Source organism: Shimia sagamensis, assembly GCF_900182745.1.
In the GTDB taxonomy this organism is placed as follows: domain Bacteria; phylum Pseudomonadota; class Alphaproteobacteria; order Rhodobacterales; family Rhodobacteraceae; genus Shimia; species Shimia sagamensis.
The window spans coordinates 745675-857460 of the sequence record NZ_FXTY01000001.1 but is presented as its reverse complement, the minus strand read 5'-3'; the positions used below and the strand labels follow the sequence as shown (position 1 = coordinate 857460).

At 56.0% G+C, this 111786-nt stretch carries 116 protein-coding genes and 2 tRNA genes (1 of these 118 only partly in view); 47 read left to right on the top strand and 71 right to left on the bottom strand.

What is annotated here, in order from left to right:
- The 4 genes from pncB to QOL67_RS04000 all read right to left on the bottom strand — a co-directional run.
- Nucleotides 1–661, bottom strand: partial view of a nicotinate phosphoribosyltransferase gene (gene pncB, locus QOL67_RS04015; RefSeq protein ID WP_283424647.1) — the 5' portion only. 632 nt of this gene lie to the left of the window's left edge; only the first 661 of its 1293 coding nucleotides appear in the window; the start codon lies at nucleotides 659–661; its stop codon lies beyond the left edge, outside the window.
- 75 nt (nucleotides 662–736) lie between these two features.
- Nucleotides 737–2980, bottom strand: a complete 2244-nt coding sequence (locus QOL67_RS04010) for a hybrid sensor histidine kinase/response regulator (protein WP_283424646.1) — start codon at nucleotides 2978–2980, stop codon at nucleotides 737–739.
- 73 nt (nucleotides 2981–3053) lie between these two features.
- Nucleotides 3054–3650: a bifunctional nicotinamidase/pyrazinamidase gene (gene pncA / locus QOL67_RS04005; protein WP_283424645.1), complete on the bottom strand. Its 597-nt coding sequence runs from the start codon at nucleotides 3648–3650 to the stop codon at nucleotides 3054–3056.
- Between the two features lie 63 nt (nucleotides 3651–3713).
- A complete protein-coding gene (locus tag QOL67_RS04000) occupies nucleotides 3714–4577 on the bottom strand; it encodes an N-formylglutamate amidohydrolase (protein ID WP_283424644.1) in 864 nt (287 codons plus the stop codon).
- Between the two features lie 150 nt (nucleotides 4578–4727).
- Here QOL67_RS04000 and QOL67_RS03995 point away from each other — a divergent pair.
- Both QOL67_RS03995 and ykgO read left to right on the top strand, forming a co-directional pair.
- A tRNA-Val gene (locus QOL67_RS03995) sits at nucleotides 4728–4802 on the top strand.
- 76 nt (nucleotides 4803–4878) lie between these two features.
- Complete coding sequence (ykgO, locus tag QOL67_RS03990; RefSeq protein ID WP_008205324.1) at nucleotides 4879–5004, top strand: type B 50S ribosomal protein L36; 126 nt, start codon at nucleotides 4879–4881, stop codon at nucleotides 5002–5004.
- Nucleotides 5005–5084: 80 nt separating this feature from the next.
- On the opposite strand, the gene QOL67_RS03985 is transcribed toward ykgO, so the two are convergent.
- The 4 genes from QOL67_RS03985 to petA form a co-directional block, all read right to left on the bottom strand.
- Nucleotides 5085–5876 (bottom strand): hypothetical protein, encoded by a 792-nt coding sequence (locus QOL67_RS03985; protein ID WP_283424643.1) that lies wholly within the window; start codon nucleotides 5874–5876, stop codon nucleotides 5085–5087.
- Nucleotides 5877–6012: 136 nt separating this feature from the next.
- Nucleotides 6013–6804 carry a cytochrome c1 gene (locus QOL67_RS03980; RefSeq protein ID WP_283424642.1) on the bottom strand — a complete coding sequence of 264 codons (792 nt, stop codon included), beginning with the start codon at nucleotides 6802–6804 and terminating at the stop codon, nucleotides 6013–6015.
- A gap of 14 nt (nucleotides 6805–6818) precedes the next feature.
- Nucleotides 6819–8132, bottom strand: a complete 1314-nt coding sequence (petB, locus tag QOL67_RS03975) for a cytochrome b (protein ID WP_283424641.1) — start codon at nucleotides 8130–8132, stop codon at nucleotides 6819–6821.
- A gap of 12 nt (nucleotides 8133–8144) precedes the next feature.
- Nucleotides 8145–8705: a ubiquinol-cytochrome c reductase iron-sulfur subunit gene (gene petA, locus QOL67_RS03970; RefSeq protein ID WP_283424640.1), complete on the bottom strand. Its 561-nt coding sequence runs from the start codon at nucleotides 8703–8705 to the stop codon at nucleotides 8145–8147.
- A 295-nt stretch (nucleotides 8706–9000) separates the two neighbouring features.
- Between petA and QOL67_RS03965 the strand changes: the two genes are divergently transcribed.
- From QOL67_RS03965 to fdhF, 4 genes are all read left to right on the top strand, one after another.
- Nucleotides 9001–9888: a LysR family transcriptional regulator gene (locus tag QOL67_RS03965; protein WP_283424639.1), complete on the top strand. Its 888-nt coding sequence runs from the start codon at nucleotides 9001–9003 to the stop codon at nucleotides 9886–9888.
- 85 nt (nucleotides 9889–9973) lie between these two features.
- A complete protein-coding gene (locus tag QOL67_RS03960) occupies nucleotides 9974–11665 on the top strand; it encodes an NAD(P)H-dependent oxidoreductase subunit E (protein ID WP_283424638.1) in 1692 nt (563 codons plus the stop codon).
- A gap of 1 nt (nucleotide 11666) precedes the next feature.
- Nucleotides 11667–12047 carry a VOC family protein gene (locus QOL67_RS03955; protein WP_283424637.1) on the top strand — a complete coding sequence of 127 codons (381 nt, stop codon included), beginning with the start codon at nucleotides 11667–11669 and terminating at the stop codon, nucleotides 12045–12047.
- A gap of 14 nt (nucleotides 12048–12061) precedes the next feature.
- On the top strand, nucleotides 12062–14845 hold the full coding sequence (gene fdhF, locus QOL67_RS03950; protein WP_283424636.1) for a formate dehydrogenase subunit alpha: 2784 nt from the start codon (nucleotides 12062–12064) through the stop codon (nucleotides 14843–14845).
- A gap of 12 nt (nucleotides 14846–14857) precedes the next feature.
- Here fdhF and QOL67_RS03945 read toward each other — a convergent pair whose 3' ends face one another.
- From QOL67_RS03945 to dapF, 6 genes are all read right to left on the bottom strand, one after another.
- On the bottom strand, nucleotides 14858–15679 hold the full coding sequence (locus QOL67_RS03945; protein ID WP_283424635.1) for a class I SAM-dependent methyltransferase: 822 nt from the start codon (nucleotides 15677–15679) through the stop codon (nucleotides 14858–14860).
- Nucleotides 15680–15803: 124 nt separating this feature from the next.
- Nucleotides 15804–16409: a glutathione S-transferase gene (locus tag QOL67_RS03940; protein ID WP_283424770.1), complete on the bottom strand. Its 606-nt coding sequence runs from the start codon at nucleotides 16407–16409 to the stop codon at nucleotides 15804–15806.
- A gap of 14 nt (nucleotides 16410–16423) precedes the next feature.
- Nucleotides 16424–17062, bottom strand: coding sequence for an FMN-binding negative transcriptional regulator (locus tag QOL67_RS03935; RefSeq protein WP_283424634.1), 639 nt, complete (start codon nucleotides 17060–17062; stop codon nucleotides 16424–16426).
- Nucleotides 17063–17106: 44 nt separating this feature from the next.
- The gene (locus QOL67_RS03930) at nucleotides 17107–17763 is read right to left on the bottom strand and encodes a glutathione S-transferase (RefSeq protein ID WP_283424633.1); all 657 of its coding nucleotides are present in this window, start codon (nucleotides 17761–17763) and stop codon (nucleotides 17107–17109) included.
- Between the two features lie 55 nt (nucleotides 17764–17818).
- Nucleotides 17819–19081 (bottom strand): tRNA (N(6)-L-threonylcarbamoyladenosine(37)-C(2))-methylthiotransferase MtaB, encoded by a 1263-nt coding sequence (mtaB, locus tag QOL67_RS03925; protein ID WP_283424632.1) that lies wholly within the window; start codon nucleotides 19079–19081, stop codon nucleotides 17819–17821.
- Nucleotides 19078–19932 carry a diaminopimelate epimerase gene (gene dapF, locus QOL67_RS03920; protein ID WP_283424631.1) on the bottom strand — a complete coding sequence of 285 codons (855 nt, stop codon included), beginning with the start codon at nucleotides 19930–19932 and terminating at the stop codon, nucleotides 19078–19080. Before dapF ends, mtaB begins: the two co-directional genes overlap by 4 nt.
- A gap of 105 nt (nucleotides 19933–20037) precedes the next feature.
- Between dapF and QOL67_RS03915 the strand changes: the two genes are divergently transcribed.
- Nucleotides 20038–20113, top strand: a tRNA-Lys gene (locus QOL67_RS03915).
- Between the two features lie 124 nt (nucleotides 20114–20237).
- Here QOL67_RS03915 and QOL67_RS03910 read toward each other — a convergent pair.
- The 5 genes from QOL67_RS03910 to fliF form a co-directional block, all read right to left on the bottom strand.
- The gene (locus QOL67_RS03910; RefSeq protein ID WP_283424630.1) at nucleotides 20238–21191 is read right to left on the bottom strand and encodes a DMT family transporter; all 954 of its coding nucleotides are present in this window, start codon (nucleotides 21189–21191) and stop codon (nucleotides 20238–20240) included.
- Between the two features lie 89 nt (nucleotides 21192–21280).
- Entirely contained in the window at nucleotides 21281–22018 is a 738-nt protein-coding gene (fliP, locus tag QOL67_RS03905) for a flagellar type III secretion system pore protein FliP (protein WP_283424629.1), read from the bottom strand.
- The gene (locus QOL67_RS03900; RefSeq protein WP_283424628.1) at nucleotides 22015–22299 is read right to left on the bottom strand and encodes a FliM/FliN family flagellar motor C-terminal domain-containing protein; all 285 of its coding nucleotides are present in this window, start codon (nucleotides 22297–22299) and stop codon (nucleotides 22015–22017) included. Before QOL67_RS03900 ends, fliP begins: the two co-directional genes overlap by 4 nt.
- On the bottom strand, nucleotides 22292–22891 hold the full coding sequence (locus tag QOL67_RS03895) for a FliH/SctL family protein (RefSeq protein WP_283424627.1): 600 nt from the start codon (nucleotides 22889–22891) through the stop codon (nucleotides 22292–22294). Before QOL67_RS03895 ends, QOL67_RS03900 begins: the two co-directional genes overlap by 8 nt.
- The gene (fliF, locus tag QOL67_RS03890) at nucleotides 22891–24537 is read right to left on the bottom strand and encodes a flagellar basal-body MS-ring/collar protein FliF (protein WP_283424626.1); all 1647 of its coding nucleotides are present in this window, start codon (nucleotides 24535–24537) and stop codon (nucleotides 22891–22893) included. Before fliF ends, QOL67_RS03895 begins: the two co-directional genes overlap by 1 nt.
- A 123-nt stretch (nucleotides 24538–24660) precedes the next feature.
- On the opposite strand from fliF, the gene QOL67_RS03885 reads away from it, so the two are divergent.
- From QOL67_RS03885 to QOL67_RS03840, 10 genes are all read left to right on the top strand, one after another.
- Nucleotides 24661–25155, top strand: coding sequence for a flagellar basal body-associated FliL family protein (locus QOL67_RS03885; protein WP_283424625.1), 495 nt, complete (start codon nucleotides 24661–24663; stop codon nucleotides 25153–25155).
- A gap of 11 nt (nucleotides 25156–25166) precedes the next feature.
- Nucleotides 25167–25799: a hypothetical protein gene (locus tag QOL67_RS22020; RefSeq protein WP_346770596.1), complete on the top strand. Its 633-nt coding sequence runs from the start codon at nucleotides 25167–25169 to the stop codon at nucleotides 25797–25799.
- Between the two features lie 14 nt (nucleotides 25800–25813).
- The gene (locus tag QOL67_RS03875) at nucleotides 25814–26485 is read left to right on the top strand and encodes a MotE family protein (RefSeq protein ID WP_283424624.1); all 672 of its coding nucleotides are present in this window, start codon (nucleotides 25814–25816) and stop codon (nucleotides 26483–26485) included.
- A gap of 59 nt (nucleotides 26486–26544) precedes the next feature.
- Nucleotides 26545–27414, top strand: coding sequence for a flagellar motor stator protein MotA (gene motA, locus QOL67_RS03870; protein WP_283424623.1), 870 nt, complete (start codon nucleotides 26545–26547; stop codon nucleotides 27412–27414).
- Nucleotides 27411–29729 (top strand): hypothetical protein, encoded by a 2319-nt coding sequence (locus QOL67_RS03865; protein WP_283424622.1) that lies wholly within the window; start codon nucleotides 27411–27413, stop codon nucleotides 29727–29729. Before motA ends, QOL67_RS03865 begins: the two co-directional genes overlap by 4 nt.
- 68 nt (nucleotides 29730–29797) lie before the next feature.
- A complete protein-coding gene (locus QOL67_RS03860; protein WP_283424621.1) occupies nucleotides 29798–30568 on the top strand; it encodes a transglycosylase SLT domain-containing protein in 771 nt (256 codons plus the stop codon).
- Between the two features lie 66 nt (nucleotides 30569–30634).
- Complete coding sequence (flhA, locus tag QOL67_RS03855) at nucleotides 30635–32668, top strand: flagellar biosynthesis protein FlhA (RefSeq protein WP_430458935.1); 2034 nt, start codon at nucleotides 30635–30637, stop codon at nucleotides 32666–32668.
- Nucleotides 32665–33441: a flagellar biosynthetic protein FliR gene (locus QOL67_RS03850; RefSeq protein WP_283424619.1), complete on the top strand. Its 777-nt coding sequence runs from the start codon at nucleotides 32665–32667 to the stop codon at nucleotides 33439–33441. Before flhA ends, QOL67_RS03850 begins: the two co-directional genes overlap by 4 nt.
- Entirely contained in the window at nucleotides 33438–34526 is a 1089-nt protein-coding gene (locus QOL67_RS03845; protein ID WP_283424618.1) for an EscU/YscU/HrcU family type III secretion system export apparatus switch protein, read from the top strand. Before QOL67_RS03850 ends, QOL67_RS03845 begins: the two co-directional genes overlap by 4 nt.
- Entirely contained in the window at nucleotides 34523–34936 is a 414-nt protein-coding gene (locus tag QOL67_RS03840; protein WP_283424617.1) for a hypothetical protein, read from the top strand. Before QOL67_RS03845 ends, QOL67_RS03840 begins: the two co-directional genes overlap by 4 nt.
- A 72-nt stretch (nucleotides 34937–35008) precedes the next feature.
- Here the strand turns inward: QOL67_RS03840 and QOL67_RS03835 are convergent, their stop codons facing one another.
- From QOL67_RS03835 to QOL67_RS03795, 9 genes are read right to left on the bottom strand one after another with little or no spacing between them, the layout of a single operon-like run.
- Nucleotides 35009–35506 carry a flagellar basal body-associated protein FliL gene (locus QOL67_RS03835; protein ID WP_283424616.1) on the bottom strand — a complete coding sequence of 166 codons (498 nt, stop codon included), beginning with the start codon at nucleotides 35504–35506 and terminating at the stop codon, nucleotides 35009–35011.
- 12 nt (nucleotides 35507–35518) lie between these two features.
- Entirely contained in the window at nucleotides 35519–36250 is a 732-nt protein-coding gene (flgH, locus tag QOL67_RS03830; RefSeq protein ID WP_430458930.1) for a flagellar basal body L-ring protein FlgH, read from the bottom strand.
- A gap of 12 nt (nucleotides 36251–36262) precedes the next feature.
- Nucleotides 36263–36682: a flagellar basal body P-ring formation chaperone FlgA gene (flgA, locus tag QOL67_RS03825; protein WP_283424615.1), complete on the bottom strand. Its 420-nt coding sequence runs from the start codon at nucleotides 36680–36682 to the stop codon at nucleotides 36263–36265.
- A gap of 1 nt (nucleotide 36683) precedes the next feature.
- Complete coding sequence (gene flgG, locus QOL67_RS03820; RefSeq protein WP_283424614.1) at nucleotides 36684–37469, bottom strand: flagellar basal-body rod protein FlgG; 786 nt, start codon at nucleotides 37467–37469, stop codon at nucleotides 36684–36686.
- Nucleotides 37470–37490: 21 nt separating this feature from the next.
- The gene (locus tag QOL67_RS03815; RefSeq protein WP_283424613.1) at nucleotides 37491–38204 is read right to left on the bottom strand and encodes a flagellar hook-basal body complex protein; all 714 of its coding nucleotides are present in this window, start codon (nucleotides 38202–38204) and stop codon (nucleotides 37491–37493) included.
- Between the two features lie 2 nt (nucleotides 38205–38206).
- On the bottom strand, nucleotides 38207–38476 hold the full coding sequence (locus tag QOL67_RS03810; protein ID WP_283424612.1) for a flagellar biosynthetic protein FliQ: 270 nt from the start codon (nucleotides 38474–38476) through the stop codon (nucleotides 38207–38209).
- A complete protein-coding gene (fliE, locus tag QOL67_RS03805) occupies nucleotides 38476–38763 on the bottom strand; it encodes a flagellar hook-basal body complex protein FliE (RefSeq protein WP_283424611.1) in 288 nt (95 codons plus the stop codon). The genes QOL67_RS03810 and fliE overlap by 1 nt, the downstream gene beginning before the upstream one ends.
- 22 nt (nucleotides 38764–38785) lie before the next feature.
- Nucleotides 38786–39172, bottom strand: coding sequence for a flagellar basal body rod protein FlgC (gene flgC, locus QOL67_RS03800; protein WP_283424610.1), 387 nt, complete (start codon nucleotides 39170–39172; stop codon nucleotides 38786–38788).
- A gap of 22 nt (nucleotides 39173–39194) precedes the next feature.
- Nucleotides 39195–39578: a FlgB family protein gene (locus QOL67_RS03795; RefSeq protein WP_283424609.1), complete on the bottom strand. Its 384-nt coding sequence runs from the start codon at nucleotides 39576–39578 to the stop codon at nucleotides 39195–39197.
- 83 nt (nucleotides 39579–39661) lie between these two features.
- On the opposite strand from QOL67_RS03795, the gene QOL67_RS03790 reads away from it, so the two are divergent.
- Nucleotides 39662–40993: a FliI/YscN family ATPase gene (locus tag QOL67_RS03790; protein ID WP_283424608.1), complete on the top strand. Its 1332-nt coding sequence runs from the start codon at nucleotides 39662–39664 to the stop codon at nucleotides 40991–40993.
- A 122-nt stretch (nucleotides 40994–41115) separates the two neighbouring features.
- Here the strand turns inward: QOL67_RS03790 and QOL67_RS03785 are convergent, their stop codons facing one another.
- The 6 genes from QOL67_RS03785 to QOL67_RS03760 all read right to left on the bottom strand — a co-directional run bounded on the left by QOL67_RS03785 (nucleotide 41116) and on the right by QOL67_RS03760 (nucleotide 44864).
- Complete coding sequence (locus QOL67_RS03785) at nucleotides 41116–41904, bottom strand: DUF1217 domain-containing protein (protein WP_283424607.1); 789 nt, start codon at nucleotides 41902–41904, stop codon at nucleotides 41116–41118.
- Entirely contained in the window at nucleotides 41901–42305 is a 405-nt protein-coding gene (gene flbT, locus QOL67_RS03780) for a flagellar biosynthesis repressor FlbT (protein WP_283424606.1), read from the bottom strand. Before flbT ends, QOL67_RS03785 begins: the two co-directional genes overlap by 4 nt.
- On the bottom strand, nucleotides 42302–42679 hold the full coding sequence (gene flaF / locus QOL67_RS03775; RefSeq protein WP_283424605.1) for a flagellar biosynthesis regulator FlaF: 378 nt from the start codon (nucleotides 42677–42679) through the stop codon (nucleotides 42302–42304). The genes flbT and flaF overlap by 4 nt, the downstream gene beginning before the upstream one ends.
- A gap of 84 nt (nucleotides 42680–42763) precedes the next feature.
- On the bottom strand, nucleotides 42764–43981 hold the full coding sequence (locus tag QOL67_RS03770; RefSeq protein WP_283424604.1) for a flagellin N-terminal helical domain-containing protein: 1218 nt from the start codon (nucleotides 43979–43981) through the stop codon (nucleotides 42764–42766).
- Between the two features lie 225 nt (nucleotides 43982–44206).
- On the bottom strand, nucleotides 44207–44578 hold the full coding sequence (locus QOL67_RS03765; protein WP_283424603.1) for a flagellar biosynthesis protein FlgN: 372 nt from the start codon (nucleotides 44576–44578) through the stop codon (nucleotides 44207–44209).
- Nucleotides 44571–44864, bottom strand: coding sequence for a rod-binding protein (locus tag QOL67_RS03760; RefSeq protein WP_283424602.1), 294 nt, complete (start codon nucleotides 44862–44864; stop codon nucleotides 44571–44573). Before QOL67_RS03760 ends, QOL67_RS03765 begins: the two co-directional genes overlap by 8 nt.
- Nucleotides 44865–44977: 113 nt before the next feature.
- Between QOL67_RS03760 and QOL67_RS03755 the strand changes: the two genes are divergently transcribed.
- The 3 genes from QOL67_RS03755 (at nucleotide 44978) to QOL67_RS03745 (ending at nucleotide 48001) form a co-directional block, all read left to right on the top strand.
- Nucleotides 44978–46360, top strand: a complete 1383-nt coding sequence (locus tag QOL67_RS03755) for a flagellar hook-length control protein FliK (RefSeq protein WP_283424601.1) — start codon at nucleotides 44978–44980, stop codon at nucleotides 46358–46360.
- Nucleotides 46361–46369: 9 nt separating this feature from the next.
- Entirely contained in the window at nucleotides 46370–47062 is a 693-nt protein-coding gene (locus QOL67_RS03750; RefSeq protein WP_283424600.1) for a flagellar hook capping FlgD N-terminal domain-containing protein, read from the top strand.
- A gap of 93 nt (nucleotides 47063–47155) precedes the next feature.
- Nucleotides 47156–48001: a phosphotransferase family protein gene (locus tag QOL67_RS03745; protein ID WP_283424599.1), complete on the top strand. Its 846-nt coding sequence runs from the start codon at nucleotides 47156–47158 to the stop codon at nucleotides 47999–48001.
- Here the strand turns inward: QOL67_RS03745 and QOL67_RS03740 are convergent.
- The 5 genes from QOL67_RS03740 to QOL67_RS03720 all read right to left on the bottom strand — a co-directional run bounded on the left by QOL67_RS03740 (nucleotide 47980) and on the right by QOL67_RS03720 (nucleotide 53290).
- Complete coding sequence (locus tag QOL67_RS03740) at nucleotides 47980–49305, bottom strand: NAD(P)/FAD-dependent oxidoreductase (RefSeq protein ID WP_283424598.1); 1326 nt, start codon at nucleotides 49303–49305, stop codon at nucleotides 47980–47982. The two genes, QOL67_RS03745 and QOL67_RS03740, sit on opposite strands and share 22 nt — an antisense overlap.
- On the bottom strand, nucleotides 49302–50120 hold the full coding sequence (locus QOL67_RS03735; RefSeq protein ID WP_283424597.1) for an ABC transporter permease: 819 nt from the start codon (nucleotides 50118–50120) through the stop codon (nucleotides 49302–49304). The genes QOL67_RS03740 and QOL67_RS03735 overlap by 4 nt, the downstream gene beginning before the upstream one ends.
- Nucleotides 50117–51004, bottom strand: coding sequence for an ABC transporter permease subunit (locus QOL67_RS03730; RefSeq protein ID WP_283424596.1), 888 nt, complete (start codon nucleotides 51002–51004; stop codon nucleotides 50117–50119). The genes QOL67_RS03735 and QOL67_RS03730 overlap by 4 nt, the downstream gene beginning before the upstream one ends.
- A 3-nt stretch (nucleotides 51005–51007) precedes the next feature.
- Nucleotides 51008–52132, bottom strand: a complete 1125-nt coding sequence (locus QOL67_RS03725) for an ABC transporter ATP-binding protein (RefSeq protein WP_283424595.1) — start codon at nucleotides 52130–52132, stop codon at nucleotides 51008–51010.
- Nucleotides 52133–52204: 72 nt separating this feature from the next.
- On the bottom strand, nucleotides 52205–53290 hold the full coding sequence (locus QOL67_RS03720; RefSeq protein ID WP_283424594.1) for a polyamine ABC transporter substrate-binding protein: 1086 nt from the start codon (nucleotides 53288–53290) through the stop codon (nucleotides 52205–52207).
- Nucleotides 53291–53437: 147 nt separating this feature from the next.
- On the opposite strand from QOL67_RS03720, the gene QOL67_RS03715 reads away from it, so the two are divergent.
- The 7 genes from QOL67_RS03715 to QOL67_RS03685 all read left to right on the top strand — a co-directional run bounded on the left by QOL67_RS03715 (nucleotide 53438) and on the right by QOL67_RS03685 (nucleotide 61502).
- The gene (locus tag QOL67_RS03715; RefSeq protein ID WP_283424593.1) at nucleotides 53438–54154 is read left to right on the top strand and encodes a GntR family transcriptional regulator; all 717 of its coding nucleotides are present in this window, start codon (nucleotides 53438–53440) and stop codon (nucleotides 54152–54154) included.
- Between the two features lie 87 nt (nucleotides 54155–54241).
- On the top strand, nucleotides 54242–55630 hold the full coding sequence (locus QOL67_RS03710; protein ID WP_283424592.1) for an aspartate aminotransferase family protein: 1389 nt from the start codon (nucleotides 54242–54244) through the stop codon (nucleotides 55628–55630).
- A gap of 309 nt (nucleotides 55631–55939) precedes the next feature.
- A complete protein-coding gene (locus tag QOL67_RS03705; RefSeq protein ID WP_283424591.1) occupies nucleotides 55940–57043 on the top strand; it encodes an ABC transporter ATP-binding protein in 1104 nt (367 codons plus the stop codon).
- Between the two features lie 80 nt (nucleotides 57044–57123).
- Nucleotides 57124–58212 (top strand): extracellular solute-binding protein, encoded by a 1089-nt coding sequence (locus QOL67_RS03700; RefSeq protein ID WP_283424590.1) that lies wholly within the window; start codon nucleotides 57124–57126, stop codon nucleotides 58210–58212.
- Between the two features lie 104 nt (nucleotides 58213–58316).
- On the top strand, nucleotides 58317–59591 hold the full coding sequence (locus QOL67_RS03695) for an ABC transporter permease (RefSeq protein WP_283424589.1): 1275 nt from the start codon (nucleotides 58317–58319) through the stop codon (nucleotides 59589–59591).
- A 5-nt stretch (nucleotides 59592–59596) separates the two neighbouring features.
- The gene (locus QOL67_RS03690; RefSeq protein ID WP_283424588.1) at nucleotides 59597–60808 is read left to right on the top strand and encodes an ABC transporter permease; all 1212 of its coding nucleotides are present in this window, start codon (nucleotides 59597–59599) and stop codon (nucleotides 60806–60808) included.
- 118 nt (nucleotides 60809–60926) lie between these two features.
- Nucleotides 60927–61502: a L,D-transpeptidase gene (locus QOL67_RS03685; protein ID WP_283424587.1), complete on the top strand. Its 576-nt coding sequence runs from the start codon at nucleotides 60927–60929 to the stop codon at nucleotides 61500–61502.
- Nucleotides 61503–61561: 59 nt separating this feature from the next.
- Here QOL67_RS03685 and QOL67_RS03680 read toward each other — a convergent pair whose 3' ends face one another.
- Entirely contained in the window at nucleotides 61562–62833 is a 1272-nt protein-coding gene (locus QOL67_RS03680) for a lytic murein transglycosylase (protein ID WP_283424586.1), read from the bottom strand.
- A 62-nt stretch (nucleotides 62834–62895) separates the two neighbouring features.
- Nucleotides 62896–63612, bottom strand: a complete 717-nt coding sequence (locus QOL67_RS03675; RefSeq protein WP_283424585.1) for a helix-turn-helix transcriptional regulator — start codon at nucleotides 63610–63612, stop codon at nucleotides 62896–62898.
- 85 nt (nucleotides 63613–63697) lie between these two features.
- On the opposite strand from QOL67_RS03675, the gene QOL67_RS03670 reads away from it, so the two are divergent.
- Complete coding sequence (locus QOL67_RS03670) at nucleotides 63698–64432, top strand: Tom37 metaxin N-terminal-like domain-containing protein (protein WP_283424584.1); 735 nt, start codon at nucleotides 63698–63700, stop codon at nucleotides 64430–64432.
- Here QOL67_RS03670 and rnr read toward each other — a convergent pair.
- From rnr to dapE, 3 genes are all read right to left on the bottom strand, one after another.
- Nucleotides 64413–66677 carry a ribonuclease R gene (gene rnr / locus QOL67_RS03665; RefSeq protein WP_283424583.1) on the bottom strand — a complete coding sequence of 755 codons (2265 nt, stop codon included), beginning with the start codon at nucleotides 66675–66677 and terminating at the stop codon, nucleotides 64413–64415. The two genes, QOL67_RS03670 and rnr, sit on opposite strands and share 20 nt — an antisense overlap.
- A gap of 125 nt (nucleotides 66678–66802) precedes the next feature.
- A complete protein-coding gene (locus QOL67_RS03660) occupies nucleotides 66803–67351 on the bottom strand; it encodes a TIGR04282 family arsenosugar biosynthesis glycosyltransferase (protein ID WP_283424768.1) in 549 nt (182 codons plus the stop codon).
- 22 nt (nucleotides 67352–67373) lie between these two features.
- Nucleotides 67374–68519: a succinyl-diaminopimelate desuccinylase gene (dapE, locus tag QOL67_RS03655; protein ID WP_283424582.1), complete on the bottom strand. Its 1146-nt coding sequence runs from the start codon at nucleotides 68517–68519 to the stop codon at nucleotides 67374–67376.
- 292 nt (nucleotides 68520–68811) lie between these two features.
- On the opposite strand from dapE, the gene QOL67_RS03650 reads away from it, so the two are divergent.
- Nucleotides 68812–70383: a Hint domain-containing protein gene (locus QOL67_RS03650; RefSeq protein WP_283424581.1), complete on the top strand. Its 1572-nt coding sequence runs from the start codon at nucleotides 68812–68814 to the stop codon at nucleotides 70381–70383.
- Between the two features lie 3 nt (nucleotides 70384–70386).
- Nucleotides 70387–71481: a Hint domain-containing protein gene (locus tag QOL67_RS03645; protein ID WP_283424580.1), complete on the top strand. Its 1095-nt coding sequence runs from the start codon at nucleotides 70387–70389 to the stop codon at nucleotides 71479–71481.
- Between the two features lie 16 nt (nucleotides 71482–71497).
- Here the strand turns inward: QOL67_RS03645 and QOL67_RS03640 are convergent, their stop codons facing one another.
- Nucleotides 71498–71866 (bottom strand): hypothetical protein, encoded by a 369-nt coding sequence (locus QOL67_RS03640; RefSeq protein WP_283424579.1) that lies wholly within the window; start codon nucleotides 71864–71866, stop codon nucleotides 71498–71500.
- A gap of 353 nt (nucleotides 71867–72219) precedes the next feature.
- Between QOL67_RS03640 and QOL67_RS03635 the strand changes: the two genes are divergently transcribed.
- Both QOL67_RS03635 and QOL67_RS03630 read left to right on the top strand, forming a co-directional pair.
- Nucleotides 72220–73800, top strand: coding sequence for a choice-of-anchor L domain-containing protein (locus QOL67_RS03635; RefSeq protein ID WP_283424578.1), 1581 nt, complete (start codon nucleotides 72220–72222; stop codon nucleotides 73798–73800).
- Between the two features lie 111 nt (nucleotides 73801–73911).
- Nucleotides 73912–74985 carry a transporter substrate-binding domain-containing protein gene (locus QOL67_RS03630; protein WP_283424577.1) on the top strand — a complete coding sequence of 358 codons (1074 nt, stop codon included), beginning with the start codon at nucleotides 73912–73914 and terminating at the stop codon, nucleotides 74983–74985.
- Between the two features lie 63 nt (nucleotides 74986–75048).
- On the opposite strand, the gene dapD is transcribed toward QOL67_RS03630, so the two are convergent.
- Together dapD and QOL67_RS03620 are read right to left on the bottom strand one after the other, a co-directional pair.
- Complete coding sequence (gene dapD, locus QOL67_RS03625; protein WP_283424576.1) at nucleotides 75049–75876, bottom strand: 2,3,4,5-tetrahydropyridine-2,6-dicarboxylate N-succinyltransferase; 828 nt, start codon at nucleotides 75874–75876, stop codon at nucleotides 75049–75051.
- A 69-nt stretch (nucleotides 75877–75945) separates the two neighbouring features.
- Entirely contained in the window at nucleotides 75946–76878 is a 933-nt protein-coding gene (locus QOL67_RS03620) for a threonine/serine dehydratase (protein WP_283424575.1), read from the bottom strand.
- Nucleotides 76879–76956: 78 nt separating this feature from the next.
- Between QOL67_RS03620 and QOL67_RS03615 the strand changes: the two genes are divergently transcribed.
- A complete protein-coding gene (locus QOL67_RS03615) occupies nucleotides 76957–77790 on the top strand; it encodes an LOG family protein (RefSeq protein ID WP_283424574.1) in 834 nt (277 codons plus the stop codon).
- 84 nt (nucleotides 77791–77874) lie between these two features.
- Here QOL67_RS03615 and QOL67_RS03610 read toward each other — a convergent pair whose 3' ends face one another.
- Together QOL67_RS03610 and QOL67_RS03605 are read right to left on the bottom strand one after the other, a co-directional pair.
- On the bottom strand, nucleotides 77875–78084 hold the full coding sequence (locus tag QOL67_RS03610; protein ID WP_283424573.1) for a hypothetical protein: 210 nt from the start codon (nucleotides 78082–78084) through the stop codon (nucleotides 77875–77877).
- 92 nt (nucleotides 78085–78176) lie between these two features.
- Nucleotides 78177–78566 (bottom strand): phage holin family protein, encoded by a 390-nt coding sequence (locus QOL67_RS03605; protein ID WP_283424572.1) that lies wholly within the window; start codon nucleotides 78564–78566, stop codon nucleotides 78177–78179.
- Between the two features lie 395 nt (nucleotides 78567–78961).
- On the opposite strand from QOL67_RS03605, the gene QOL67_RS03600 reads away from it, so the two are divergent.
- The 10 genes from QOL67_RS03600 (at nucleotide 78962) to QOL67_RS03555 (ending at nucleotide 87332) form a co-directional block, all read left to right on the top strand.
- Nucleotides 78962–79414, top strand: a complete 453-nt coding sequence (locus QOL67_RS03600) for a c-type cytochrome (protein ID WP_283424571.1) — start codon at nucleotides 78962–78964, stop codon at nucleotides 79412–79414.
- A 21-nt stretch (nucleotides 79415–79435) separates the two neighbouring features.
- A complete protein-coding gene (locus tag QOL67_RS03595) occupies nucleotides 79436–80803 on the top strand; it encodes a cbb3-type cytochrome c oxidase subunit I (protein ID WP_283424570.1) in 1368 nt (455 codons plus the stop codon).
- Between the two features lie 2 nt (nucleotides 80804–80805).
- Nucleotides 80806–81612 carry a CbbQ/NirQ/NorQ/GpvN family protein gene (locus QOL67_RS03590; RefSeq protein WP_283424569.1) on the top strand — a complete coding sequence of 269 codons (807 nt, stop codon included), beginning with the start codon at nucleotides 80806–80808 and terminating at the stop codon, nucleotides 81610–81612.
- A gap of 104 nt (nucleotides 81613–81716) precedes the next feature.
- Nucleotides 81717–83660, top strand: a complete 1944-nt coding sequence (locus tag QOL67_RS03585) for a nitric oxide reductase activation protein NorD (RefSeq protein ID WP_283424568.1) — start codon at nucleotides 81717–81719, stop codon at nucleotides 83658–83660.
- Nucleotides 83657–84193: a cytochrome c oxidase subunit 3 gene (locus QOL67_RS03580; protein ID WP_283424567.1), complete on the top strand. Its 537-nt coding sequence runs from the start codon at nucleotides 83657–83659 to the stop codon at nucleotides 84191–84193. The genes QOL67_RS03585 and QOL67_RS03580 overlap by 4 nt, the downstream gene beginning before the upstream one ends.
- On the top strand, nucleotides 84193–84453 hold the full coding sequence (locus QOL67_RS03575) for a cytochrome C oxidase subunit IV family protein (protein WP_283424566.1): 261 nt from the start codon (nucleotides 84193–84195) through the stop codon (nucleotides 84451–84453). The genes QOL67_RS03580 and QOL67_RS03575 overlap by 1 nt, the downstream gene beginning before the upstream one ends.
- Before the next feature lie 76 nt (nucleotides 84454–84529).
- Entirely contained in the window at nucleotides 84530–84733 is a 204-nt protein-coding gene (locus QOL67_RS03570; protein WP_283424565.1) for a hypothetical protein, read from the top strand.
- A gap of 5 nt (nucleotides 84734–84738) precedes the next feature.
- Nucleotides 84739–85005 carry a hypothetical protein gene (locus QOL67_RS03565; protein WP_283424564.1) on the top strand — a complete coding sequence of 89 codons (267 nt, stop codon included), beginning with the start codon at nucleotides 84739–84741 and terminating at the stop codon, nucleotides 85003–85005.
- A 578-nt stretch (nucleotides 85006–85583) separates the two neighbouring features.
- Nucleotides 85584–86807, top strand: a complete 1224-nt coding sequence (gene hemA, locus QOL67_RS03560; protein ID WP_283424563.1) for a 5-aminolevulinate synthase — start codon at nucleotides 85584–85586, stop codon at nucleotides 86805–86807.
- Nucleotides 86808–86828: 21 nt separating this feature from the next.
- Complete coding sequence (locus QOL67_RS03555) at nucleotides 86829–87332, top strand: DUF2478 domain-containing protein (protein WP_283424562.1); 504 nt, start codon at nucleotides 86829–86831, stop codon at nucleotides 87330–87332.
- Nucleotides 87333–87337: 5 nt separating this feature from the next.
- Here the strand turns inward: QOL67_RS03555 and QOL67_RS03550 are convergent, their stop codons facing one another.
- The 14 genes from QOL67_RS03550 to rlmN all read right to left on the bottom strand — a co-directional run bounded on the left by QOL67_RS03550 (nucleotide 87338) and on the right by rlmN (nucleotide 101578).
- Nucleotides 87338–88048, bottom strand: coding sequence for a CbiX/SirB N-terminal domain-containing protein (locus QOL67_RS03550; protein WP_283424561.1), 711 nt, complete (start codon nucleotides 88046–88048; stop codon nucleotides 87338–87340).
- Between the two features lie 22 nt (nucleotides 88049–88070).
- A complete protein-coding gene (locus tag QOL67_RS03545) occupies nucleotides 88071–89633 on the bottom strand; it encodes a nitrite reductase (RefSeq protein ID WP_283424560.1) in 1563 nt (520 codons plus the stop codon).
- Complete coding sequence (gene nirJ / locus QOL67_RS03540) at nucleotides 89608–90822, bottom strand: heme d1 biosynthesis radical SAM protein NirJ (protein WP_283424559.1); 1215 nt, start codon at nucleotides 90820–90822, stop codon at nucleotides 89608–89610. The genes QOL67_RS03545 and nirJ overlap by 26 nt, the downstream gene beginning before the upstream one ends.
- Nucleotides 90823–90824: 2 nt before the next feature.
- Nucleotides 90825–91313, bottom strand: coding sequence for a siroheme decarboxylase subunit beta (gene ahbB, locus QOL67_RS03535; RefSeq protein ID WP_283424558.1), 489 nt, complete (start codon nucleotides 91311–91313; stop codon nucleotides 90825–90827).
- Nucleotides 91310–91762, bottom strand: a complete 453-nt coding sequence (locus QOL67_RS03530; protein WP_283424557.1) for an Lrp/AsnC family transcriptional regulator — start codon at nucleotides 91760–91762, stop codon at nucleotides 91310–91312. Before QOL67_RS03530 ends, ahbB (QOL67_RS03535) begins: the two co-directional genes overlap by 4 nt.
- Nucleotides 91759–92757, bottom strand: coding sequence for a siroheme decarboxylase subunit beta (gene ahbB, locus QOL67_RS03525; RefSeq protein ID WP_283424556.1), 999 nt, complete (start codon nucleotides 92755–92757; stop codon nucleotides 91759–91761). The genes QOL67_RS03530 and ahbB (QOL67_RS03525) overlap by 4 nt, the downstream gene beginning before the upstream one ends.
- Before the next feature lie 3 nt (nucleotides 92758–92760).
- On the bottom strand, nucleotides 92761–93909 hold the full coding sequence (locus QOL67_RS03520; RefSeq protein WP_283424555.1) for a cytochrome D1 domain-containing protein: 1149 nt from the start codon (nucleotides 93907–93909) through the stop codon (nucleotides 92761–92763).
- Nucleotides 93906–94211, bottom strand: coding sequence for a c-type cytochrome (locus QOL67_RS03515; protein ID WP_283424554.1), 306 nt, complete (start codon nucleotides 94209–94211; stop codon nucleotides 93906–93908). The genes QOL67_RS03520 and QOL67_RS03515 overlap by 4 nt, the downstream gene beginning before the upstream one ends.
- The gene (cobA, locus tag QOL67_RS03510; RefSeq protein WP_283424553.1) at nucleotides 94204–94968 is read right to left on the bottom strand and encodes a uroporphyrinogen-III C-methyltransferase; all 765 of its coding nucleotides are present in this window, start codon (nucleotides 94966–94968) and stop codon (nucleotides 94204–94206) included. The genes QOL67_RS03515 and cobA overlap by 8 nt, the downstream gene beginning before the upstream one ends.
- 232 nt (nucleotides 94969–95200) lie before the next feature.
- On the bottom strand, nucleotides 95201–95620 hold the full coding sequence (locus tag QOL67_RS03505; protein WP_283424552.1) for a cupredoxin domain-containing protein: 420 nt from the start codon (nucleotides 95618–95620) through the stop codon (nucleotides 95201–95203).
- 59 nt (nucleotides 95621–95679) lie between these two features.
- A complete protein-coding gene (locus tag QOL67_RS03500; protein ID WP_283424551.1) occupies nucleotides 95680–97497 on the bottom strand; it encodes a NapC/NirT family cytochrome c in 1818 nt (605 codons plus the stop codon).
- A 107-nt stretch (nucleotides 97498–97604) separates the two neighbouring features.
- Nucleotides 97605–99278, bottom strand: a complete 1674-nt coding sequence (locus QOL67_RS03495; RefSeq protein WP_283424550.1) for a cytochrome D1 domain-containing protein — start codon at nucleotides 99276–99278, stop codon at nucleotides 97605–97607.
- Between the two features lie 296 nt (nucleotides 99279–99574).
- Nucleotides 99575–100273 (bottom strand): Crp/Fnr family transcriptional regulator, encoded by a 699-nt coding sequence (locus tag QOL67_RS03490; RefSeq protein ID WP_283424549.1) that lies wholly within the window; start codon nucleotides 100271–100273, stop codon nucleotides 99575–99577.
- 105 nt (nucleotides 100274–100378) lie between these two features.
- A complete protein-coding gene (gene rlmN / locus QOL67_RS03485) occupies nucleotides 100379–101578 on the bottom strand; it encodes a dual-specificity RNA methyltransferase RlmN (protein ID WP_283424548.1) in 1200 nt (399 codons plus the stop codon).
- A gap of 164 nt (nucleotides 101579–101742) precedes the next feature.
- Here rlmN and QOL67_RS03480 point away from each other — a divergent pair, with 164 nt between their 5' ends.
- The gene (locus QOL67_RS03480; RefSeq protein WP_283424547.1) at nucleotides 101743–102045 is read left to right on the top strand and encodes a hypothetical protein; all 303 of its coding nucleotides are present in this window, start codon (nucleotides 101743–101745) and stop codon (nucleotides 102043–102045) included.
- Nucleotides 102046–102049: 4 nt separating this feature from the next.
- Entirely contained in the window at nucleotides 102050–102742 is a 693-nt protein-coding gene (locus QOL67_RS03475; RefSeq protein WP_283424546.1) for a helix-turn-helix transcriptional regulator, read from the top strand.
- Here the strand turns inward: QOL67_RS03475 and QOL67_RS03470 are convergent.
- Nucleotides 102726–103352, bottom strand: a complete 627-nt coding sequence (locus QOL67_RS03470; RefSeq protein WP_283424545.1) for a Hint domain-containing protein — start codon at nucleotides 103350–103352, stop codon at nucleotides 102726–102728. The genes QOL67_RS03475 and QOL67_RS03470 overlap by 17 nt on opposite strands.
- Nucleotides 103353–103470: 118 nt before the next feature.
- The gene (locus QOL67_RS03465) at nucleotides 103471–104004 is read right to left on the bottom strand and encodes an invasion associated locus B family protein (RefSeq protein ID WP_283424544.1); all 534 of its coding nucleotides are present in this window, start codon (nucleotides 104002–104004) and stop codon (nucleotides 103471–103473) included.
- A gap of 170 nt (nucleotides 104005–104174) precedes the next feature.
- On the opposite strand from QOL67_RS03465, the gene QOL67_RS03460 reads away from it, so the two are divergent.
- Nucleotides 104175–105170, top strand: a complete 996-nt coding sequence (locus QOL67_RS03460; protein ID WP_283424543.1) for an asparaginase — start codon at nucleotides 104175–104177, stop codon at nucleotides 105168–105170.
- A gap of 23 nt (nucleotides 105171–105193) precedes the next feature.
- Here the strand turns inward: QOL67_RS03460 and QOL67_RS03455 are convergent, their stop codons facing one another.
- The 6 genes from QOL67_RS03455 to serB all read right to left on the bottom strand — a co-directional run bounded on the left by QOL67_RS03455 (nucleotide 105194) and on the right by serB (nucleotide 111564).
- Nucleotides 105194–105508 carry a YciI family protein gene (locus QOL67_RS03455; RefSeq protein ID WP_283424542.1) on the bottom strand — a complete coding sequence of 105 codons (315 nt, stop codon included), beginning with the start codon at nucleotides 105506–105508 and terminating at the stop codon, nucleotides 105194–105196.
- 205 nt (nucleotides 105509–105713) lie between these two features.
- A complete protein-coding gene (locus QOL67_RS03450) occupies nucleotides 105714–106973 on the bottom strand; it encodes a hypothetical protein (RefSeq protein ID WP_283424541.1) in 1260 nt (419 codons plus the stop codon).
- Nucleotides 106963–108318 carry a bifunctional cytidylyltransferase/SDR family oxidoreductase gene (locus QOL67_RS03445; RefSeq protein ID WP_283424540.1) on the bottom strand — a complete coding sequence of 452 codons (1356 nt, stop codon included), beginning with the start codon at nucleotides 108316–108318 and terminating at the stop codon, nucleotides 106963–106965. The genes QOL67_RS03450 and QOL67_RS03445 overlap by 11 nt, the downstream gene beginning before the upstream one ends.
- Nucleotides 108315–109607, bottom strand: coding sequence for a polysaccharide pyruvyl transferase family protein (locus tag QOL67_RS03440; RefSeq protein WP_283424539.1), 1293 nt, complete (start codon nucleotides 109605–109607; stop codon nucleotides 108315–108317). The genes QOL67_RS03445 and QOL67_RS03440 overlap by 4 nt, the downstream gene beginning before the upstream one ends.
- A 316-nt stretch (nucleotides 109608–109923) precedes the next feature.
- Nucleotides 109924–110682, bottom strand: a complete 759-nt coding sequence (locus QOL67_RS03435) for a TSUP family transporter (RefSeq protein WP_283424538.1) — start codon at nucleotides 110680–110682, stop codon at nucleotides 109924–109926.
- Between the two features lie 3 nt (nucleotides 110683–110685).
- Nucleotides 110686–111564, bottom strand: coding sequence for a phosphoserine phosphatase SerB (gene serB / locus QOL67_RS03430; RefSeq protein ID WP_283424537.1), 879 nt, complete (start codon nucleotides 111562–111564; stop codon nucleotides 110686–110688).
- Nucleotides 111565–111786 lie beyond the last annotated feature (222 nt).

Below are 111786 nucleotides of genomic sequence, written 5' to 3'. Positions count from 1 at the left end.
TGCCGACAAAGTTGTTGCCGAGCCCTTCGACCATGGCCTGCACACACCAATCTTGCCACAAGTAGGAATGACGGCGACGGGTGCCGAAATCTGCGATCCGCAAGTCCGGCAAGGTGCGCAAGTGATCAATTTTCTCCCAGAGCTTGGTCATGGCACGGGCATAAAGCACTTGCAGCTCAAACTTGCGCATGTCGTGCAACACGGCACGGCCGCGCAGCTCCATCAGCACCGCCAAAGCCGGAATCTCCCACAACATGACCTCATGCCATTTGCCTTCAAAGGTCAGCTCAAATTGGCCATCGCGCTTTTCCAGATGGTAGTCCGGCAGGCGCATGTTTTCGAACCACTCCATAAAGTCGGGACGGAACATCTGCCGTTTTCCATAGAAAGTGTTGCCGCGCAGGAATGTGCTTTCGCCACGCGATAGGGAAAGCGATTGGATGTGGTCGAGTTGTTCACGCAGTTCGCCTTCATCAATCAGCTCCGCCAAACGGATGTTGGAAGACCGGTTGATCAGGCTAAAGGTGACATGAGCATCAGGGCGATTGCGAAAAATCGACTGACACATCAGCAACTTATAGAAGTCGTTGTCGATGAGTGACCGCACAATCGGGTCAATCTTCCATTTGTGGTTCCAGACGCGGGTGGCGATATCGACCATATTTTCTGGTCCTCACAGTCTTGTTTCGCCGTTAATACCCAGAAAATCAAAGGCCTGAAAGCCCCTAAGGGTGTGTCACCCTATACGTGCGGCTGTTGTGCGACTTTCAAGCCCATGCGCAATGGCTCTCAACAACTCCGCACGCCGCACTGGCTTGGGCAGGAAACCATTCATACCAGCCTCCAAACAGGCCTGACGGTCGCTGCGGTATGCGTTGGCGGTCAAGGCAATGATATGGGGTTGGTTCGACATCTGGTGGCGAATGAAGCGGGTGGCATCAAGCCCGTCCATGACCGGCATGGACATGTCCATGAGCACGATCTCCGGCTGGTATTCCTTCACCATCTCAACCGCCTCTTTACCGTTAACGGCAGTCACCAAGGTGAGCGGCAAGTCTTTCAACAGTTTTTGAACGAGGAAACGGTTGGTGCGGTTGTCTTCCGCCAAAAGGACAGTTTTGCCATCAAACACTGTTGGGTCCGGCATAACATCTGGATCCGTCACACGTTTTGCTGGCAGATTGACTGACGGGAAGTCCACTTGGATGACAAAACACGAACCAACATTCACGGCACTTGTTGCGATAACATCGCCGCCCATCATCCGCGCCAATTGGCGGGATATGGCGAGCCCCAAACCGGTACCACCAAACCTGCGGGTGGTGGCCGCGTCGGCCTGCGCAAATTGATCAAATACATGCTCAATCCGATCGGGCGCGATGCCGATACCTGTGTCGGTCACCGAAATCTCCAGCCCATGATCCGGACCTTCCTTGACAGTGCCAACCTGTACGGTCACGTTGCCGGTTTCCGTGAACTTGATGGCATTGCCGATCACATTCACCAGGATCTGACGCAACCGCCCGTCATCCCCCCACACGGTGCGCGGAAGGTTGTCAGCAGTCTCGATGATCAGCGGAATGCCCTTCGCAGCCGCCTGAGGGCGCATCAGGTTAACCACCTCATCCAAACAAGGCTGTAACTCAAAGGCAATGGAGCTGATCTTCAAGTGCCCGTCTTGAAGTTTTGAGAAGTCGAGAATGTCATTGATGATGGTTAGAAGCGCCTCAGAAGAATGGCGAATGGTTTGAACATAAAGCGCTTCTTCTGAACTGAGTTTCGCATCACTTAACAGGTCTGACATGCCGATAATGCCGTTCATGGGGGTGCGGATTTCGTGGCTCATGGTGGCAAGGAAGGCGGTCTTGGCGCGCTCGCCCATTTCTGCGGCACGTTTGGCCTCCGCCAATTCCGCCTCGCGCTGTTTTTTGAGCGTGATGTCGCGATCAACACAGACAACCATCTCAAGGTTTCCGCGATCATCAAACACCGGGGACAGATTGGTTTCCACCCAGAAAGCGGCGCCGATTTTGGTGTAATTGACGTTTTCACCATGGGCCGCCACGCCGTCTTTGATCGCCTGTGTGAAGCGCCGCAGGGTTGCGGGATCGGACCTGAGACCATGCAGGTACTGGGTGGGGTGTTTGCCAACGACTTCAGACAGCTTGTACCCGGTTTTTCGGGTAAACGCAGGATTGACCCATAGGGTGTTGGCTTGCGCATCCAGCATCATGATGCTGTCGACGGCATTTTCGGCAATTGAGCTAAGCCTGCGGCCTTCTCTTTGACGCTCCTGTAAAGAGGCATTGGCTTTGGCCAGTTCAAGCCCCTGCTCGATTTGTCGGCGCTGTTGACGCAAATCCCGCAGGCGGCCGGTGGTGACGTAGCTGACAAATGGCAGCATCGTATAAGCCACCATCAATGTGGCGGCGACGTTGTAAAAAAACTGCTCCCGCTGGTAATGCAGAACGAAAAAATCCGCAATAAACAGCCCGACAACAGTGCTCCCATATACCAAAAGACGTGCGACCGCTGCCCGTCGGTGGAAGGGCAGCGCCATGACGGCATTGACTGCGCCCGCAGCAAGATAAGCCAAACAGAGCAACAGGGCCGCTTCGCGCGGAATGGCCAGCCAAAGGATTGCCACAAAGGCAGACAACCCAAAAGCCTGTGCAAAAGCTGTGACGGTGGTTTTGTATTGTACCTGCTTAACCGACACACCGCGTTGCAGCTGCTTTTTCACTCTTCGCAGTACATAGGTATCCAGCAGCTCACCAAACAGAGAGACACTAAGGGCCGCCAGACCTATCAGAGGCGACACGGTGAAAGCCAGGATCAGCGCACCAAACAGAGAGAGAGACTGTCGTGCAAAGAAATGGCGCAGGCGACCACGAGCATATCTAAGCAACAAACCTTCCGGTGTGTTGCGTTGATCAAAAGCCTCAAGGGCCCGGTTAAGCTCGTGAATTTCCGCAGCCATTTCCAAATCTTCACAGACAACTAATGAAGGGTAAATGACCGAAATTTGGTTAACAAACCAACAAGATCATTCCTCAAATGCGAGAAATACCTGCCTCGTCCATGGCATTTTCAGCATTCGCAAGGGAGCCATCTAGGTCAATCGCGCGGCAGAGATCTTGGCGCACACTGACTTTGAAGCCTAGCCGGGCTGCATCTAAAGCGGAAAACTGAACACAAAAGTCAGTTGCTAGTCCAACCATAGTGATCTCAGACACACCCAGAGACTTGAGATAACCGTCTAATCCTGTTGGGGTTTTGTGATCGTTCTCAAAAAACGCAGAGTAGCTATCGATCGCCGAATTGGTGCCTTTCCGGATGATCACGTTGGCGCGAGTCACATTGAGGTCGGCGTGCAGGGCCGACCCTTTGCTGCCTTGCACACAGTGGTCTGGCCACAGCACCTGAGGGCCATAAAGCATGTCGATCAGCTCATATGAAGATTTGCCGTCGTGGCTGCTGGCAAACGATGAATGGCCGTCCGGATGCCAGTCTTGGGTTAGGACTACGGTGTCAAACTCCGCCATAAGAGCGTTGATGCCGGGGACAATCTGATCACCTTCCGGCACGGCCAGGGCGCCGCCGGGACAAAAGTCGTTTTGCACATCAATCACAATTAAAGCGTTGGACATTCTGGTCTCCTGTGTTTGCGCAGAGCCTTATCAACTGCGTGGCGCGGGTCAACGTTTCTCCGCCTATTCGGCGGCCAGGCTGTTGGTCTCCGGCTGGCCCAAGCCGGCAATTTGCGCAATCACTTGCGTCAGTCGTTCGCGGAAGTTTTCAAAATCGGAATTTGGCTGAATGCTGGCCTCATCCATGTAGAGCGACCGGTCAATTTCAATCTGAACCGCGTGTTGCGCTTTAAGCGGACGACCATAATGCTGTGTCACATACGCCCCGGCAAAAGGCGTGTTGCGGGAGACAACAAAGCCCGCCTTCAAAAAGGCTGCTTCGATCTGATCAACCAGCTCCACATCCGCAGCGGCACCAAAGCGGTCACCGAGCACAACTTCGGGGCGTGGTACACCGCGACGTGTGGCGCTTTCCACGGCCTCGCGGGGCATAGAGTGGCAATCCACCAAGATGGCCTCGCCAAATTTTTCGCGGGCGGCCTCCAGCAAAGCCTGGAGTTCGGCATGGTACGGACGCCAATATGCGTCAATTCTGGCGTCGGCTTCGGCCCGGGTCATTTTTCCGTGGTAGATTGCACGTCCATTGGCAACCACGCGGGGGATCACGCCCAAACCAGAGGCCACGCGGGGGTTGTGCCCCACTTTTCGCACCCCTTGTATTAGAGCCGGGTCCAACTCCTCTGCAGCACGGTTGAGATCCAGCAGCGCACGTGGCGCCTGCGCAACCAAGAATGGCGCGCCATACTTGGGGGCATCCGCAAACAAGTGATCGACATATGCGTCTTCAGACGAGCGAATCGTATGTGCATTCAAGAGAGAGCGGCGGATAAACCATTCCGGGTAGTCACAACCGCTGTGCGGTGAGGCGAACACCACCGACGTTTGCACGGTTTCCGGCTCAAAAATGCGGTACGCGGGGGTTTCCATTGTGTCTCCTGTTCCCTCAAACTATAGCCGCAAAAATTACTACGCCAAAAGCCCTTGATCCCCTCTGCGACTCCTTTTATAGAGACCGCCACTGGCGCGGTGTTTCCGCGCCCCCTTTGTTAGGGGGTGTCGTATCTGTGTTGGCAAAGTGGGTGATTAGCTCAGCGGTAGAGCACTTCGTTGACATCGAAGGGGTCACTGGTTCGATCCCAGTATCGCCCACCATGAATTCATCATCTCTCACTCTGAGAGATTCCGTAACCTTAGGCGCATGCCGCGCCGCGAAATGAGGAGAAGACCCATGAAGGTCAAGAACTCGCTCCGGTCGCTCAAGAACCGGCACCGCGATTGCCGGATCGTGCGCCGCAAGGGCCGCGTTTACGTGATCAATAAGACCCAGCCACGCTTCAAAGCGCGTCAGGGCTAAGTCGCAAGACTTACATCACAACGAAGAAGAAGCCGCCTTTGGGCGGCTTTTTTGTATCTAACTCACCGAATGAAGTGCACTCATTTGAACGTGTAGGCGTAGGCAATAAAGGGACCGGTCGAGTAGAAGTCCGCCCCAAAGGCACCGTCCGAACGGGTGGTTTCAAAGTTGATGTCGTAGTGACGCCAGCCAAAGACCACCGATGATCGTTCATTGAATTGTTTGGAAATGGCGAGATTGGCGCTCCAAGCGAGATCATTTCCGTTAGCCCCAAACCCACTGGCGTCCACCGCGATGGCTCCTGTCCAGCTGTCAGCAATCTCCCAAGCGTAACGCGCGCCCACCACGGGCTCCCACCAGCGTTCAGTGCCGCCCACATCCACCAACCCACCGATGCCCACGACACTTTGCGTGAGGCGATTGTAGCGGGCGCCGCCTTGCACGTCGAAGGCAAAGGGGCGGCCATTACCCATCTCGCCACTCAGAGCACGGTATCCCACCAAGAGCCCCAGCCAGCTTTGTGTTGATTCTACCTCTGCGAATCGGCCTGCGCCGGGGCCGGAGGAGATCAAGGCAGATTCACTGAGGCCAATGTAATGCCCTTCTGCAATCAGACCCAATCGCCCATGCCACGCCTCAAACCGGCCGGTTGCGGTGAAGTCCAAATGCTCCAACGCATCGCGCAAATTCATGTCCAAGGCGGCAGTGTTGCCCGCCACGGTCACGTTGCCATTGGTCTTTGCTGCGGCAAACAATCCAAGCGTGGCTCGAATACGCCAGTCGTCGGACTCTGTTAGCGTAACAGGATTGGCCCAAACCGGGCTGCTGCTCACAAAAAGCAGGATCAACAATGCTGTGAAAGATCGAAACATATGAGGCCTCCGGTCCTATGAGTCCCGTCGCCTGATCCAGTTTGCGCCTGATTCTAATGATTTCCAAAGCAAAAAATGAAAACGCCCCGCCAGGGTGACCCGGCGAGGCGATGGAATTTGAAGGCTTTTCGACCTATCAGAGGTTGAGCTTTTTGCCTTTGATTGGCGCCCAGAGCTTCTTGTTGGTCAGGTAGAGCAACACACTCAGCAGCGACAGGAACAGAACGCCGATCAGGCCTGCGCGCTGGCGTGCCATCATTTTGGGCTCTGCGGTCCACATCAGGAAAGCCGCCATATCTTCTGCTTCGTGGTGCAGAGAGTTGGAGTGGCCATCAGCAAACTCCACATCCTCACCGTACAGCGGCGGCGCCATGGCGATCCAACCACCTGGGAAGGCGGTGTTCTCGTAGAATGTGGTGCCAGCTTCTTCTTTCTCTTCACCGGTGTATCCGGTCAGGAGAGAGTAGATGTACTCTGGGCCGCCCATGCCTTTGACCAGCTGATTGATGCCGGTGCCTTGCGGGCCGTGGAAGCCCGCACGCGCTTTGGCCATCAAGCTGAGGTCAGGCGCTTCTGCCAGACCGCTCTCTGGGAAATGGTCGGTTGGCGACCGTGGGCGATCATCATCCAGCTCTGGATCAAAGATGTCGAACTGAGCCGCGTAGGCGCGCACCTGATCTTCTGGCAGGTGCGGGCCACCTTCGTCCGCCAACGTGCGCAGAGGCACGTAGCGCAGACCATGACAGGCCGAACACACTTCGGTGTAGACCTGAAGGCCACGCTGAAGTTGGTTCTGGTCGAATTTGCCAAACGGACCTTCAAAGGAGAAGTTGATGTCTTCGATGTGGCCAGCGCCACCTGCAGCCATCGCACCACCTGCCGAGAAGGACAGGGCGGCCAAAGCAGCAATGCTAAGTTTCTTAAGCATAATCCTGTTTCCTCTTATTCAGCAGGTTTGCCGTAGTGGGCATTGAAATCTTCTTCGATGGTGGCCGGCGGAGTTGTCGGCTTTTCGATCACACCAAGGATCGGCAGGATCACGAAGAAGTAAGCGAACCAGTACGTCGCACCAATCAAAGAGATGGTGGAGTATGGCGGCTCGGCTGGCATTGCACCGGCCCACATCAGAACGATGAAGTCGACAACCAGAAGCGCATACCACCACTTAAACATCGGACGGAAACGACCGGAGCGCACGCGGGAGGTATCAAGCCATGGCACCAGAGCCATCGCAATGATCGCACCAAACATCGCCAGAACACCAAAGAACTTCGCATCGATGATGCCGCCGGTGATCCAGCTGGCCCCCATCACAACCCAAACGTCGGCGGTGAAGGCGCGCAGGATCGCGTAGAACGGCAGGAAGTACCATTCCGGCACGATGTGTGCAGGTGTCGAAAGCGGGTTGGCTTCCAGATAGTTGTCAGGGTGACCAAGATAGTTTGGCATAAAGCCAACAATCGCAAAGAAGATGGTCAGAACAATTGCCAGGCCAACGAGATCTTTGATCACGAAGTAAGGCCAGAATGGCAGGGTGTCTTTTTTGACTTCTTCTTTGGAACCCTTGCGCACATCAACACCGGTTGGGTTGTTGTTGCCTGTGGTGTGGAACGCCCAGATGTGAACAACCACCAGAGCGGCAATCACAAACGGCACCAGATAGTGCAGCGAGAAGAAGCGGTTCAGCGTGGCGTTGTCCACCGCTGGTCCACCCAGCAGCCAGGTCTGGATGGCTTCGCCGATGAACGGGATCGCGCCAAACAGGCCGGTGATCACGGTAGCACCCCAGAAGGACATTTGACCCCAAGGTAGAACGTAGCCCATGAAGCCTGCGGCCATCATCAGAAGATAGATGATCATGCCAACAATCCATGTGATCTCACGCGGGGCTTTGTAGGACCCGTAATAGAGGCCACGGAAGATGTGGATGTAGACAGCAAAGAAGAACAGCGAGGCGCCATTCATGTGGATGTAGCGGATCATATGACCGCCATTCACGTTGCGCATGATGTGCTCAACGGAAGCAAACGCCAGATCAACGTGCGGGGTGTAGTGCATCACCAGAACAATGCCGGTGACAATTTGCAGCACCAGGCAGAACGCCAGAACGATGCCCCAAATCCACCACCAGTTCAGGTTTTTTGGCGTTGGAATCATTAGGGTGTTGTACAGCAGACCGATAATCGGAAGGCGGCTTTCAACCCATTTTTCGCCCTTGGTTGTGGGCTCGTAGTGATCGTGTGGGATACCAGACATGCGCGCGTCTCCTTATCCGAGGACCAGTTCGCTGCCCTCAAAACGGGCAACAGGAACATGGAGGTTTTCAGGAGCCGGACCTTTGCGGATGCGGCCGGAGGTGTCGTAGTGCGAACCGTGGCATGGGCAGAACCAACCACCAAAGTCACCCGCGCCGTCGCCCAAAGGCACACAGCCGAGGTGGGTACACACGCCCATCATCACCAGCCATTCGCCGGTTTCATCCATCGCGCGGTTTTCATCCGCAGCGTCGGTGCCAGGCTTGTTGGCGTTCTGAGATTCTTGGTCGATGGACAGATCATCCATGCTCACGGCACGGGCGTCGTCGATCTCAGTTTGGGTGCGGCGGCGAATAAACACCGGCTTACCCAACCATTTTACGGTCAGCTGCGTACCGGGCTCGATGCCAGACGTATCGACGCGAATCGAGGAGAGCGCGCGCACATCGGCGGAGGGGTTCATCTGATTGACCAGCGGCCAGACGGCAGCACCAGTAGCCACGGCACCTGTGCCGGCGGTGGCGTAGTAGAGAAAGTCTCTCCGGGTGCCTTCGTGATCTTCTGCGTGGGACACGAGGTTCCTCCATTTTTCAGCCGACAAGCGGCCCATATCGGTTCGGGCCGCAGTTACCCGCAGCCTCTCTCCGCCGCTATTTAACGAAGGTGGTGCAACCCGTCCAGCGAACATTCGCTTATCTTGTACTGTCGCGTCCCCTTGTCGCGCTTAATGACACGGTTTTTCAGGCGATTGGGCGCAATATTCTTGCCTTCAACTTCGGGAGACATGGGGGTGCAGATCGAATCGCTGGCGCTGGCGCAGACATGACAAAGCCGCTAGAGCTTGCACCACAGCCAAGCGGAGCGGCACAGTGATCAGCCTGAAAGACCTCGAATTTCTGTCCTCACTGGCCCGCCATGGGCATTTTGCCCGCGCGGCGGAAGACTGTGGCGTGTCCCAGCCCGCGTTCAGCATGCGCATCCGAAAGATGGAAGAACGCCTTGATGCGGCAATCGTGAAACGCGGAAATCGTTTTTTGGGGTTCACACCAGAAGGCGAGGCACTTGTGCGCCATTCCCGCAAGATCATGGACAGTGTGAAACTTCTGGAGGAGGACTTTCGCTCTGCTGGGGGGGAGATCACCGGGCGGCTGACCATTGGTGTGATTCCGACAGCCGTTGGTTTTGCAGCGGACGCTGTTCGACATTTGCGCACTGCCCACCCCGGGATCAGCGTGCGCCTGCAAACCGTATCATCACTTGCAATCCAGCAGGGGTTGGAAAACGGCGTGTTTGACGCAGGCATCACCTATGGCGAAGGCGTGTCGCCGGAAATGGTGCGGGTCGAACATCTGTACAATGAGAGTTACATGCTTTTGGCGCCGAAAGCTCTTGCGCCACGGGTCACCGGCACCGCCAGTTGGGCGGAGGCCGCGGCGCTACCGTTAAGCCTGCTTGATCCAAGCATGCAGAATCGACGGATTTTGGACCTGATCTTTCGAACAATAAATGAAGTGCCAAATGTGGTCGCTGAAACCGGCGAATTCACGGCATCGATGCTGATGGCAGCCAATGGCGTGGCTGCAACGGTAATCCCAGCTGGGCTGGTTAACTGTTTGGGAAATATGCCCAACACAGTCGCGCTTGCCCTCACCTCTCCTGAGGAAGAGAAAGATGTAAGTCTGGTTTCACCGCACCGTGACCCAGGCCTGTCCACGGTTGAAGCCCTGCGGCGGACGTTAGGGCTCAGCACAACATAAGCAAAAGTTATGGCAACTTAAGTTTTGCCTGATTGATTATCAGAATGAGTGATGTCACCGTACGCCATCTGGCAGGGAGGTGACCATGGTACCGCTGGACGAATCCAAAGGTGTTTGGAAGAAAAAAGGCACAGGCAAATCGCGACGCACGCCCAAGGGGCGGCAGGTCGATGACGCCGCATTGGCCGAGGTGCAGACGCTTTTGGGTGAAATGCCCAGACGGCGCGACCTTTTGGTCGAGTTTTTACATCTGATTCAAGATGCTTACGGGCATTTGTCCGCCGCGCACATCCGTGCTTTGGCGGAAGAAATGCGCCTTGGTCAGGCTGAAATCTATGAGGTTGCCACCTTTTATGCCCACTTTGACGTGGTTGCGGAAGACGAGGCACCGCCCCCTGCCCTAACCATCCGCGTGTGTGATTCGCTGTCTTGCGAGTTGGCCGGCGCCGAACAGCTGCACAAAGCGTTAAAAGATGGCATGGATCCATCCGAAGTGCGGGTGCTGCGTGCACCCTGCATGGGACGCTGTGACACCGCGCCCACGCTGGAACTGGGTCACAACCATATTGACCACGCCACTGTGGAAAAGGTGCAAACGGCCATTGCGGCGGGGGACACCCACGCGCGTATTCCAGACTATGAAGACTTCGCCGCCTATCAGGCGGAAGATGGCTATGCCACGCTGACCAAATTGCGCGAAACTGGTGACTGGGAAGAGATGCAGGAGCGGGTTCTGGCCAGTGGTCTGCGCGGATTGGGCGGCGCTGGCTTTCCGACAGGCAAAAAGTGGGGATTTGTGCGCGCCAACGAAGGTACACGTTACCTCGCGGTGAACGGCGACGAAGGCGAGCCGGGCACGTTCAAAGACCGTTATTACTTGGAGCGCCGCCCGCACCTCTTTCTGGAAGGCATGCTGATCGCGGCCTGGGCCGTGGAAGCAGAGACCTGCTTTATCTACCTGCGGGACGAGTATCCGGCGGTTCGGTTGATATTGACTCGTGAGATTGCCGCGCTGGAGGCGGCTGGACTTGTGCCTGAGGGGTATATTGATCTGCGCCGTGGCGCCGGCGCCTATATCTGTGGCGAAGAAAGCGCGATGATCGAGTCGATCGAAGGCAAGCGCGGGTTGCCACGTCATCGTCCACCGTTTGTGGCCCAAGTTGGCATCTTCAATCGTCCGACTTTGGTACACAATGTTGAGACATTGTACTGGGTGGCGCGGATTGCACGCGAAGGCCCCGAGGCAATGTCTTCGGTTGAGCACAACGGGCGCAAGGGTTTGCGCAGTTATTCGGTGTCTGGTCGCGTAAAAACGCCGGGCGTTTATGAGCTGCCTGCCGGATCGACCATTTTGGACATCATTGACGCCGCTGGCGGCATGATGGACGGACACAGTTTCAAAGCGTTTCAACCTGGTGGCCCCTCCTCTGGGCTACTGCCGGCTTCGATGTCAGACGTGCCTCTAGATTTTGACACGTTACAACCGCTTGGCACATTCATTGGCTCCGCTGCTGTTGTGGTGCTGTCGGATCACGACAGCGCCAAAGACGCGGCACTCAATATGCTCCGGTTTTTTGAGGATGAAAGCTGTGGGCAATGCACACCGTGCCGGACGGGATGTGAGAAAGCTGTTAAGCTGATGCAAGCGGACAGTTGGGATCAGCCCCTGCTGGAAGACCTGTGTCAAGTAATGAGTGACGCCAGCATTTGTGGCCTTGGGCAAGCTGCGCCCAATCCGATCCGCCTTGTGATGAAGCATTTTGGTGAGGAGATTTAGCATGGCGCAAATGGATTTGGGCGCGTTTTCAGTGAGCTTGTCGGTGAAGGACTTGGCCGCAAGCCGTGCGTTTTGCGAGAAGCTTGGCTTTGAAATGATGGGCGGTGAACCGGACCAGAACTGGTGCATTCTGAAAAACGGCGATCATGTGATCGGGCTGTTTCAGGGCATGTTCGAGGGCAATATCCTGACGTTTAATCCCGGCTGGGATCAAAGCGCACAAAACACCGACACATTCACCGATGTGCGTGAATTGCAGAAACAGCTGAAGGCGGACGGACTCCCGTTGATGAGTGAGGCGGATGACGCCTCAGACGGGCCTGCAAGCCTGATGCTGCAAGATCCGGATGGCAACACCATCCTGATCGACCAACACCGATAAAGAGCGAGGTCGCCATGCTTGACGCCAGCCAGACCAATACCGTGACGTTTTCCCTTAACGGCAAAGAGGTGACTGTGCCTGAGGGCACCACCATTTGGGACGCCGCCAATGGGCAAGGGTTTGTGATCCCACATCTGTGTCACAAACCGGCCAAAAGCTATCGCCCGGATGGCAATTGCCGCGCCTGTATGGTTGAGGTGGAAGGTGAGCGCACGCTGGTTGCGTCCTGCATCCGCGAGGCCAGCGACGGCATGGTGGTGCATTCCGAAAGCGATCGGGCGACCAAGGCGCGAGAGATGGTGATCGAACTTTTGGCGGCGGATCAGCCCGAGGTGAAGCACGACGCCAGCAGCCATTTTACCGACATGGCGGCGCAAGTTGGGGTGGAACAGTCTCGGTTCCCGGCCAAAGCACCGGAGTCTGTGCCGCTTTTGGATGCGTCACATGTGGCGATGAGCGTGAACCTGGATGCCTGTATTCACTGCAACCTCTGCGTCCGCGCCTGCCGTGAAGTGCAGGTCAATGATGTCATTGGTATGAGCGGGCGCGGGGCAAATGCCCAGATTGTATTTGATCAGGACGATGACATGAGCGCCTCAAGCTGTGTGGCCTGTGGCGAATGTGTGCAGGCCTGCCCAACCGGGGCTTTGATGCCTGCAACCATGCTGGATGAAGATGGTGCAGGGGACAGCGCGGACTATGACCGTGAAGTGGACAGCGTTTGCCCCTATTGCGGCGTGGGCTGTCAGATCAAGTTCAAAGTCAAAGACGACAAAATCAAATATGTCGAAGGCATTGACGGGCCTGCGAATGAAAACCGGCTTTGCGTGAAAGGACGGTTTGGGTTTGACTACATTGAACACCCGCACCGTTTGACCAAGCCACTGATCCGTCGTGACGACGCACCGGCAAAGGGGCTCAATGTAGACCCCGGCAATCTGCTCACACATTTCCGCGAAGCGACGTGGGAGGAGGCGCTGGATGCGGCGGCAGGCGGATTGGCCAAGCTGCGGGCGGAAAAAGGCACAAACGTTGCCGGATTCGGCTCCGCGAAATGCTCCAATGAGGAAGCCTATCTGTTCCAGAAGCTGATCCGACAGGGCTTTGGCCACAACAATGTGGACCACTGCACGCGGCTTTGCCATGCGTCGTCAGTGGCGGCGTTGTTGGAGAACGTGGGTTCTGGCGCTGTCACAGCAACGTTCAATCAGATCGAACACGCGGATGTCGCCATTACCATTGGCTGTAACCCAATCGAGAACCACCCGGTGGCTGCAACCTACTTCAAGCAATTTGCCAAACGTGGCGGCAAGCTGATCGTCTGTGACCCACGCGGCGTGGGGTTGGGCAAACACGCCTCACACAAGCTGCAATTCAAGCCGGGTGCGGATGTGTCGATGCTCAACGCGATCATGCATGTGATTGTCGAAGAGGAGCTTTTTGACGCGGACTACATCGCCCAGTTCACCGAGAATTGGGAAGAGATGACCGCGCACCTAAAGGATTTCAGCCCAGAGGCAATGGAGCCGATTTGCGGCATCGATCCAGAGCTTCTGCGTGACGCGGCGCGGACCTTCGCCAAGGGCAAAGCGGGCATGATTTTCTGGGGCATGGGTGTCAGCCAGCACATTCACGGCACCGACAATGCACGCTGTTTGATTTCACTGGCGCTGATGACCGGCAATGTCGGCAAACCGGGCGCAGGCCTGCACCCGCTGCGCGGGCAGAACAACGTGCAAGGGGCGTCCGATGCGGGCCTGATTCCGATGTTCCTACCGGATTATCAGTCGGTGATGGATGATGGCGTACGCTCTGCCTTCACCGATGTGTGGCAGTCCGAAGACTTTTCCAATCAGAAAGGTCTGACCGTGGTTGAGATCATGCATGCGATCCATGATGGCGACATCAAAGGCATGTATATTCTGGGTGAAAACCCGGCGATGTCGGACCCGGATGTGGATCATGCGCGCGCTGCATTGGCGATGCTCGACCATCTGGTGGTGCAGGATATTTTCCTCACAGAAACCGCCAACTATGCTGATGTGATCCTGCCAAGCTCAGCCTGGTATGAGAAATCCGGCACCGTGACCAACACCAATCGTCAGGTGCAGATGGGTCGCCCTGTGACCCCACCGCCGGGTGAGGCCAAAGAAGACTGGTGGATTGAGGTGGAGCTGGCCAAACGCTTGGGGCTGAACTGGGATTACAGCCACCCCAAAGAGGTGTTTGCCGAGATGAAGCTCAACATGGGGTCGCTCGACAACATCACCTGGGAGCGGCTAGAGGGCGAGGCGGTGACCTACCCGTCTCTGTCGCCAGAAGATCCAGGTCAGGCAATTGTGTTTGGTGATGGCTTCCCGCGTGAAAACAAACGTGCGCGCTTCACACCAGCGTCGGTGATCCCGCCGGATGACAAGCAGAATGATGAGTATCCAATGGTGCTGATCACCGGGCGTCAACTGGAACATTGGCACACCGGGTCAATGACGCGGCGGGCCAGCACGTTGGATGCGCTGGAGCCAGAAGCGAACTGCTCGCTACACCCGTCGACCCTGCGCAAGCTGGGCGTGGAAGCCGGGGAATACGTAGCGCTGAGCACACGCCGTGGCTCTGTAACCGTGATGGCGCGCGCAGACCGCGCAGTGGCGCCGGACAATGTATTCCTGCCGTTTGCCTATGTGGAGGCGGCGGCCAACATCCTGACCAATGCGGCGCTTGATCCCTATGGAAAGATCCCGGAGTTCAAGTTCTCAGCTGTGAAGGTGGAGAAGGCAGAAACGCCCGTTGCAGCGGAATAGGTTGGACGGCACTTAGCGTTTCCTCAGGTCGTATGAGACGTGCAAACTGGACGTGAGCCGGGTGTCCGCACCCGGCTGAAAATCAGATAAAAACAGCCGATCTCCATGTTTTTGAGCTAGGCGCGGAGCCAACACCCCGAGAATCAACGCCCATTTGCCTCGATTAAACACGCCAAAACACTGGTTCACCAAAAAACGCCCTTCGATGCTGCGCATTGCAGACCGTGTAAGTGGAAATTCCCACTCAGCATCAGACTGAAACGGACGGAAAAGCGCTCGGAACACTCGAATTGGCACCCAGGTTTGGCAGGGGTCATAGGTGATCATCTGGCCACCGGGAGCCAGCTTGTTCTGAGCCGTCGCAAGCAACACATCAATGTAGCGAAAATGATGCACCACGGCGTGCGCATAAATCACATCAAAATCATTGTCAGTGGTTTCTGGGTCGAGAAAATCGGCTTCAATGAAATGCCGGGTGGGCGAGTCACCAATCCGTTTGCGCAACTGATCCAGCTGCATGCCGCTCAACTCCACGGCATGATATTCTTTGGCATTGGCTGCCAAATAGCCACTGAGAGGCGAGCCAGCACCAGCCCCAAGATCAAGCACTTTTTTGTCGGATAGGATTCCTAGCCAGGCTTTGTGTGTGTCGTAGACCACGGCACGTGCCTCACGAGACACTGCCACCATCGCGCGGCGACGAAGGCGGGACCACAGGTTGGTAGCAAAAGAGTTAACCGGAGAAATCCATCCGGCGCTTGTGGCCTCATAATAGGCCTTCTGCTGCACATTCACCTGCCGCATTTCTTGGACAGGATCAGGTCCTTTGTCCATATGGGACACTTTCTCAAATCAGGTCGACCGCAAAAAAGTGCGGTCAAAAAATCTATGCCATGCAGCTTAGATCAATTTGACCGCCCGATCACCTAAAGATTTGAGTGTCGCACTTTCTCCCAGCTTAATCGCTTGGCGCAGTTGCCAGCATGCTCTCGCGCTTGGCGAACTCGGCATACCAGCCCGCGAGCCCATCACGGCCCTTGCGCCAGTTGCGATCATCATGGCGAAAATCGAGGTAACCCAGCGCGCAACCAACAGCGATCTGCCCCATGTCCAGCGGGCCAAACAGATGGCTCATCCAACGCTCGTTAAGCGCATCCAGCGCGCCTTCAACCTTGCCCCATTGCGCGTTGAGCCAATCATCAAAGACAATTTCTGCGGGGCGCAGACGTTTTTCGTAAACCATCAACACGGCCGCTTCGAGAACACCATCCGCGGTCGCTTCAAGCGTCAGCACATCCCAAAGGCGGTCTTCGGGGTACAGGTCGGCACCGGCTCGGGTCACCAGATAGCGGCAGATCACACGACTGTCGTAAATCGCGGGGCCGTCCGGGCGCACCAGCGCGGGAATTTTGCCCAGCGGATTGGCCGCCGCAGCTTCATCAGCGGTTTTCAAAGCCGTGGTATGCACGCGAGTCAGTTCGACATCGTCAGTCTGATTGGTCTCCGCCAAAGTGACGCGCACCTTGCGCACAAAGGGTGAGGCCGGGGAATGGATCAATTGCAATTTGGACATCTCGGTTACTCCGTGTCGGGGTCGGCAAAAGGGGATTGCATCAAGGCGGCGAGTTCGCGGGCCTCGCTGCCAAAACCATAGGCAGCCATTTGATCTGCAGCGGCGTGGCGCGCCTCGGTTGGTTTGTTTTGGCCCAGCTTCCAGGTGCCCTGCACATCCTCGATTGTCAGGCGATACGGCACAATCATGCGAAGCATACGCTCAAAACTATCGCCGCTCATTTTGTCACGAGTCCAAGGCTGCTTTGGCAGAAGGTTGGCCTCAAAATGCGCGGAGAGGCGGTCCAAAAGGTCGGGGAAATCATCTTGTGGCAGCGGTGAAAGCTGGCCGGTGAGATGTACAGAGACATAGTTCCAAGTTGGGACTTGATCGGCGGCCCCGTACCAGTCTGGTGAGACATAGCTGTCCGGGCCACTGACCACCAAACGCGCAGGCGTCTCAGTGCGGACGATACGGGCCATTGGGTTGGAGCGCACCAGATGCAGGTCCACGGAGTCGCCATCTTCAGACAGCAAAAACGGCACGTGGCTGATCATTGGCGCACCGTCGGGTGCAGAAATCGCCAACACACCAAAGCCTCGCTCTTTGGCAAAGGCCAGGTTTTTGTCCTCTGCGGTGCCACGAAAGGCTGGATTGGGATGCATGATACGCGCCTCGTCACTACTTTGGCGCGATCGTGCAGGGGCGATTACGGATTGGCAACCGCTATTGCACGCTCAAACCGCACCGGTACATCACCTTCGCGCCACATCGGCAGTTTTGGCATGATCGCGGCAAAACGTTCAGACACGATGAAAGCCTCCAGCCAACGGGACAGGTTGAGGCCAGCATCGGCATCAAAGCGGGCTTTGTTGATAAAAGCGAACTGACGCACGAAAGGTAGAATCGCCATATCCGCCAGGCTGGGTGTGTCGCCAAACAACCAAGGCTTCTCGCCAATCTGTTGATCCAGTGTGCCTAATAATCGCATGGCTTTGGCGCGCGACTCCTCCGGGTCAAGGTCTTGATATCGTGTGTGGTATTTGGTGTGGTCCAGCGCAGCTTTGAACGGACCATCCGCCTCCGAAATCAGGTCATGGCCTGCTTCCGGCATGTCCAACCACGCTTCCGGGTCACTTTGCTTAAGCGCCCAGATCATCACATCCAGACTTTCATCAATCACCAGCGCGTCAGCTTTCAGACACGGCACCGTGCCGCTTGGCGAGGTCTCCAAAAAGGCCGGAGCTTTATCGCGCAGCAGAATTTCCCGCAGCTCCACCACCACGCCGGAGGCTGCCACCGCCAATCGTGCGCGCATGGCATAAGGGCAGCGACGAAAGGAATAGAGAATTGGCAATTCAGACATCTTGTTTTCTCTTTCCGGAAATATCTCGGGGGTTTGGGGGCTGGCCCCCAAGCGCTTAGGCCACCAGTTTTTGCCCACGCACATCAAGAATCGAAGCGGTCACAATGGCGCCTTCCTCTTGTGGTACATCAAACGTGACTTCGGTAAACTGTTCCGTGCGCCCCATGTTCGGATTTTCCATCAGGATATGATGGGTTTTGCCAAGCTGCGCCGCCAGATGCTTCTCCACCTGCGCTGCTCCGGCTTCGCGCAGCTGCGCGGCGCGGGCTTTGATCACTTTGCCATTCACCTGACTAGGGATTTTGGCTGCGGGAGTGCCATCGCGTTTCGAATAAGGGAAGACGTGCAGCCAAGTGAGGTCACACTCGCCCACCAGCTTCAGCGAGTTTTCAAAATGCGCGTCGGTCTCGGTTGGGAAACCCGCAATAATATCCGCACCAAAGGTCATCTCTGGGCGCAGCTTTTTGGCCTCTTCACAAAACCGGATAGCGTCGTCGCGCAAATGGCGGCGGGCCATGCGTTTGAGGATCAGGTCATCGCCATGTTGCAGGCTCAGATGCAGATGCGGCATCAGGCGCGGCTCCGACGCGATGGCCAGCATCAGGTTTTCATCTACCTCGATGCTGTCAATCGAGCTGATCCGCAGGCGGGGCAGGTCTGGCACCAGTTTCAGGATGCGCATCACCAGATCGCCCAGCTTCGGTTGCATCGGCTGATCCGCGCCCCAGCTGGTCAGGTCCACACCTGTCAGCACAACTTCGTTGAAGCCTTTGTCCACCAGACGTTTGATCTGATCAACCACCACACCAGCTGGAACCGAGCGGGAATTGCCGCGGCCATAGGGGATGATGCAGAAGGTGCAGCGGTGATCACAGCCGTTTTGCACCTGTACATAGGCGCGTGAGCGGGTGCCAAAGCCATCAATCAAGTGACCGGCGGTTTCCGTCACCGACATAATGTCGTCGACCTGCACCTTTTCGGTCTCACCAATGAAGTCGGCGGCCATGCCCTGCCATGTGGTGGGGTTCATTTTTTCGGTGTTGCCAATGACCTTGTCGACTTCGCCCATGGCGGCGAACGTCTCGGGCTCGACCTGTGCGGCACAGCCGGTGACAATGATCTGCGCATCAGGATTGTCGCGGCGTAGGCGGCGGATTTCTTGGCGGCTCTTGCGCACGGCCTCTGCGGTCACAGCGCAGGTGTTCACGATCACAGCGTTTTCCAGACCGGCAGATTGCGCCATGTCTTTCATCGCCTCGGACTCGTAAGAATTCAGGCGACAGCCAAGCGTGGTAAACTTTGGCGGGGAGGCGGTCATTTGTGCCGCTCCAAGAATTCAGGTGTGAAACTGCCTGACATGACGTGTTCGGTTTCGCCAGTCATCCAGACGCCATCTTCCGCCCAGTTGATCCACAGTGTGCCGCCGTCCAGATCAATCTGAACTTCGCGCCCTGTCAGACCACGACGGGCGGCAGCCACGGCAGTGGCACAGCTAGAAGAACCAGACGCCAAAGTGGTGCCAACGCCGCGCTCCCAAACCCGCATACGGATGTGGTTTTCACCAACGATCTGCGCGATCTGTACGTTGGTGCGCTCGGGATACAGCGGATGGTACTCATGCGCCGCGCCAAAAGCTTCGAGGTCCACGCTGTCCACATCCTCCACAAAGAAGGTGCAGTGGGGATTGCCCATGCCGGTCGCGGTGGGCGCACCTTCGATGGGCAACTCCAGCGTCTCCATTTCGTGCGCCAGAGGCACCTCCTCCCAGCGTAGTTGCGGATGTCCCATGTTCACGGAGACCAGTCCGTTACCGGCCTCGCGGGCAACCAATGTGCCGCGATCTGTGGTGAGTGTCAGCGACTCAGCACCCGACTCATTTATTAAGTGTCGCGCGATACAACGGGTGGCATTTCCACAGGCTGCTGAGGTTGAGCCATCCGCGTTGTAAAACGTCAGATGCGCGTTGGCGTTGCTGCCCTTCTTGCCAAGGGTGATCACCGCAAGCTGATCAAATCCCACACCTTTTTGTCGGTGCGCAATGGCCATTATCTGGTTTTCAGTCAGCGCTAAGGCGCGCGCGCGGGCATCTACAACGACAAAATCATTGCCCAGCCCATGCATTTTCATGAACGCCAAAGGGGTTTCAACACGTGTATCCATTGGGCGCATATACGCCCGTTGAACATCCTTTTCCAGTATGGCGAAATTTTTCTTGAGAATCGGCTTGACCCCTTCGGTCAGTCGGCTTAGTAACCGCGCACCAACACAGAGAGTGGGCCGTTAGCTCAGCTGGTAGAGCAACTGACTTTTAATCAGTAGGTCGATGGTTCGAACCCATCACGGCTCACCACTTTCAAACAAAACCCCGCCAATGGCGGGGTTTTGTTGTTTCGGGACATAGCAGAAAAAGACTCCTATGCGACGTTTTTCAGTTGCTTGGACTGACAGCCTATCTCGATCTTGGCTCGCAGATTTCAGATTTTGTCATCGCGCTCAGTCCGGCGCAGAGCTTGGCTCACGCGGAAATTGCCTGGCGATAGACCCCGGGAACGTGTGCGCAAAACAGGGGTTTGTTCAGACGTGCCACCGGTAGCTTCACGCGCAATAATAAAGAGACCACTGGCCACAATGACAGCCGCCCCAAGAAGAGTTGCCATGTCCGGGGTTTCATCAAAGAGCAGCACGCCAAAGAACACCGCCCAGATGATCTGTGAATATTGCATGGGGGCCACCAGAGCCGCCTCACCAAGGGTGTAAGCCGACACCATCAACAAAGTGGCGACGAAGCCAAAGACGGCCACGACGGCAAACCCGGCCAAATCAGGCCCTGCGACAGGTTGGTACACAAAGACCATAGCGACGGACATCACCACTACGCTGATCAACAGCGGATAAAGCATCAACACAACGCGACGCTCATCTTGGCCTATTTTACGTACGATTACGGATTGCAGAGCTGCCGTACCCGCAGCCACCAAAGCAGCGAGATGGCCAAGATTAAGGTCAGTCGCACCGGGGCGCACGACGATCATGACGCCGACCAAACCCACAAGCACGGCCAGCATACGCCAGATACCCACTTTTTCGCCAAGAACGGGAATGGCCAAGACCGTGACCAAGAGCGGAGTGGAGAACAGCAGCGCGTAGACCTGCGCCAAGGGCAAAACGGAGAAGGCGTAAAAGGCTGCGGTTGGGCAGATCACAACGCAGAGCGATCGCAGCGCAACCCACCACGGGTGTACAGGGCGCAGGTTGCCATGTGTGGGGTCGCGCACCAGCATCAAGGTGATCAGCGGAAAGCTAAACAAGGCCGAAAAGAACACAATCTGAAATGGCGAAAACGTTGCACCGAGGTGTTTCACCACAACATCATGAGTCGAATAGATCGCAAAGGCCAGCAGGGCCAGCAGGGTCGCTTTCAAATTCATGGGACTTCTCCGCGCCTGATTGCGCTAACGGATTGCACTCTCCGTTGTGTGCCACGCGCCGCGTCAAAAGGGAAGCGGCGCGTGAAGAGCTAGAAGTAACTGCGCACCAAACTGCCTGCAATCAGGCTCCAGCCATCCGCAATTACGAAAAACGAGAGCTTAAATGGCAAGGACACAATGGCAGGGGGCACCATCATCATCCCCATGGACATCAACACAGCGGCAACCACCAAGTCGATGATCAGGAACGGCAGGAAGATTAGGAAGCCAATTTGAAATGCGCGGGCGATTTCTGACAGCATGAAGCTGGGCACCAGAACCGACAACGGCGCATCAGGGCCTGGGGCCGTGTCCACGGTGTCAGGGCGCAAGGATGCCAGGTGCGTGTAAGTGTCCGGGTCCAGGCGCGCGGCCATAAATTGACGGAAGGGTTCCGCGGTCAGCTCAAAGGCAGTTTCAATGTCGATCAACTCCGCCATCAGGGGTTCCACCCCTGTGGTCCAGGCCTGGGTGAACACTGGCTCCATGACATAATAGGTCAGGAACATCGCCAGAGAGACCATCATCATATTGGGCGGCGACTGTTGCAAACCAATGGCCTGTCGCAGGATCGAGAGCACCGTCACGATGAAAGGGAAACAGGTGACCATGATCGCAATCCCCGGCGCAAGGCTGAGGACCGTGATCAAAAGGAATACTTGAATGCTGCGTGCCGTCAGCGAGCCGTCTTCGGTTATCGGAAGGGACAGATCCTGCGCTGCGGCCGGATCTGCCATAAAGAGAAAGACGGTCGAAAAGGTGACGGCAAGAAATGCCGCGCGGATCATCCCAAGCGGCTTTCGAATTCTGCCACTTCGGTCAGACGCACGGCCAGTTGGCCTTCTTGTCCACCTTCCATTTCTTCGAGCTCGCCACGTGCGATGAGTTTGTCGCCCACATAAAGTTCGACCGGATCATCCACACGTTTGTCGAGTGCCAGAACGGAATTTTCATTCATGTTCAGCAGATCGCCAATAAGCGGGCGCGCCTTGCCGACAGAGATGGTGATCTCCACGGGCACAGAGGTGAACGGGTTTCCGGAATCGGGTTTGAGAGTTGGATCAGCCATTCTGGGCCTCCTTGCGTGTTTCATGTGTGAACGCGGTCATGGCGCCAGCGACGGCTTCCAGAACCTCGCTGAGATCAATCAGGCGTTCGCGTTGGGCAAACTCAAAACGCACCTGGCCTTCTGCCAGGCTTTCGTCGCGCACCACCTCAACAGGCAGCTTTTTGTCTTCGGGCATCACATCAATGACCGGCTGGTAACAGTCCGGCGCCGTGGACAGCACCACGGGCGTCTCGCTGTTTTCGCGCACAATCTTGTTCAGCTGCTCCACGGCCAAGGCACCAACCGCCTGTCGGGCCAGCTCTGGCAGGACAGTCATAATGGCCTTTTCCACCGTCGGGGCGAGGTCTGCGAGAATTGCCTCCCGAGCCTCGTGGTAGGTGAAGGACAAATCATTCAAACGACCGGCAAGCGCTGCAGACACGCTGGCGTGCTCCTCAGATTTGGCGCTGATTGCGTCATCCCAGCCCGCTTTGTAGCCCTGCTCAAATGATTCGAGCATTTCGTCTTCATTGCCTTCATCCGGAACTGCGATTGGTTCAGGCTCTGGTGCATTGATGCCGCCAAAATCTTCAAACAAATGTGAAATCGACATCAAGCTTCCTCCCGATCATCCAACCAGTGGCGGAGAATTTCGACGGTTTCTTCTTTGCGATCGCTGATCAGGCCACGCAGACGGTCTGCGGCGTCAGATTGTGACATACCGCCACCATCGCCGCCCAGCGCCGGCAGGCCGCCGAGATCTGGCAAACCACCTACTTCGCCGCCCATATCGCCTATGCCCATTGCCATGCCCATATCGGCACCGCCCATTTCGCCCATCATTGGCGCCATGGCCGGGAAATCATCGTCACCACCAAAGTCAGGCAGCATTGGGGCGTCCCCCAGTTCGTTGAGCTCACGGTTCCCGTTACCTGCCAGCAATGGGCGCACAACAAACAACCCAAGGACCAGCGCTACGATGGCCAGAACAGCGGTTTGAATGATCGACATCAGATCCAGTTCCATGCCTTTGAACATGGAGGATTCCGCGGTGGTGCCCATTGGCAGAACCGGCTGGAAGTTCATCGACTTCAAGGTGATGACGTCACCCCGATTTTCATCAAACCCAACGGCAGAGGCCACCAGTTCGCGCAGAGCCTCAAGTTCAGCGTCCGGGCGGGGTTCCACCACGGGCTCACCAAGATCGTTCTCGGTTTGCGTGCCATTGACCAAAACCGCAACGGTCATACGTTTTACCGCACCCGGTTGACGTAGAATCTCACGTTGGGTCTCAGAGACTTCGTAATTGATGCGCTCACGTGTTTCGCGGTTTTGATTTGTGGAGCCAGAATTCTCCGCAGCATCACCATCAGGCAAATTGGAAGCCACGGTCACCTGACCGGACGCATTCTGGGAATCGGTGCTGCGCTCTTCAGTGTCTGTGCTGATTGCCACCCGGCTGGCTGGATCAAAAATCCGTTCTGTGATGGATTCAGTTTCGGTCACAGTTTCAATGCTGACTTCAACAACCGCATTTCCCGGACCAACCCGCGCTTCCAACATACGTTGCACGGCAAGGCGAGTTTCTTCTTCCTTGTTGTCACCCACTTTGGTGGTGGTTTCATCAGCCACGCCAACAAGACCGCCGCTGCCATCAATAACAGCGACATCCTCTGGAGAGAGGCCGGATACGGCTGAGGCCACAAGGAATCTCAGGGCCTGGGCGTGTTTGTTTGGCAAATCCCCGGCAGGCGTGGTGATCGTCACGGAGGCGGACGGTTTAATATGCCGTTGAAATGGGTTTGAAGACGCATTGGCAATATGCACGCGGGCTTGGCTGATTAAAGGGCTGACAACAATGGTGCGGGCCAGCTCACCTTCTTTGGCGCGCCAGTAAGCGGCATCAAACATTTGCGAAGTGGTGCCAAAGCCGGACAGCGAATCGAGAAGCTCATAACCCTGAGTCGTGTTAGCGGGCAAACCTTCGCTTGCGAGCGTCATACGCAACTCGTCGCGCATGCCGTTGGCCACATAAATTGAGCCGCCGCGCACTTCGTAAATCGCGCCGCGTTGTTCAAGGGCCGTCACAACCTCGCCGGCGGCACCGCTTTCCAAACCGCTATAAAGAAGGGACATTCCTGGTTTTGTGGCGACCCGACCCAATGACAATACGGTCGCAAAAACTGCAATGGTGGCCAACACGACGATCACCCGTCGCCGCATGTCCATACCTGTCCACATATTCAAAAATTGTTGCACGTCTGTTCTCCGTGGGATCGCGCTTTCTGCACGACCGTCACAAACTGTTTCCCTCAACAGGCTTAACAATCGGTTAGTTTCTGTGTGGTTGAAGTTGCAGGGACAAAGAATTTGGAACCTGCGATGACTGACGAAACTGTCGAGACAGAGGGCGCACAGAAAAAAGCGTCAAAACTCCCTTTAATCATTGGGCTTGTGCTGGCTTTGGCTGGCGGCGGTGGCGGTTTCTATGCCGTCTATTCGGGCATGATATTGGGAGATGATTCCGCTGAAACGACCGAAGAATCGGCGCCAGCAGAAGAGATCAAAGCTCTACCCGACGTGGTCTACGTCGGCATGGACCCTCTTATTGTTTCACTGACGTCCAGTGGCGGGGCCGACTATCTGCGTTTTCGTGCGCAACTAGAGGTGCCCAGCGACCACCAGGAAGAAGTTGAACGGGTGTTGCCGCGGGTTGTGGATGTGCTGAACGGCTATCTGCGCGCGCTCAACACATCGGACATCGAATCGCCGGACGCGCTTGTGACCTTGCGGTCGCAAATGTTGCGCCGCGTGCAAATTGTAACCGGACCTGAACGTGTTTCTGACCTTCTGGTCATGGAATTCGTATTGAACTGAGGAGTGTCGAGATGAACTTGATTGCAGATATCTTGTTGGTAGCCGGTGCCCTTGGGGCAGGCATTTATTGTTTTGTTCTGGCGCGGCGCCTTTCGAAATTTAATGATTTGGAATCCGGCGTTGGTGGCGCCGTGGCCGTTTTATCCGCACAAGTGGATGACATGACGCGCACGCTTAAGGCCGCACAGGTCACAGCCGGAAAGTCTACGGAAAGACTCGAAGCTCTGACCCAGCGCGCCGAAGGGGTTTCTAAACGCCTTGAGCTCATGATGGCGGCAATGCACGACATCGAAGACGCAAAACCTGCAAAAGCCAAAGCTGCGTCAGAAGCGGAAACAGCCGCTCCAGAAGCCGCCAAAGAAGAGGCAGCGGTTGCTGAGGCTGTGTCGGATGAGGTCGAAATCGGAACATCTGTGGAAACAGCAGACGACGAAGATTGGGCCCGAATTCAGGCAGAAGCCCTTGCAGCGGAGGAAGCCAAGTTGATCCGCCGCGCCAAGAAAAAGGCTAAGAAGAAAGCCCAGAAAAAGGCGGCCATGGCTTTAGCTGCAATGCAGGCGGAGGCCACGCCAACGGCACCTCAGCCATCGGCCAAGGCCAAAGAACCGGAAGCCGGCCCAATATTTAAACGCCACGTCGCCTAACTGGAGCGTATGCGATGAAAAAAGATGCCAAAAAATCCCGCGCCAAAGCGGCGGCCGAAACGCTGACCAAGCCGGTTGCTCCGGCTGCAAAGCCAAAGGCCAAGAAAAATGCACGCCGGAAACAGTCCAAAGGAAGTCTGTTTCTGATTGCGACGTTTTTGATTGCTTCCGCCACTGTGCGTGTGGGCATCAGCGCCAACGAAGCCATGGCGCGTGAAGAGCCGCTTTTTGACTCGCCGCTTGCCAATATGGCAAAGCCGGAAAGCTGCGAGCCGCCTGAAGATCTGCGCGAGCTGATGGCCGTATTCAAAGAACGCGAGCAGCGTATTGAGCAGCGCGAATCTGAAATCAAAAACCGCTTGCAAGCATTGAATCTTGCAGACGGTGAAGTGTCCCGCAAACTGGCTGCTTTGGAAGACGCGGAAGGGCGCTTGCGCGGCCTGATAGCGCTGTCGGAGACTGCCGCCGAAGACGATCTTCTGCGCCTCACCCAAGTGTATGAAACGATGAAACCCAAAGATGTGGCAGCTCTGTTCGAAGAGATGGACCCAAAATTCTCTGCTGGTTTCATCGGACGCATGAAGCCGGAATCCGCTGCGGGCATCATGGCTGGAATGACCCCAGACGCCGCTTATACAATCAGCGTTATTTTGGCCGGTCGGAACGCAAATACACCCACCGAATGAGAACTTGTTAACCGGCGCCGGCCTATGGTCGCTAGGAAACGTGAATAGGAGTTTTGACCGTGATCGGCATTATTGGCATCGCTGTTGTTTTTATCATGGTGTTGGGCGGATACGTTCTGGCCGGTGGTAGTCTTGGGCCTATTATGAAGGCGCTGCCTTTTGAGATGATCATCATCGGTGGCTCCGGTGTGGGCGCCTTTCTGGTGTCTAACGATGGCTCTGTGGTGAAACACACGCTGAAAGACCTCGGTAAAGTTTTTAAGGGTCCAAAGTGGAAACAGGAAGATTATCGCGATCTTCTGTGTCTGTTATTTGAGCTCATACGATTGGCCAGAAAGAATCCTGTTGCGATCGAAGAGCACATCGAAAACCCAGATGAATCGAGTATTTTTTCTAAATACCCGCGCATTATGGCGGACAAGGAAGCCATCAATCTGATTGCAGACACCATGCGCTCAGCCTCCATGAACTATGACGATCCACACCAGGTGGAAGAAGTTCTGGAGAAGCGAATCGAAGCCAGCTTCCATCACGCGATGCATCCCAATCATGCGTTGCAATCTCTGGCCGATGCGTTGCCTGCTCTGGGGATTGTTGCGGCGGTTCTGGGTGTTATCAAAACCATGGGCTCGATCGATCAACCGCCAGAAGTTCTGGGTAAGATGATCGGTGGCGCACTTGTGGGAACTTTCCTTGGAGTGTTCCTGGCCTACGGTCTGGTGGGGCCATTTGCTGCCAAAATCAAAGGTGTGGTTGAGGATGAGGCGCATTTCTATCAGCTGATCCGTGAGGTGTTGATTGCCAACCTGCACAACCACTCACCAAACATTTGCATTGAAGTTGGGCGTCAGAACACGCCAGGCCACAACCGGCCGCAGTTTGCGGAGCTGGAAGAGGCGCTGGCCGAAGTGAAGAAGGAAGCGGCATGAAACAGCTTCTGCTTGCTGTTCCGATGGTATTGGCAGCCTCTGCGGGGGCTGCACAAGACGTGCTATTCCGGTCCGGCGAGCACGAAGATTTCACCCGTTTGGTGGCAACGTTGCCGTCGGCAGAGACCGATTGGACCGTGTCGCGCGACGGGCGATTTTATACCATCAAGATTGAGGGTGACGCCGTAAACCTGCGCACCAGTACAATCTTTGACAAAATCCCGCGGGACCGGTTGGCCAATTTTGTCGCCAATGACGTCGCTGGCGAGTTGGAGTTGGAACTGGCCTGCGCCTGTCGTGTGGTGTCGATCCCCTATGACGGGCGCTATGTGATTTTTGACATTCGTGACGATCTGCCACCTGCGCAGAACGACGACATGCCGCAGGTACCGTTGTCGTTTGGTGAGGCCGTCGCAGTGGACAAACCTCAACGTCAGTTCCGGTTCTCCTCAATTGAGGCGTCAAAACCCACGCCCACGCCTGTAGAAATGGCGGAAATCAAGCCGACAGAAGACTATTCGGACCTGCTTGCACTGGATAATTTTGTGGAGCGCAAAGCCCAAGTGCAAGTCCTGCGTGGTGATCTAATCAAACAAGTGGATCGCGCAGCCGATCAGAACTTGCTGCACGCCCAAACCCAGCCAGCAGGCAACGGGCTTGTTGGCGATCCTGTGAAAATGGCGGAGTCGCCAATGCCGCCGATGAACGGATCCGATCATGTGCCGCCGCAAGCCGCCATCGGATTGGAAGGACAGGATCTCAATATTGTCGCTTACAACGTGATTGACGAAGTGGGGCGGGACATCGCTGCGCTTTTGAGTGGTCAGGTGGCCACAGGCATGTGCTTGCCTGACACCGCCGTCAACCTTGCGGACTGGAGCGGCGAAGGCACGTTTGTACAAGAACTTGGCCGTTTGCGCCAAGACGTGGTGGGGGAATTTGACCGCACCAATGAAGGCGCGTTGCTGGAAATGGCGCAGCTTTACGTGCACTACACCTTTGGGGCGGAGGCACTTCAGATACTCGAGTTGCTGCCGAAGACCGGCGAAAATAGCATCCTGAGCGCAATGGCGTACATTATGGACGGTCACGAACCCCCCGCCAGCAATGCGGCATTTGCCAATCAAGGGCATTGCTCTGGCAACGCCACGCTTTGGGCAGCCCTGTCCGGCGAAACGTTGGTGGGCGACAGTGCGATCAAGGGTGCGCTGGACGCGCTGCAGAAAATGCCTCGCCATCTGCGGGAGTACTTGGGTCCTAAACTGAGCAACCGACTGGTGGCACAAGGACAAACCGAGGCTGCGACGCTGGTGCTCAATGGCATCGAACGCACCTCACTCAAGCCCGACGTGAACTACGATTTTGCCGAGGCAACTTTGAATGCAGAGCTAGGCAACACCGAAGAAGCCACCGAGGCTCTTACCGAAATTGCCACTCAGAATTCCGACATTGCGACCACCGCAGTGATCGACTTGATCAACACCCATGTGAAACAAGGCGTGCCGCCTTCTGCGGAGACCGTTTCGCTGGTGGGCGCTTTGGCGGTTGAACACAAGACCGGTGCCATGGGGCCAGAATTGCGCCGCGCCCACGCGCTGGCGCGGATGTTGGAGCATGAATTTGGGCCAGCCTTCAAGATTATCAAGGACATCGAAACCCGAGACGGTGCCAAGGCCGCCGCCGACGTGCGCACCCAGTTGGTTCTTGCTATTTTGGAACATGCGGATGATTTTGAAGTGATTTCCTGGTCCATTCAGGAACGACTGGCCGCACCTGGCCGCATTTCATCGGATACTGCGCTGAAACTGGCACAGAAAACGTTTGAGATGGGATTTTTGGGCGAAACCAAACGTCTGATGCAGGCGGCACAAACAGACATTCCAAGTGACGAGAAACGTGTCCTGAACGCGCGACTGGCCCTGGCGGAAGCCTTGCCGAAACGCGCCGAAGCAGAGCTTATGGGCATGGAAACACCTCTTGCAGACCGGCTGCGAGCGCGGGCAAAGGCCATGGCTGGGGATCACGCTGGGGCGGCTCGACTGCTTGCAAAACTTGGCGAGCGCGGCGCGGCGGAGGCGGAAGCTTGGCTCGACGGTGATCTGGCCTCCCTGACCGCATCAGAGAACGAGATCCTAAGACGGGCCTCGACACATCTCCTGCCACCTGAGGACACAGCTGAATTGGACGCTGCAACCGATCGTGTCACGCACGGCATGCTTGCGCGCAACCGCGCCCTGCTTGAAGGAGCCGAGGAAAGCCGTGGGGTATTGGGTGAATTGCTGAATTTGCACAGCCTGTCTGAGCCGTCTTCTTAATCACGGTTACCAAATCGTAAGAAAGCACCGATAGCTTGGGCCTCGAACTGGGGCAGAAAGCTATCGGTATGATAAAACAGTACGTTTTCAACGCGGTGACGCGAATCTATTGCGTCACGCCGAAGACCGCCCAGCGCGGTTTTCTGGGACTTCTGGCAAGTCTCATCTTTGCCATCACCACACCAGCAACCGCGAGCACCGAAGGTGCAGAAACCTGTGATCGCGTGGCCCATATTGTGGCCAACGAATCCGGTGTGCCGGTCAATGTGCTTTTGGCCATCACACGTACCGAAACCGGTCGCAGTCGCGGCGGAAAGCTGTCCCCTTGGCCGTGGACTGTGAACATGGAAGGCAAAGGTGTCTGGTTTGATAGCCACCAAGAAGCCCTGAACTACGTGAAAAGCCATCACAATGCGGGGGCGCGCAGCTTTGACGTAGGATGTTTTCAGCTGAACTACCGCTGGCATGGTCAACACTTTACCGACATTGAGCATATGTTCGATCCTATTGCCAACGCCCGGTATGCGGCGGACTTTTTATCCCGTCTCTATGCAGAAACAAACAGCTGGGATGACGCTGCCGCTGCCTATCATTCCCGCACGCCAAAATACGCAGACAAATACAAAGCCCGTTTCAAGCGCATCATGGCCCAATTGCCAAACCAGGCGGTTATGCCAGTGAAGGCAGTCAAGAAGGTGAAGCCGTTGATGCGGACAGCCAGCGTGATCCGCAAGAACAATTTCCCGCTGCTTCAGCGCAGCAGCTCAGGTGGCGCGATGGGGTCGCTTGTTCCGTTGAGCTCCGGCAGTGGTCGCTCTCTTTTGAGCAATGGAGGGTAATCCGTGAACCCAACTTTTTCCCTAAAAGCGCTTTTCAGCCCAACGATCCTGCTCGCCCTCGCCCTGATGGCGATTATCGTCATGATGATCCTGCCAATGCCTTCCTGGGTGTTGGACGTAGGCCTGGCAACCTCCTTTGCGCTGGCAATTCTGATTTTCACGGTGACGCTGTTTATTGAGCGTCCGTTGGATTTTTCCGCCTTCCCAACCATTCTTTTGGCGTCACTGATGCTCCGCCTCTCGTTGAACGTATCCTCAACCAAGCTGATCATCGGCCAAGGCCACACCGGCACAAACGCCGCTGGTGACGTGATTGAGGGCTTTGCCAACTTCGTGATGGGCGGCAGCGTGTTTCTTGGCCTCGTCGTATTCTGCGTGTTGCTCATTGTGAACTTCATGGTGATCAACAAAGGCGCGACACGCATGGCCGAAGTGGGCGCGCGGTTTGCCCTGGACGGGATGCCCGGCAAACAGCTCGCGATTGACAGCGACATGTCCGCCGGTGCGATTGACCACGCCGAGGCAAAAGCCCGCCGCGAACGCGAACAGCAGGAAACCACCTTCTTTGGCTCGCTGGATGGTGCGTCAAAGTTTGTTAAAGGCGACGCCATTGCCGGTCTGTTGATCACGCTGATGAACCTCGTGATGGGCCTGATCATGGGTGTTGCCGTGCATGGCATGCCAATTGGGCAAGCGTTTGAAACCTATGCCATCCTGACCGTTGGTGATGGCCTAGTCACCCAGATCCCAGCTGTTATCATCTCAATTGCCTCCGCTTTGCTTCTGGCACGTGGCGGCACCACTGGCTCAACCGACCTAACCCTGCTCAAGCAGCTCGGCAACTATCCTCCAGCCATTGCCACTGTTGCGGTGCTGATGGTGATGTTTGCATTGGTGCCTGGTTTGCCGTTTTTGCCTTTCATGGCCGGTGGCGGCGTTCTGGGAAGCGCAGCCTATTATCTGTATAAAAACAAAAAGGCCGAAGCCGAAGCCAGCTTGCAGCCTGAAGAAGACGATGCGCCGGTTCTGCCCCGTGACAAACCCATTGGCGATGTGCTGGACCTAGATGACATCCACGTCGAATTTGCCACTGATCTGGTGAACATGGTGCTGGATCCCGGTGCTGGTCTGGACGCGCGGATTACCAATATGCGGACCCATGTGGCCTCAACCTATGGTTTGATCCTTCCGGAAATCCGCCTCACAGATGAACCGTCCCTGCCCAATGGCACCTACACCATTCGCATTCAGGGCGTGGAACAGGTGCGCGATCGGTTGGAGCCGGAGAAGGTACTGGCATTGGCCGGCGATTCACCTGACGCCCTCCCGTCTGGTGAAGACGTTTCTGAGCCGGTTTATGGCGCCCCTGCCCGCTGGATCGACAGCGCCGCGCAGGAGAAAGCCGCCCTGTCGGGCATCACCATTGTGACCCCGGGAGAAGTGCTCGCCACACATCTGTTGGAAACCATCAAATCCAACTTTGGCCGCCTGCTGACCTTCAAAGCGCTGCGCCGCATTCTGGATGAGATGATGAACCTGTCTGATCCGGTCCGCGCAGATGCCAACCGCCGTATGATGGACGAGTTTGTGCCGGACAAAGTGCCACTCGACTTGTTGCACCGCATCCTGCGCATGTTGCTGGATGAGCAGGTCTCGATCCGCAACATGCCGCTGATTTTGGAATCGATTGCCGAAGCCCGCCATGTGAGTGCGCAGCCAGATGTGATCTGTGAAAATGTACGCCAGCGCCTTGGCTTCCAATTGATTTCAGATCTGAAGCGCAACGACGGGACCATTCCATTGGTGCAGCTTGCGCCAGAATGGGAAGATACATTTGCCACCTACCAGGTGGATGGCGACGCAGGCGGCATGGATGTGGCACTCCCCCCGGATGTGTTCAACGCATTGGCGCAGTCGATTGCCGATCGCATGACCGACGCTGGCAACAGCGGAATATTTGCGGCGCTGGTGACCTCAACACGACGCAGGCGATTCCTGCGTACTGTGTTGAGCGCCAAAGGCATTTCCAATCCGGTGTTGAGTTTTGAGGAAATTGGATTGGATGCCCGACCTGCGCTTGTTGGCGTTGTCGCCGCATGATGGAAACCGCCCTCTTCCTTCTGAACACCACAGAAGCCGCGCTTTGGCACGGCTTTTTGGTGTTTTTGCGGGTCGGGGCTGCGGTGGCTTTGCTGCCCGCATTTGGCGAAACATCTGTGCCTGCGCGGATCAAAATTGGACTGGCACTTGCGTTCACGGTGATTGTTGCCCCTGCGGTGCCGGTGTTTGAAAACGCGGAGCCCAGTTTTGCGGTGATCGCGCAATATGCGCTCACTGAAACCATGAGCGGATTCTTAATGGGCATTGGCGTTCGCATGTTTGTTATGGCGCTGCAGACAGCTGGCACCATCGCCGGTCAGTCGACATCTCTGGCGCAGCTTTTGGGCGGCGCAGCGGGCGAACCTTTGCCCGCCATCGGCAACGTGCTGGTGATTGCAGGCCTGGCCCTCGCCGTGACGATGGGTTTGCACGTCTATGTCGCGCAATACCTGATTGGATCTTATATGCTGTTCCCCGCTGGCACCTTCCCGCCGCGTGAAATCATGACCGAATGGGGCGTGCCGCATATGGCGCAAGCGTTCAACCTAGCGTTCCGTCTGGCTGCGCCATTTGTAATTATTTCCGCGATCTACAACCTGATGCTTGGTGTGATCAACCGCGCCATGCCGCAGTTGATGGTGGCCTTTGTCGGTGCCCCGCTGATCACGGCAGGCGGCCTGTTTCTTTTGTTCCTTGTTGCTCCCGCGTTGCTCACCCTGTGGTGGGGCGCCATGGAGGCCTTCATGATCAACCCAGTTGAGGGATTGAGATGAGCGGCGGACAGGAAGACGACAGCGAAAAGAGTTTTGAGCCCACCCAGAAGAAGCTCGATGACGCGCGCAAAAAAGGTGAGATTGCCAAATCCATGGATGTCTCGGTGGCAGCTGGCTACCTTGGCCTAACGCTGGCATTTCTAACCGTTGGCGCGACCACCATCAAATCGGCAGGTAATGGATTGATGGTGCTTTTGGATCAAGCCGACGAGCTTGCGCCACTGGTATTTGAAGGCGATCCGGCCACGCCAATTGGCGGCATTATGATGGAAGTTATCTTGTCGGTTGCGCCCTGGTTTATTGTGCCAATGGTCGCGGTCATTTTAAGCGTGATTGCGCAGAACGCCTTTTTGGTCACAGGCTCAAAACTTGCCCCAAAATTGTCGCGCATCAACCCGCTGGCCAATGCAAAAAACAAGTTTGGCCGCAGCGGGTTATTTGAATTTGCCAAGAGCTTTGCCAAGCTGGTGATCTACTCGGTGTGCCTCAGTTTTTTCCTGAAGGCGCGCATGGCGGAAATGGCATCAGCTATTCAGCTGGATGCCATTATGGTGCCCGCGCTTCTTGGCCGGCTGATGCTTGAATTCTTTATGATTGTGATTGTGGTCGCAGCCTCGATCGCTGTGGTCGACTATTTTTGGCAACGGGCGGAACACACCCGCAAAAACATGATGACCCGCAAAGAAATGACGGATGAGAGCAAAGAGTCCGAAGGCGATCCGCATATGAAACAACAGCGGCGTCAAAAGGGTCAGGAAATCGCGATGAACCAGATGCTCGCAGATGTACCGGATGCAGATGTGATCATGGTGAACCCAACCCATTACGCGGTGGCGCTGAAATGGTCCCGCATGCCGGGTGCTGCGCCGGTCTGTGTGGCCAAAGGTGTGGATGAAGTAGCAGCCAAAATCCGCGAAGTGGCACAGGAAAACGCTGTGCCAATTCACCGAGATCCACCATCAACCCGTGCACTGCACGCCGTTGCTGAAATTGGCCAGGAAATCCCGCCGGACCATTATGCCCCGGTGGCAGCCGCCATTCGATTCGCTGACGCAATCCGTCAGCGCATGAAAGGACGCGTATGAGCGACGATCTAAAAGAGCTGAATGTCATCACCCAGGCGCGCTATCAAAAGGCGCAGGCTGCGATGCAGGTGGTGCAGGCTGAAGAAAGCAAGCTGCGCGGATTGCTCAGTGACCTGTCAGATCAGGAAAAGAATGGACGAGAGATGCTCAGTGACGACACCGCCATGCGCATCACCGGCGGTGATCTGGCCTGGAACAGTTGGATTGGGCGCAACCGGAAGATTCTCAACCACCAACTGGCCAATGTGATGGTGCGAAAAGAGATCGCATACAAGGACCTGCAGACGCATTTTGGCAAAGCAGATGTGATGGAAAAACTGCTAGAGCATGAGGTGCAAACCCGCCGTCAAATCCGTGCGGTAGCGCTGGTGGATTCGATTATGGAAGGCAAGCTTAGTTGTGGAATGTGAGCTTTTGAGCCTTCAATAAGAAAGGGCGGCGCAGATGAGCGCCGCCCTTTCTTATTGTGGGAATTATATGGCTTACGCGATATCTTGCCGTGTGATCTGCACAATCAAGACATCGGTGATTTCTTCACCAAATGTTTTCTGCGCCGCCTCAAGGAAGGTTTTGCGCAGGCGATCGAGCTTGCTGGAATTGGTGAACGCCCCATCAAACCCACCGAGATTGGCGTGATCAAACATGGCCTGCAAAAGCACCCCACGGATACGGGGTTCAGCCTCAAAGATCCCGTCGCTGTTTCCAGCTTCCACCTCAATTGTAAGGGTGATCAGAATAAGCGAAGCCACAGCATCGTCGTTCACAACGGGCACAATAAACTGATCAACCAGATCGACATATTCACGCCCTTGGGGTGGGCCTACTTCTTTGTCTTTCTTATCCGATTTTGCAGCGTGGTCTTCACCTTCGGCGCCTTCGGTCTGCGCCACCGGGGCGGGTTCTGGACGCAGGGCAAGCCCTGCGCCAACACCGCCACCGATGCCAAGAAGCAGAAGTATAACTGGGAGAAGTTTCTTCATCAGACTACCCGATTAGTATGGCAGGACCGCGTCCATAACCTGTTGACCCCAACGTGGTTGCTGCACGTCGGTGATTTGACCGCGACCGCCGTAAGACACACGGGCCGAGGCAATTTTGTCGAAAGTGATTTCATTTTGACGTGAGATGTCCTCGGAACGGGCAAACCCGGACACGAGCAATTCGCGCAGTTCAAAATTCACCCGCAGCTCCTGGGATCCTTCGATAGCCAGAACGCCATTGGGCAGGACATCAACAACCGTGGCCGCAACCCGCAGAGTCAGTTTTTCACTGCGTTTTACAGATCCGTCACCAGAGCTTTTGCTGTCGGAGCTCAAATCCACCAAGGGATCGGTGGTTGCCCCATCCGGAAGCCGAGAATTGATGCGCTGTGGTAGACCTGCAAGGGCAGGAATGGACAAGCTGTCAGAGCCACTACGATTGCGCTCGGATTCATTTTTGATCTGTGCTTTTTCATCCACCTCGATCACCACGGTGAGAATGTCGCCTCGGCTGGCAGCACGGCGATCGCCAAGCAGCGACGCTTTGTTCCCGCTCCACAGCGACGCGGTGTCAGAACGACGCGACACGCTAGCCTGTTGTGGCAGCGGCGGGTTCATCATGGCGTAGTGCTCTTGATTGTTGGTGGTCGGCGTGAAGCTGGGCGCTTTGCCCATGTGATCGGTGCGGCCACATCCGGAAACGGCCAGCGCCACGAGAAGAATTGCTGTAGAGAAAATACGCACTGGAGTTTTCCTTTAATTGGCGACCTGAATATTGCCATTGGGCAATACAGTTCCGGTGATGGTGGAGCGGGAGCTGAGGTTCATGACACGCAGTCGCTCGCCCTCGCCGGCTCGGGCCAAAGAGCGACCCTCCGTTTCGATTTTCAAACCGCTGGAGTTGTAAATCAGCGTGACAATTTGATTGCGTTCCACAAGCGCCGGCGCCCCGATGTCGGCTTTGCGAACAGGGCGACCAGGGTAAATCGCTTTACGCGCTTCTTGCCCAATCACAGCTTCCAAGTCCGTGTGAACGCCGGGCACATCGCCACGCTTGAGCCCAACTACGCCGGGATCAATGATGGTGTTGGCACGAATGATCTCAGTCGCGACCACAATTTCGGCAGAAACGGGTGCAGCAAGAACTGTCAATATGAGGGCAAGGGCGCGTTTCATTTTAGCGCACCTGCGCCGTGGCTGCCATCATCTGGTCAGCGGCGGTGATGACTTTGGCGTTGAGCTCATAGCCACGTTGGGCTTCGATTAGTTCGGTAACTTCACGCACCGCGTCCACAGAGCTGTCTTCCAGATATCCTTGGCGCAATGTCCCAAGACCGTCTTCGCCCGGGTTGGTCACGTTAGGAGCACCAGATGCTTCGGTTTCAGCAAAGAGATTGCCGCCCAGCGCTTCGAGACCTTTGGCGTTGGTGAAACCCGCCAAGGTGAATTGGCCAAGCTCTTCAGCCTCAGTGGCATCACTAAAATACGCAAACACCTGGCCGTCACCGTTGATGGAAATGCTGGTCGCGTCTTCCGGAATGGTGATTTCTGGTGCTACCGGGAAGCCATCAGAAGTGACAATCAGGCCGTCCGCACTGCGCTTCAAACCACCGTCTCGGGTGTAGGCCGCTTCGCCATTTGGCAGGGTGACTTCAAGGTAACCTTTGCCTTCGATCGCCACGTCCAGATCACCGCCGGTGTTGGACAATGAACCCTGCTCCAGGTTCACGTTGATCGCCGCGGCACGCACACCAAGGCCAACCTGCACGCCCGTTGGGAGCACGGAGCCGTCGGAGGCACTGATCGCACCGGCGCGGGAAACCTGCTGATAATGCAGGTCCGCAAACTCAGCCCGACGAGCGTTATACCCTGTCGTGGACATGTTGGAGAGGTTGTTGGAAATTGTCTCAACGCGCAGTTGCTGAGCACTCATACCGGTAGCTGCAATTGTCAGGGCACGCATTCTGCTGTCCTCTTTCTATGTTTATCTGACGAAGGTTTTCACCGCATCACGGATGCGGTTGTGTTCGTTTTCAAGGAAAGTCTGTCCCATCTCATAGGCGCGTTGCACCTCGATCATACGGGACAATTGGGTGATTGGATTGACGTTGGAGTTTTCCAAAAAGCCCTGCAAAACGCGGGCTTCTTCCACGGGTTCCACCCCATCGGGGGCCTCAAACAGCACGCCAGTTTCCCGCTTCAGATCGAGCGGGTTGACCGGCCGGTAGATACCCAACTGCCCGAGAGGGTTGCCGTCCACACTAAAGGTACCATCAGATGCGACATCCACGCCTTTGGCATCCGGCGGAATAAAGATCGGCGCGCCGCCGGAGTCCAAGACAAGATGGCCATCCATGTTCACCAGGTCGCCATTTTCATTGGGAGAAAACGCACCCGCACGGGTCAGGCGCTCGCCGTCTGGCGTCTGCACCATAAAGAAACCTGGGCCCTCAACCGCAAAATCCAGGCTGCCGCCCGTTTGCTTGAGTGCACCCTGCTCCAGCGAAGTCATCTGCACATTGGCGGTTGCCATGGAGATGCTTTCCGTGCCGGGGGCCGACTTGATGAATTCTGAAAACGCGATGCCTTCGGCGCGGTAGCCGGTGGTGGCTGCGTTGGCGATGTTGTTAGCCAGAACGTTCATCTCACGGGTGAGACCGGACTGACGGGTCAGCGTTGTGTAGCCTGCGTTGTCCATAGTTAGCCTCCTGCAATCAATGGAACGAGAGTGGATTGAAAAAACGACACCAAGGTTTGGCTCATGAAACCCATGGTGGCCCAGAAGACGATGACGATTGAGAGCACTTTGGGCACAAAGGTCAGGGTCATCTCCTGGATTGAAGTCAGCGCTTGAAACAAGCCAACCAAGACACCAGAAACCAACGCCACAGTGAGAATGGGCGCGGAAATCATCGTCGCGACCCAGAGGCCTTGACGTAGAGTGTCAAAAAAGATGGCTTGATCAAACATCAGACCGGCATACGCAGAATTTCTTGGTAGGCTTCGACCACCTTGTTGCGCACGGTCACGGCGGTTTCGACGGCCAACTCCGTTTGCGCCAAAGCTTGCACCAAAGTATGTGGATCCGCTTTGCTGGTCATCGACTGCATGGACACCTGCTCGCTTTCCTGAAGCGTGGCAGCAAAGTCCTTTGCGAGGCCAAATAGGGCATTGCCGCCTTCGCCGTTTTCTGCGGGTCCTGTGGCGGGTTTTGAAGCCGTGTAATTTTGGGCGGCTAGTACTGTACGGACATCCATTCTGGGTCTCCTTAGTTAAACGTTATTTACGCAGTAGTTCCATGAGCGAGGAGGACATCTGACGGGTTTGGTCAAACATCTTGAGATTGGCCTCGTAGCTGCGCTGCGCTTCGCGCGCGTCAGCGATTTCGATGATCATGTCGACATTCGAGCCCATGTAGTTACCGGAGGCATTGGCCATCGGGTGGCTCGGATCAAATATCTTCTGACCTTCTGACCGATCCAGTTGGACGGGACTAACAGAGACCTGTCCATCACGAGTAGCGGTGTCTGCCTCAAAGCTCACGGTCTTGCGCTGATACCCGGGGGTGTCGGCATTGGCGATGTTTTCGGACACATGGCGCAGGCGGGCGGCTTGTGCTCGCAGACCTGACGAGGTGACGCTTAATGCGGAACCAAAATCACTCATTGATCATGACTTTCTGTCTTACTTAACGTCCAAGTGCAGTTCGAAGCACGGACAGGGAGGATTTATAGATGGCCAGCGAACGATCGTGCTGGCGTTTGATGTCAACCGCCTTCAGCATCTCTTCTTCCAAAGAGACACTGTTGCCGCTTGGGGCAACTTCAGCAGTGGTGAGGGTTGGGCGCAATGCAACAGAATCCAACGCATGGCCTTGATGACCGGTGCGGGTTGCACGCATACTGGAGGCACCACCGTCGTTACGGTAGACCTCTTTAAAGGGCGTAATATCGCGGGCTTTGTAGCCCGGCGTATCAGCGTTTGCCATATTCTGAGCAACAACAGACTGTCGTACAGCAGCGTGTTGGCCCATGGCATGTGCAGTTTTAAATACGTTCAAATTCTTGAACACGGGGTTTCTCCCTCGGTGGCTTAAATTAAGGCTTAACCCTGATTCCTTTAGAAAGGGTTTCGAAGGAACTTTGGAGAATCCAAATGGACGCAAAAGGGCTAGAAAGCCTTGGCGCAGAACTCAAAAGAGTGAGCCCAATCAAGGATATAGGCCGAGTCTGCGCGGTTGAAGGCAACCTACTGCGGGTGAGTGGCCTCAATGCAGTTGCACGAATCGGTGATCTGCTGGAAGTGACACTGCATGACGGGGCAAAGATTGCTGGTGAAGTCATACAGCTGCACAGCCAGGATATGACAATGTTGCCGGATGCAACGCCGGATGGCGTGTCTATTGGAGACCGCGTGGCGTTGCGCGACCAGGTGGGCATTGCACCGTCAGATGCTTGGATCGGGCGGATCATTGATCCATATGGCAATCCATTGGACGGGAAGCCGCTGTTGCGCGGACCTAAAATGCGGCCTTTGAAGAACAGCCCGCCGCCGCCTGCCGCACGTCGCGGGCTGGGTGATCGGCTGGAAACCGGCATGGCGATTTTCAACACAATGCTGCCAATTGTGAAGGGCCAACGTATTGGTTTGTTTGCGGGTTCTGGCGTTGGGAAATCAAGTCTGATGGGCCAGTTTGCCAAACATATGACAGGCGATATCGCGGTCATTGCATTGATTGGGGAACGGGGTAGGGAACTGCGGGAGTTTGTGGAAAATGTGTTGGGGCCGGAAGGTCTCAAGCGGTCGATTGTTGTTGCGGCGACGTCAGATCAATCCCCGCTGGTGCGCCGGCGTTGCGCGTTGGCGGCGATGAGCGTGGCAGAACACTTCCGTGATTCCGGTAAGCATGTGATTTTTATGGCGGATTCCATCACACGTTTTGCTGAAGCCCACCGTGAAGTGGCGGTTGCATCAGGTGAAATGCCAGCCCTGCGCGGCTATCCGCCGTCAACCTCGCATATGATCATGTCGCTCTGTGAACGGGCCGGTCCTGGACTCGAAGGTCAGGGCGATATTACCGGTGTTTTCAGTGTCTTAGTCGCTGGCTCAGACATGGATGAACCGATTGCCGACATCCTGCGCGGGGTGCTGGATGGGCATGTGGTGCTGGATCGCAAGATTGCGGAGCGCGGCAGATACCCAGCCGTGGACCTGCTTAGGTCTGTCTCGCGAAGCCTACCGCATTGTGCCACGGACCAAGAAAATGCAACAATTTCAGAGGCTCGCCGGCTTTTAGGGGCGTATGAGCAGAGCGCGACGATGATCCGCGCGGGGCTGTATTCAGCGGGTTCTGACCCAGTTCTGGATGTGGCGATCAACGCCTGGCCAGAGCTGGATGGCTATATGGGTGACGGCAATAGTGCGTCGATTATGAATGCATTTCAAAAGCTTACGCTTCTCTTGCGTCGCGCTGGCGCCAAAGCGTAAACAAACCGGTCATGAAACGACAAAAGCGCGCCCATTGAGGCGCGCTTTTTGCTGAATTTTCACGTCGGTATTACGTCTGTTTCGCGACTGTATTGCGACGGCTCCAGATATTGTGGTTCGGGTCAATAAGACAACAAGGTCAACGCAATCTGACCACCGCTCATACCCTGGGTATTGTTGATCTGAGACATGATCAGATAGCGGTCCACAATCTTTTGCTGCGCATCTTCACTCACAAACTGGCCGATTTCGGTTTCACCCGTGAGCTTTTCCATTCGGCCACGAAAGACTTCGAGTTGCTTGTCGAGATCAAGCGCGCCAAAAGAAGCCGGCAGGTTAAAAGTTTGCTCCATCACATTACGCAGCGGTGGAGAGCCGAGCACCGAAAACCATTTGGTGGTGTCACTTTTTCCGTCAACGGCAATTTCCTGCAGTTCTCGGACCGCGTTTAGCGCCAAGCGCATACTTTCGTCTTGCTCCCCTACAGCAATTTCAAATTGCCGCGTGGTGTATTGCTCTTTGATATTTTCAACAAAGGAATCTTTTTTGTGCCACGGGCCACCCAGATCGCCAAAGCCAAAATCCTTGGTGAAATTCAGATAGCGTTTGTCGGCCATTTTATTGGCCAACGAATCCGAAGCAGAAGAGCCTTCCTCAAGAATTTTCTTCATGAAGAAGGTGTTGTTGATGTCGTCATCCAACCCATAGGCGCCCAGCGCAATCCGCATCAAACGGCGGTCGCTGGTGAGATCCTCAGCGGTTTCGACATTTCGAATATTTTCTTCGAAGTAGTCGAGGTCACGCGAAATTTGTGGCGAACTTTCGAACGCCTTGGTCTGCGTGTCCATCGTGCGCTGGAGAAAGTTCCAGGCAACGAGGCCGGTTCCTGCGACGATGGGTTGAAAACTCATTGGCGGGCCACCGCCATCAGACGATCTTCACGCGGCAACAATGTGCGCAGCGCCTTGAGGCTTTGATAGTGACGGCCAGCAAGCACGGCCTCAGAGGCCAGCGTGATCTGTTGACGGCTGTCATGATCGGTGAAGACCTGGCTCAGATCCTCGATGTGACGCAGCAAGGTACGCTCCACCTCGTCAGCATCTGCATCACCAGACAAAACCAGTTGCAGCGAGTAACACGCTCGGCGCACCGGTGTGTTGGCCTCTTCAGGGTGGATGGCATCCCGCAGACGCAGGATGTGGGCATTTGGGGTCATGATGGACAGTCGGGACCGGCGGTCGCCGTTCTCGATGACTGCGCCATTCACGAGAACCCGCTCTTTGGGGCTCAATTTTAGGACAAGGCCGCTCATGCTGCTGCCGCTCCGCTTCGAAGGCCGCGTAATATCGCGGTGTTGACTTCCAGTAGGGGCCGCACATTGGCGTCGCCCGCCAGCACTTTTGTGCTGTGATGATCCGTGAATTCCGCGAGATAGAAGATCTGGGCCCGAAGCTGTTCGGGAAGACCGTTGTCGGTGCCAGCCACATCCACGGCGAGAAGGGTCCAAAGGGAGCGGTTCTCATGGATGGCTTCGGCTAAAAGAGGGAAACCACGTTTGCCTTGCATGGCAGCTTTCTTAAGCTTGTGGGTGACCCGCGCGATCACGTCATATTCTAGCTTACCTGTGGACTTTGTTGGCGCGCCGGCCTGCCCGTAGGCACGTTTTGCGAGAGCATTTGGTGTCACGTCGGAGTTCTCCCGAGATGCGAGACAGAAATTAAAGAGATGGAGGTGCTGGGGGCGCCGTTTTGGCGCCCCCAACTAAGTCCATTAACGGAAGAGCGACAGCAGCTGCTGTGGCGCCTGGTTCGCAATAGACAGCGACTGTGTCGCCAGCTGCTGCTGAACCTGAAGTGCCTGCAGACGTGCAGAGGTTTCTTCCATATCGGCGTCAACCATGCCGCCGATGCCCGAAGTCAGAGAGTCGGACAACTTACCAACGAAGTCAGACTGAGTGCTGATGCGGGATTCAACGGTACCGAAAGCTGCGGCCGCGTCGATGGTTTCAGTGATCAAGCTTTCAATTGAACCAAGAGCCGCCGTCGCACCCGCAGAGGTGGATACGTCGATGGCTGCCAGTTCAGCCAAATCACCCGAGCCGGCGTTTTGGAATTGACCGGTGACGGTCAAGTCGGCAGTGCCGTTGTTGGTGAAGGTCAGCTGACCTGCTGCCGCGCCCGGATCGTAGTCAACTTGAAGATCGGCGATGCCAAGATTGTCGATGGCGTTCTTCAGGCCAGATGCGACCATCTCAGAAGTGTTGATACCTGCACCGACGTCGTCTGCGCTCACAGTAAAGGACGCAGTTTGGTCACCCAAGCGAATTTCGACTTTGTCACCTGCAACCAATGCTGCACCGGAGTCGTCGATTGTGATCTGATCCGAGCCACCACCTTGGTCAAGGGAGAGGACAACGGTGTCACCGTCAGTAGACGGCGTACCACCAGAAGAACCGAAGACGTCTTTGGCAGTATAACCACCAGTTGACAGGTTGGCACCAGTAACAGTGATCGACGAAGCGCTCACTGCACCGGAAGAGTCTCGGTCAAGAGAGGACAAAACGTCAGTAGAAGCGGTGGAACCGTCAACCAGGTTCAGACCGTTGAACTGGGCAGCGCCCACAACGGAGGAAATCTGATCACGCAGTTCGGTGACTTCAGCTTGCAGTTTTGTCCGGTCCACGTTGTCCCCTTGGGAAGCAACAATGCGCTCTTTCATCTGACCCAGGAGGTCGGTCACTGTTTCGGTTGCCTGGCGGGCAACTGCGACAGTAGATTCACCCAGCGAAAGGCTTTCTTTCACCGATTTGAAACCGTTCACGTCAGATTCCATCGTCTTGGAGATGGCCCAAACAGCAGCGTTTTGCTTGGAGTCGGCAACCTTTTTACCAGTAGAGATCTGGCCTTGGGTTTCAGACAAGCTGGAGTTTACGGATTTCAGGGTTTGCAGCGCAACCATTGCGCCGTTGTTTGTCAGAATGCTGGACATGGCATTTCCTATATGTCGTGACGCTTTTGCGTCGGTTTGTATTTTGCGCCTCTTTTAGGGAGGCACTCCTGAACGTCATTCTGACATCTACCGGTCGGCTCAGGTCCGTGTCCGGTGCCACCCTCCTTGGGATGCGGGATCAACATGGCGTGGTAAGTGCTAACGTTTCCCTAAACCCAAACCGCACAATCTGTGGCATTTTAAACAAACTGGGAAGAGAGCGATTTACGCTCTCTTTTCAACACGTTGACCGGCGTTCAATTGAACGGCTTGGCGCTGGCCACGGTTATCATAAGATTCGAATGTGGTGCGCACGCGGCGCATGGTGCCCATGCGTTCCTGAGTGGCACGCAAACCGGCCTGTGCCGATTCCAAAAGTTGGTGGTTGCGGGCGAAGCCTTCCTGCAATGGGGTGAGATCGTCTGCGTCGATCTCTTGCTCCTCTTGCAGGGTGGTGAGGTCTTCGAACAGTGCTTCTTTGCGTGTCAAAAGATCTGGCAGCGCATCCAGTTTGCCTTCGAGAAGCGCGGTGCGCTCGTCCTCCAGCAATTCGTGAAGCGAATCGATCAGCGGGATTTCAACGGTCTCATCAGACATCGGCGCGCTCCTTTAGAGCATTGAAGAACGCCTCGGACAGGCCGATGCCGCCGGCGTCCACCATGGCGCGGGCTTGTTCCTGCACCAGGAAGGAGGAGAACTGGTCTTCACCAGCGCCGCCACCAAAGGATTCACTTGTTTTTCCAAGGCCTGCGGACTTGAGCATCTCGGCTAGGAAGCCGGCTTCAAGCTCCTTGGCGGCGTCGCGCAGGGCGGTTTCACGCGCGCTGGGCACGGGTTGGATCGGGGGCGCAGCAGGCGCGAGGGGAGTGGGTGTGTTGAGCATTTCTTGCCTCACAGTCTAAACGTGGATTTTTTAGTTGTGGCTCAGGACGGTAAAGAAAGTGGTAAGGAAGACTGGCGTAGAGAGGGGATGAGGAAGAATTCCCGGAGACCGCTATGCTTAATCTGCCTTTTGTGACCCAACCGTCGGTCACCAATGAGACAACTGCCACCAAGAACGCGCCCAAGCCAAAGCAGGAAAAAGACGATTTTTCCAAGACTTACGAGGCGTCGGACAAAGGTGATGACCGTCCATCCGAGGACGTGAAAGACACCCGCACCCCCGATCAGGATCAGGACAACACCGCGCCGAAAGAGGCCGATTCGCGGCCTGACAAAGACGGCAGACAGGCCAAGTCTGATGGGCAGGATACACCGTCTGAGACACCTGAGGACGCAGATTTTGTCGCTGTGGAGGTGGCTCAAACCGTACATGACGTGCCTGAGGTTGCGCCCGCAGATGCGGAAACAAAGGTCGCCAAAGGTGCCACAGAAAACGCCGCACTGATGAAATTGGCGACGCAGGCAAGCGACACGGCCAAACAGGTCGTTACCGGACAGGCACAAACACAAACTACCGACGCAAAACAAATTGTATTGCCGGAACAAGCCGCCCCTAAAGCTGTGGATGCGGTGCAAATGGCCAACGCACAGTCCGGAAAATTGGTGGCAGAAACTGGCGAAGGGCTCGACCCGATGCGCGTGAGCGTCCGGTCGCAGGTGAACCAACAGGCGGCGCAGGCCGCACCGCAACAGATTGTGCAGGAAGTGGCGGCGCAAGATGCAGGGCGTCGTGGCGCTGTTAAGCAGAGCGTGGAAGCAGTGGAAGAGCCAACGGCTCCCAAACTGGAAACCCCGTCGGTGCCAACAACCTCCACCACGCAACAGTTGCAAGCCCGCGCGATTATGGAGCAGGTCAACGCCGGCGTGCCGCAGATGAACAACAAAGCTGCGGATATTCAGGCCAGCCAGAACCTCGACATGATGATTGCCGCCGCAGATGAAAGCACCAACAGCTCCCGCTCGATCATGAGTTCCCAAGAAGCCGCATCTCAGGCACGCCTGACCAACAGCGCGCCAAACCCAGCCTATGTGGTGCGACAGGTCGCAGATGCCTTCAAGATGTCGGACAAGAATCTGATTGAGCTGGCGATGGATCCTCCCGAGTTGGGCAAGGTGCGGATGTCCATGTCTGAAGCTGGTGGCGTGATGACCGTGAACATCGCGGCTGAAAGCCAAGCCACAACCGAATTGATGCGGCGTCACATCGACATGCTGCGCAAAGACTTTATGGAGATGGGCTACAAAGACGTCGCATTCAGCTTTGAACAGCAAGGCAGCGGCGGCCAAGACACCCAATCCGGAAATGATTTTGGCCAAGGTGGCCAGGGTGGTCACGCCCAAGGCGACGTCGCTCTGATGGCGGATGCCGCCACATTGGCCGCACAACAGGCCACCCCCCAAACCCTCGTGAGCAGCGGCCTTGATATCCGCGTCTAGGAGAGACACATGACCCCGACCGCAACCTCTGCGGCGCCCCAGACTGGCGCAGCACAAGCCACAGCAGCAGCAGCCGCCGCAAATGAGCCCACAAACGGGTCCGCGGCGCTGGCTTCTGATTTTGAAACCTTTCTGACCATGCTGTCGGTACAGATGCAGAACCAAGATCCACTGAACCCAACCGATTCGACAGAATTTGCGTCGCAGCTGGCGCAGTTCTCCACCGTGGAACAACAAACGCTCACCAACACGCTGTTGACCAACCTTGGATCACAGCTCGGCGCTATGGGCATGGGCAACCTGGCAACCTGGGTTGGCATGGAAGCCCGCGTGACGGCTCCGGCGCATTTCACCGGCGACCCGATTCAGGTTGTGCCAAATGCCAATGATCTGGCCGCAACGGCAACGCTGATTGTGCGCAACGAAGCCGGCAGCGAGGTGCAACGCTATGCGATTGATCCCAAATCTGACACCGTGACTTGGTCTGGTATTGACGACGCGGGCAACCCGTTCCCGAACGGGAACTATACCTTTGTTACCGAAAGCCGCGCCAACGGAGAGACTTTGGACACTGTTTATGGCGACATTTATGCGCGGGTGACCGAAGCCCGCAACACAGATCAAGGCGTGGTTTTAATCTCGCCCGGTGGTGTGGAGTTTGCTGCGGATTCGGTTGTGTCGCTGCGTGAGCCAACCACCTAAGCCTTGCCTCTGTTAGGCACGTGAATTAGCGTCGCGGCGCTCTGCTCAAGGACCGCCGCGCTGACACATCTACCCCCTACCCCGCCTGACGCCGTGATTGCGGCATTGGCCAATGCGCTGCCGGATCGCCGGTTGCCGGATCGGTGGCAACCGCTGTTTGGCGGGCGCACCAACACGGCGTGGCATGGGATTTGTGAGGCTTCTCAGGATGTTGTGCTGAAGCTCTATGCCGGGCCGGCGCTAAATCCGCTTTTTCCCAACGATCCTGAAGCCGAAGCTGCGTTGCTACATCTGTTGGCGCCAAGGGGCATTGCACCCGCATTTTTGGCCGGCTTTGATACGCAAGCGGGGCGGTGCAACCTGTATGAGCACCTTCCCGGCGAGACGTGGCAAGCCGCAACCGCGCCTGTTGCGCAGCTGATGCGACACCTTCACGGCGTGGCCCCTCCCAGCGGATTGCGGCGCAGCCCCGATGGCTCTGCGGCCTTGCTGGACCAAGTGTCTGCAATTGTCAGCCGATGTGAGACAGGCCTCGATTTCTTGACTGCCCTTCCGAGGGTTGTTGTTGAGCCCAGTGGTCGCAACGCGTTGCTGCACTCTGACATTGTGCCGGGCAACTTGATCCAGAATGCGGACGGCCTGCATTTGATTGACTGGCAATGCCCGGCAATTGGCGATCCGTGCGAAGATCTCGCAGTATTCCTGTCCCCGGCCATGCAGCAGGTGTATCGCGGTAAACCATTGTTAGACACTGAGGTCGCGACGTTTTTGATGGCCTATGGGGATGCTGGCGTGGTGGCGCGGTATCGTCAGTTGGCACCATTCTACCATGCGCGCATGGCAGCGTATTGCCTGTGGCAAATTGAAAATGGACGGCCTGACTATGCGGCAGGTTTGCAGGTTGAGAGGGTCGCGTTTCAGAGGTCTTTGAGACCGTAATACAGATATCCGGGATACATGGCCAAACGTCGGTAGCGGCCAAAGGGAAAGCGGCCGGGGGTCATTTGCATGATATCCGGGTGCGTTAGGGTCGATCCTTGCAGTATGTCTTGGGCAATGAGCGCACCGGCGTAGCTGCCCATGGCCACACCGTTGCCGTGGTAAGCAAATCCCGCATAGAGGTTTTCGACACCGGGAACACGCCCCGCAAACGGCGTTTGACCGCGGCTGTAGCAGACAAAACCGGACCAGTGGTACCGCGTTTCGATGTGCGCCCAAGCGGGGAAGAGCTGCTCAAAATGTTGCCGGATGCGGATCTTGATCTTCTCGCTGGTGCGTTGTGAGGTCGACAGCCCACCGCGCATGCCAAACAGGAAGCGATTGTCCGGCATCAGGCGGAAGTAATGCAGCAAGTTACGGCTGTCATAAGACATTTGCCGAGAAGTCCAGCCTTGCGCGGCTTGCTCTGCGGATGTGATGGGACGTGTGACAATGACACTGGACTGCGCGGGCAGGAAACGACCGGAGAGCCAGGGCGGAGTGGACTCGCTGGAATATCCATTGGTGGCGATCACCAGTTTTTTGGCTGTAACCTGCCCCTGCGGTGTTGTGAGATGCCATTGACTACCGCGCTGTCTGGTCTCTGTAACCGGCGTGTCGCAGTGGATTATGGCACCGGCATTTTCTGCGGATTGGGCTAAGTTAGAGACGTATTTTTGCGGATTGAGGGCAAATCCAATTGGAGTTGTGATGGCGCCGTAAAAACCACCTCCCAAACCGTGATCGGCCAGGTCCTCTTTGGCAATCACATCAATCGGCTTTTTGTAAAGCGTGGCGAGATCTTCGGCCTCTTGCGCAAATCCAGCCGCGGTTCGGGCGTTGTGCGCCAGCATGGTTTCGCCATCGCTGTGCCGGTCTACGTCCCAGTCAAATCGCGACAATAGACTGTCGACATGATCCACCGCCGCGCGTTCCGCGGAAAGATATTCGGAGAGAGACCCGGAACCAAAACGCCTTTTTAGAGACTCACTTGAAGCCTTTGCGCCTCCCAGACAGCAGAAGCCTCCATTACGGCCAGACGCGCCCCAGCCAATCTGTTTGGCATCCAGAACGGTGACATCGACGCCCGCCTCCGCCAGCTTGAGCGCGGTGTTGAGGCCGGTGTAGCCGGCACCGATGACCGCAACCTGTGTGGTGATGTTCTCCGACAGGGCAGATCGGGCAGAAACAGGCACTGTTTCAGCCCAAAAGGTGTTTTCTATCGGGCCGTCCGAGTAGGCAAACGGGTCGCAGATGCGTTTCATGCCAGTTTTTCTGCCGCCGCTTCTTCGCGCCGCTGCCGCACCACATTGCGTTTGTTGATCAGCGAAGCGGTGATCACGCCAATGGCAACCACAAGGATCATGATGGTTGAAAGCGCGTTGATTTCTGGGCTCACGCCGAGACGCACCGAGGACCAGATTTTCATCGGCAAGGTGGTGGCAGATGGACCGGAGGTGAAGGATGCAATCACCAGATCATCCAGCGATAGGGTGAAGGCCAGAAGCCAGCCGGAGATCACCGCCGGGGCGATGATGGGCAGAGTCACGAGGCGGAAGGCCTGTACCGGGGAGCAGCCAAGATCAAGTGCGGCTTCCTCTAGGCTTTGGTCAAAGCTCACAAGCCGTGAGCTGACCACCACAGAGACGTAGCACATCGCAAAAGTGGTGTGCGCCAGCACAATGGTGAACACGCCACGATCCATGCCGAGGCTGATGAACAGCAAAAGCAGGGACAGGCCGGTGATGACTTCGGGCATCACCATGGGGGCGTAGATCATGCCGGAGAACATCGTGCGGCCACGAAAACGCCCGGCGCGCACCATCACAACAGCGGCCATGGTGCCCAGTATCGTTGCAAGGGATGAGCTGATGAAGGCCACTTTGACGGTGACCCAGGCGGCGTCCAAAAACGCGGTGTTGCGCATCAATTCGCCGTACCATTTTGTGCTGAATCCAGCCCAAACAGTGACAAGTTTGCTTTCATTGAAGCTGAAGATAATCAGGATCAGCATTGGCAGGTAGAGGAAGGCAAACCCAAGCGTCAAGGAGGTGACGTTAAACCAAGTCATGCGTCTCATTGGTCAGCCTCCCGCTGTTTTTGCTCGTTTCTCTGGAAGAGCACGATGGGGATGATCAAGATCAGCAAGAGCACAACAGCCACAGCGGAGGCCACCGGCCAGTCGCGGTTGGAGAAGAATTCCTCCCACAGCACTTTACCAATCATCAGCGTGCGCGATCCACCAAGCAATGATGGGATCACAAACTCCCCGATAGTGGGGATGAAGACCAGAAAGCTGCCAGCGATGATGCCTTGTTTGGACAGCGGAATGGTTACCAGCCAGAAGGCCGAGAAACGGGAGCACCCGAGGTCTTCGGCGGCTTCAAGCAGACTGATGTCGAGCTTTTCCAAGGCAGCGTAGATCGGCAGGATCATGAACGGCAGGTAGGTGTAAACGATGCCAATGTAGACCGCGATGTTGGTGTTGAGAATTATCAGCGGCTCGTTGATCACGCCAATCCAGAGCAGCACCTGATTGAGGTAGCCCTCTTGGCTCAGAATGCCCATCCAGGAATACACCCGGATCAGGAAGCTGGTCCAAAACGGCAGAATCACCAGCATAAACAGCAGAGCGCGCCATTCTTGTGGAGCGCGGGCTATGCCATAGGCAATGGGATAGCCAACCAGGAGCGTGAGCAGGGTCGAAATCACCGCAATTTTGAAGCTGGAAAGATAGGCTTTCCAATAAAGGTCATCCTCGGTCAGCCAAATATAGTTCTCAAAATCGAGCTCAGCAAAGAAGGCTTTTATCCCGGCCCAACCCTCAGCAAAGTCCAAGGTTGGCGTGTAGGGCGGAATCGCCACCGCCAGATCAGACAGCGAGATTTTGAAGACAATGACAAACGGCACGATGAAGAGTGCCAACAGCCACAGAAAGGGGACGGCGATCAGGAGGCGGCGCATCTCTTAGCGCTCCAGGAAGACACCGGCGGTGTCTGTCCAGCTGAGCCATACTTTGTCTTCCCATGTGAACGCACGGCGGGAAATGCGACGGTTGTTGGCAGCTTGGGCTTTGATGATTTGACCCCCGGGAAGCTGCACGTGGTAAGTGGAAATATTGCCAAGGTAGGCAATATCATGCACTTCACCCTGGATGGCGTTGGCGGCATCAGCGGGCTTTTCAGCCGAAATAGAGACTTTTTCCGGTCGGATCGCATAATGCAAATCCTGGCCTTTGGTTATGCCAGCCAGCGGAGAGCCAACCAAAGCAGGCTGCCCGTCAGCCCAGTGCAAATGCAGCTTGTCGCCTTGCGGATCAGCTTTGCCGGCAATCAGGTTCACGTCGCCAATGAAATCCGCAACATAGGTTGAATTGGGCGCCTCATAGATCACATCCGGTGTTGCGACCTGCACAATTTGACCGTGGTCCATCACCGCCACACGGCTGGCCACTGTCATCGCTTCTTCCTGATCGTGGGTCACAATCACAAAGGTGGTGCCGGTGGTTTCCTGAATGTCCATCAACTCAAACTGGGTTTCCTGGCGCAGTTTTTTGTCCAGCGCGCCAAGCGGTTCATCGAGCAACAACAACTTGGGCGCTTTGGCCAAGGAGCGGGCAAGCGCCACACGCTGGCGCTGTCCGCCGGAGATTTGATGTGGCTTGCGACGGGCAAATTTCTCTAGGCGCGTGAGACGCAGCATCTCTTCGACGCGCTCGCCGATTTGATCCTTGGGCATCTTGTCCCGCTTCAGACCAAAGGCGATGTTTTCCCAAATCGAGAGATGCGGGAACAGCGCGTAGGACTGGAACATCATGTTCGTCGCACGCTTGTTTGGCGGCACCGCGCCAATATCTTGCCCCGCGAGAAGGATTTGCCCTTCGGTGGGGGTCTCAAAGCCGGCAAGCATGCGCATCATTGTGGTCTTGCCGCATCCGGACGGTCCCAAGAGCGCAAAAAACTCCTGCTCAAAGATGTCCACCGTCAGATCGTCAATGGCGGTGAAATCGCCAAACCGTTTCGTCACATTCTGAAACTGGATCAGGGGTTTTGCGTTGGGATCTTCCCAAGGGGCAAAAACGTCTAGCGCCATGGCGGTCTCCGAGAGTGTTCGAGAGTCAAATTAGGCTCGCGCGATGGCCGCGCGAGCCCGGATAAATCCGGCTTAGGTGCCTGATTTGATTTTGGTCCACATACGGGTCACGACGCGCTGAACCTTTGGCGGGTAAGGCGAGGTGGTGTAGAGGTTTTCAAGAGTGGCTTCGTCCGGATAAATCGCCGGATCGCCAATCACGTCTTCTTCCAACAGCGGCTGCGACGCCTTGTTGCCGTTGGCGTAGTAAACGTAGTTGGAGGCGTCTGCCATGTTCTGCGCATCCATGATGAAGTTCAGGAACTTGTGCGCAGCCTCAGAGTTTGGTGCATCCACGGGGATGGCCATTTGGTCAAACCACATCAGCGCACCCTCAGATGGGGCATTGTAGGCAATTTCGACGCCATTTTCCGCTTCGTAAGCACGATCCCGCGCCTGAAGAATGTCGCCAGACCAGCCAACAGCCACACAGATGTCACCGTTTGCCAAACCGTTGATGTACTCGGAGCTGTGGAACTTCTGAATGTAAGGCGCAATCGCGGTAAACAGCGGCTCTGCTTTGGCAATCACGTCTTTGTCGTGGCTGTCAGGATCTTCGCCCAGATAGGCCAGCGCGGCCGGGATCATCTCATCCGACGCATCCAGCACATGCACGCCACAGGAAGCGAGTTTTTCCATATTGGCCGGATCAAAGATCAGCGCGAGGGAGCCAATGGGGGCATCTTCGCCGAGCACTTCTTTCACTTTGTTGACGTTCACGCCAATGCCGGTGGTGCCCCACATGTAGTTGATGGAGTATTCATTGCCGGGGTCATAGCTGGAAGTGCGGTCTGCGATCACGTCCCACATATTGCCCGCATTGCCCAGTTTGGACTTGTCCAGCTTCTGGAAAGCGCCAGCAGAAATCTGTCGCTGCAGGAAGGTGCCTGATGGCACAACCACGTCATAGCCGGAGTTGCCCGCCAGCATTTTTGTTTCCAGCACATCGTTGCTGTCAAACACATCGTAGATCAGCTTGATGCCGGTTTCGTCCTGAAACTTCGCCAGCAGCGCTTCGTCAATGTAATCGGACCAGTTATAGACACGGACCTCTTCGGCAGTGGCAGCAGTTGCGCCAAGTGCCATGGTGGCCGCGAGTGCGATGAAGGATGTCTTCATGATGTTCTCCCGTTGGACGCCGGGCTTCGACCCGGTCGCGTTCTGTGAGATTAATTTGATCAAGTTTTTGCGTTATGGCAATATGCTTGTGCATTTTGCCGATGATTATACGTTCTAGCACATCGCATTGAGGATTGGTTTGCACAAATGGAAGGCACTGGAAAATTGGGACAAGGTTTTGAACACAGCGACGAAAACGCGACTCGCGTCCCGGTGCATCAGCAGGTTTACGCGCAATTGCGCGATGCGGTGCTGTTTGGCGAATTAGCGCCGGGTCAGGCGGTCACCATCCAGGGTTTGATCGAACGGACCGGCGCAGGCATGACCCCCATACGCGAAGCGATTCGCCGCTTGACCAGCGAAGGCGCACTGGAGTTTCGAGGCAACCGGCGGGTGGTGGTTCCCATGATGACCGTGGATGCCATTGATGACCTTATTTTCCTAAGGGAAACAGTGGAATCGCGACTGGCGTCACAGGCGGCAGAAAAGATCACACCCGAGGAAATCACCGCGTTGGAAACGATTGATGCGCGGCTGGATGACGCCATCACCCGTGGAGACGTTTCAGCCTATCTGCGTCAGAACTTCGCGTTTCACGCCAAGCTGTATGCGATCGCAAACGCCCCGGTTCTTTTGGATGTTGCCAACAGTGTGTGGCTACGATTCGGGCCGTCGATGCGGGTGGTCTGTGGGCGCATGGGCACACAGAATTTGCCCGATAATCACAAGACTGCATTGGCTGCCCTAAAGGCCAAAGATGCGCAATCTGCGGCTGATGCCATGCGTGAAGACGTGGTTCAGGGCATGGAACAAATCCGCGAAGCGCTGTTGGATGGCACTGCTTTTAGCGACACGATTGACTAATCAGAATTTGATCATATTTTTGTGGTAAGAGATGTGAAGCGGTGATTTGGCCGTTTTACCCACCCTGATTCTGTTGCGAGGTTAGCCATGAACGCGATCACCAATCACCTGCCCACTGCGGAGCTACAAGCGCTGGATGTGGCGCACCACATGCACCCGTTCTCTACTCAGAACGACTTTCTCGATACTGGCGCGCGGGTGATCACCCAAGCCAAAGGCGTGACGCTGACGGACAGTGAAGGTGCGCAAATTCTGGATGCCATGGCGGGTCTTTGGTGTGTGAACATCGGCTACGGCCGCGAAGAGCTGGCAGACGTGGCGGCGCGGCAAATGCGCGAGCTGCCCTATTACAACACGTTTTTCAAAACCACCCATGTGCCGGTGATTGCATTGTCAGCAAAGTTGGCAGAGCTGGCGCCGGGCGATTTGAACCACGTGTTTTATGCCGGGTCTGGCTCGGAAGCCAATGACACCAACCTGCGTTTGGTGCGCCACTATTGGTCCGCCAAAGGCAAACCTTCCAAGACCGTCTTTATCAGCCGCAAAAATGCCTATCACGGCTCGACCGTGGCTGGCGCAAGCCTGGGCGGCATGGTGCCGATGCATCAACAAGGCAGCCTACCAATCCCCGACATTCACCACATCAACCAACCAAACTGGTGGGCTGAGGGCGGTGACATGTCGCCGGAAGAGTTTGGCCTGCAGCGCGCGCAAGAGCTGGAAGAAGCGATTCTGGAGCTGGGTGAAGACCGCGTGGCAGCTTTTATTGCTGAACCGATTCAAGGCGCGGGTGGTGTCATTGTGCCACCAACAACCTATTGGCCAGAAATCCAGCGCATCTGCGACAAATATGAAATTCTGCTGATTGCGGACGAAGTGATCTGTGGCTTTGGCCGCACCGGCAACTGGTTTGGCAGCCAGACCGTTGGCATCAAGCCGCACATCATGTCGATCGCCAAAGGCCTGTCGTCTGGATATGCGCCCATTGGCGGTAGCATTGTCTGCGATGAAGTGGCTGAAGTTGTTGCCGCCACAGAGTTCAACCATGGCTACACTTACTCCGGTCACCCTGTGTCCTGCGCGGTGGCGCTTGAGAACCTGCGCATTATCGAAGAAGAGAAAATTGTCGAGCATGTACGCGACGATGTGGCGCCGTACCTTAAAGAGAAATGGGAGGCTTTGGCCGATCATCCGCTGGTGGGGGAAGCCAATATCGTTGGCATGATGGGCAGCATTGTGCTCACCCCAAACAAAGCCACCCGCGCAGCTTTCGCCGCAGAAGCCGGCACCGTTGGTTACAAATGCCGCGAGCACTGTTTTGGCAACAATCTGGTGATGCGTCACGTCGGCGATCGCATGATCATTTCACCGCCTCTGGTGATGACCAGTGACGACATCGACATGCTGATCGAGCGGGCGACTCGCGCACTGGATCAGACCCTCGAGCAAATCAAATCCGAAGGGCTCTTTGAATAAGTGCCTAATCTTTGCGCACAATTGATCAACCCGGAGCAGCGCTCCGGGTTTTTTTATTGTCCGCTCTAGCGGAGGCTTTGCATCTTTGGGTGGAAAAACTTTGGCGTTTTGCAGACTTATGGCTTTACCATTTGATCATAATTGGCGAAAATCGTCATCGAAGTGTCGCAAATAGACGCCGACCCTACCAATTGGCTGCCAGACTTTCCCATACGGAATGCTGGCTTGCGCATTCAAGCTCAGGTGTGGTTACACTTGAGACAGACGAGCAGAGCAAATCTGCCGACCGACAACACAGGGAGCCGATTATTGGCTGATAGTGCATCTAACGACGCGTTTGTCGAATTCGACCGCGTGCAAAAGAGCTATGACGGTGAGACCCTCGTCGTCAAAGATCTGAACCTAAGCCTGCCGCGAGGCGAATTTCTGACAATGTTGGGCCCATCCGGCTCTGGCAAGACAACTTGCCTTATGATGTTGGCGGGCTTTGAAACGGCGACACATGGCGACATTCGCCTTGGTGGCACCTCCATCAACAACATTCCACCGCACAAACGCGGCATCGGCATGGTGTTCCAGAACTACGCGCTGTTCCCGCATATGACGATTGCCGAGAACCTAAGCTTCCCATTGGAAGTGCGTAAGATGGGCAAGAGCGTGCGCGAAGAGAAAATCAAACGCGCGTTGGACATGGTGGAAATGGGCGCCTTTGGCGGCCGCCGCCCCGCCCAACTCTCTGGTGGTCAGCAACAGCGAATCGCACTGGCGCGGGCGCTGGTGTTTGAACCCGAATTGGTGCTGATGGACGAACCGCTGGGCGCGCTCGACAAACAGCTGCGCGAAAAAATGCAGTTTGAGATCACCAATTTGGCCCACAATCTGGGCATCACCACAGTTTATGTGACCCACGATCAGACTGAAGCGCTGACCATGTCGGACCGCGTGGCGGTGTTTGACGATGGCCGCATTCAGCAATTGGATCCGCCGGACACGCTGTATGAAAACCCACAAAACAGCTTTGTGGCGCAGTTCATCGGTGAGAACAACACGCTGGAAGGTGTGGTCAAAGAGATCAACAACGGCATTGCAATTGTTGAACTGGATGACGGCGAATTGATCGACTGTAAGCCTGTGCATGAGAGTGTGAAACCTGGCGCACGCACTCGCGTATCGATTCGTCCGGAGCGCGTTGAATACAACAAAGACCGTATTCAAGAAGGCGCGCACACGCTGAAAGCAGAAGTCAAAGAGTTCATCTACATGGGTGATATCTTCCGCACGCGTCTGTCGGTGGCGGGCAATGATGAGTTTGTCATCAAAACCCGAAATGCGCCGGACGTAGAGCGGCTCACACCGGGTCAGCAGATCGAAATTGGCTGGTTGCCTGATGATTGCCGTGCACTGGACGCCTAATAGGCTGGCGCACACAAACCGGGCGTAAGATCCGGACTTAAAAAGAACAAAACTAAAGAATTCAACAAGGAGTGTATCCAATGAAAACCAAGCTGACAGCTCTCGCCGTCACAACCGCACTGGTGGCACCTGCCGCCATGGCGCAAGAAATGACCATCGTATCCTGGGGCGGCGCTTATTCTAAGTCGCAACTGAAAGCGTACCACGAGCCCTACTCCGCGAAATCCGGCGTGACCATCATCAACGACGACAGTTCTGCGGAAGCCGTGGCCAAGCTGCGCGCAATGAACGAAGCTGGCAACGTGACATGGGATGTTGTCGACGTTGTGGCCGCGGACGCGATCCGTCTGTGTGACGAAGGTCTGGCGATGGAAATCGACGCAGACACCCAACTGGCCGCTGCGCCGGATGGCACTTCCGCATCTGAAGACTTTGGCGACCTGCTGGTATCGGACTGCTTTATCCCGCAGATCGTATACTCCACCACATTCGGCTACCGCACCGATCTGGTAGGTGACACAGCGCCATCCACCATTTGTGACGTGTTTGACACCGAAGCTTATCCTGGCAAGCGCGCGCTGGAAAAGCGTCCAATCAACAACATGGAATGGGCTCTGCTCTGTGACGGCGTTGCAAAAGGCGACGTGTATGACGTTCTGGCCACTCCAGAAGGTCAAGACAAAGCGCTCGCCAAACTCGGCACCATCAAAGACGACGTGATCTGGTGGTCCGCTGGCGCCGACACTCCTCAGCTTTTGGCTGACGGTGAAGTTGTGATGGGCTCCACCTACAACGGCCGTTTGTTTGCTGTGATCGAAGAGCAGAAACAGCCGGTTGCTATGCTGTGGGACGCGCAGGTGTTTGACCTTGACGGTTGGATCATTCCAGCTGGTCTGTCTGATGAGCGCAAAGCACAGGCACTGGACTACATCATGTTCGCAACAGACACACAGCGTCTGGCGGATCAGGCGAAGTACATCTCTTACGGTCCAGCACGCGCATCTTCTGCACCGCTGGTTGGTAAGCACGCGGAACTGGGCATCGATATGGCACCACACATGCCAACGGATCCTAACAACGCGCAGAACACCTTCCTGTACAACTACGAGTTCTGGGCTGACTACCGTGACGACATCGACGCCAAATTCCAGGCGTGGCTGGCGAAATAAGTCCGCTTAGCAAGACTAGAACAGGGCCGCATTGGGCGGCCCTGTTTCTCCACAAAAGATCGGGCGTCACATAAGCCTGACATGTGAGACAAAACGGGGACATTATGACCGACGCCACCTCCCAAAGCGGGCCTGTGCTCGCCGCCGACGGCACACCGCTAAAGAAGAGCCTCGCTCGGGCACTCCGCTTGCAAAAAACGCGTGCCTTGATGCTGATTGCGCCTTTGCTGGTGTTTGTCATGGTCAGCTTTATTTTCCCGATTGCAAAAATGCTGTTCAAGTCGGTTGAGAATGAAATTGTTGTCGAAACACTGCCGCTGACAGTGGCTGAGTTGCAAAACTGGAATGCTGAGTCCGGCGCATTGCCAGATGAAGCGCTCTACGCGGCCTTTGTTGCAGATATGGTGGTCGCCATTGATGCCAAAAGGCACACACGGTTGGGCACGCGCCTCAACTACGAACACACCGGCATGTCCTCTTTGTTCCGGAAATCCGGCCGCAAGATCAAAAAGCTGGATCCGGCCGCTGATGGCCCGTTCAAAGAGAAACTGATCGACATCGACAAGAAATGGGGCGACGTGACCACCTGGGCGGTGATCAAGACCCATTCCGTGAAGATCACCAACGGCTACTTCCTGAATGCAATCGACATGCAGCGCACCCCAGAGGGGGCACAGGCGCAGCCGGAAGACAAACGTATCCTGATCAAGCTGTTCCAGCGCACATTGTTCATGTCGCTGATGATCACGGTGAGCTGTATTCTGTTGGGCTATCCAGTGGCGTGGCTTTTGGCCAACCTGCCCGCCCGTACCGCAAATATTCTGATGATCCTGGTATTGCTGCCGTTCTGGACCTCGCTCCTAGTGCGAACCTCCGCCTGGAAAGTGATGTTGCAGCAACAGGGGGTGATCAACGAAGTGCTGGTCTGGATTGGACTGGTGGCGGATGACGCTCGCCTGGTGATGATCAACAACCAGTTTGGTACCATTGTGGCGATGACCCACATCCTGCTGCCGTTTATGATCTTGCCGATGTATTCGGTGATGCAGACCATCCAGCCAACCTACCTGCGGGCCGCAAAATCTATGGGCGCCACCAACTGGACCGCGTTCTGGCGGGTGTATTTCCCACTGTCGGTTCCGGGCATTGGCGCTGGCTCAATCCTCGTGTTTATCTTGGCAATCGGCTACTACATCACGCCGGAAATTGTGGGCGGCACCAAAGGTGTCTTTATCTCCAACCGGATTGCCTATCACATTTCCAGCTCGCTGAACTGGGGTCTTGCGGCAGCGTTGGGCACCATCCTGCTGGGCGTCGTCCTGCTACTCTACTGGTGCTACGACAAAATCGTCGGCATCGATAACGTGAAATTGGGATAAGAATCATGGCTGCACTCACTCCGATTTCCCGCAAACCGATGTCTTTGGTTCTGCCCATTGTGGCAGCCGCTGGCGGCTTCTTTGGGCTCTTCATCGGCACCTCTAATGGCTCCGGCTATATGGGCGTTCTGATTGGCGCGCTGATGGCTGTTATTGGCGCCGTGCTCTACATCTTTGTGCTCAAGAACGAAAAGCTGGGCAAATGGATCACCATTGCGCTCTACGGAGCGCTGGGGTTCTTGTTTGGTGGCCTGGCGGCCGCGATCGTTGGCCTGCTGTATGGCTGGTTTATCCAATGGTTCAGCTACTGGCTGTATGAGGGCCGGTATCGTGCCCGCCTGTTGCCTTATCTGACACCAGGACAGGTACTGTGGCACTACAGCTTCCGTGTGATTTGTGGCGCGATCTTCACTTTCCTGATCACACCGATCCTTGTGGTGATGCCACTGTCGTTTAACGCACAGGACTTCTTCACCTTCACACCAGAAATGCTGCGCCTTGATCCGGCTGGCTACTCGCTGAAACACTATCAAGACTTCTTCACCAACAACGAATGGCAGCGCAGCTTCAAAAACTCGTTGATCATTGCCCCCATCGCGACTGTGATCTCGGTCAGCCTTGGCACTTTGGCGGCCATTGGACTGTCCCAGAGCCACGTGCCGGGACGCCGCGCCATCATGGCGATCATGATTTCGCCGATGATTGTTCCGCTGATCATCTCGGCCACTGGCATGTTCTTTTTCTACAGCGACATCGGCAACTGGATGGAAGGCACTTTGGGCCTGAACAAGACTTTTGTGGGCTATGTGAAAGTGGTGCTGGCCCACGCTGTTTTGGGTATTCCGTTTGTGATCATCACCGTGACGGCGACGCTTGTGGGATTTGACCGCTCGCTCACCCGCGCAGCAGCCAACATGGGCGCAAACCCAGTCACCACATTCTTCCGGGTGCAGATGCCCCTGATCTTGCCGGGTGTGATTTCCGGTGGCCTGTTTGCCTTCATCACTTCGTTTGACGAAGTTGTGGTGGTGTTGTTTGTCGGGTCCGCGAGTCAGAAAACACTGCCATGGCAGATGTTCACCGGCCTGCGTGAGCAAATCAGCCCAACCATTCTGGCGGTGGCGACAATCCTCGTAGGGATCTCAATCCTGCTGCTGGCAACTGTAGAACTGCTGCGTCGGCGCTCTGAACGGCTGCGGGGCATGTCCCCAACCTAAGCACCGTTAGGGATTTCACAGCACATTTTGGTAAACATGGACAAAGTCGGGCACTCTCGACTTTGTCCACAGGCACGTCTGTGGCATAATTTTTTGGATGTAAACGGGACGAGTACTTATGCATAGACGTCATTTTCTTGCCGCTGGCGCCAGCCTGTTGGCCACGCCACACATCCTCCGCGCCGCGCAAAACGACAACTTTGAGCTGATGGAGCACCTGAAACCCAAAGAGGTCCGGGTGAAGAAAAAGTATGGCTTTCAGCCTGGCCAGTTAGTCGTGGTTCTGGCTTCCTACCACCTCTATCACATGCAGGACCAACGCAACGCGATCCGCTATGGGGTTGCAATTGGGCAAGAGGGTCTAAACTTCTCAGGCCGCGCAACCATTGACCGTAAGGTGGAATGGCCCAACTGGCGTCCCACCAAAGAGATGATCGAACGCAACCCTGCGGCCTACGCCAAATACGCTGATGGCATGCCAGGTGGCCCCACCAACCCACTGGGATCCCGCGCGATGTACCTCTATCAGAACGGCCGGGACACGCTGTTCCGCATCCATGGAACCACCGCGCCACAGTCGATTGGCACACCCAGCTCCAACGGCTGTATTCGGATGGCCAACTGGCACATCGAGCACCTCTATGAACAGGTGCAATTGGGAACCGAAGTGATTGTGGTCAGCGGCCGCGAGTAACGCATTAAGCTTAGAGCAGACAAAAGGCGCGCCAGATTGGGACGCGCCTTTTTTGTGATTTAGCGGAGAGATTTCAGCAGGGTTAGAGACGCATATCCATCAGGGATCATACCCTTCGAACGCTGATAACCTCGCACGGAGGCGATCGTGAGGGGGCCAATCTTGCCATCTATTTTTTGCGTGTCAAAGCCCGCTTTGGTCAGGCGCTTCTGAAGCTCGATGCGCTCCTTATAGGTCAATGCCCGATCCCCACGGGGCCAGTTGCCCTGAATGGCCGGGCCGCCTTGGATGCGATCAGCGAGATGACCCACGCCAATCACATAAGCATCCGCCGTGTTGTAGTGCTCAATCACGTCAAAGTTCTTGAAGATCATAAAGGCTGCGCCCTGTGCGCCGGCGGGCAAGAGGATCGAGGCAGGTCCGTGGTTCGGCACCGGACGACCGCGCATGTCTTTGATGCCCAGACGCGCCCACTCGCTTGGATTTTTCAGGTTTTCACGGTTGGCAGAGGCGTAATCAAAGCCTTTGGGCAATTTTATCTCAACGCCCCAAGGCTGGTTCTTTTTCCACCCGAAGTGTTTGAGGTACGCCGCCGTCGAGGCCAGCGCGTCAGTGGGGTCACCGGACCAGATATCACGTTTCCCATCCCCGGTGAAATCCACCGCATGGGATAGGTAAGACGTGGGCATAAATTGGGTGTGTCCCATGGCACCGGCCCAGCTACCCGTCATGTTCTGTGGGCTGACGTCGCCACTTTGCACGATGCTAAGCGCAGCGGTGAGCTGTTCTTCAAAGAAGTCGCCGCGCCGCCCGTCATAGGCCAGTGTGGCCAGCGCTTCGATCACCGGCGTGCTGCCTTTGAAGGTGCCATAGGCGCTCTCCAGCCCCCAGATTGCCACGACAACCTCTTTGTCGACGCCGTAGCGCTTTTCTATCTTTTGCAGAGTGGCATTGTGTTTGCTTAGGGCTGCCTTACCGTTTCGGATACGGGCATCAGAAGCGGCGCTGTCAAGATAATCCCAGATGGTCTTGGTGAACTCGTTCTGATTGCGGTCTTTCTTGATGATGGCCGCGTTGTATTGAACACCGCGGAAAGCCTGGTCCAACACCGCCGCGCTGATCCCGGCTTTGAGGGCGCGCGACTTGTACCGTTTAATCCAGCGCTGTAGGCCTTTGGTGGAAGCCGCAATCTCCACAGGTTTTTGTGAATCAAGCACGGCGGCCAAGGGGCGCAGCACAGGGCGCAGAGAATACGACGGTGCACCAGCGGAGACCGTTGATACGACGAGAGCACCAATAACCAGACTCACCAAAAACCCAAATGTCCGCATCGCAACTTTCCCTGCCCGTTTTCAAGGAGTGTAGCGTGCAGACGTGGCAGGCAAAAGTGTCCTCAATCGAAGGCGCGGGGATTTGCCGACTGCGCTTGCTCCGCTTCCAGACGCGCCTTGAATTCGCGCAGCATGGGAATACGCCGCGGGCGGAAGGAGCGGTCGGTGATGTCGAGATTGACCATACGGTCGAGGCGAAAGGCGCGAAAATCTTTGCGCAAATGGCAATAGGCCATCAAACAATGGGCGCTCTGCATAAAAACAATTGCCAGCGGATCCACCTTGCGCGTGGTGCGTTGGCCTTTGGCATCGCCATAGTCAAACGCCACAGTGCGCTCTTCCCAGGCTGCCTGGCGCAGCGCGCCGGCATCGATGCTGATCTGAGGGGGTTTGTGAAACCGTTTGGCCGTGAGGACCGCATGTTTAAGCCGGTGGGCCTGCGCCTCTGGAAGGCGTGATTTCAGCTTGGTTAGAGCCGATTGTGCGGCATTTGCCAGCGATGGATCCGCCACTTCCATAACTTCTTTTAGACCAACCACCAGTGCCTCAATCTCTTCCGGCACAAAGCCGAGCGGCGGCAGGGTGGCATCTTCGATTAACGTGAAGCCAAAGCCCGCCTCGCCGTCGATCACCGCGCCAAGGCCACGCAGGGTGTCAATGTCGCGGTAGATCGTGCGCTCTGACACGCCTGTTTCCTGCGCCAGCGCCTGCGCGGTGGCGGGGGGGGACAGATCACGCAAGGCTTGCATGAGTTGGAAAAGGCGGTCGGTGCGGCTCATAATCTCAAGATACTGCACCCTACTGACAGAAACTGGCAAGAGGCTTCGGTAGGACTGCCCCACAACCAATCAGTGGAGACCTCCTATGAAGCTTATTACATTTCCCGGCGACGCACAGATCGCGTCCAATTCCCCATTCTGCCTGAAAGCCATGTGCCTGTTGGAAATGGCCAAGGTCGATTGGCAACCCGAAATGGTGCAGGACTTTGCGTCTTTGCCGCTGGGCAAGGTGCCGGTGGCGCAGGTTGGGGACACGGTGATCCCAGACAGCCACAACATTCAGGCCTATTTAGAGTCTCATGGTTCGGACTTTATGCCGGGTTTGAGCCGCAGCGAGAAAGCCGCCACTCACGCTTTGATCCGCACTGTTGAAGAGAGCCTACGCCTCGGTCTGGTGCATGACCGGTGGCTGAATGACGACTGCTGGGTGGTGATGAAAGACGCCTTTTTTGGTGCCGTTCCAGAACCAATGCGCGATCAAGCCGCTGACGAGGCACGCGGCCATGTGCGGGCGGGATTGATGTCGGAGGGCATTGCGCGGTTCTCTCCTGCAGATCGCCTGGCGCGGTTTGACAATGATCTTGAGGTGATCGACGCCACACTAGACGGAAAACAGTTCCTGTTTGGTGACGCGCCAACAGCAGCCGATGCGGCCGTGGCACCGGTCTTGGACATGATCTTGATGCTGCCTATTGCCACCGACCTACGTAAGGCAACCGAAGCACGTCCTGCCTTGGCGCCGTATGTGGCGCGGGTGCGAAATGCGATCTATCCGGACGCTGGCACAGTCATGCAAGGATTTAGCGTCGCTGCCGAGTGACCTTGCGTTTGGTCTTGGCTGCCTTGTGTTTGGCCTTGGTGGCCTTGCGCCGGGTGGGGCCGCCTCGGCCCCGCCCTTTGCCACCACGGCCAGCACGCTTCACAAGCTCGCCATCCAGTGAGATCAGCTCCAATGCGATGCCGCCGGTGACCGCCGTGGCCTCTTTCAGGCGCGCCGTCACCCTTTGGCCCAAGCCAATCACTATGCCCGTGTCCGAGCCCAAAAGAGTGTTCGTTTCCTGGTCAAAGTGGAAATACTCCCGCCCCAACTCGCGCATGGGGATCAGGCCATCGGCGCCGGTTTCATCCAGCTTCACAAACACGCCAAACCGGGCGATACCACTGATACGGCCGGTGAATTCATTTCCGATACGCTCAGACATATAGGCCGCAAGGTAGCGGTCTGTGGTGTCTCGCTCCGCCAGCATAGACCGACGCTCGGTGTCGGAAATATGTGTGGCGGTTTTTTCCAGCCCCTCGGAGGCGTCTGGTGTGAGGCCATCATCACCCCAACCATGTGCCGAGATCAGCGCCCGGTGCACAATCAGGTCGGCGTAGCGGCGGATGGGAGAGGTGAAATGCGCATAAGCTTTCAAAGCAAGGCCAAAGTGGCCGAAATTTGATGGCGCATAATAAGCCTGCGTCATCGAACGCAGGGTGGAGATGTTGATCAACTCCGCCTGTTCGGTGCCAGCGGCGGCATCCAGCAATTGATTCAAGTGCCGGGTTTGCAGCACCTGACCTTTGGCCAAGGTCAAGCCAGCAGCCTGTGCCGTATCCCGCAAGGCATTGAGTTTCTCCGGGCTGGGCTCTTCATGTACGCGGAACAGCAACGGAGATTTTTTGGCAATCAAGGTTTCGGCGGCACAGACGTTGGAGAGCACCATGAACTCTTCGACCAGTTTGTGCGCATCAAACCGGTCCCGGAAATCAACAGAGGTCACTTCACCAGCCTCAGACAGCTGGATTTTGCGTTCTGGCAGATCGAGCGCCAGCGGCTGACGCTCGGCTTTGGCCGTTGTTAGAGCCTGATATGCGGCATAAAGCGGATGGATGATCTCCTCCATCAACGGCGCACAGCGTTCGTTGGGCTGGCCATCCTGTGCCTGTTGCACTTCGCCGTAATTCAGAGAGGCCACCGAACGGATCATCGCACGAGAGAAGCGGTGGCCGATCTTTTTACCATGGCTGTCGATCTGAATGCGCAGGGCGAGCACTGCGCGAGGCACACCTTCGTGCAGGGAGCAGAGATCTCCAGACAAGCGATCCGGCAACATTGGCACCACACGGTCCGGGAAATAGCTGGAGTTGCCGCGTTTGCGCGCCTCACGGTCCAACGCTGTGCCTGACGGCACATAGTGGGCCACATCAGCAATGGCGATCCAGAGCACATGGCCGTCTCTATTTTTTGGATCATCATCCGCATGCGCCCAACAGGCGTCATCGTGGTCACGGGCATCCGCTGGATCGATGGTGACAAACGGCATGTCGCGCAAGTCTTCGCGCTTACCTAAAGGCGCGGGTTTGGCTTTATCAGACTCTGATATCACATCATCGGGGAAGGTGTCCGGGATGCCATGTTGGTGGATCGCAATCAAGCTGACAGCTTTGGGCGCTGTTGGATCCCCAATGCGGGCCACAATACGGGCGCGCGGCAAGCCAAGGCGGCCTTTGGGGCCGGATTGCTCAGCCTCGACCAGCTCTCCATCTTTGGCACCATAGGTTTGATCGGACGGCACCGACCATTCTTTGCCGTCACCTTTGTCAATTGGCAGGATGCGGCCGCCCTCGGCGGTTTTGCGGAACATGCCCAAGACACGCTGTGGGTTGGCGCCAATGCGGCGAATGAGGCGCGCTTCATACTGGACGTCGCTGGCATCCAATTTGGTCAGACGACCAAGAATGCGGTCACCCGCGCCCAGAGCGGGGTCAGAGGCACGCGGCAGCACCAGAATTTTGGGCTCTTCCCCTTCGCCGTGCCATTCCAGCGGGCGGGCAAACAGATCCCCATCCGCATCCGCTTCGAGAATTTGCAGCACCGTGACGGGCGGCAAGCTTTCCGGATCGCGGTAGGTTTTTTTACGCTTTTGCAGATGGCCTTCGGCCTCAAGCTCTTTGAGCAAGCGCTTCAGGTCGATGCGCGCAGCGCCTTTGATGCCAAAAGCTTTGGCGATGTCGCGTTTGGAGGTGAGGGTCGGGTTCTCGGAAATCCACTCAAGGACTTCCTCTTTGCTGGGCATAGGCATGCGGTGGCCCTAGCACGGCGATGCGGGGAGGTCACGCCTAGAAAATTGGGCGCAGGTTAAGGGGTCAGCCCCTTCTTGGGCCTGCGGCCCAATTCAACCCCGAGATATTTAAGGAATGAGAAAGCTTAGAGCTGCGCCAGATCAGCAGCGGTGTCCACATCCGTCAGCGTGGCGATGGTAGCAATGCGCGCGTCCCGCAGAGTGGCGCGGCTGTCGGCCAAGGCGTGCTCTGTGGACCAACGCACATTGGCAAAGAGACCAGGTTTGGGCGCATGCTTGAGGCCGACCAGCCAATAGCCGCCGTCCGGCGCCGGGCCAAACACCGCGTCGTGATCGCCCAGCGCCCTGAAGGCTTGCGCTATGTGTGCGGGCTGAATGCCGGGTATGTCAGCGCCGATGATGCAGGTAGGGCCTGGATGCTGATGCAGTTGCCGCGCCATGCGGTCGCCGAGGGTGCCGGCACCTTGGGGGACGCGTGGGAGGTGGTGTGGCCAGACACGGGATGTGAGACCTTGGTGATCTGGAGCCACCGCGAGGGTCAGAGTCCAGCGCGGATCTTGCAGGCGACGCAGCAACGCGGCGGATTGATGGCGAAACCACCAGGCGGCGGCGGTCATACCAAGGTCGCGGCCCAGTCGGGTTTTCACGCGACCGGGGCGGGGTTCCTTGAGCATCACCACAAGGTTTGGTCGGTGTTTAGGCAAAATAGTCTCGCAAAATGCGGCTGTAGATGTCTTTCAGTTGATGGATCTGCTCCACAGGTACCTGCTCGTCGACCTGATGCATGGTTTTGCCAACCAAACCAAATTCCACCACCGGGCAGTGGTGCTGCACAAAGCGGGCGTCCGAGGTGCCGCCGGAGGTGGAAAGTTCTGGGCGGCGGCCGGTTTCGGCTTCAACAGAATTGGCAACCAGCTCGGACAAAGCCCCCGGTGGGGTGATGAAACTCTCACCGGAGATGGTGACTTTCATGTCGATGCCAACGCCACTTTCGGCGGAAATAGTGTCTACTTTGGCCTGCATCCAGTCTGTGAGGGACGCACCGGAATGAGAGTCGTTAAACCGAATGTTCACCGTGGCGCGGCACTCAGCCGGAATCACATTGGTCGCAGGATTGCCAGTGTCCATGGTGACCACTGCCAAGGTGGAAGCGTCAAAATGGTCGGTGCCGTTGTCCAGCGCCTCGGAAGAGAATTGATCCATCAGGCGCGCCATCACCGGCAGCGGGTTGTTGGCGCGGTGAGGATATGCGGAATGGCCTTGTTTGCCGGTGAAGGTGAAATAGGCGGTCATCGAGCCGCGGCGACCAATTTTCATCATCTCGCCCATCTCATTTGGGCAGGTTGGCTCGCCCACCAAACAAACGGACATGCGCTCTTGCTCAGTGGACATATAGTCCAGAAGCGCGGTTGTGCCGTCGATGGCATCGCCTTCTTCATCCCCGGTGATGGTGAGGATAATCGCACCCTCTGGCGGTGTGTTAGAGACAAGATCGATCGCGGCGGCGGCAAAGGCGGCCACGCCGGATTTCATGTCGGTCGCGCCACGACCATACATGATGCCGTCTTTGATCTCTGCGCCAAACGGATCAACCGTCCAGGCAGCGGCATCGCCAATAGGTACCACGTCGGTGTGGCCGTTGAAGCCAAAGGTCTTGCTGTCGCCTTTGCGGCCCCAGCGGGCAAACAAGTTGCTGACGTCGCCGCGATCCACGCGGGTGCAGTCAAATCCAGCATCGGAGAGCTGTTTCTCAAGCAACACCAGCGCCCCACCCTCTTCCGGCGTCACAGAGGCACAGCGGATCAGATCTGCGGTCAACTGTGCGGCATCGGTCTTGGTCATGGCGGGTTCCTTTGTGTGACAGGCTTGCGCAAAGGGTTGTGGCACAGCCATGTCGGACCGGAAAGCCACATTTAGGACACAAAGCTGTGGGGCACCCCTTAACAAGCGGAAAAATATGCTGTTTAGTTGGGGTTAATAAAAAATAGACCGAGGCAGGTCACCAGCAGTTCGGCTTCAACAGCCAAAGGTTTCCAACAAACGCATCTCGAATTGCGACGAAACCCGTATAAGCGCCCTGTGAGCAGGTGGGCGTTGTTGTGTGGCGTGCCTCATAGATATGAGGCGAACAGACATGCCCAGATTGCCCGTAAATACCGGCGCTTCTGCCATGGATATGGCGGAAACCATTTTTGGTGATGGCGTGACCATTGTGTCCGCTGACTACAATGGGCAAAACTCCTCCTCCGGCATCTACACAAATGGCGACAGCGTTTCGCCAGGAGCGACGCCAAGCGACGAAGGCGTGATCCTGTCCACAGGACATGCCAGAAACTTTTCCAACCGCTGGGGTGGAAACAACCAGCGCACTAACCGGTCCACGGACACCAACGGCGAAGACAATAACGCCGAGTTCAACGCGGTGGCCGGGACAAACACCTACGACGCCTCTTATCTGGATGTGTCCTTTATCGCCAACGAAGCTGGTCAAATGACAATGCAGTTTGTCTTCGCCTCGGAAGAATATCCAGAATACGTCAGCTCGATTTATCAGGACTTTGTCGCGGTCTCGATCAATGGCAGCTATGTGCCATTGGAAATTGGCAATGGCGATGTGGATCCCGGCAACATCAACAACGGCGACAACGAAAGCATGTTTGTCGACAACACCGGTGGCCTCTACAATACGGAAATGGATGGGTTCACCATCACCATGACGCTGACCTTCGACATTGTCGAAGGCATGAACGACATCCGCATCGTTGTGGCAGATGTATCTGACAGCAGCTACGACAGTTCGTTGTTGATTGCCGCAAATTCACTGCAGACTTCGCTGATTGCCAACACCGATGAGGTAAATCTGCCCATTAACGGCACGCGGACCGTTGATGTTTTGGCCAATGACGTCAACGACACGGGCAATGCACTGACCATCACGCATATTTCGGGGCAGCCAGTCACGGTTGGTACGCCGATCACCTTGCCAAGCGGACAAGTCATCACCCTGAATGCGGACGGCACTATCACGTTTGAAGGGGACAGTGACGAAGAAGAAGTCAACCTCACCTACACAATTGATGACGGCAACGGCAAAACTGATGTCGGCTACATCAAGATCAATCAGGCGCCGTGTTTTACGGTTGGCACCTTTATCAGAACACCCCACGGCGAGGTGCCGATTGAGTGTTTGAACATTGGCGACTTGGTGGAGACCTTAGACAACGGACCACAGCCGATACGCTGGATCGGCCAACGCAAAGTGCCCGCGACCGGCGCAATGGCCCCCATCAAGATCATGGAAAACACGCTTGGCAACCATCGGGAGTTGCTGCTGTCGCCATTGCACCGCGTCTTGATCCGCAATGCCTGGGCTGAGCTGTTGTTTGGTGAAGAAGAAGTGCTGGTGGCCGCACGCGATTTGGTGAACGACAAAACCATACGCCGCGTTCCCGGTGGCGACGTCGAATATGTGCACTTGATGTTTGATGATCATCAGATTGTCTTCTCCGAGAAACTCATGACGGAAAGCTATTTGCCCGGTCCACAGACCGCGAGCAGCTTTGAGCCAGAGATCGTGGCGGAGATTTGCGCCTTGTTCCCCGAACTCGATCCTGTGTCGGGCACAGGCTACGGGCAAATGGCGCGACGTGGGCTACGCAGTTTTGAAGTGGCAACCTTGTCCCAAATCGCGTTTGGCGAGGCGTAACCGATGAGTTGGATCGCGCTATGGGATAAACAACGCCACTTGTTTGACCCAAACGGGGTGGCAAACGTGCACGACACGCAGCCTGACGACGCTCCGGTATCTTCTCGCCAACTTACGCGGGGCAGCATGGTCGTGGAAACGCGGGTGTCGCCTTATAACCGTCCGCAAACACTGTTGGGGATGTCCTCGCAATCCGGCAGCGGCTTCAGACTGTCCTTGCAGGCGGTGCCCGGCGGTGGCGTGGTGCTGGTTATCAACCGTGGCGGGCGCACGGCGCATGTCGCCGTCAATCTGGACACCGGCGGGCGGGCAGACGTGTTGCGCGTGACCTATTCGTGGGATGTTCAAGCTAATGTCGGCCGTCTTGCCGTTGAGCAACCCGGCACATGGCGCGTGGCGCTGCGCACATTGTCCCGCCCTATCGCTTTGACTATGGCGGAAGTGCGTGAGTGTGTGCAGGATGCCGAGGCGCGGGTGTTGTCCAGCGATCTCTCCTTTATCGCCTTTTCAAACCGAATTGAGCCCATTGGCCCGATGCCAAGCCTGTCTGAGGACACCCCAGTGATGACGGCACAGGGATATCGCAGGGTTGGCGAGCTAAAACGCGGAGATGTGGTGCAAACCCCATCTGGAGATTTGGTGCCAGTTTTGGCCAATCTGCGCCGCACCGTGCCTGCGGCAGGGCATTTTGCGCCAATTCGACTGCGTGCACCGTTTTTTGGCCTCAGCCGCGATATTGTGACCAGTCCAACTCAGCGTTTGGTGATTGGCGGCAGCCGCGTTGAATACATGTTTGGATCCGAGTTTGTGTTGATCCCAGCTGGACATCTGCTGCATGGCAATGCGGCCACCAGCGCTGGCACCGCGCCATTGGTGACCTATTGTCAGCTACTCTTGCCCAACCATGAAGCCATGTTGGCGGCGGATACCTATGTGGAAAGCATGGATGTGGGACGGATGCGGCGGCGGCGAGATCTGCTGAGTGCCAGCCTGTTGTCCGGATACCCGCGACAATTGCTGCCCGAACACGCCCGCACTGCTTTCCCCGTTTTACGGGAGTTTGATTCGCTGACCTTGGCAGCCCAGCGCGCCGCATAGCGCCACGCCAAAGTGTTTAGTGCTCAGTGGTGGCGTCCTCAGATTCTTCACCGTGGTAAAACGGCGTCAACTGAGCCACCACAACAGAATTTTCATCCAGTGCACGCTGCATCAGTTCCCGTTCTTGATCATCGATCTCGTGGCCTTGCTCTTCGCGCTCTTCAACGGTGCCATACCCGGTCACGTCCAGTGGGTTCAGATCCGCCTGCTTGAGGATCGCTACGGTTTCGCGCACAGCCTCTGCCTCATCCACACCACTGGCATAAATCATAAGTGCGCCCCCGGTGGCCTCGTCTGGCAAACCGTCGTCATCTTTGCGCCCAACCTGAACGAGCAGCGTGTAAACTTGCTGACGGGTTTTCTTCTTTTTCTTGTCCTGGGTCATCACACGGCCTTTCTGTTGGATCGGCCTTAGCGTGGCCTTTGGTATAGGGTCAACCTGTCGACCATACTCTACAGCTCTGCATCTAACGCATTTTAGCAAAGTTAAGTCTATTTTTCAGAGTCTTGCGAAAATTAGTCACCTTTTGGAAAGGGTTATATTCCAAACTGACAGCGCGCAGAATGTGCCCTCTTTCTAATGGTGACTTTCGAATCTCCACTCTGCAACTGCAGAGCCGAAGCTGATGTTTGGACAATAGTGCCTGTCCGGCGTTCCAAAGCTATCGACCACGTTTCCAAAAGAAATCGGGCAAAGACGCCACGTTAATAGTTTGGGAATGCACATAGGGGACCACCATGCCAACCGCATCAGAACTGCCAATTGATACCAGTGCCAGTGCGACCCAAATGGCGGACGCCATTTTTGGCTCTGGTGTCGAAGTATTGGGCGCAAGCTACACCGGACACTCGATGTCCAGCGGGATCTATTCAGACGGCGATACCGTGGCACCGGATGCCACCCCCTCTGATTCCGGCGTGATCCTCTCCACTGGATATGCCAAGGATTTTACAAACTCTGAAGGCGATCCCAACGCAAATAGCGATACAACCGGTCAAATGGGCACCGCAGGCGACGACGATCTGTCCAGTATTGCCGGGGACGAAACCTATGACGCGGCAGTGTTTGAAGCCAGTTTCATTCCGGACGGCGACACGCTGACCATGCAAATTGTGTTTTCGTCCGAAGAATACCTGGAATATGTCGACGAAGGATTCAACGACGCCATTGGCATTTGGATAAACGGTGAGAAAGCAACGTTATCGCTTGGTGACGGCGACATCACCGTCGACAACATCAATGACGGCGACAACAGCAACCTCTATATCGACAATCCGGCTGATGGCGAAGCTGTGAACAGCGAAATGGATGGGTTGACTGTAACGCTCACGGTCAAGGCGCCAGTCAATCCAGGCGAAGTCAACACAATCAAAATTGGCATCGCAGACACTGGGGATGACAACTACGATTCAAATCTGCTGATTGCCGGCGACTCGGTTCAATGTGCACTTCTTGCGCATGACGATGAATATGAAATTGGGGCCGACGCCACCAAAACCGTAGATGTTTTGGCCAATGACTCGGCGTCCGATGGCGTGACCATGAGCATCACCAAGATCAACGGTCAGGAAGTGAGTGCCGGGGATTCGGTGACACTGCCTTCTGGCGAAGTTGTGACGTTGAACGACGATGGCACGCTCTCGATCCAAACAGACAGCGATTTGGGCAGCGAGGCCTTCACCTATGAGGTGGAGGATTCCGACGGCAACACCGACACGGGCTTTGTAAAGGTGACCACAACCACTGCTCCGTGTTTTGTGGCTGGCACGGAGATTGTCACGCAGACCGGTTTGAAAAAAGTTGAAGACCTGATGCCGGGGGACATGGTTCTGACCCGCGACAACGGGTTTCAATCTTTGAATTGGATTGGCACAACCACGCGCCATGCCACCGGATCGGACGCGCCTATCCGGCTGGAAAAAGACGCGCTTGGCAATCATGGCGCAGTTGAGTTTTCTCCCAACCACCGCATTTTGATAAAATCCTCCCAGGCCGCCATGCTGTTTGGTGAATCCGAAGTCTTGGTAAAAGCCAAGGATCTGGTAAACGGCAAAACGATCACCGTGCGGGAACACCATGGGCCGGTGACCTATGTGCATATCCTGTTTGATCGGCATGAAATTGTGCGCGCCAACGGTTTGGACAGCGAAAGCTACCATCCGGGTCAGGAGACGTTGGACAGTTTTGATGCCGAGACGCGAGATGAGATTTTGCGACTCATGCCTACTTCTGACGCTTTGATGGGCTATGGATTCGGTCCGTCTGCGCGTGTGTCTCTTCGCAAATATGAAGCCGCGGCGCTTCTGGCTGCGGCATAAAGGCCAAAAACCCCCAATTAGAGCCACAAAACCTCGGGTCAACTGTACCGCGCAGTTGACCGGCTCGATTGGTGCGGGATAGGGGGAGGCCAAGCAACTCCGGTACTCACTATGCGCGTCCTCCCAACAACCTTCCTGTCCATACTGGCCTCCTGGCTCTTTGCGTCCTTGGCAACAGCCCAAGCCACAGAGACTCTCACCTTTGCCACTGTCGACCGCCCGCCCTTTGTATTCCTGGGGGATGATGGCGCACGTGGCTTTAGCATCGACCTGATGCAAGCCATCGGCGAGGACTTGGGCGCAGACATTCGATTTGCACCGCAAGACAGCTTCTCCAACATGCTGGACGCTGTGGCAGCCGGCACTGTGGACGGGGCCATTGCCAATATCTCGATCACAGCCTCACGCGAAACCGTGATGGATTTTAGCCAACCGATTTTTGAGAGTGGCATTCAAATCTTGTTGCCAGAAGAGCCGGGCAGCCTGGCACGGATTGGCAGTTTGCTCACACGCGAAATCATGACCGCCATTCTGGTCGCACTGGGCCTGTTGTTTGGCGGTGGCATGATCATGTGGGTGTTTGAGCGCCGCCATCAGCCCTATTTTGATCGACCTGCTAAAGATGCGCTGTTTCCATCCTTCTGGTGGGCCTTAAATCTGGTGGTCAACGGTGGCTTTGAAGAACGCATGCCGCAATCACGTCCGGGTCGGTTTTTTGCGGTTATCCTTGTGGTCGCCAGCCTGTTTGTTGTGTCTGTCTTTGTGGCCACCATTACGGCCGCGGTCACGGTCGAAGCCTTGCAGGATTCCGTGGACAGCATCAACGACCTGGAAGGCCGAAAAGTTGGCTCCGTGGACGGGTCAACATCTGCGCAATTCCTAACGGCGCGTGACATTCGGTTCCGCGATTTTGACACTCCCCATGAATTGCTGGCGGCCTTTCAAGAGGGTGACATTGACTCCGTGGTGTTTGACGGCCCGATCCTGGCCTATTTTGCCACCAACGACGGGCGTCATGACTCTCGCCTGATCAAACGTGTGTACCGACCGGAAAACTATGGCATTGCCCTACCAACAGGCAGTCCATGGCGTGAGGAGATTGACCAATCTCTGCTCAAACTGCGCGAGGATGGCACCTATGATGCTTTGCTTGAAACATGGTTTGGCGCGACTTTCCGCCGCTGAATGGGCAACAAAAAAGGCCAGCCCCACACCGGGGCTGGCCTTTCACTTTGATCAGACACGGGCTTAATCGCGCAGCAGCTCATTGATGCCGGTCTTGGAGCGGGTGCGCTCGTCCACGCGTTTCACAATCACCGCGCAGTAAAGGTTCACACCGTTTTTGGACGGCATGGAGCCTGCCACAACCACGGAGTAAGGCGGCACTTCGCCGTACATCACTTCACCGGTCTCACGGTCGACAATCTTGGTGGACTGACCAATGAACACCCCCATGCCCAGAACGGCACCTTCACGCACGATGCAGCCTTCGACCACCTCAGAACGGGCGCCGATAAAGCAGTTGTCTTCGATGATGGTTGGACCAGCCTGCATGGGTTCCAGAACACCACCAATACCCACACCACCCGACAGGTGAACGTTTTTGCCAATTTGCGCACAGGAGCCAACGGTGGCCCATGTGTCAACCATGGTGCCCTCGTCAACATAGGCGCCGATGTTTACAAACGATGGCATCAGAACAACGCTTGGCGCGACGTAGGCGGATTTGCGGACGATACAGTTTGGCACAGCACGGAAGCCCGCATCTTGCCACTGTTTTTCACCCCAGCCTTTGAATTTGCTGTCGACTTTGTCCCACCAGCCAGAGCCCTGTGGGCCGCCGTCCTGGATTTCCATGTCTTTGATGCGGAAGCCCAACAAAACGGCCTTTTTGGCCCACTGGTTCACGTGCCAGTCGCCATTTTCCATTTTCTCGGCCACGCGCAGGCTGCCGCTGTCCAGCGCGTTCAGCGTGGACTCAATGGCGTCACGGGTTTCGCCAGTCGTGGCGGAGGTGATGGTGTCGCGCGCGTCCCACGCGGCTTCGATGGCTTGTTCCAGTTGGGCATTCGACATGTTTAAGGCTCCGGATGTCTTGGAATTTTGGGTGTTCTAACGGGATAGAGCGCGGGCGTCACGCGCTCATTATGTCGCTTGTCCAAACGGGTCCGGCGCAATGTTGGCGCCACAGACCAAAACGGCAACTTTTTCGCCCGGTTCGGGCAGGTAGGCGCCTGACATCAGGGCCGCAAGCGCGGCGGCTCCAGCAGGCTCAACAAGCTGGCGGCGTTCGCGCCACAATGCGTGTTGCGCTTGGGTAATGGCTTCATCCGACACCAACACGGACTCGGCCCCGGTGGAGACCGCGAGGTCAAAGCAGATCTGGCCAATGCGTTTTGCGCCCAACGCGTTGGCGGCCACGCCAGAGACTTCCACGTCAACCGGTTCACCGGCTTTCAGGGCCGCGTTGAGGGCACAGGAGGTTTCTGGCTCAACCGCGATCACGCGCCGCCGACCATCAAGCCAGGCCATCGCGCCGCCAATCAGCCCGCCACCGCCAACAGCAATGATCACCGTGTCTGCATCCAGACCTTGTTCTTCCCATTCCAGCGCCACAGTGCCCTGCCCACAGACAGTGCCCAACGCGTCATAGGCGTGGATTTGCATTGCGCCGGTTTCAGCCTCATAGGCCAGCGCTTTGTCCAGCGCATCGGAATAGGCGCCTGGCACCACTTCGAGGTCTGCACCTGCGTCCTGAATCAAGGCCACTTTGGCTGGACCGGCCATTTCGGGCACGTAAATACGGGCTTTGTGGCCCAACTTGTGGGCCGCATAGGCCACGGCGGCCCCATGGTTGCCACCCGAAGCAGCGACCAGACCCGCTTCTGGCACGTCAGAGGACAGCAGGGTGTTGAAGGCACCGCGAGCTTTAAACGTGCCGGTATGCTGCATCTGCTCCAGCTTCATCTGAATTGGAAAATTCAGACCAAAGCCGTTTTCCACGGTTACAACAGGGGTGCGCAGCACGTACCCTTTGATCCGCTCCGCCGCTGCGGCAATTTCTGTGCTCCAGTCCATTTTCACTTCCCTGTCACTGGTTTTGTTAGCGCGAACCCTATAGGCCTGAGAGAAACGCGCAAGCAAGGACATGTGACTATGAGAGACGATCGCCGCCACCCACTGGCAGATGCCCATTCCGACCGTGAATCCGCCAACCAGGTCCCGGACACGCCACAAACGCGCGCGCCGTCGTACCGACTGGCATTTGCAGACGAGGATTTCCTGTGCCGCCCCGAATTGCGCCCGGTGCGACTTCAACTGGAACTGCTGAAACCAGAGCTGGCGATGGACGAACATGAAATCGAAAGCACGGTTGTGCTGTTTGGTGGTGCGCGTATTCCGGAGCCATCCAAGAAAGACACCGCTCGGACAGAAACGCTGGCGGAGCTGTCCCGGTTCTACGATGAAACCCGCAAGTTTGCGCAGTTGGTGACCAAAGCCAGCGATGGCAAGAAAAACGTGATTGTCACGGGCGGCGGCCCCGGCGTGATGGAAGCGGGCAACCGTGGCGCGATGGAAGCTGGCGGGCGCTCGATTGGTCTGAACATTGTGCTGCCGCATGAGCAGGCGCCAAACGAGTATGTGACACCAGATCTGTGTTTCAACTTTCACTATTTTGCGATCCGCAAGATGCACTTCTTGATGCGCGCGAATGCGATTTGTGTGTTCCCAGGCGGCTTCGGTACTTTGGATGAGCTGTTTGAATCGCTGACGCTGATTCAGACCGGCCGTATGCAGCGTGTGCCGTTCCTACTATTTGGCAAAGAGTTCTGGCAGAAGATCATCAATTGGGACGCGCTGTCCGACGCAGGCACAATTTCTGCGGAAGATCTGGACTTGTTCCAGTTTGTCGAAACTGCTGAGCAAGCGGTGGACGTGCTCAATAACTGGCAGGATTATTCCCGTCGGAATCAAATTCCCGGCCGTTAGAGCTTTGGGGATGCAAGGCGTCCCGGCCAAAGCCGGGGCGCTGCCTTGAGAAACTCAAGTGATCGTTACAAATACCAGATCCACTTAGTGGAAGTGCGCGGGAAGCACGCCAATTTCGGTACCTTGGGGCAGTTTGGTCACCACCTGTGCGCCCGCCACATCTTTGATGGCATAGCCGTAGCCCGCCAGACGGAATTTCCATTCCCGCGCGCTCAGAGAATTGTTCTTTTCGCGGGTCAGAATGTCGAGAACAGGCGCGTCGATCATTGCGCCGCCGATGTCTGCATGTGCCATGTGTCAGTTCCTTTCCGATTGTTGACAGAATGGAAACTGACCGTTGTTCAGGGCGCAATTGGTTCGCAATTGTGGAAAATTTTAGGCAGGTTTTACTTTTGCGCTTTTGGGGTCGCTAGAGACGGGAAAAGGTATTTTGGCACCAGTACCCCTGCGATCAGCGCGCCAAGCCAAACAATCAAAGTTGCGGCCAACAAGTTGGGAATGCCGCCGATGCTGAACCCGCTCACCAGAAGCTCTGTGATAAGAAGCCCCGCGAAGGTTACAATCAAAGACAGCCCACCCAGTAGCTCAGGCATTTTCTTTTCGGAAATCTTGCGGATCACTGGCAGCAGCACGACGGACACCACCGTGAAAACAAGAACAACAATCACCATCGCAAGAAAGCTCATGTTGAAACCTTCGAGAAGTACGGTGGCCAACATGAGGCCAACGGCATTGGCAATCAAATGAGCCGCAGCGGAGAGGACAAAACGGGGCATGACGCACCTTCCTTGATAGAAATCTTGGGTAGTGTAACCCGATTACAGTGCCACAATCTATGGCCTTATCATTTCAACAAATATCCCGCCTAGGGTGGCCCAACCAGCCTTCACAACGCAGCGATTCTAGGCTGCCTTGGGTCTCTTGCGCGCCAAATTGACGAAATTCCAAAGGCAACGGTGCCTGGAAAATCAAACATTTCAGATGCCCCTTTTGAGCACCAACAATGCCGAAAACCCCTATTTAACATGAGAAAACTGCGTCCTCCGCATTGGCGAAGCCACACCAAGGCGCAAACCTAACTTGGAAATCTAGGTAGCCCTTAACAATTGTCAATCTTCTGGCGCAGGCAAGGCTCTATCCCCAAAAATGGATAACTGAGCTGGAGGCCGATATGCGAGAAGTCATGACCAAGACCATGGCACGAAACGTGTTCTATGGCGGCTCGCTGTTCTTCATTGTGGTCTTTTTGATCTTATCGGCGCATTCGGTACGGTACGTTGTTACCCAATCGACTGCACATGCCGAACTGACGGACAGCGTAGCCCGTGGCAAACATGTGTGGGAAAAACACGCATGTATCAACTGCCACACACTGATGGGGGAAGGTGCCTACTTTGCCCCGGAACTACAAAATGTGATGGCCCGGTGGGGCGTGGACGACGATCCTGAAACCGCTTTCGAAATTATGAAAGCGTGGATGGAGTCCCAACCAACCGGCATCGAAGGGCGTCGTCAGATGCCTCAATTCAACCTGAGCGACGACGAGCTTCGTGACCTGACTGATTTCTTCATTTGGGTGAACGGGATCGATGCGCAGGGTTGGCCGCCCAACGAGGCGGGCTAAGGCCGGACGAGGAGACAAGAGATGAAATATCAAACTCAAAAAATTGCCTACTGGTACTTCCTAGCGGCCATGATCCTGTTCGCTGTGCAAGTCACCGGTGGGCTGATCGCCGGCTGGATTTATGTCAGCCCGAACTTCCTGTCCGAGCTGTTGCCGTTCAACATTGTACGGATGCTGCACACCAACTCACTGATTGTGTGGTTGCTGCTGGGCTTCTTTGGTGCGGCCTACTTCCTTGTACCGGAAGAAGCGGAACGGGAAATCTACTCCCCCAAGCTGGCCTATCTGCAGCTGATCATTCTGCTTCTCGGCACTGCCGGCGTGGTGGTCACCTATGTGTTCAACCTGTTTGAAGGCAACTGGTTGCTGGGCAAAGAAGGTCGCGAGTTCATCGAGCAACCTGTCTGGGTCAAACTGGGTATTCTGGTTGCGGCGCTGATCTTCCTGTTCAACATCACAATGACTGTGTTGCAGGGCCGGAAAACCGCGATCACCAACGTGTTGCTTCTGGGTCTTTGGGGCCTGTCGCTGCTGTGGCTGTTTGCTTTCTACAACCCTGCCAACCTGGCGCTGGACAAAATGTTCTGGTGGTACATCGTTCACCTGTGGGTGGAAGGTACTTGGGAACTGGTGATGGCTTCGATCCTGGCCTATCTGCTGCTGAAGCTGACTGGTGTGGACCGCGAGATCATCGAAAAGTGGCTCTACATCATTGTGGCCACCGCGCTGTTCTCTGGCATCCTTGGCACAGGTCACCACTACTACTGGATCGGCCTGCCCGGTTACTGGCAGTGGATTGGCTCCGTCTTCTCCTCTCTTGAGGTGATCCCCTTCTTCGCAATGATGAGCTTCAGCTTTGTCATGGTGTGGAAAGGCAAACGTGACCACCCGAACAAAGCAGCACTGCTTTGGGCATTGGGTGCAGCCACCGTGGCCTTCTTTGGGGCTGGTGTCTGGGGCTTCCTGCACACGCTGCACGGCGTGAACTACTACACCCACGGCACACAGATCACTGCGGCCCACGGTCACTTGGCCTTCTATGGTGCCTATGTAGCTGTGAACCTGGCGATCTTCACCTACGCCTTCCCGATCCTGACCAACCGGGACCCCTATAACCAGGTGCTCAACATGGTGAGCTTCTGGCTGATGACCGGTGGGATGGCGTTCATGACCTTTGTCCTGACCTTTGCAGGCACCGTGCAAACCCACATGCAGCGGGTTCTGGGCGAAAACTTCATGGACATCCAAGAAGGTCTCAATCTGTTCTACCTGATGCGCTGGGGCTCCGGTCTCTGTGTTGTGGTGGGCGCTATCCTGTTCATCTATGCACAGCTGGCCCCCCGCAAAGAAATCATCGCGTCTGGTACAACTGAAAGCGAAGGAGCCTGAGTATGGCTGCTGTCAAAAAAACCACGGAGGGGGCGAAAGCCCCCTTCTACTCACCCGTCTCTGATGAATGTGATGTCTTTGAAGCTGCTGAACGCCACGGGCTGCCACTGCTTCTGAAGGGGCCTACCGGCTGCGGTAAGACACGCTTTGTCGCCCATATGGCTGCCAAACTTGGCCGCCCACTTTATACCATTGCTTGCCACGATGACCTTTCTGCCGCTGACCTTGTGGGTCGCTACCTGCTGAAAGGCGGAGAAACCGTTTGGGTGGATGGTCCTTTGACGCGCGCTGTGCGCGAAGGGGCAATCTGTTACTTGGATGAGGTTGTCGAAGCCCGCAAAGACGTGACTGTTGTGTTGCACCCGCTCACAGATGATCGTCGCATCCTGCCGCTGGACAAAACCGGCGAAGAAATCGAAGCCGCTCCGGGTTTTATGCTCGTGGCCAGCTACAACCCCGGCTACCAGAACATCCTGAAGACTCTGAAGCCGTCCACCCGTCAGCGTTTCTTGTCCATTGATTTTGATTTCCCAGCCCAAGATCGGGAAATTGACATTGTTGAGCACGAAACCGGGTTGGATACAGATCGCGTCACCGCACTTGTCCGTTTGGCCAACAAGCTGCGCGGCCTGAAAGGTCAGGATCTGGAAGAAGGCGTCTCTACCCGCCTTGTGATCTACTGTGCCACGCTGATTGCCGACGGCATGTCCGTTGAGCGCGCCATCCGCACCGCCATGATCGAGCCACTGACAGACGACGAAGACGTCAAACGTGGCCTGATGGATCTGGTCACTGCGATATACGGTTAAGCGTCCCTCTAGTTGCTTAACCGCCCTCGGCAGCGACCGGCCACCCAGAACGGTCGGTCGCTGTTTTTCTTTCCTGGACGTTACCTAATCACCCGAGGTGCCCCATGTCCGAACATGAATTCGATATTTTTGAACCAGAAGAGACCGTTGGCAAGCTGTGGCATACCTTTGCCAGCCGACTGGACGCCCGCAACACCCATGAGGATGCCGCCGTGGCGCTGGAAGATGTTTCCGGCCGACTTGGTGTCTTTTTTCGCGGGCTTGGCGGCTCGCATGGCGCGGAAATCAAACCCGCCACTCTAAAAGTGTCCAACCACCGCCTGTCATGGCGCCGTACCTTGGGCACCTGGCGCGAGCGCGAAGCCCGCCCGAGTTTTGACGGTGAGGCGTTGCGCCTCCCAGAGCACATCGCAGAATTCCCAGCCCGCGAGGCCAATGCGGCGCTGTATTTCTGGCTGGTGGCCTCCGTTGCCCACGCGCCTGAGCCTGTCAAAGAAGACGACCCGCTGCGGGCCGATCTGCGTGCGCTGCAAGCCTCCATTGCAATGACGCAGGAGACCTTGAGAGATTGCCCCGGCCTGCGTGGATTTTATGAGACCCTTGTGGGCGCGTGCCGGTCACAACGGCCAACCACGCAGCTGCCCAAATACGAAAGAGCGCTTGAAGCGGCGATTGATCACCTCTTGGGGGGCCCGGAGCCAACAAACAGTCTGGCCGCCGAGTTCATCATGTTGATCCGCCAACCCCAAGCATCCCTGGATGAGATCACGGCACCGCACGGGTACCGCCCTTTCCAATCGATCCCGATGTGGCCGGATTTGCGACCAATGACAAAACGCGCAGCCGTGGACCGTCTGCCGGAGAGCGAAGAGCAAGGCGAGGGACAGGGAGAAGAAGCTGAAGGCACAAAGGCCGCGCGTCGATCCGAAAGTGACCTTGCTGAACGGCGTGACAGCCTGATCCTACACAAGTTTGAAGCCATCTTTAGCTGGGTTGAGAGCCTCAACATGAACCGGCGGGTCGAAGACGACGATGAGGATAACGCCCGACGGGCAGCGGACGATCAGGATGAACTGGCGCTTGGGCAGATTTCCAAAAAGACCGCCACGCGCCTGAAGTTTCACCTCGATTTGTCGCCGGAAGACGCCGATAGGGAAAAGTTGGCTGGCAAACACATGTATCCGGAATGGGACCACCGCAAAGCGGCCTATATTCCGGCGCACGCGCGGGTTTTGGCCAGTGTGGCGGATGAGGTTGAAGCACTAGAACATGATCCAGCAGCGGAACGGCGTATTCGTGCGGTGAAACGCCAGTTTGAGGCGCTGCGCCCCAAGCGGGTGATCCTGCCACGTCAGCTTGATGGGGATGAGCTGGACCTTGAGGCCGCAATTGCCGCCCAAGTAGAGTTGCGCGCCACGGGTCGGTCCAGTGACAGGGTGTATCGCGCCGCCAAAGTCATGGACCGGGATCTGGCGATTTCTGTGCTGATGGACATATCACGCTCCACTGAATCCGCGATTGGCGACCGCTCCGTGATCGAGGTGGAACGCGAAGCGCTGACCGCTTTGGCGTGGGGACTCAATGCCTGTGGCGATGATTTTGCTATCAACTGCTTTTCATCGCTCAAACGTGACCGGGTCTATGTACAGACCTGTAAAGAGTTTGATGAGCCGATGGGCGCCAAAGTCGAGGCGCGGATTGGCGGGTTGAACCCAGCGTTTTATACCCGCCTCGGCGCGGCGGTCCGCCATGCGGCGGCCGGGCTGGATGACCGACCCAACTCTCGTCGCCTTCTGCTGGTGATCACCGATGGCAAACCCAACGATCTGGACCACTACGAAGGTCGGCACGGGATTGAGGACAGCCGCATGGCGGTGCGCGAAGCCCGTCGTCGTGGACACGCGGTGCATGGGGTTGTGGTCGATCAAAAGGGGCAAGGCTGGGTGCAGCGGATTTTTGGGACTGACGGCTTCTCCGTGGTGCCGGACCCCACCCGCCTGACCGCAGCCTTGCCAGAGATCTACCGCCAGATCACAGGCGGCGCATGAGCGATCAGACCTCGGTTCTCGACGAGCTGCCTGGCGATCTGATGATCTGGGTGCTGATTGTGTCCGAACTTCTGGTGTTTGGTGCGGGGCTATTGGCATTTCTCGGCATGCGGGCGATGGACCCGGTTGGCTTTGCCGCTGATCAAGCCCAGCTCAACCGCGTGGCTGGGGCCGCCAATACCATTGTGTTGGTCACCAGCGGTTACTGCGCGGCACGGGCTGTACAATCGGCGCGGCATATGCGGCTTTGGCTCACAGGCGCAATTGTCTTTGGCGTGGTGTTTCTGATCGTGAAGTGGCTCGAATACGCCGAAAAAGCCCGTTTGGGTATTGGCATTGAGACCAGTGATTTTTTTACGTTTTACTACCTGCTGACCGGCTTTCATGCGCTGCATGTTGTGGCGGGATTGGCAATCTTTGGCCTGTTGATGCGCTGGCATACGCCGCGTAATCTGGAAGCTGGCACCGCCTTTTGGCACATGGTGGATCTGATCTGGATCCTGCTGTTTCCCATCATCTATCTGGTGCATTGATGACCGCCATTCTGACCCGCGCTTGGCTGTTTTTGATTGTGTTTTCGATGGCCACAACCGTTCTTACTGGTGTGCTGCCGGAGGCGGGCCCAATCTTTGTGGCCGCTGTGCTGGTCCTGGCTGGCGTCAAGTCTCGATTGATCCTGTCTGACTATCTTGGTCTGCGAAATGCACCCACGTTTCAGCGCGGGTTCACCCTGGTCCTGGTTGGGTTCCTGAGCCTCGCAATGCTGCTATATGCGCTGCCCTCCGCAATGTGACCCCGCTTGATCATGGTCAAACCAAACCAGTGCCCGACTCGTTAGTGTGGCCGTAGAACACAACAGGAGTCTTCTCATGAACAGGTTCCCTCTGGCCATTTTGGCTGGGGTCTTGGCCTCACCCGCCTTCGCCCACCACGACCACACGCCGTTGCGCGAAGCCGTGATTGACGGCCACTCCCATGCGGTTGGCGGCGCCACGCTTTGGTTGGCCGGCGCGGTAATCGCCATGGTCCTCGCCCTATACGCCGTGCAACGTTCTGTTTTTCGAAAGAAATGAGCACTATGGCGCAGCATAGAGACGGAAGATGGCCCCTGTGGGCAGTATCCTTGGTGATGTACCCGCTTGCCGCAGGGGCCGCTTATGTGAACCTGTTCTTTCTGTTTCTGATGCTGCAGGCCATTGGCTTTGAGGTGATCTCCACCAAACAAGCCATCTACGGCGGTATTGTACTGGGCATCCCCTTTGCCTGGATATCCGGCCGTTGGATTCGCAGGCTGATTGATGAGGCCGAAGACGCCGCAGACAAAGACGCCGAAACCAGACCCTGATGTGGCCACATTAGGCTGAACCATTCAGCCGCCCTCCCTCCCCCGGATTGGCCACGTCCAGCAGACACCAGACCCACGCTCGGGTTTGGTGTTTTGCCTTTCAAGGCGATGCTTCCAAACACAAATAGCTGCAGGTCACATACATCATTTGTCCATATTTTTAAGGCTTTAGGCGACAAATTCTGCATTTCTTGACCGTTGTTAAGTGGCCGCGCCCCGCGCCATGCCACAACGGGGACAGGTTCACCCGGCAAGGGTATTCGCGTCCCCTTGTCCCTGCTATTGAATTCGGCCTCAGTGAATGTGTTGCCTCTGTTCTTGGGTGAGGCCAGAGGCGGCAAGCATCACGCCCGGGCGGGTTTCGCCCACAGGCCAACCGCCTTGATGTATGGAGTTTTCATACATGTCGGGGCCGAACGCTGTCTCTTGACCGGGCAGCAGGCGGTTGGTCTTTTTACCTTCTCAATGCGACACATGTGAGCGCCCAAACAAAATGGGATACGCTTGACAAAGGTCATGCGAAAGCGCGGTTCGATACGGTTCAATAAGCCAACCCAGAATCTACCGGAGGATGTCCGATGGACTACCAGGCATATTTCAAAACGCGTCTCGATGCTCTGCGGGACGACGGCAACTACCGTGTGTTTGCGGATCTCGCGCGCAAACGTGGTAATTTCCCGCGCGCCAATCACACCAGTGAAGACAGCAGCGGCGAAGTCACCATCTGGTGCTCTAACGACTACCTTGGCATGGGGCAGAATCCGGATGTTTTGGCGGCCATGCACACCGCGCTTGATACCGTGGGCGCTGGTGCCGGCGGGACACGTAATATCTCGGGCACCACTCACGAACATGTGCTCCTGGAGGCCGAGCTGGCGGACTTACATGGGAAAGAGTCCGCTCTGCTTTTCACCTCTGGCTATGTCTCTAACTGGGCCGCTTTGGGCACTTTGGCGAGCCAAATCCCCGGTTGCATTGTCTTCTCAGACGCACTCAACCACGCCTCGATGATTGAGGGCATTCGCCACTCCAAGGCAGATCGGGTGATCTGGAAACACAATAACCTCGAAGACCTCGAAGTCAAACTGGCTGCGGCAGATCCGGACGCGCCCAAGCTCATTGCATTTGAGAGTGTGTATTCGATGGACGGCGACATCGCCCCCATCAAAGAAATCTGTGATCTGGCCGACAAATACGGCGCCATGACCTACCTTGATGAAGTGCACGCCGTTGGCCTCTACGGACCACGCGGCGGAGGCATTGCAGAACGTGAAGGGCTGATGGATCGCCTGACCGTGATCGAAGGCACATTGGGCAAAGCCTACGGCGTTGTTGGCGGTTACATCGCAGCCTCTGTAGAGCTTTGTGACTTTGTGCGCAGCTTTGCCAGTGGATTTATCTTCACCACCGCCCTGCCCCCAGCTGTGGCTGCCGGCGCGCGGGCTTCGGTGCAGCATCTGAAAGCCTCCAACGTGGAACGCGACAGCCAAAAAGAACGCGTTGCAAAAGTGCGTCTCGGGCTTGACGCCATGGGCATTCCTCACATCCCGAACCCATCCCATATCATTCCAGTGATGGTGGGTGATCCTGTGAAATGTAAGTTCATCTCTGACACGCTGATGCGGGACTATGGCGTGTACATTCAGCCAATCAATTACCCAACTGTGCCCAAAGGCACAGAACGGTTGCGCATCACACCATCGCCCGTGCACTCCGATGCGGACATCGACCACCTGCTGCAGGCGCTTGAAGCATTGTGGAGCCAGTGTGAAGTGGCGCGTGTGCCTATGGCGGCGCAATAGAGACCTAAAAGGGGAAACGCGATGCGTATTGGCTATGTCTCCGCGCCAGGTCGCGGCGAAACCGACCGGCTTATTTCTGAAGCAGCGACTACGCTAGAGGCGGAAGGGTTTCGCCTCAACGGCATTGTGAAAGTCCTGCAAGATTTGCCGGACTCCGATCATCACTGTGACATGGATGTACGCGTACTCTCGGACGGGCGCAGCATTCGCATCACGCAATCCCTTGGAAAGGAATCGCAGGGCTGTCGCTTAAATCCCGAAGCCATAGCCGAAGCGGTTGCAGCTGTGGACCAAGCCGGAGTGACACGTGCTGACGCATTTTTGCTCAACAAGTTTGGGCCAGAAGAAGCTGAGGGACGCGGGTTTCGGCACGCCATAGCGGATGCGCTGGAAAAGGGCATTCCTGTGCTTGTTGGACTCGGCGCAGGTGAAGCCACTCGCAAAGGATTTGAGGCGTTTGTTGGCGATTTGGCAGATCCGGTGTCACCAGATCTTGACGCTATTCTGGGTTTTGTGCGCGGTTAAAAAGTTCAGGCCGCACTGTTTTGCGAAAAGCCACCAAGTTCAGCCTGAATAGACTCTGCTATTCTCTGACTAATTCCTGTTAGTCGGCTGATCGCAGGAAGCAACTCTCCGACAAAACCGGCCGATTTAAGCGCGTCTTGTACATCTGTCTGAACGTGATCACCTTCCATCGCGAAAAATGGCAAACAGAGGCCTGCATCAGGCACGGACCGCGCGACATCACTAATCAGTGGCTCCTGCTCGATAAACCCTACGTGCACAGGGTATCCCGCCAATGCGTCGCTCAAACGTTTGCCAAAATCCAACGGCACTTGAGCGGGCGCTTTACGACCGCTTGCGGACCCATGGGCCACCAGAAGCAGCGGCCCCTTGCCAAATCCAGCCGTTCCCCGGAGCGCATTTGCCGTAAGAGAAATCAACTCTGCGTCCATGCCAAATGGGGTCATGACTTTGACAGGTGCCTTGCCGAGACGCTTGGCAAGGTTGGTTTTTACAAACCACCCATCGGACATGAACAGCGGATAGATCAGGCCGCCCGGGCGCAATTTCTCCAATTGGCGTTCCAGTTTCCCAGGCGCAGCGAGTGTCGCTGCACCTAGGGTACAGTCCGTGCCATGTGACTCTATTTCAGCCAAAAAGGAGGCCAATGCACCTTCCGCCTCATCCGGGGCAGAAGGCTGGCCGTGTGCAACAATGAGTGCATCAAGCTGTGACATGGCTGGCTCCTTTCAAGCTGGCTTAGTGACTGGTGCCTTCTTCGAAGGTGATCTTGTTCCAGACGTTGTATTTGCCAGATGGCTTGTTCATGGGCAGGCGTTTAAGTTCTTCCAAGGTTTTGGCATCATAGACAATCACCGCGCCGTCATTTTCCCAAATCGACACCAGCGCATGACTGCCGTCTTTGGTGAACTCAACATGGGCAACAGTGGCGTCTGGCTCCGGCTGCAATGTTTTCACGATCTCCAAAGTTTCTTTGTCGATAACATGCATCTTATCCTTGTTTGGACCAAAAAACACGTCGACCCAGACATAAGGCGAGTTTTTGTGCGAGCGCATGAAGAAACCCGGACCTTCGGTCTTGATCTTCTTCACAGTCTGCCAGCTTTCCATGTCGATCACCGACACCATGCCATCTTTGAGGTGTGGCGTGGCCATGACAGTGGTGCCATTCCACTCCCAGGTGATGCCAGAGCCAAGGTGCGGCATGCCTGGCAGGTCCAGATCAGCCTCTTTTTGGCCGATCACCAGATCCATCACCAGACCGCCTTCGCCTTTCCGCGACGCGCCCATGACGTATTCGTAAGACTGATCAAAGAAAAAATCGTCCATGTAGTCTGGCGTGCTGATTTTCCGAATTGGGAAGTCCGTTTCCTGCGGCACGGGGCCTTCGACGCGGTAGTCATGTGCCAAGCCACCGGCAAAGATGTTTAAGTCTGGATATTTGGCATAAGAGACTTCCCAAATCTCTGGCACGTCTTTGAGCGCCAGTACAAAGCTTTCGCGTGGCGGCGCTTGATACACAGCAGCAATACGGCTTGGGGTGCCGTCTTTGCCGACAACGTCGTGTACCTCAGCCACGGAGAGATCTTCCGTTGACAGGATGGTCAATGTGTTGGGCAGGTAATTGGCCACGGCAAGCCATTTGCCATCGCCAGACATAGCAATGTTGCGACTGTTTAGGCCTGCACGCACGCGGCCAACCTGTTTCAATGCGTAGATATCATACTTCTGCACCCATCCGTCACGCGACATGATGAAAACGAACTTGCCATCTGGTGTGAACTTCGGCCCGCCGTGCACAGCAAACGGCGTGGCGAAGCGATCAAGAACCTCAAAAGTGTCGCCGTCCAGAACCGACACATGGTGGTCGCCGGTTTCCACGGCCAGCGTGATGTTCATTGGATCAGAAGCCCAGACCGGGCTGTCCACCGGCGCATAGTCTTCATCAAGCACGCGGGATGCCATGATTTCTTTTTCGCCCCACGGCGGGATCACCTCAAGTGGCGTTTTCAGATAGGCAGACAACTCGGCAATAGCTGCGTCATCCAGCTCGTTGCTATAGCCGGGCATTTGGGTTGCCACACGCCCGTCACGGATCACAGCCTCGATCTTAGGCCCGCGCATGCGCTTGAGGGTCTCCGGGATCACCGCTGGCCCTTGGGCACCCAAACGATTGGCCCCGTGGCAGTCAGCACAGAGATTTTTGTAATCCTCAATTGGGTCGGCCTGCGAGGCAAATGGCAGACCCGCAACCACGGTTGCGAGCAGCGCGGCTTTAAAAGAACTGGTGTTTCGGGTCATTGCTTTTTCCTCGGAAGGGGGTGACTTCGAGACGATCGGCATCTTCGATGCCGATCTCTTGGTTTGTGAGGTAGCAGGCCGGATCTTCGGCCCAGGGATTGCCGGTCACTTGCAAAGCACGAATGCGCGTGTTGCCACCACATACGTCTTTGATTGGACAGGCACCGCAGCGGCCTTCAAGTGGGCGCGGACGGGTGCGCAGCGTGGCCAGCATTTGGTCGTCACCGGTCCACAGCTCAGAAAACGGCGTGGTTTTCACATTGCCCACGGTGTAGTCGGACCAATACGTGTCTGGATGCACCTTGCCCAAGAAGTCGATATTGGCGACCCCCAGACCAGACGAATTGCCGCCCCACGCCACCAAGTGGTCACGTAAATTAGACACCAAATCAGCTGAAAAGCGCTCTTTTGCCCACTCCAGGAAATACCCTGCATCGGCATCATTGTTGCCGGTCACAATATCGAGCTCCCGACCTCCATTGGCCGATTCCCAGGCGCGCTCCAGCAACAGATCCATACCTTTGCGAGTCATCAAATGATGCGCATCTTCGCCGCGGTTCTTGTCTCCGCGCCCGGCGTAAACGAGGTGCGAAAGGTAGAATTTGTCCACACCTTCGTCGTCGCACAGCTTCAACAAATCCGGCAAATGGTGCTGCGTGCCTTCGGTCAGGCAAAAGCGCAGGCCAACCCGCACATCGCGTTTTTTCAACTCCCGTACGCCGCGCACGGCATCGTCAAAGGCACCATCTACACCACGGAACCAATCGTTGGTCTCGCCAATGCCATCAATGGAAATGCCCACATAGTTGAACCCAATCTCGGCCACCTGATCCGCTGTTTCGCCATGGATTTTGGTACCGTTGGTCGAGAGCGCCAACACGCGAGTCAGTTTGCGCGCTCGCTTGGCCAGAGGAAAGAGATACGGGCTATCAAGCGGCTCGCCACCGGACAGGATGATCGCGGGCACTTTGAATTCACCAAGATCCTCAAGCGTTTCAAACGCTTGCTCTTGGTTCAACTCGCCAGGGAAATTCACATCAGCAGATACGGTGTAACAGTGACGACATTTCAAATTGCAGCGGCGGGTCAGGTTCCAGATCACCACCGGCTTGACCGGGCCGGATCCGCGACGCTTTCGCACCGGGGTCGGGTTGGCGAGCTGATGCATGTATTCGGTCAGACGGAACATGGTCAGTCTCCTTTCTTGCGCAACCGGAGGCCGGTTTTTTTCAAAATGCGCGTGGAGTAAAGTGTGTCGGAGGCGCGCAGCGCGTCGCCTATGATGGCCACAATTTCTTGGCGTTTTTCCTCGACTTCTTCACGGGAGGAGCCGTGCACCATGGCAAAGAGGTTGTATGGCCAATCCGGCAACGCACGGGGGCGTTTATAGCTGTGGGTCACAAACGGCAGCGCGCCGATCTTTGGGCCCACTTCGTTGAGGACCGCATCATCCACATCCCAGACGGTCATGCCATTGGCAGTCATACCCAGCTTGTAGTGGTTCGGCGCAGCGGCGATACGGCGGATGGCGCCACTCTCTTTCATAACGGCAAGCCGGTCAGTGAGTTCGCTTTCTTCCAGATTCAGACTCTGTGCCACCTCAAGATAGGGTTGCGGCACCAAAGGCAGGCCTCCTTGAAGAGCCTCGATAATGGCGCGATCTGTTGCGTCTATGCTCATGCTGCCACCCTGAATCCAATGAAAAACTCTTGTAGTTTGGGGAACTGATAGACCTGCAAGCCAGTCTCGCCTTCGATCTTGTCAGCAGCTTCCTGAATCCCTGCTTTGGTGTCACACCCAAGCACGAACCACATGTTGAGCTTGTGGGAGCGTTCATAGTTGTGGGCCACTTCAAGATGCGCGTTCACCAGGTCATTGACCTCGTCAAACCGATCCTGCGGCACTTCCATCGCGCAGAGACAAAACGCTCCCCCCATGCGCACCGCGTCAAAGAAGGGGCCAAAGCGGGTCAAAACGCCACTTTCGCGCATGGCCTTCACACGGGTGAGCAACTCGTCTTCGGTGATTCCCAAACTTTCCGCCAGTGGCAGAAATGGACGGTTGGTCAATGGCAGGTCGTCTTGCAGCGCGTTTACCAGCGCACGGTCGATGTCATCCAGCTGGCTCATGCGGGCACCTCTTTGGCTGTGTCGATCACAGCGCCTTTCTGGCGAAAGCAACGCGTTGAGAAGAGCACTTCGTGGTCTACATTCTGAAGGTCAGGCAACACCTCGGCCTTGGTCAAAACCTCCAGCGCATCTTCGCGGGATTGCGCGTGGATCATGCAATAAAGCCGGTAGGGCCATACATCGGGCACCGGACGGCGCTCATAACACAGCGTGATTCCGGGCAAGGCAGCAAGCTGTTTGCCAGCGGCGGCCACGCGATCCTGTGGCAGGTTCCAAACCACCATGGCGTTGGATTTCCAGCCCAAAGTGCGGTGCCGAACAATCACACCAAGACGAGACAGAATGCCAGCGTTGCTCAAGGTCTTGATACGCCCCATCACATCCTCTTCCTTGCGGCGCAGCTGATTGGCAATAACCGCGTAAGGTTCCGAGGCCAGTGGCATGCCAATTGACAGGATATTCATCAGCGCCTTGTCGCCCTCCACAATTGCGGAGGGATCAGCCGTGCGTTTGGCCGGATGACAGATTGGTGCACCGCCAGAGGTCATTTTAAAGCCAAGATCAATGTTGAATGGCTGTCGCAGGCGCAAGTCCATAACCCGCAGTCCGGTGCGCTGCGCAATGCGGTCCAGCAAATTATCCACCGCGTCTCGGTCCGATCCAGTGGCGACAAACCAAAGATTCCAGTGATTTTCCCGCTCATAGGAATGGTTGACGCCCGGTTCCTGATTGATGATGGCGGCCACTTCTTCCACACGCCCCTCCGGTGCAGCCACGGCCGCCAAAGTGGAAGCGGAAAGCGTGTTAGGCGCGCAGGTGGCGCCCACACGTGTGATGCGACCTTCGTTGCGCAGCGCGGTCAAGCGCTCCAGCACTTCGGCTTCGCTGGTGCCCAAAGTCTTCGCCAGTTCCGCAAAAGGCTTGGACACAATTGGGAAATCGCGCTGCCAATCATCCAGCAGCTGGCGATCGAGGATGTCAGCAACGTCTTGCATGGTTTACAGCCCCGTCCGGTGCGCACGCGCGGTGAAGAAGATACCCGAGGGGCTGTCCGCCTCAATCTCGCGCAGCAGCTCGAAGGTGTGGGTGTCGTAGACCTTCACCTTGTTTTCATCGCGCACACTCAGCCAAATCTCGTGACCGCGCGGGGTGAATTCCATGTGCAGCACCGCTGGACCAGGTTTGAATTCGTGAATGATCTCTTTGCTCACCGTGTCGATCACTTGAATGGTGTCGTTCATTGGGTGGGCAAAGTTCACCCAAACCTGACGCCCATCAGGCCGCGCCATGGCAAACACCGGTTGTGAATAGGTCTTGGTGCGTGCGGTCTCCTCCAATGTGTTGGCGTCGATCCAAAGCACCTCGTGATGGCCAACAGCCGGCAGGACAAATTCAGACCCTGTTAAGGCCCAACCTTCCAGATGCGGCATCTTGTAGACCGGCATTTCTTCCTGCCCACGGCCATAGTTTGGCAACACGCGAATTGGTTTGGGATCGTCGTCCCAAAGGTCCAGAGCGGTCAGGCCGTCTTCACCAAAGAGGCCGGTGATGTAGGTGCGGCCATTACCGGTGATCAGCGCGTCATAGGGGTTTTCCCCCATGTCAAGAATCTTGGTGATGTCCATCTCGGATCCCGACAGATCAGCAATCCAAGTCTCGCCCGTGTCCCACATCGTAAAGACGAACCGGCGCCCCGGTGCGTCCACAAGACCAATGGTTTTGCTGTCTGTCGGAATGTCTGCGACCAATTCCAGCGTGTCGGCATCAAAGATACGCACACCGCCGGGTTCATAGTTGGACACGGCAACCAATTTGCCGTCATCCGAAATGGCGCCGCCAATGGAGTTGCCCGCCTGCACAACGCGATTGGCAATCTTGCGTTCCACGATGTCGACCTTGGTCAAGCCACCGTCGCGCCCAAACACATAGGCGTAGCGTTCGTCCGAGGAATAGACCATGGAAGCGTGGGACAGATCGCCCAGCCCTTCGATGCGGGCCAGTGAGGCGCGCTCTGATTGATCCACCAGAAGCACGGATCCGTTGGCGCGCTCAATGATCAGGCCCAAATCGCCTGTGGCGATGGTCTCTGCAAAGGCGGCGGTGCCCAGAGCGGCCGCAATAGCCAGAGCGGAAATCAGGCTTTTCATGGTGTCTTTCCTTTTAACAAATAGTCCGCAATCCAAGTGGCTTCGTCCTCGGTCAGGAGGGGGCGCCATGGTGGCATCGCAGTGTCCGGAATACCGTCGAGGATCACGGTCTTAAGCCCCTCGGCGTCGTAGTGTTCGATGGTCTCAGGCCGGATGTCCGGCCCCAGACCGCCTTTTAGCGTCAACCCGTGGCACGAGCCGCAATCTTGCAGTACAAACCGCTCCAGCTTGACCGGGTCCAACGTGGGCTCCCCAGCAGCAGCGGTGCCTGCAAGGAGCAGCAATGCCAAAAGGTTACGCATGTGCAGCGACCTCAATTTCCTGGCTCAACAAAGCAGTGTCATAAAGCGAGACAACCTTGCCAATGACAAAGAGTGTTGGCGGTTTCAGGCCCGCATCACGGGTGTCCTGCGCCACACGATTGAGAGTCGACACCATGCGACTTTCCTCAGGTGAGGACACGCGGGAGATGGCCATCACTGGTGTCGATCCAGGCAGGCCTTCGGTCATCAGACCGACCGCAATTTGCCCAATGTTGGCGACGCCCATGTAAACCACCAAAGTGGTGTCCGGGTCGGCCAGCTTTTTCCAGTCTAGGTCGAGCGCGTTGTCGGCCTGACGGTGACCGGTGACATATTGCACTCCGGTCGCCAGACCACGGTGGGTCAGCGGTACGCCTGTGACACTGGCCGCACCCTGCGCGGCAGTGATTCCCGGCGCGTATTCCACCTCTACGCCCTGCGCAACAAGGTGGGCGGCTTCTTCGGAGCCACGGCCAAAGATCAGCGGATCGCCCCCTTTGAGCCGCGCAACTGTGCGGCCGGCCAAAGCTTCTTCCGCAAGGATCTCATTGATGCGCTCTTGGGGAACTGTGTGGCATTTGGGCGATTTGCCGACAAAGATCATCTTGGCGTCAGGATTGGCCATGGCGATGATCTCGTCTGACACCAGGCGGTCATAAACCACGGCGTCCGCCTCTTTCAGCATACGAATGGCTTTTACGGTCATCAGCTCCGGGTCTCCGGGGCCTGCGCCAATCAGGTAAACTTTACCGGTCATATCTCTCTCGCTCGTCATCTTGTGGCTGGCTGATCACCACACGACACAGGCAAAGACGGCGCAGAATGCGCGCTTACGAGACATTTGCCAGCGGGTGAGGCTTGGGCCGGTTTATGAGAGCAAATTGGCGGGAATTGCCGGATGATTCCTTGACATATGCTAAGGCGCCCCATTTTTGAGACGCCTTATTTCATTGACAAAAACATCAATTGAAAATGTGGTTTTTAGCCTGTCACTCTGCGACGACAGTAATCATCCCTATCATCTTCTGTGTCTCCCAGTGGGGGCCACAGAGATAATCCTGATCCCCCTCTGTCAAGAAAGTGAACTCGATCACCTCCTCTGGGAATGCGCGGTCACTTTCCGGCGCTCCCGGTACTTTCACGCTATGGCTTGTGCGTTTATCAACATTAGCCCAGCGCACAGTGGTGCCCACAGGTACCGTAAGCTCCGCCGGGCAGAAGTTGTACTTGTACATCTTTACAACAACCACACCGTCGGCATCGGCTGACGGTGCACCAAACATCTCAACATAGCGCTCTTCGGCTTCAGTACAGAGAGCACTGGTGTCCGTATCTGCCAAAGCAGAAGAAGCCGCGCTCAGCGCGACCATGAGGGGGAGGATAAGAGCGGTTTTCCGCGTAAACATCATACTTCCTTCCTAATGAAACGGAAAAGCGGCGGCCATTATCTTGACCGCCGCTTTTGACTTTATTGACCTACAACGTTGATGTCAGCATCAGCGCTGTCCAATGCCAGACCCAAATTGAGCGTGACATGGTGGAAACGGGCATCCGAATAGTCATCGTGGATCGCAAACCCAACCGTGTAGGTTTTTCCTGCTTCCAGAGCGACATCCCCTGCGCCACCAACCAGAGGGCGGGAGAAGGTGACAGTCCAAGTGCCGTCAGCGGACAGACTTGCTTCACCAGCCATCTCACCTTCGTTTACGGTCCGGCTTTCCAGCAGGTAGCCATTCTCAGAAGAGCCGTCGGCATAGACGCGCATCAGATCCATGAATGTGCCGTCTGCCAGCAGTTGCTCAACTTCGCCCGGCTCCTTCAGGTTGGCCCAGCCACCCTGCGCTTTACCACGGCGGCCTTTGACTTCCACTTTGGTGCGGCTCTCGGTCAGGTATTTGGTGATCGAGTCGCTGACACCAAGACGTGCAACAGCGTCGCCATTTTCCGCCAAACCAGCAGCATCCGGCGTAAACGGCATGTAGGTGTTGTCTGCATGGCAAGTCGCCCAGCAACCAACCTGCTCACCCAGCTCAATGCCAGTGCCGGTGATCATCATGCCAACTTTGATCTGGTTGTCCGGATCCATCTTGCCGCCATCCACAAAGGGTGCCGGGTTGTGACCTGCGTCTTCCCATTGCAGACGGAAGTAGACGTTTTCACCGTCATGCGCCGCTTGCAACGTGGCATCAATCGTACCGCGTTTGCCAGGAATTGGGGTTGGCTCAAGCTCGTCTTTTTTACCACCGCCACCAGCGACGATCTTATTGCCGATCGTTTCCAGCTCTTTGGCGTGACAGGTTGTACATTGATCGCCACCTTTGGTGAGCGGACGTGCGCCGCCGTGGCTACCGCCGTTTTGCACCCACTCAAAGGAAGCCTGGCCTGGGTAGAACAGGGTCAGGTCAGTACCGTCGAGGCCATCCCAATTCACATTGGCGCCCACTGTGTCACCGGCTGGCGCAGCTGCACTCTCGGTGCTACCGGAAGCAACAGAGGCCAGTTCAGCTTCCACCTTGGCCCGCTCATCAGCACGCGCTGCGGCAACAGCAGTTTTTAGCTTGTCTTTAATGGCTGCAGCTTCGGCTTTCTTGGCAGCATCCGCTTCGGCTTCGATGGCTTCGATTTTGGCAAGGCTTTCCAAATAGGCCGCCGGAACTTCGCGGATAAAGTCGGGATTTGGCGATTCCAGCGCTTCCAGATATTCCTCGTCAGCTCGATCCCGTACATTTGAGTGCGCGATGCCTTTGTGACAATCGATACAGGTCTGTCCGGTTTTCATCGCGTTCAAGTGCTGCTGACGGGCACGGGGTTTTTGAAACTCCGGCATCATGCTTTCGAAATCGTGACAGTTCCGGCACTCAATCGAGTCGGTTTTCTTCATGCGCTGCCATTCGTTCATCGCCAAATGCAAACGCTTGGCATCAAATTTTTCTGGCGTGTTGATGGTGCCCGTGATCTTGCCCCAGACTTCGCGCGATGCTTTGATTTTGCGGATGATCTTATGGGTCCAATCCTTCGGCACGTGGCAGTCTGAGCAGACTGCGCCCACACCGGATCGGTTCACATCGTGAATGGTCCCTTTGTATTCCTGATACACAAAATCTTCCATTTCGTGACAGGAAACACAAAATTCCTTGCTGTTGGTGGCTTCCATGGCGGTGTTGAAACCACCCCAGAAGACAATGCCGGCCACAAAGACGCCTAGGATACCGGCAAGCGGCATTCCCCATATAAAATAGCGGCGCCAAATTGGGGCTTTTGGCTCTTGGTCATCGGACTTTGACATGTCCATGCTCCGTTTTGGCTGTGGGTCGGTCCCTCTATTCGGACCGGCGGAAAACAAAGGGGCGGGCGCTTGGCCCGCCCCTATTCTTGGCTTGTTTTTGTCGACCCTTAAGTGACGTGGTTCGAACGGTTGTAGACGTTGAACTTACCAGTTGGAGCGTAAAGACCTTTGACGCGGCCAATCTCTTCGAGAGTTTTGGCGTCGTAGATTACGATCTCACCGTTTGGCTCAAGCGAGTCCGACATGTTCCATTTGGAGACCCAAACTTCGGTGCCATCAGCGTTGAACTCAAAGTGCACAGCGGCAGTACCTGGGGTGTCAGTCACCTGGATTGTTTTCACAATCTCACCAGTTTCCTTGCTGATGACCTGTACCGACTGCTGAATCTCTGGCTCTGGGTGCTTGGTTTGGTCAGCCCAGTAGTAGTCAGAGTTCGGGTGTGTCCGGATGAACAGACCAGCGCCGTCAGTTTCAACTTCGTAGCAAGTTTTCCACGCTTGGTCAGGGTGACCTTCTGGATCGTTGCCCCAAACAGTCACGGTGCCTACGCCCAAGTGGGTTGTACCAGCCACAGGACCACAGTTCGGATCGTTCCAGTTGGCGCCGGGGCCGGGGTGCGGCAGTGCGGCGGTGTCGATGATCGCTTCAAGCTTGCGCTCTTTGCTGTCAACCACAACCATCTGGTTCGATGCGTTTGCAGCGATCTGGAAGTAACGACCTGTTGGGTCAAAGAAACCGTCGTGCAAGAAGCGAGCAGTGTCGATCTTGTCGATACGCAGGTTGTCCAGATCCGAGTAGTCGACCTGCCACATTTGGCCCAGCTCTTTCACGGCAACCAACCAGGTTGGCTCGTGTGGAGTGGTGTAGATCGCGGCCACACGGGCTTCTTCTACATAGTCACCTTCGGTGTTCACACCACGTGTCGAAACCACTTTCAGCGGTTCCATGGTTACAGCGTCGGAGATCACGAAGTGTGGAGGCCAGTAAGCACCACCAATGATGTACTTGCCGTCGCCGGATACAGCCACGTCACGTGCGTCATAGGCAACTTTGACTTCGGAAACCAACATCTTGTCTGGGGTCTGCCAGAGGTCGATTTTGGTCATCTTGCCGTCACGACCCATGGTGTACCAGAAGCGGCCAGGGTTCTCAGGTTCGGAAATCGAGTGGTGCTCAGAAGCTTTGATCACGTGAACGGCGTAGCCGGTCGGGATGTGAACCAGAACTTCTTTGGTGTCGCCGTCGATGACAGCAACTTTACCGGCGTCACGTTCGATCACGACAAAGAAGTTTTCCCAGTTACGGCCGTGAAGCGGCTCGGTTGGGTAATCAGCTTCTTCGACATAAACCTTCCGGGTCTCTTTCATCTGTGCAAGAGACATTTCCGGTGGTTTTGGCGGATCCATCATGATGTAGGTCGCCATGTCTTTGATCTGCTCCTCGGTCATAATGTCCGAGAAGTTGTTCATACCGCCCTCAGTACCCCAGGCGATGATTTTCTCCAGGCGCTCTTGGCCCAGCTTCAATGTGCCCGTCTCTGTGACGGAACCATCTTCGTTTTTCTTTTTCACAACAGGCTGCAGGTTCTTACCGGTGGCGCCTTTGCGCAGCACACCGTGACAGCCAGCACATTGCTCGAAATACAGCTGCTTTGATGCTTCGAATTTTTCTTCGCTAAGCGTTGGGCCTTCGGCGAATGCAGGTGCAGCAACGCTGCCGAGCATCATGGCCAGGCCGATCCCGAGCGAATTGCGGATTTTTTGGGTGGTTCCAAGTGACATGATCACTCTCCGTTTGCTTGGTGAGGCAGGCGGACAATGCGCCTATGCGGGTGTCACCAACTTGACATTAGTCAACAGCATTCACGAAAGTGAGAGGGAATTGCTTTAATTGTTTAAATACAATCGTTTGAACGAAAAAAGTCTATTTTTCACACATGTTTTAGCGTCCCGCTAAAGTTGTTTTTCCTTGCAGATAGTCTCGCAAATGGAGAAATTTGCGCTCCCAAAATCATACGCCTGAAATGCAGATTTCCCGACCTCGTGCGCGATTCCACCCAAGGATTCGCTTGCAGGCCTCAGCGAGTCCAAGCCTGTGCGGGATCTTCTTCACAATAAACGCGCAGATGTTCGATATCCTCGATTTTCGCAAGGTTCTGTTTGATCTGCACACCCTCGGTTTTTAGACGTGCAAACGCACGGCTCAGGCTTTCCGGCTTCATGCCCAAACGCCCTGCAATCAGGATTTTGTCATACGGCAGAACAACTTCGCAGGGGCCTTCTTCCGCATTACTTAGCTCACACAAAAACTCAGCGACCCGTTGGGCACTGGTCCGCGCCTTTAACGCTTCGATCTGGCCAACAAGACTGTGCAAATGCCGGAACGTGGATGCCAAAAGCGAAATCGCGGCCTCAGGTGTTTCCCGGATGCGGCGCAAATAATCGTCGGCTTCAATCCGCATAAGTTTGAGAGACGTGACCGCCTCCGCAGAGACTGGATAGACGTCCCCGCGAAACGCCAGCGCTTCGCCAAAGCTACGGCCTTGCGTGAAGACACCCACAACAGCTTCGGTGCCGCTGGGCGCAATGCGATACAGTTTGGCCCAGCCTGAGACCACAATGAAGATTGCCGTGGCTTTTTCGCCCTGCAAAAAAATTGTCTGCCCACGATCGTATTCAGTCACGTGCGCATTGGCCAGAAGCATTTCGGAATCCTCCTCCGGCATGCTGCTGAACAATAATGACTGACGGGCTATGGCCTTGTATTCTGGCTGCATTCGCTGGCTCCAAAGTGTCCCCTACAAGAGGGATACGCCGTTCTCACGCAGCTTTGCAAGTAAGCCAAGCATACGAAGACAATGTAGATTTAGTGGCTGTGCAAACTAGTTGCGCGTGACACCCGCGTCCGCTTCAATCTGCTTGCGCGATTTTCGCGCACGCTCAGTGGCAGATTTCAACTGCCCGCAGGCCGCCATGATGTCTTCGCCGCGCGGTTTGCGGATCGGGCTGGAATAACCTGCCGCATGAATGATGTCGGCAAAGGCGTGAATGCGGTTGTTGGAGCTGCGCTTATACGGTGCACCTGGCCATTCGTTGAACGGGATCAGGTTGATCTTGGCCGGAATGTTGAACCGCTTGATGTAGTCCACCAAACGATGCGCGTCTTCTTTGCTGTCATTCACGCCATCAAGCATCACATATTCAAAGGTGATCCGCTCAGAGTTGGACACTCTGGGGTAATCCGACAACGCTTGCAGCAACTCTTCGATGTTCCAGCGCTTGTTAATCGGCACCAACATATCTCGCACGTCATCGGTGGTGGCGTGGAACGAGATTGCCAGAAGACAGCCAATTTCGTCTGCTGTGCGGGCAATTTCCGGCACCACACCGGACGTAGACAAGGTGATGCGGCGGCGAGACAGCTGGATGCCTTCCGGGTCCATCGCGATCTTCATCGCGTCGCGTACGTTGTCAAAATTATAGAGTGGCTCACCCATGCCCATCAGCACGATGTTGGACAAAAGGCGTGGGCTGTCCTCAGTGGTGCGCGTGCCTGGTGTTGGCCATTCATCCAGATCATCGCGTGCCATCATCAACTGGCCAATGATCTCCGCGGACGTCAGGTTGCGCACCAGTTTTTGGGTGCCAGTGTGGCAAAACGAACAGGTCAACGTACAGCCAACTTGCGAAGAGATGCACAGCGTGCCGCGATCCGTTTCGGGAATGTAGACCACCTCAACCTCGTGGCCACCGGCGATGCGCACCAGATACTTGCGTGTGCCGTCCTCAGAAACCTGTTTGGTGATCACCTCTGGGATGGAAATTTCGAAGATCTCATCCAACTCAGCACGATACGCCTTGGACAGGTTGGTCATCTCGTGAAAGTCACGCACACCCCACTGATAGATCCATTGCCAGATCTGACCAACACGCATTTTGGCCTGTTTTTCCTTGGTCCCATTTTCAATCAGCACATCGCGCAGCCTTTCTCGCGTCAACCCAACTAGGTTGATTTTGCCACCTTCAGGCAGCTTGCGGGGAATGGTCATCACGTCCTGCGTGATTGGCGCGGAGGTACTCATGGCTACGGGACTCATCTGGGAATTCAAGCGGTGCAGATACACCATCTGAGGCGTTTTGCAAATAATGCCAGAAATCGGGCTTAACACCAAATCCAACTGACAGACCCTGTCAGTTGGCCTGTGCAAGAAAAGACGCATCTTCACAGACCACATAGGAGACCCATATGTCTGTCATTGAAATCGTACGCTACCGTCTGAATGCCACCGCCAAGCCAGAGCAAGCTGTGGCCGCCTGGGAGAAATCCCAAAGCTTTGCCAAAGCCCAACCCGGTTTTGTACGGCGGCGCATCGCAACCACGGCGGAAGGGGATTGGATCGACGAGGTCGAATGGGAAAGCCTGGAACACGCCCATGCCGCTGCTGCTACGTTTGATCCGGAAACCTATCCGGAACTCATGGACCTTATGGCGGTTCTGGATCAAAGTTCCATGAGCATGACCCATTACACCATCAAGGGCAGCACCTAACAAAATGCGCCGGACCGACCGACTGTTTGATTTGATCCAAGTTCTGCGAGATGGGCGCCTGCACAAGGCGTCTGACTTGGCGGGCAAAATGGAAGTGTCGGTCCGCACCATCTACCGGGACATGGACAGTTTGGTGGCCTCTGGCATTCCGGTCGAAGGTGAACGTGGAGTGGGTTACATTTTGCGGGCGCCGGTGTTTATGCCCCCCATGGCTTTGACACAGACCGAACTCGAAGCGCTGCACCTTGGCGCTGCGCTGGTACGGCAGACAGCGGATGCAGAGCTGCAGGACGCGGCCACACGCGTTCTGACAAAGATTGATCAAGCCATGCCGGAACCCATGTTTGGCGCGCTTGATGGGTTTGGAAAAGAGATCTTCGCGGCCCCAGAGGTCGCGGCAAGTTTTAGAAATATGCCGGTCATACGCCGCGCGATACGCGAACACTTGACGCTGCTCATTGACTATACGGCCCTTGACGGCAGCCACAGCCGTCGTCGCATTCGGCCTTTGCAAATGGAGTACTGGGGCCGCGCCTGGACCTGTACCGGCTGGTGCGAGACCCGTGATGACTTTCGCGTTTTCCGCGTGGACCGGATCAACGAAACCCTGATCCCTGGTGACAGGTTCGATATTGAACCCGGCAAGGCGCTGATAGACTACTTGAAGCGTTTGAGCCAAGTTAGGCCCGCTTTTTGACCTCTGTGACTTGCGATGCCTCATGTTTGTCCAAGCGGCGGCGCCATTTGTCGGACTTCGTGTCCAAGGCCAGCAACTCCGGAAACAGGTCGGCCATTTCATCCGCCTGCACCTTATCAAACAGCGGAAGCCTCGCATCCGGATGGCGCATCTCCACCTGCATGCCATCGACAATCACCACGCTGGGTGTATCACACAGCACAAGGAAGTATTCCGACGGCCCCTCGGGATCTTCTTGGATCCCACGCCAGCCAACAAGATCTTTCACCGGCACCAACACCTCACGGCTGGTGAACGCAGCCTCAAACTCCGCGCCTTGCATCCAAAGCCGCGCATCTGGTGACAGCCAGCAATCTCGCGCCGGTACGCGACGGCCCATGGCACCTGCAGGTACTTTCACCGGTGCATTGGAGGCATCCAAACGGCCAATCCAGCGCACGGGCGCCAGCCCTTTGTCACGGCTGACCACTTCGTCGCCAGCTTGAAGCTCTTCGACAAGAACCTCACCGCGACGTGTGGCAATCTTGGTGCCGCGCGCCACACAGCTCAAATCCAAATCTGTGATGTCATGCGCGTTAATCCGCGTCTCTGCCTGTTGTGCCTGTGCCATTGTCTGCTCTCCCATGGCTGATGCACTGACCGGTTGATCCGATCAGCCTCCCCCATGGTGGCAATGTCAGGCAGTTAAGGACCTTGGCAGAGGCCCTGCTCCAGTTGATCCGGAGCGCTTACTTACAGCGTTTCTCAGCGTCTTCTACGGCGGCTGTGAAGCCACGCAAGGAGAACGTGTCACTGGTTTTGGTGCCACGTGACGAGCGGCCATTAAACGTCGCATCCGCGCCGCGCTTCATCGCAGCCACCATCTTGGCATCATCGCCAGATGAGGCAGGCCACGCCCACTCCCCATCTGTGATCATCACAAAGGCTTGTCCATCGATGGTCACATCCACTGTTGAGCCACCCGCAAAAGGATAGCCGCCGGTAAAGCCCACCTGGCCAGCGACATCAGAAGTTGGCACAAATGACACGAGCAACAGGATGTCACTGCGGCGCACCGCAACAACCTGTCCGCCACGTGTGTTCACACTCTCTTTGGCAGTGCTCACCGCCCAGCATTCCCGCTTGCTGCTGTCTTTGTGCTCAAAGACGCTCCAGTCGGTAATAGCGTTGACCTGATTTTCGCTTGCGGCCTGTGCCGATACCATACCACCCCAAACCGCAGTTGCGGTCACGGCCAGCGCTTTCACCAAACGTGATGTCATGCTCTTTACAGCCTCCAAGCTGTGTATTGCCTCTTGTCGTCCGCCCGTTGGCTTTGCACCATTTGAAGTGGGCTGGACTTTGTTATACGCGATACGCAGAGTTTAGCCCATATTTGTTGCCACGCGAAAGACCCGTTGGCACAAAATTGCCAACAATTGCGAGAGAAACTATGACCAAAGCCGTGCCTATGACCGAAATCTGGCGAGGAGACATCCTGGAGAGCATGCATTCCGGCCATGCGGTGGTCTGTAATGCAGATGGGGACATCGTGCATGCTTGGGGTGATCCCGACGCAATTGTGCTGCCACGTAGTTCCTCCAAGATGATCCAGGCCCTGCCTTTGGTGGAGAGCGGCGCAGCTGATGCAGCGGGTTTGTCAGAGCAACATCTGGCCCTAGCCTGCGCGTCGCACAATGGCTCAGCCATTCACAACGACATGGTTAACGCTTGGCTGGCAGCTCAAGGGTTTGGCGATGAGGATCTGATCTGCGGCCCACAAGAGCCGCGCGACATTGGCATCCGGGACGCGTTGATCCGCTGCAACGACCCGGTGTGCCGTGTGCATAACAACTGCTCAGGCAAACACACCGGTTTCCTCACCCTGTCCAAACATCTTGGCGCGGGTGGAAACTACACCGACATGGATCACCCCGTGCAAAAGGCTGTGCTTGCTGCACACGAAGAGCTGACCCATGAGACCAGCACTGGCTACGGCATCGATGGTTGCTCCGCTCCCAACCACGCCAGCACGCTCAAAGGCATGGCCCGCGCCATGGCATTCTACGCAGCTGCTCGCGAAGGCAATGGCACCCGCGAAACGGCCGCGGCTCGTTTGCGCACTGCTATGGCAAAACACCCTGAATATGTCGCTGGTGAGGGCCGCGCCTGCACCAACTTGATGCGCGCGATGGGACATTCGGTGGCCATCAAAACTGGGGCGGAGGCCTATTTTGTCGCCATGTTGCCGGAACAAAAGCTGGGCGTGGCTCTAAAAATCATCGATGGTGCCACCCGTGCGTCAGAAAACGCTCTGGCCGCCATTTTGGTGAAACTGGGCGTGCTCGACCCCAAGCACCCCGAGGCGCAAAAATACCTCGATGCACCGATCCGTAATTGGGATGGCTTGCAAACTGGGGTAATGCGCGCGGCTTCAACTCTGAGCTAACCAAAAGGCGGCTCATAACCGCCTTACATCTCTATCGCTTCGGCCACTTCCACGGTGCCCATTCCGTGTTCCAGAATTGGGCACCCTTTTGCGATCTCGCAGGCGGATTCCATATCGGCCGCCTTGACCAACGTGTACCCCGACACCGGATTGGCGCCGCCGTCATGCCCAATGCCATGCACGGTGACGGTCTTGGACATGCCTGCCGGGTTGCCGCCATCCACCAAATCCTCGCCGATGCCCTCCATCCACTTTGTCCAGGCGGCCATAACTTTTTCACCCTCTTCCGACGTCTCCGGTCGTCCGCCACCGTGATAAATAAACATAAATTTGGGCATGGTACGTCTCCTTTCGACACAAAATTGGTCATGAAAGCCCTCAGGTGCGCGCAGTGAAATAAGCCACGCGCATCCCAAGATACCATAATTTAGCGTTTTAGTCGTCAGTGCCACTCAGGTCACTGGTTTGCCAGCGATCCCCAACAGGCATCGCCGCAAGGATGCCCGGGATCCCTAGGGCAACCGCGTCTTTCAAACGCACAACTTAGATTTTGGGAAGACGGTCTAGTTCTTTGTAAAACTGACCGTCTTTGGTCCGTTCTAGATCAACACGGTTGTTCATGGCCTGCTCGCGTTCGTTGGCCAGATAGTCGTTACCGTCCGTGATCACCCGCTTCAGCAACGCGCGTAGCTCATCTGCGTTGCGATAGAGATAGCAGAACGCATTTTGCTCTTCAAAATCTTCAGCAACCAGCGCCGGTGGCTGTGGGTAATAAAGAAAGACTGGAACGTTGATAAAAAGGCATTCCGTCACCGCAGCAGAGATATCACAGATCACAAAGCGAAGTGGCTTTTTCAGAATGTCGCGAAGCTGCGTTGATTGGTCAGGCACATGAAGCCCCAACTTGCGGGCTCCACTGTCATCCCCTTCATCCAGCGCAGATTGGCGAGAAGCCTGGTCATCAGCAACAATCCGGGACACCGATTTCACATCTGCAGGCGCAGACCAAGGGTGCAACTTTAAGAATCCAGCTGCATTCTCACCCAGACAGGCCTGAGCCTCCGCCGCCACTTTTCTTGTCAAATCCAGTGACGAATAATTGGTATTCGCATAGTAGCCACGCCAAGTCGGAAAATAACCCCACTGGTTACGCTCGGCTAAGTCATAGGTGGGCAGCTTTTTCAGCCAATCTCGCATCCATGGTTGGCCGATAATGGGGAACTTCACGCCAGAAAAATCTCCTGACACCCGATCAAATCGATCGCGGTGCGCCTGACCGGCCACCCAAACTTCGTCATAAAGACGAAAACACTTGTTGGCGCTGGACGCCTTATTGCTGTCTCCATGACCCAGAAACACATGGGTTAAGTCCGTATTGCGCACGGCCTGCATGTTCACACCGTTGTTGGCCGGATAGAACACAGCTTTGAGATTGGGCATACGTGCAAACAGCGGTTCGATTTGGGCCATCTGTGAGATTGGGTAGATGTCCGCGTCTTCATTCACTTCCCACCAGCTTGCAGAAAAGCGAAAGATCGACACATATGATCCAGGACGTTTCGCAAAGACCGGGTTCCACATGTCGTAGTGGCTGACCGCATTCTTTTCGCCATAATAGACCACGTATTCTACATCCGGCAGGACCGTGTCCCGCGTCGTCTCGTTCCTTGCAACAGCGTGGAAACAGACAGACCGTACCGATGCAGATGGCCCAGTGACCTTTTTGACAGACGGTGCATTCTGACGCGTAACAAAGGTGTTAGCAGACTTTCGGCCGACCTTTTTTACAAACTTAGTAAACATGGTTGATAATTCCGGAATCCGGCGACTTGAGCAGCTTCAAAACCTGCAAAGACACTTCTTCTGGCTGTAGCAACGTGCTTGGATCTTCGCCGGGGAAGGCGGCATGACGCATCGGTGTGTTTGCGCGACGTGGCACGATACAATTCACCCGCACAGCCTCAGGCGCCCATTCTTCGCACAACGCTTGAGTCAAATTGACAACCGCCGCCTTGGAGGAAGAATACACCGCGTAGTCTTTGCGGCCTCGGTAATAAGACGACGAAGACACCAACATCAGCTGACCTTTCGACTTCTTCAGGTAATCAAACGACAAGCGCGCAATGTTGAGGGCGCCCATATAATTGGTCTGTACCACCCGTTCCAGATCGCCCGGCTCAATCTCGGCCAGTTTGCCAATGTGCAGAACCCCGGCAAAATTGATCACCGCATCAATTGGACCTTTGGCAGCAGCGACCTCCAGCGTTTTGGCAACGTCGGCAGCCTTTGAGATATCACAGCCCGTGCCGCGAGATGCGCCATGGACAGTTGCGCCCAATTTTTCAAGATAGACCTGCGCATCTTCTCCAAGGCCAGAGCTGGCCCCGAAGATCACAATGTTCATCGCAGAAACGTCAACATCGGACTCCCGGGCTTGCGCCCCGGTCTGCCCAGTCATGATCAACTGCTCAGCCATGAACAAATCAATCGGGTGGGTAATCTTGATGTTGCTCTCATCCCCATCGATCAAGCCAATCGTCGCTTCGGGACGAGCGGCCAGATACATACCGCAATCATCGGTAAAAGTGGCGGCGGCCAGATCGGGCACTTCGTCAATCACTTGGCGAAATGTACCGAGCCAGAACCCTTGCGGCGTTTGCCCTCGGCGGAACGCTTCTCGGCGTGGGATTTGACCAATCAGATCCACCGCCTCTGGGTTCACCTCAACCAATGTGTCAGAAGAGGGGATCACCACATCAACCGCGTCATATGTGTCAAGGCCACTGTAGCACGAGTTGATCACATCATGTTTGATAAACGGGCGCACGCCGTCATGCACCAAAACCTTTGTTGCAGCCGGCCCGTCAACGGCCATCAGGCCGGCACGAGTGGATTCCAAACGGTTTGCGCCACCCTCGACGATTTTGATGGAAGGATGTGCAATGTCAGAGACAATTTTTTTCGCCTCTTCCAAGATCGTGCCACGGCTGACTAGAATGATCTGTTTAACGCTTTCGCAAGCCGCAACGTTCTCCAACGTGTGATGCAGGATCGTCTTGCCTGCCAGCATTGCGAGCTGCTTTGGCTTTTCAGACCGAAATCGTGTGCCAGACCCGCCGGCAAGGATGATAAAAGCTGACGCACTCATTTGCCCAGCACCGTTTTAGAGAGACTTTTCATCTGCGCCTCTAATTTACTGAGTCTGCCGCGGGTGTTATTGGATTGCCACAGCAAGCGCTGTTGTAGATGTTCGGCTGTTTGATTGGGCAGAGTGGGCATTTCACCAGGGAACTCAGCCGAGGCCAGGTCACGTGCGAACGCAGCACCTTTGTCTTCGCCGTCTTGGTAGATATGGCGTAAGTTGTTCTTCTCAAGGAATGAGATCCATGTATCGAACCGGGTCTTGTGATTTTTCTGCAGCGGCCCGTAGTCGGCCTCTTTGTATAGCTGGTGTGCCACTACGGTGGTCGTGATATCCGTCATCGGCTTATGCGGAATTTCAAAATAACGGGCCAACTCCAACGTCCGACTGTCATGCGCCAGCACAAATGACGGGGTACCCGCCAGCAGCCCCATTACGTTACCGTGAATGCGGGTGCCAAAAACAAAGTCATAATTGCGCAGATGATCCAGCCACGTCTTTGTGTCGATAAACATACGAATGCGGTCTTCTGCAAACATTGGGTGATCCGTGGTTTTTGGAAAAACCTTGCCAAATTTGGGAAGAAACTTTCCGTCCCAGAGCACTTGATCAAGGCTTTCGTTATTCTGCGGCACATAAGTAAGTGAATTGTAGTACTTATAGTTCCGTTCAAAGATCTTACCGATACCAGGTACATAAGGTGAGACGTTCATCGACACCTTATGAGACTTCAACAGCTTCCGTCTCTTTTTTATCTTCGGAAATTCAGGGCCATAATAGAACATTGATGGGCAACCAATAATGTCGACCTCATCATCCGAAAAGCCAAGACTTCTGATGAACTCATAGGTGTATTCGCCGCGCACCCCAATCGAAGCAGAACGCTTCAATACTGCCTTACAAAAAGCTCGGACGTCGTCGCCCATTTCTGCAATCGCTTCGGGAGAGGCGTCAAGACCAGCCTGCGCGCCAACACCGGTGACCACTACAGGAATATCCAGCTTTTCGATCAGCGCAGTGAAGTTGCGCAGATGGGCCAAAAAGGAAGTGCGGAACGCATTGGCAAAAGGCAGGACAAGCACATCGTAATTGGCATTGACCTCCGCTGCGCGCTTGGGGTTGGCTGAATAGCCATTCATTGCAAGCGTGGTGTCTTTGGTCGACAGGCTGCGCCAGACAGATTCCGCGAAGATCAAGTTGCCGCTGTTGGTACCCAGCGTGTTTTTGGCAAGCGTGTCTTCATAGGAGACATAATTAAACGGGGATTTACCGCCGCGCATCAGAATACGGGTCATATGAAATAGCCTTGGATAACTGCGTTCTTCCCACCCGCTCAAGGGGTTGAATTTGACATAATGTGGTTGACCTATCAACGCAAGCGGTCGTTAATTTGCCAGTCGGAGTGCCGGTCAAAATTGTGGCTGCCCACCCTTTGACAAGACTGAACCTAAAAACGTCACAGATGTGCGCCCTTGGTCCCAGTTCTTTTCCTAAAAAGCGAGCATTAAGCTAAAGTTAAAATTTGAGAAAATCTATAATCCAACCGGAGTAAACTGCACCGCCGAAGTGAAGCATCTTTCCAGTGGCGCCTAACTGACTACTCCGCCGGTCTCAAAGTACATCCCAAAGCAGCTTGAGCGCCAACACCATTGACGTCACCACCAACAAAGGTCGGATGAGCTTTGCCCCTTTTGCCATCGCCATTTTTGCGCCCAGCGCAGCACCGAACATCTGCATCACCCCCATGGCTAGACCAATAGCCCAAAGCGGTTCCGCCACCAGAACAAACCCAGCCAGGCCGCCCACATTTGAGGCAAAGTTCAACAGCTTTGTATGGGCCGTGGCCTTCAGGATGCCGTAGCCGCCCAGCGCCACAAATGCGATCATGTAAAAGCTACCGGCTCCAGGTCCAAGCAAGCCGTCATAACCCCCGACAAAAGGCACCGCAGTCCAAGTGAAGGCCAGTGGTGACAGCCGTGCTGTTTTGTCCATGTCGCCCGGATCTTTGCGAAAGGCAAAGAACAAGGCAATGCCGATCAGCAGAACCGGCAGGATTAAACGTATCCAATCTGTCGGCAGAACCGACACAAGCAAGGCCCCCGCCAAGGAGGCGACAAAGGCAAGCCCAGCTGGCAAAAGCTGCTCACGCAGGTTCACCAGGCCGCTTCTAGCGTAGGAATAGGCCGCTGTGCCCGACCCAAACATGCCTTGGATTTTGTTGGTCGCCAGCGCCGCCACGGGGGGTACACCGGCAATCATCAACGCCGGGAGAGTGATCAACCCACCGCCCCCGGCAATCGCATCTACAAATCCCGCAAAAAACCCAGCTGCCAAAAGGATCAGCAGTCCTTCAAGTCCAAATTCCAACACGGTTCAGAGCCCTTTAAAGTCAGATTTGGCGTAGCCCTGAATGTAGAGCAGCGCCGTCAGATCACCGTGATTGATGCGAATGTCACATTCAGCGGCCACCGATGGTTTGGCATGCAGCGCGACGCCAGCCCCCGCCAATCCCAACATGCCCAGGTCATTGGCCCCGTCCCCAACGGCCATCACGTCGTCATGGGTCAAATCAAGACGCTTTGTGATATCTTTCAACGCCCGCACTTTGGCTTCGCGTCCCAAGATCGGCCGCCCAACTTCTCCGGTCAGTTTACCTTCTTCGACCAGCAGCGTGTTCGCGCGGTTCTCATCAAAGCCCAGTTCGTTCGCCACCTTGGCGGTAAAGGCCGTAAACCCACCCGATACCAATGCCGCATAAGCGCCTTGCGCCTTCATGGTTGCCAAAAGCGCTTTGCCTCCCGGCATAAAGGTAATGCGCTCGGCCAGCACTTTGCCAATCACGCTTTCATTCAAACCTTTGAGCAATCCAACCCGCTCGGTCAGCGCGCCGTCAAAACCCAATTCTCCGTTCATCGCCCGCGCGGTGATGTCTTTTACCCGCTCACCCACGCCGGCTTCATCGGCCAGCTCGTCAATGCACTCCTGCTGGATCATGGTGCTGTCCATATCCGCCAGCAGCATTTTTTTACGGCGACCCTCGGTGGGCACCACCACAAGGTCCACGCCCATCTGCTGCAAATCCGCCCAAACGTCCCACCGATTATCCGGCATGTCAGGCACACTAAACTCCGCCGCCTCATCAGGTGCCAGCCAAACCGCATCACCTCCACCCCATGCGTTGCGCAAATTGTCGACCAATGCGGGGTCCAAATTAGCAGAAGTTGGCGAAGTCAGAAGCGTGGCAGTAAACATCAAGGTCCTCGGTTGGTCAGCGCGGGATGAGTTGACGCTGCATAGACCACGACCAGCCGCCTTGCGCCAGCAAAGGATTGTAACCGGTGCAATCAGATGCCCGCCTCAAGAGCCCGCTTGTTTCCTATAGTGGTCAAAACGCGTCGCTTTTGATGTGCAAACTGTCGGGAACTCACATTTTCCCTGTTGTGCAGTCGCAGCATCCCTTCTATCTCGGTCCGT

What these genes read in the sequence shown, in the direction of transcription:
- QOL67_RS04010 (WP_283424646.1), bottom strand. Translation starts at nt 2,980, where the DNA reads ATGGCTGCGGAAATTCACGAGCTTAACCGGGCCCTTGAGGCTTTTGAT.
- pncA (WP_283424645.1), bottom strand. Translation starts at nt 3,650, where the DNA reads ATGTCCAACGCTTTAATTGTGATTGATGTGCAAAACGACTTTTGTCCC.
- QOL67_RS04000 (WP_283424644.1), bottom strand. Translation starts at nt 4,577, where the DNA reads ATGGAAACCCCCGCGTACCGCATTTTTGAGCCGGAAACCGTGCAAACG.
- ykgO (WP_008205324.1), top strand. Translation starts at nt 4,879, where the DNA reads ATGAAGGTCAAGAACTCGCTCCGGTCGCTCAAGAACCGGCACCGCGAT.
- QOL67_RS03985 (WP_283424643.1), bottom strand. Translation starts at nt 5,876, where the DNA reads ATGTTTCGATCTTTCACAGCATTGTTGATCCTGCTTTTTGTGAGCAGC.
- QOL67_RS03980 (WP_283424642.1), bottom strand. Translation starts at nt 6,804, where the DNA reads ATGCTTAAGAAACTTAGCATTGCTGCTTTGGCCGCCCTGTCCTTCTCG.
- petB (WP_283424641.1), bottom strand. Translation starts at nt 8,132, where the DNA reads ATGTCTGGTATCCCACACGATCACTACGAGCCCACAACCAAGGGCGAA.
- QOL67_RS03960 (WP_283424638.1), top strand. Translation starts at nt 9,974, where the DNA reads ATGGTACCGCTGGACGAATCCAAAGGTGTTTGGAAGAAAAAAGGCACA.
- QOL67_RS03955 (WP_283424637.1), top strand. Translation starts at nt 11,667, where the DNA reads ATGGCGCAAATGGATTTGGGCGCGTTTTCAGTGAGCTTGTCGGTGAAG.
- fdhF (WP_283424636.1), top strand. Translation starts at nt 12,062, where the DNA reads ATGCTTGACGCCAGCCAGACCAATACCGTGACGTTTTCCCTTAACGGC.
- QOL67_RS03945 (WP_283424635.1), bottom strand. Translation starts at nt 15,679, where the DNA reads ATGGACAAAGGACCTGATCCTGTCCAAGAAATGCGGCAGGTGAATGTG.
- QOL67_RS03935 (WP_283424634.1), bottom strand. Translation starts at nt 17,062, where the DNA reads ATGCATCCCAATCCAGCCTTTCGTGGCACCGCAGAGGACAAAAACCTG.
- QOL67_RS03930 (WP_283424633.1), bottom strand. Translation starts at nt 17,763, where the DNA reads ATGTCTGAATTGCCAATTCTCTATTCCTTTCGTCGCTGCCCTTATGCC.
- mtaB (WP_283424632.1), bottom strand. Translation starts at nt 19,081, where the DNA reads ATGACCGCCTCCCCGCCAAAGTTTACCACGCTTGGCTGTCGCCTGAAT.
- dapF (WP_283424631.1), bottom strand. Translation starts at nt 19,932, where the DNA reads ATGCGCCCAATGGATACACGTGTTGAAACCCCTTTGGCGTTCATGAAA.
- QOL67_RS03910 (WP_283424630.1), bottom strand. Translation starts at nt 21,191, where the DNA reads ATGAATTTGAAAGCGACCCTGCTGGCCCTGCTGGCCTTTGCGATCTAT.
- fliP (WP_283424629.1), bottom strand. Translation starts at nt 22,018, where the DNA reads ATGATCCGCGCGGCATTTCTTGCCGTCACCTTTTCGACCGTCTTTCTC.
- QOL67_RS03900 (WP_283424628.1), bottom strand. Translation starts at nt 22,299, where the DNA reads ATGGCTGATCCAACTCTCAAACCCGATTCCGGAAACCCGTTCACCTCT.
- QOL67_RS03895 (WP_283424627.1), bottom strand. Translation starts at nt 22,891, where the DNA reads ATGTCGATTTCACATTTGTTTGAAGATTTTGGCGGCATCAATGCACCA.
- QOL67_RS03885 (WP_283424625.1), top strand. Translation starts at nt 24,661, where the DNA reads ATGACTGACGAAACTGTCGAGACAGAGGGCGCACAGAAAAAAGCGTCA.
- QOL67_RS22020 (WP_346770596.1), top strand. Translation starts at nt 25,167, where the DNA reads ATGAACTTGATTGCAGATATCTTGTTGGTAGCCGGTGCCCTTGGGGCA.
- QOL67_RS03875 (WP_283424624.1), top strand. Translation starts at nt 25,814, where the DNA reads ATGAAAAAAGATGCCAAAAAATCCCGCGCCAAAGCGGCGGCCGAAACG.
- QOL67_RS03865 (WP_283424622.1), top strand. Translation starts at nt 27,411, where the DNA reads ATGAAACAGCTTCTGCTTGCTGTTCCGATGGTATTGGCAGCCTCTGCG.
- QOL67_RS03860 (WP_283424621.1), top strand. Translation starts at nt 29,798, where the DNA reads ATGATAAAACAGTACGTTTTCAACGCGGTGACGCGAATCTATTGCGTC.
- flhA (WP_430458935.1), top strand. Translation starts at nt 30,635, where the DNA reads ATGGCGATTATCGTCATGATGATCCTGCCAATGCCTTCCTGGGTGTTG.
- QOL67_RS03850 (WP_283424619.1), top strand. Translation starts at nt 32,665, where the DNA reads ATGATGGAAACCGCCCTCTTCCTTCTGAACACCACAGAAGCCGCGCTT.
- QOL67_RS03845 (WP_283424618.1), top strand. Translation starts at nt 33,438, where the DNA reads ATGAGCGGCGGACAGGAAGACGACAGCGAAAAGAGTTTTGAGCCCACC.
- QOL67_RS03840 (WP_283424617.1), top strand. Translation starts at nt 34,523, where the DNA reads ATGAGCGACGATCTAAAAGAGCTGAATGTCATCACCCAGGCGCGCTAT.
- QOL67_RS03835 (WP_283424616.1), bottom strand. Translation starts at nt 35,506, where the DNA reads ATGAAGAAACTTCTCCCAGTTATACTTCTGCTTCTTGGCATCGGTGGC.
- flgA (WP_283424615.1), bottom strand. Translation starts at nt 36,682, where the DNA reads ATGAAACGCGCCCTTGCCCTCATATTGACAGTTCTTGCTGCACCCGTT.
- flgG (WP_283424614.1), bottom strand. Translation starts at nt 37,469, where the DNA reads ATGCGTGCCCTGACAATTGCAGCTACCGGTATGAGTGCTCAGCAACTG.
- QOL67_RS03815 (WP_283424613.1), bottom strand. Translation starts at nt 38,204, where the DNA reads ATGGACAACGCAGGCTACACAACGCTGACCCGTCAGTCCGGTCTCACC.
- QOL67_RS03810 (WP_283424612.1), bottom strand. Translation starts at nt 38,476, where the DNA reads ATGTTTGATCAAGCCATCTTTTTTGACACTCTACGTCAAGGCCTCTGG.
- fliE (WP_283424611.1), bottom strand. Translation starts at nt 38,763, where the DNA reads ATGGATGTCCGTACAGTACTAGCCGCCCAAAATTACACGGCTTCAAAA.
- flgC (WP_283424610.1), bottom strand. Translation starts at nt 39,172, where the DNA reads ATGAGTGATTTTGGTTCCGCATTAAGCGTCACCTCGTCAGGTCTGCGA.
- QOL67_RS03790 (WP_283424608.1), top strand. Translation starts at nt 39,662, where the DNA reads ATGGACGCAAAAGGGCTAGAAAGCCTTGGCGCAGAACTCAAAAGAGTG.
- QOL67_RS03785 (WP_283424607.1), bottom strand. Translation starts at nt 41,904, where the DNA reads ATGAGTTTTCAACCCATCGTCGCAGGAACCGGCCTCGTTGCCTGGAAC.
- flbT (WP_283424606.1), bottom strand. Translation starts at nt 42,305, where the DNA reads ATGAGCGGCCTTGTCCTAAAATTGAGCCCCAAAGAGCGGGTTCTCGTG.
- QOL67_RS03770 (WP_283424604.1), bottom strand. Translation starts at nt 43,981, where the DNA reads ATGTCCAGCATTCTGACAAACAACGGCGCAATGGTTGCGCTGCAAACC.
- QOL67_RS03765 (WP_283424603.1), bottom strand. Translation starts at nt 44,578, where the DNA reads ATGTCTGATGAGACCGTTGAAATCCCGCTGATCGATTCGCTTCACGAA.
- QOL67_RS03760 (WP_283424602.1), bottom strand. Translation starts at nt 44,864, where the DNA reads ATGCTCAACACACCCACTCCCCTCGCGCCTGCTGCGCCCCCGATCCAA.
- QOL67_RS03755 (WP_283424601.1), top strand. Translation starts at nt 44,978, where the DNA reads ATGCTTAATCTGCCTTTTGTGACCCAACCGTCGGTCACCAATGAGACA.
- QOL67_RS03750 (WP_283424600.1), top strand. Translation starts at nt 46,370, where the DNA reads ATGACCCCGACCGCAACCTCTGCGGCGCCCCAGACTGGCGCAGCACAA.
- QOL67_RS03740 (WP_283424598.1), bottom strand. Translation starts at nt 49,305, where the DNA reads ATGAAACGCATCTGCGACCCGTTTGCCTACTCGGACGGCCCGATAGAA.
- QOL67_RS03735 (WP_283424597.1), bottom strand. Translation starts at nt 50,120, where the DNA reads ATGAGACGCATGACTTGGTTTAACGTCACCTCCTTGACGCTTGGGTTT.
- QOL67_RS03730 (WP_283424596.1), bottom strand. Translation starts at nt 51,004, where the DNA reads ATGCGCCGCCTCCTGATCGCCGTCCCCTTTCTGTGGCTGTTGGCACTC.
- QOL67_RS03725 (WP_283424595.1), bottom strand. Translation starts at nt 52,132, where the DNA reads ATGGCGCTAGACGTTTTTGCCCCTTGGGAAGATCCCAACGCAAAACCC.
- QOL67_RS03720 (WP_283424594.1), bottom strand. Translation starts at nt 53,290, where the DNA reads ATGAAGACATCCTTCATCGCACTCGCGGCCACCATGGCACTTGGCGCA.
- QOL67_RS03715 (WP_283424593.1), top strand. Translation starts at nt 53,438, where the DNA reads ATGGAAGGCACTGGAAAATTGGGACAAGGTTTTGAACACAGCGACGAA.
- QOL67_RS03710 (WP_283424592.1), top strand. Translation starts at nt 54,242, where the DNA reads ATGAACGCGATCACCAATCACCTGCCCACTGCGGAGCTACAAGCGCTG.
- QOL67_RS03700 (WP_283424590.1), top strand. Translation starts at nt 57,124, where the DNA reads ATGAAAACCAAGCTGACAGCTCTCGCCGTCACAACCGCACTGGTGGCA.
- QOL67_RS03695 (WP_283424589.1), top strand. Translation starts at nt 58,317, where the DNA reads ATGACCGACGCCACCTCCCAAAGCGGGCCTGTGCTCGCCGCCGACGGC.
- QOL67_RS03690 (WP_283424588.1), top strand. Translation starts at nt 59,597, where the DNA reads ATGGCTGCACTCACTCCGATTTCCCGCAAACCGATGTCTTTGGTTCTG.
- QOL67_RS03685 (WP_283424587.1), top strand. Translation starts at nt 60,927, where the DNA reads ATGCATAGACGTCATTTTCTTGCCGCTGGCGCCAGCCTGTTGGCCACG.
- QOL67_RS03680 (WP_283424586.1), bottom strand. Translation starts at nt 62,833, where the DNA reads ATGCGGACATTTGGGTTTTTGGTGAGTCTGGTTATTGGTGCTCTCGTC.
- QOL67_RS03675 (WP_283424585.1), bottom strand. Translation starts at nt 63,612, where the DNA reads ATGAGCCGCACCGACCGCCTTTTCCAACTCATGCAAGCCTTGCGTGAT.
- QOL67_RS03670 (WP_283424584.1), top strand. Translation starts at nt 63,698, where the DNA reads ATGAAGCTTATTACATTTCCCGGCGACGCACAGATCGCGTCCAATTCC.
- rnr (WP_283424583.1), bottom strand. Translation starts at nt 66,677, where the DNA reads ATGCCTATGCCCAGCAAAGAGGAAGTCCTTGAGTGGATTTCCGAGAAC.
- QOL67_RS03660 (WP_283424768.1), bottom strand. Translation starts at nt 67,351, where the DNA reads ATGCTCAAGGAACCCCGCCCCGGTCGCGTGAAAACCCGACTGGGCCGC.
- dapE (WP_283424582.1), bottom strand. Translation starts at nt 68,519, where the DNA reads ATGACCAAGACCGATGCCGCACAGTTGACCGCAGATCTGATCCGCTGT.
- QOL67_RS03650 (WP_283424581.1), top strand. Translation starts at nt 68,812, where the DNA reads ATGCCCAGATTGCCCGTAAATACCGGCGCTTCTGCCATGGATATGGCG.
- QOL67_RS03645 (WP_283424580.1), top strand. Translation starts at nt 70,387, where the DNA reads ATGAGTTGGATCGCGCTATGGGATAAACAACGCCACTTGTTTGACCCA.
- QOL67_RS03640 (WP_283424579.1), bottom strand. Translation starts at nt 71,866, where the DNA reads ATGACCCAGGACAAGAAAAAGAAGAAAACCCGTCAGCAAGTTTACACG.
- QOL67_RS03635 (WP_283424578.1), top strand. Translation starts at nt 72,220, where the DNA reads ATGCCAACCGCATCAGAACTGCCAATTGATACCAGTGCCAGTGCGACC.
- QOL67_RS03630 (WP_283424577.1), top strand. Translation starts at nt 73,912, where the DNA reads ATGCGCGTCCTCCCAACAACCTTCCTGTCCATACTGGCCTCCTGGCTC.
- dapD (WP_283424576.1), bottom strand. Translation starts at nt 75,876, where the DNA reads ATGTCGAATGCCCAACTGGAACAAGCCATCGAAGCCGCGTGGGACGCG.
- QOL67_RS03620 (WP_283424575.1), bottom strand. Translation starts at nt 76,878, where the DNA reads ATGGACTGGAGCACAGAAATTGCCGCAGCGGCGGAGCGGATCAAAGGG.
- QOL67_RS03615 (WP_283424574.1), top strand. Translation starts at nt 76,957, where the DNA reads ATGAGAGACGATCGCCGCCACCCACTGGCAGATGCCCATTCCGACCGT.
- QOL67_RS03610 (WP_283424573.1), bottom strand. Translation starts at nt 78,084, where the DNA reads ATGGCACATGCAGACATCGGCGGCGCAATGATCGACGCGCCTGTTCTC.
- QOL67_RS03605 (WP_283424572.1), bottom strand. Translation starts at nt 78,566, where the DNA reads ATGCCCCGTTTTGTCCTCTCCGCTGCGGCTCATTTGATTGCCAATGCC.
- QOL67_RS03600 (WP_283424571.1), top strand. Translation starts at nt 78,962, where the DNA reads ATGCGAGAAGTCATGACCAAGACCATGGCACGAAACGTGTTCTATGGC.
- QOL67_RS03595 (WP_283424570.1), top strand. Translation starts at nt 79,436, where the DNA reads ATGAAATATCAAACTCAAAAAATTGCCTACTGGTACTTCCTAGCGGCC.
- QOL67_RS03590 (WP_283424569.1), top strand. Translation starts at nt 80,806, where the DNA reads ATGGCTGCTGTCAAAAAAACCACGGAGGGGGCGAAAGCCCCCTTCTAC.
- QOL67_RS03585 (WP_283424568.1), top strand. Translation starts at nt 81,717, where the DNA reads ATGTCCGAACATGAATTCGATATTTTTGAACCAGAAGAGACCGTTGGC.
- QOL67_RS03580 (WP_283424567.1), top strand. Translation starts at nt 83,657, where the DNA reads ATGAGCGATCAGACCTCGGTTCTCGACGAGCTGCCTGGCGATCTGATG.
- QOL67_RS03575 (WP_283424566.1), top strand. Translation starts at nt 84,193, where the DNA reads ATGACCGCCATTCTGACCCGCGCTTGGCTGTTTTTGATTGTGTTTTCG.
- QOL67_RS03570 (WP_283424565.1), top strand. Translation starts at nt 84,530, where the DNA reads ATGAACAGGTTCCCTCTGGCCATTTTGGCTGGGGTCTTGGCCTCACCC.
- QOL67_RS03565 (WP_283424564.1), top strand. Translation starts at nt 84,739, where the DNA reads ATGGCGCAGCATAGAGACGGAAGATGGCCCCTGTGGGCAGTATCCTTG.
- hemA (WP_283424563.1), top strand. Translation starts at nt 85,584, where the DNA reads ATGGACTACCAGGCATATTTCAAAACGCGTCTCGATGCTCTGCGGGAC.
- QOL67_RS03555 (WP_283424562.1), top strand. Translation starts at nt 86,829, where the DNA reads ATGCGTATTGGCTATGTCTCCGCGCCAGGTCGCGGCGAAACCGACCGG.
- QOL67_RS03550 (WP_283424561.1), bottom strand. Translation starts at nt 88,048, where the DNA reads ATGTCACAGCTTGATGCACTCATTGTTGCACACGGCCAGCCTTCTGCC.
- QOL67_RS03545 (WP_283424560.1), bottom strand. Translation starts at nt 89,633, where the DNA reads ATGACCCGAAACACCAGTTCTTTTAAAGCCGCGCTGCTCGCAACCGTG.
- nirJ (WP_283424559.1), bottom strand. Translation starts at nt 90,822, where the DNA reads ATGTTCCGTCTGACCGAATACATGCATCAGCTCGCCAACCCGACCCCG.
- ahbB (WP_283424558.1), bottom strand. Translation starts at nt 91,313, where the DNA reads ATGAGCATAGACGCAACAGATCGCGCCATTATCGAGGCTCTTCAAGGA.
- QOL67_RS03530 (WP_283424557.1), bottom strand. Translation starts at nt 91,762, where the DNA reads ATGAGCCAGCTGGATGACATCGACCGTGCGCTGGTAAACGCGCTGCAA.
- ahbB (WP_283424556.1), bottom strand. Translation starts at nt 92,757, where the DNA reads ATGCAAGACGTTGCTGACATCCTCGATCGCCAGCTGCTGGATGATTGG.
- QOL67_RS03520 (WP_283424555.1), bottom strand. Translation starts at nt 93,909, where the DNA reads ATGAAAAGCCTGATTTCCGCTCTGGCTATTGCGGCCGCTCTGGGCACC.
- QOL67_RS03515 (WP_283424554.1), bottom strand. Translation starts at nt 94,211, where the DNA reads ATGCGTAACCTTTTGGCATTGCTGCTCCTTGCAGGCACCGCTGCTGCT.
- cobA (WP_283424553.1), bottom strand. Translation starts at nt 94,968, where the DNA reads ATGACCGGTAAAGTTTACCTGATTGGCGCAGGCCCCGGAGACCCGGAG.
- QOL67_RS03505 (WP_283424552.1), bottom strand. Translation starts at nt 95,620, where the DNA reads ATGATGTTTACGCGGAAAACCGCTCTTATCCTCCCCCTCATGGTCGCG.
- QOL67_RS03500 (WP_283424551.1), bottom strand. Translation starts at nt 97,497, where the DNA reads ATGTCAAAGTCCGATGACCAAGAGCCAAAAGCCCCAATTTGGCGCCGC.
- QOL67_RS03495 (WP_283424550.1), bottom strand. Translation starts at nt 99,278, where the DNA reads ATGTCACTTGGAACCACCCAAAAAATCCGCAATTCGCTCGGGATCGGC.
- QOL67_RS03490 (WP_283424549.1), bottom strand. Translation starts at nt 100,273, where the DNA reads ATGCAGCCAGAATACAAGGCCATAGCCCGTCAGTCATTATTGTTCAGC.
- rlmN (WP_283424548.1), bottom strand. Translation starts at nt 101,578, where the DNA reads ATGAGTACCTCCGCGCCAATCACGCAGGACGTGATGACCATTCCCCGC.
- QOL67_RS03480 (WP_283424547.1), top strand. Translation starts at nt 101,743, where the DNA reads ATGTCTGTCATTGAAATCGTACGCTACCGTCTGAATGCCACCGCCAAG.
- QOL67_RS03475 (WP_283424546.1), top strand. Translation starts at nt 102,050, where the DNA reads ATGCGCCGGACCGACCGACTGTTTGATTTGATCCAAGTTCTGCGAGAT.
- QOL67_RS03470 (WP_283424545.1), bottom strand. Translation starts at nt 103,352, where the DNA reads ATGGCACAGGCACAACAGGCAGAGACGCGGATTAACGCGCATGACATC.
- QOL67_RS03465 (WP_283424544.1), bottom strand. Translation starts at nt 104,004, where the DNA reads ATGACATCACGTTTGGTGAAAGCGCTGGCCGTGACCGCAACTGCGGTT.
- QOL67_RS03460 (WP_283424543.1), top strand. Translation starts at nt 104,175, where the DNA reads ATGACCAAAGCCGTGCCTATGACCGAAATCTGGCGAGGAGACATCCTG.
- QOL67_RS03455 (WP_283424542.1), bottom strand. Translation starts at nt 105,508, where the DNA reads ATGCCCAAATTTATGTTTATTTATCACGGTGGCGGACGACCGGAGACG.
- QOL67_RS03450 (WP_283424541.1), bottom strand. Translation starts at nt 106,973, where the DNA reads ATGTTTACTAAGTTTGTAAAAAAGGTCGGCCGAAAGTCTGCTAACACC.
- QOL67_RS03445 (WP_283424540.1), bottom strand. Translation starts at nt 108,318, where the DNA reads ATGAGTGCGTCAGCTTTTATCATCCTTGCCGGCGGGTCTGGCACACGA.
- QOL67_RS03440 (WP_283424539.1), bottom strand. Translation starts at nt 109,607, where the DNA reads ATGACCCGTATTCTGATGCGCGGCGGTAAATCCCCGTTTAATTATGTC.
- serB (WP_283424537.1), bottom strand. Translation starts at nt 111,564, where the DNA reads ATGTTTACTGCCACGCTTCTGACTTCGCCAACTTCTGCTAATTTGGAC.